The following is a 115,343-nucleotide window of genomic DNA, read 5'->3' on the forward strand; positions in this document are numbered from 1 at the left end:
GGGCTCGACCTGCTCTTCGAGCGGAGCCGGATCGGCGGGCGCCTGGTCCTGGGCAATCAGCACGGTGGCGGGCACCAGCACTGCCGCGCATATGGCGGCGAGGCGAAGGGTGGTCAGGCGCATGAATGGGTTATCCCGTCTGTTCTTGGCTTGCCCACCACCCGTTGGGGTCGAAGGGCTCGTTGTTCTGTCGCAGCTCAATATAAAGGGTCGGCTGATCGTTTCCAGCACTGGTGGAGACCGTCCGTCCAATTGTGCGTGATCCCATCGTGCCAACCGGCTCGCCCATCTGCACGAACTGGCCGATATCGGCTGTGATCGTGGAAAGACCGGCGAGCAGGGCGGTGTAACCGCTGCCGGTATTGAGAATGACGATCTGGCCATAATTGAGGTAGGGGCCCTTGTAGAGCACCCAGCCGTCGGCCGGGGCCACGACCTGGGCATCGGCGCGGGTCACAATGGACTGCCCCTGAGAAATGCCGCCGCGGCCATCATTGGCCCCGTAATCGACCACGGTCACGCCGTTGGAGGGCTGGGCCAGATAGCCGCGTGCCAGCGGAAAGGGCACGGCCGGCTGGGTCCGTGCCGCATCGGCAAAGGCGAGCTGGATGGCCTCGGGCGACAGCTGGGGCAGGTTGGGATCGGTGGGCTCGGGCGCGGTCGCCCCGGTTGCGGCGCGTTCGGACAGCGCGCCGATCAGTTCGCGGAGCGAGGTCGCGCGCTCGGCCAGGGCCAGCGCCTCGTCTTCCTCGGCCTGCAGCTGGGCGCTCATCTGGGTGATGCCCTGCTTGCGCGCCGCGATCAGGGTGGCGATGCGCAGCTGCTCTTCCTCGAGCACGTCGTAATTCGCCTTGAGCGTGGCTTCCTCCGCCAGCGCGGCCACCTTGATGTCGGTCAGGGCCTTGAGGTCCACCGACACGGCATCGGCCTTGAGGCGCAGCTGCGGCAGGATGGCCGCGATCAGCATGGCGCCGCGGGCCGACCCCAGCGCGTCGCCCGGGTCGACGATCAGCGCGGGCGGGGGATTGAGCGAGATGCGCTCGAGCGCCGCGAGAACGTTGGCGATTTCGGCATCGGCGCCATCGAGGCGGCCACGGACTTCGAGCTCGCGCACGATGAGGTCGGAAATGCGCTCTTCGACATCGGCGACCTCGATTTCGGCCAGTTTCACCCGCTGCGCGGCGGCGATCAGCGCAGCGTTCTGCTGGGTGCGGTCACCCTCCATGGCGTCGATCTCGGCCTTGAGCGCATCGATGCGTTCGCGGCTGAGGTTGAGCGAGGCTTCCACTTCTTCGAGATCGATGGCGTTGCGGTCGGCGGGCTCGGCAGCACTTCCGTCGGTTTCCGGCGCAGTCCCGGCATCGGCCGGATCCGCTGTTGCCGGTTCGGTAGTCGCGGCTGGAGCCGTGGCATCAGCAGGCGTGGTGGAAGCAGGTGTAGTGGCATCCGCAGGCGCCGTCGCAGGTGTTTGGGCGCCCTCGAGCGGCACCGATGGGCGCAGGTCCACGGCCTCGTTGCCCGGCTCGGTCTGGGCCAGGAGCGGCCAGGCTGCGAGGCCCGTCAGAAGGCCGCCCGCCAGCAGGGCTGTTGCAATGCGTGCCGGCCGCATGGGCATGGCGTCTCCACAAGGGGGCATCCCCCCGAATCAGTTGGCAGCACTCTAGCAACTGCGCGGCAAACCGCCGGTTAACGATGCTTAACCATAATGTGAGCGTTCAATCACCGCGGTGATACGGATGCCCGGAGAGAATGGTGGTGGCGCGGTAGAGCTGTTCGGCCAGCATGATGCGGACCAGCTGGTGCGGCCAGACCATGGGGGAGAAGCTGACCGTGAGGTCGGCCGAGCGGACATAGTCGGGATCGATGCCGTCGGCGCCGCCGATGACGAAGCCCACCGCCGGTCGGCCATCGTCGCGCCAGCGCGCCAGCTGGGCGGCGAAGTTTTCCGAATTGAGGCCCTTGCCGCGCTCGTCGAGCATCACGGTAATGCCTTCGGGAAGAGCCGCGCGCAGGGCCCTGGCCTCCTCGGCCTTGCGCGCGGCCGCGGAGCCGGCGCGGGATTCGTTGATTTCGGTGACGTCGAAGCCTGTGAGCGCCAGGGGCTTGCCGCTGCCGGTCGCCCGCTCAAGGTAACGGGCCACAAGCTCTCGCTCTGGCCCGTTCTTCATCCGGCCGATGGCCGCTATGGCAATGCGCATGCTCTTGATCCGATGAAGGAAGGGCAGGCCGGTAGCCAGTCGCCCGGTTCATCGTCACCACTGGGCAATTCCCGGTGGTCCAAACAGTGCCGCCAGCAGATGGATTGCCGGGACAGGCCCGGCAATGACGATGAGATGGCGATGCCCTTAGTGCTGGTCGGCCGCGAAGTCGGCCTGCCACATCTTTTCGAGGCTGTAGAACTCGCGCACTTCGGGGCGGAAGATGTGGAGGATGACGTCGCCGGCATCGACCAGGACCCAGTCGCAATGGGGCAGGCCCTCGACGCGTGGCTTGCCATAGCCGTTCTCGCGCAGCGCGGTGATCACCTGATCGGCGACGGCGCCGACATGACGCTGCGAGCGGCCGGAGGTCACGATCATGTGGTCGGCCAGCGACGACTTGCCGGTGATGTCGACCGCGACCGTTTCTTCGGCCTTGGCGTCATCCAGGGTGTCGAGGATGAGATCGATGAGGGGTTTTTGCGTGCCGGAAACGGGTGCGGGCGCTGCGGTCACGGTGTTGTTGGGCTGGGTGGCCATCAGAAACGGCCTTCCGCCCATGCGCGGGCATGGGTCATGCGAAAGTTAAGCATCCTTGGTTGTTGATCGGAATGTAGCGGCGTCGAGTGAACGGCAAGCCGTCTTTTCCTGTTCCGGTGACAATGATCACTTGGCCTTGAATATGCGCCTTTGCGGGAGTTTTCGCAAGGTCGGGTGCCAAGACAAGCTTAATCGAGGTTTCGTGACGCCCTGATGGCACTGGAGGAAAGCGTCGATTGCCGGCCCTGGAGATAGATCCAGGCAGGGGGTGCGCAGTCGGCAAGCACGGCCGCGTCGGCCTCGTCGATCTGGGCGTAGTCGAGCGTCGTCGCCGCGCGCGAGGCGAGCGCGCGGCGTGCGGCCCCGGGGCGGACGTAGACGGCGATGGGTAGGCGGGCGGCGATATCGCGCCAGCGCTGCCAGCGGTGGAAATCGGCGAGACTGTCGGCACCCATGATCCAGACGAAACGTCGGTCCGGCAGGGCGGTGGTGAGAAAGTCGACGGTCTGCCAGGAATAGGCGAACCCCCTGGCCGCCTCGAAGCCGGTGACGCGGATGCGCGGGTTGCGGATGGCCTGGCGCGCGGCCTGCACCCGGTTTTCGAGCGGTGGCAGGGCCTTGTTGTCCTTGAGCGGATTGCCCGGGGTCACCAGCACCCAGAGCGCATCGAGCTGGAGCCGCCGCAGCGTCTCCTCCATGACGAGCAGGTGCCCCTCATGCATGGGATTGAAGCTGCCCCCGAACAGCCCGATCCGCATGCCCGACGCCGAGGGCGGGATTTCGGTGATGCCGGGGATATGGAGGGCCGGGCGACGGGTCAAATCAAGGCCTGAGCTGCCCGTTGCCGCGCACGCGATATTTGAAGCTGGTCAACTGCTCGACGCCGACCGGGCCGCGCGCGTGCATCTTGCCCGTGGCAATGCCGATCTCGCCGCCGAAGCCGAATTCGCCGCCATCGGCGAACTGGGTCGAGGCATTGTGCACGAGAATGGCCGAATCGATCTCGTTGAAGAACTTTTCGACTGCCCCTGCATCCTCGGCGATGATCGCCTCGGTGTGGTGGCTCGAATAGTGCTCGATATGGGCGATGGCGTCCTCGATGCTATCGACCACCTTCACCGAAATGATGGCGTCTTCGTATTCGGTCTTCCAATCCTCTTCCGTCGCCGGCCTGGCAACCGGGATCAGCGACATCACCGTCGCGTCGCCGCGGATCTCGCAGCCCTTGGCCACCAGTGCCTCGATGATGGGCTTCAAATGCGTTCCCACCACATCCTTGTGCACCAGCAGCGTTTCGGCGGCGCCGCAGATGCCGGTGCGGCGCATCTTGGCGTTGAGGGTGACGCTCACTGCTTTTTCGAGATCGGCCGAGCGGTCGATATAGACATGGACGAGGCCCTCGAGATGGGCAAAGACCGGCACCCGCGCTTCGCTCTGCACGCGCGCGACGAGGGTCTTGCCACCGCGCGGCACGATCACGTCGATGGCGCCGTCCAGGCCCCTGAGCATCTCGCCCACGGCCGCGCGATCGGTGGTCGGCACCAATTGCACGCATTCGGTCGGCAGGCCCGCCAGATGCAGGCCGTCGAGCAGGCACTCGACGATGGCGCGGCTCGAATGGAAGCTGTCCGAGCCGCCGCGCAGGATCACCGCGTTGCCGGATTTGATCGAAAGCGCGCCGGCATCGGCGGTCACGTTGGGGCGCGACTCGAAGATCACGCCGATGACGCCGAGGGGCGTGCGCACGCGCTCGATATGAAGTCCGTTCGGGCGATCCCATTCCGAAATCACCGTGCCGACAGGGTCGGGCAGTTCGGCAATCGTCCTGACCGCCTCGATGATCCCGTCGATGCGCTTGTCGTCGAGCAGCAGCCGGTCGAGAAAGGCCTTGGAAATGCCCTTCTCCTCGGCTGCCCTCATGTCGAGCGCATTGGCCTGGAGGATCTTCCTGCGGTGCGCATTGATCGCGCCGGCGGCCGTCAGCAATGCCGTTCGCTTCTGTTCCGATGTCGCGATCTTGAGCGCATTGGCGCCGATGCGCGCATTGCGGCCGATTTCGGCCATCAGCGCGGGGATGTCTTCTGCCGTTTCGAGAACTGCACTCATTCCACATCCTCCTTGGCGCCCAGCAGCACCAGATTGTCGCGATGTACCATTTCCGAGCGGTTGCCGACGCCCAGCAGGTCGCCGATCATGTCGCTGCGCTTGCCCATGACGAGGCGCGCGTCCTCGCTGTCGAGGCCGGAAAGGCCCCGCGCGATCTCGCGACCCTCCGGGCCGGTGATCGCGATGGTGTCGCCGCGTTCGAAGTCGCCGGCAATTTTCGTGACCCCGATGGGCAGCAGCGAGCGGCCCTCGCGTAGCGCGCGGGCTGCGCCGGCGTCCACCTGCACCGTCCCCGATACGGCCAGTGTCCCCATGATCCAGCGTTTTCGCGATTGGGCGCGCGAGGTCGAGGCCCTGAACAGCGTATGCAGGCCGCCTTCGGTCAGCGCCCGCAGCGGGTGGGTTTCGGTGCCCTTGGCAATGATCATCGCCGTGCCGGCCATGGTGGCGATCTTGCCGGCTTCCACCTTTGTGGTCATGCCGCCGCGCGAGAGGTGGCTGGCCGCGCCACCCGCCATGGCTTCGATGGCTGGGGTGATCGTGTCGACCACGGGAATATGGGTAGCCGCGGGGTCCTTGGCGGGAGGCGCCGTATAGAGGCCATCGATATCGGACAGCAGCACCAGGAGGTCCGCCTCGATCATGGTGGCGACGCGCGCCGAGAGCCGGTCGTTGTCGCCATACCGGATTTCGGCGGTGGCGACGCTGTCGTTCTCGTTGATGATGGGAATGGCATGCAGGCCCAGCAGCGTCCGGATCGTGGTGCGGGCATTGAGGAAGTAGCGGCGTTCCTCGGTGATGTTGGGCGTGATCAGGATCTGCCCGGTGACGATGGCATGCTTGCCCAGCGCCTCGGACCAGGCCTGGCTCAGCGCAATCTGCCCGGCGCTGGCGGCAGCCTGCGACTGCTCCAGCGTCAGCGTCGTTGCCGACAGGCCCAGAAGCCCGCGCCCAAGCGCAATGGCGCCGGAGGAAACGATGACGATCTCCCGGCCTTCGGCCTTGAGCGCGGCGATATCCTCGGCCAGGTCAGCCAGCCACGCGGCGCGCAGCTTGCCGGATTTGTCGACAAGCAGGGCCGAGCCGATCTTGATGGTGATGCGGCGGTAGGAGGCGAGGGGGTTCATTGGGATGTTTCCAGGTCGGGCACAGCAACCCCCACCCAACCTCCCCCTTCTCCAGCGGGAGGAGCCGCCCTGTGGAGGTGGCAAGATAGTGGGCCTGCACAGATCCACCCCTCCCCCTTCTTCAGGGGGAGGCTGGGTGGGGGTGCCACAAGCGTCGAAATGCTGAGACTGCCCATCAAGGCGTCCATTTGCCTTCCACCTTCCGGCGTTCGGCCTCTTCCACCGCGGCCTTTTCGGCATCGAGCACGTTGAGCACGTCGTAGAGGACCTGGTCGACGCCCTGGCCGGTGGCACCCGAGACCAGCCGCACCTCGGCCTTGGAGGCCTTCTTGAGTGCCTTGACCTTGGCCTTGACCTCGTCCTCGCTCAAGGCATCGACCTTGTTGAGCACGACGATTTCCTGCTTGTCGGCCAAAACGTCGGCATAGGCCGCCAGCTCGTAGCGCACGGCCTTGTAGACATGGGCGACGTCTTCGTTGGTGCCGTCGATCAGGTGGATCAGCACCTGGCAGCGCTCGATATGCCCGAGGAAGCGGTCGCCGATGCCGATGCCTTCGCTCGCGCCTTCGATCAGGCCCGGAATGTCAGCGAGCACGAATTCGCGCTCGCCGATGCGCACCACACCCAGGTTGGGATGGAGCGTGGTGAAGGGGTAGTCGGCAATCTTGGGCTTGGCGGCGGACACCGCGGCGAGGAATGTCGATTTGCCGGCATTGGGCTGGCCGACCAGACCTGCATCGGCGATCAGCTTGAGGCGCAGCCAGATCCCCTTTTCCGTGCCTTCCTGGCCCGGATTGGCCCGGCGTGGCGCCTGGTTGGACGAGGTCTTGAAATAGGCATTGCCGAAGCCGCCATTGCCCCCCTGCAGCAGTACGATGCGCTGGCCGATCTCGGTGAAATCGGCGATCAGGGTTTCCTGGTCTTCCTCGAAAATCTGCGTGCCGACGGGCACGCGCAGGATAACGTCCTCGCCATCGGCGCCGGTGCGGTTCTTGCCCATGCCGTGCACGCCGGTGCCGGCGCGAAAATGCTGGGTGTAGCGGAAGTCGATCAGCGTGTTGAGGCCGTCGGCGCATTCGGCAATCACGTCGCCGCCGCGGCCGCCATTGCCGCCATCGGGGCCGCCGAATTCGACGAATTTTTCGCGCAGGAAGCTGACGGCGCCGGCGCCGCCGGATCCGGACTTGATATAGACCTTCGCCTGGTCGAGGAATTTCATTGCCGTCTTGCCTTCCAGACGCTGCGCGCCAGTTTCGTGTCGATATGCTCCAGCTCGACGCCGCGCGCAAGGCAGAGCAGGGTCGAATGACCGGTCTCGGTAAATCCCAGGCGTTTCTGGATCGCCAGCGAGGGCTGGTTGAAATGAAAAACGCCCGAATAGATGTCGCTCGCGTCGCTGGCTTCGAAAAACCAGTCGATCGCGGCGATCGCGGCCTCGGTCATGATGCCGCGTCCCCAAAAGGGCTTGCCCAGCCAATAGCCGATGACGGGCACCTCGCCCACCTTCTGGTATCCGATATGGCCCACATACCCCACACCGGCAAGCTCGATGGCAAAACTCGTCTCCTCCGCAGCCGGTCTGGGACGCTGCGATCCGAGCCAGGCGACGGCATCCGAGCGAAGATAGGGATAGGGCACCCGCGCCAGATTGCCCGATACCTCGAAATCGTTGAGGTAAAGCGCCAGCGCATCGGCGTCCCCCAGCTGCGGAGGGCGCAGGATCAGGCGGCTGGTGAGGAGGGACGGGGTCATTCAGCTTGCCCCAACCGCTCGGCTGCCTTCGCGCGCGGGTATTGGCCCCGGGCCGAGTCCGAGGGCGGCACCGTGCGTGGGAGCGCAGAGATGTCTCGTCCTGACAGGTCGATCATCCCCGCCACTCCAGCACCAGCAGTGGCTTGCCCTTGTGGCGTTCGACGACGCTGACGGTTTCTTCGATCAGGGCAAAGCCGGTCTTTTCGAGCACGCGTATGGAGCCGGCATTGTGGGCCAGCACCCGCGCCCGCAACGGCACAAGTCCGATGCTGGAGCAGGCATCGCGCAGGCCGCGCACGGCCTCGGGCGCATATCCATGGCCCCAATGGCGTTCGCCGAGCCAGTAGCCGAGCTCGGTGGGGCGGTCGTCATGGAAGTAAAGACCGATGACGCCCAGCAGCCGGTCGCCGGTTTTTTCGGCAATCACATAGGGATGGTGGCTGGCTCGAGCGGTCTTTTCGACAAAGGCGCGGCCATGCTGCTCTTCGTAGGGAAAGGGCAGGCTTGCGGTGGGCTCCAGCACCTTCCAGTTATTGGCCTCGGCCACGAGGTCCTCGAGATCCGACACGCGCGGCGCTCGCAGGGTCAGCCGGGCGGTTTCGATGGTTTCGGGCAGAAGGGATCGAATGGTCATTGGCTGCTCATTTGATACGGAGGATGACCCACGGACGTCACCACCGGGCTTGTCCCGGTGGTCCATGTTCGGATGCACTGGATTGCCGGGGCAAGCCCGGCAATGACGATCGGGAGGAGTGCCGTGCGCTTATGCGCGTTCATTCGTATCAGGCGCATAGCTGTTCTGCCCGTGCCCGCCAGGTTTCCCGGTCCAGCCGCGTCAGGACATGAGGCACGTTGTGCTGCAGGGCGTGACTGAACCGCATGTCGCGGCCGGTTTCGACAAAGCCGAGCTTGGCCTTGAGGCGCAGGGACGCGCGGTTGTCGTGATGAGCGCTCGAGACGATGGCGTCGGATGTGGTGCGGGTGAAATGCCAGTCGATGACGGCGCTGGCGGCCTCGGTGCCGAAACCCTGCCCCCAATGGCGCTTGGCGATCCAGAACCCCAGTTCGGCGCCGATGGCGACGCAGCCGACGAGGCCGCGGCCGGGCAGGTCGACGATGAACAGGGACTTGTCCGGATTGTCGGACGGCGCGGCCCGCAGCCAGTCGCTGGCCATGGCAAGGGTGAAGGGGAAGGGCAGCGGGGTCAGCCAGCGGGCAACGGCGAAGTCGCTGACGCCCAGGGCAAAGCAGGGTGCATCCTCGGGGCGAGCCGGACGCAGGATCAGGCGGGAGGTGCGAAGCTCGGTCATCTCGGTTCGAGCTCCCTCAGCATCCGCACCATGGTCTGCCCGGCCAGAAAGCCTTCGGTCTCGATGTTCTCGCCCACTTCGGCAAAGCCGAGCTTGCGCAGCACATTGCGCGATCCTGCATTGTCCTTTCGGGCGCGTGATCGCAGTTCGCGCGTGCCCGCCGCTCGGGCCGCCTCGAGAACTGCTGCGGCCGCTTCGCTGGCGTAGCCATGTCCCCAATAGGGTTCGCCCAGCCAGTAGCCGAGCTCGGGCGCATGATCGTCGGACAGAGCCAGGCCGACCACCCCGATCAGGGCATCGTCGAGGGTTATGGCAAAGCAGATTTCCGCGGCGCTCGGGACGATTTCGGTGATGAAGAACTCGGCGTCGCTCAGCCCATAAGGAAAGGGCAGCCGGGCCATCCATTTGTGTACGTTGATATTGTTGCACAACTGGGCGATCGCCGGAGCATGGACCATTGCGGGGGTGACCAGGAGCAGGCGCTGGGTGCGGATCGTGGTCGGCAGGCGGTGCTTGAGGCTGGTCGCGACGCTGATCATTTGCAAATGCTCCGGAAAACGAAAAGGGGAACCGGCGGACCGGTTCCCCTGCGCATCTGCTTTGTGTTGCCAAACGCTGCGCCGGGGAACTGGTCACCGGCGGGTTGGTCAGGCCTGCCGGATTATTCGGCGGCCTCTGCCGGGAGGACAGACACGTGTACTTTATTGTTCGCGCGGGTGCGGAACGACACGGTGCCATCGATCAGGGCATAGATCGTGTGATCCTTGCCCAGGCCGACGCCGGTACCGGTTGCCCACTTGGTGCCGCGCTGACGCACGAGGATGTTGCCGGCGATCACAGCTTCGCCGCCGAACTTCTTGACGCCGAGACGACGGCCAGCGGTATCACGACCGTTGCGGGATGAGCCGCCTGCTTTCTTATGTGCCATGGTTCTTTGTCCTTATTCCTTGTCAGCCTTGTCGGCCTTCTTGGCCGGGGCCTTCTTTGCCGGCTTTTCAGCGGCAGTGTCTTCCTTGGCGGCAGCGGCCTTCTTCGGCGCAGCCTTCTTGGCCGGAGCTTCGGCGGCAGCGTCTGCCTTCGGAGCGGCCTTCTTGGCAGCCGGTGCCTTCTCGGCGACGGCTTCGGTCTTCTCGGCCTTGGCAGCAGCCTTGATCGTGGGCTTGGCGCCGCCGGTCAGGATCTCGGTGATGCGGACGGTCGTCAGCAGCTGGCGGTGGCCGTTGCGACGACGCGAATTGTGGCGGCGGCGCTTCTTGAAGATGATGACGGTCTTCTGCTTCTTGGTCTCGACCAGTTCAGCAGCGACCAGGGCGCCTTCCACCAGCGGAGCGCCGATGGTGTCGCCAACCATGAGAACCTGGTCGAAGGTGACGATGTCACCGGCTTCGGCCTCGAGCTTCTCGATCTTGATGACGTCGTTGGCAGCAACCTTGTACTGCTTCCCGCCCGTCTTGATAACGGCGAAAGTCATATTCATGCCGAATGGGTTTTCCCCACCGGTCCCTATCTGTCGCGCTCTGCGGCGCCGCGGATTTCGTGACAGGTTCCGCGGGCTTTTCGAATGGATGGGCCGAAAGTTTCGGCCGGCAGCCTCGAGCAGCGTTTTCAAACAAAACCAGCGCACCGGACGGACCGGTGCGCAGATTGGTGGGCTTATCGGTGCAAAGCCCCGCAGAGTCAAGCGTCATGCACGCGAGAGCGCGGCAAATGCTAGCAATGTGCTAGCCAATTGCCTCCAGGTGCTTATCCCTGGCCGTTCGGATACCAGTTTCTGAGACGAATTTCGACGTTTTCGTCGATTTCCGTTTCCAGCGGGCTGAGGTCGCTGTCGCCGTAATGGTAGGGATAGACGATCCTGGGCTTGAACGTGTTGATCGCCTCCACGGCCTGTTCCACCGTCATGGTGTAGGGCAGGTTCATGGGCAAGAATGCGACGCTAACGTCTTGCAGCGCCAGCATATCTTCGGTCGGCTCGGTATCGCCGGCAATATAGATCCGGTCGTCGCCCAGGGTCAGCACATAGCCGTTGCCGACCCCGACCGGGTGGTACTGCATCCTGTCCTGGGTCGTGTTGTGAGCCGCGATGGCGCGGATGGGCAGGTCGAGCACCGTACCCTCGTCGCCATTGGCCATTGCCGTGGCATTTGCCTTAAGTGCTTCTGGCAGCTTGTCAAAAACGTCCTGATTGGTCACCAGAACGGCGTCGCCGGCGATGGCTTCGAGCGTCGGCACGTCAAAATGGTCGCCGTGGCCGTGGGTGATCAGGATTGCCGAGGGCGCCGGGAAATTCTCGTAAAGCGCTGATCCGCCTACAGGATCCACGTAGATGGCCTTGCCGTCCCATTCCAGCACCAGGCTGGCATGGTCGACCGGGTGAATGGTGACATCCCCGGCGCTGGTCGCAAGTGTATCGGCCATCGGTGTGTCCTGGGCAAAGATGGAATTGGTGCTCAAACTGGCCGCAAATCCGGCCAGAGGCAAGCCGGCCATCCCGGCGACGACGTTTCGGCGTGTAACCATTCTCAAGTCTCCCGTTTGATCGCGATGATACGAAACCAACAACGCGGCAGAAGGGAGACAGCCCAACCCGCACGGAAATGTGAGACCACCGCCGTGGCATTTTCCGTTCGCTGCAGTCCACAAGGGGAGTTGCAGCGGGCAAAATGCTATGTCATAAGCCGCCCCGTATCGACCGGCCGAGACTTTTACGTCTCTTATCGATCTCGCGGAGAGATGGCAGAGCGGTTGAATGCACCGCACTCGAAATGCGGCATGGGGGCAACTCCATCGGGGGTTCGAATCCCTCTCTCTCCGCCACTTATAAGTCATTGAAATTGCTAGGGTAAAATCCGACTCAAAGTCGGATTCTGTCACAGCAGCCCGTCACGTTCCGATGGGGTGTTTGTTCCTTGCGTAAGTCTATCGCATCTTTGATTCACCAGCGAGGTCCGGTCTTCTGGTTCTGCAAGTCGGTCCCCGTCGACCTGGTCGATCGCCTCGGACATTCGGACATCCGGCGATCCTTGCGCACAAGCAATGCACGGGTGGCCCGACAAAGGGCTTGGACACTGGTGTTGCTGGTCGAGGATGCATTTGCGGTATTGCGTGACGAAGGGCTTTCGCCCGGCGCGCGTGATGCCTTGAGTGCCGTTCTCGACCACGTCATGGACGATTTCGATCGCAAGGGTAGCCAGTGGTCTTCATCATAACCACGCTGCGCTTCGGCGTGGCGACACCGACCGAAATCGGCGTTCTAGCTGTGGCCTACGCCCTCGTTATCTCCAGCTTGGTCTATCGCGACCTCACATTGAAAACGCTCTGGGATGCTGTCGTGGCGACCGTGATCATGACCGGCGCCGTCATGTTCATCATCATGGCGTCCTCGACGATCCAATGGGTGTTGACCGCGGAGCGCGTTCCGTTTCTGCTGGCGCAATGGGTCACCGGCGCGTTCAGTGAGCCATGGATGGTGATTCTGGCCATGAACCTGGTGATGCTCTTGGTTGGAGCATTCATGGATATGCCGGCGGCGGTGCTGCTGCTCACCCCGATTTTGGCCCAAGTTGGCGCAGCGATCGGCCTCGACCCTGTGCAACTCGGGCTGATGATTGCAGTCAATCTGTCAATCGGCCTCTATACCCCGCCGGTAGGAACAACCCTTTTCATCTCTGCCTCCATCGCTAAAGTCGGGATTGGGGCCACAGTCAAGGCGCTGGTACCGTTCTACCTGGTGGCGCTGATCGTCTTGGGACTAATTTCCTACGTGCCCGCACTAACGCTTTACTGAGCCTAGGCTACGGAGCTGAACTCATCACGTTCAGCTCCGTGGGATCTTCGAAAAAGCACCCGGCACCATGCAGGTAATCGTGCACGTTTAATTCGTGCAGCCGGCATTGCCGGGTGATCCATTCGGCAAACAGGTTGACGATACGGCGATTTAGATGGCGCTGCGGACAGACCAGCCAGTAGGCCGGAAAGTGAATAACCTCGAACTGCGGACAGAAGGGCACTAGTTCGCCCCGCTGCAATTCGGGCAGGCATAGATTGACGCTGTCGAGCGCAATGCCGCCGCCCTGCTTGGCCAGTTCGATCGACATGGTCGAGCGATCGAACCGGAACGGATACTGCACCGCATCAAGCGTGATGCGGTGATAGGCCAGCCACAAGTCCCAGCGGAACAGCATTTTGACGCTGTCTATCAGCCGTGCCTTCTGCAATTGCTGGCCGATGTCGTCCGAATGCGCGCGTAGTTCTGCGAGATATTCGGGGCTGCACATTGGCATGACGAGGTCGTTCATGATGCAGGTGACCGACAGCCCACTCCAGCCGCCATGTCCATAGCGTAGGTCGAGGTCAATGGCCTCGGTATCGAAATAGGTGAAATCCGGCGTCGCATCGACCCGCAGGTTCCACTCCGGATTGGCATTGGAGAAACTGGCCATGCGCGGCCCCAGCCAGCGTACCCCGAAACTGGGACTGACTCTGATGCTGAGATTGCGCACTTCCTTTTGCCGCGAAATCGCGTTCCGCACGTTACGAAGGGCGCCAAAAGCCTGGCTGGTGGTCTGGTACAGGCGATCGCCATCGATAGTCAGAACCAGGCGGCGCTTTTCGCGCTTGAACAGTTTGACCCCGAACTGGGCTTCCAAAGCAACGATCTGCTGGCTAACGGCGGAAGGCGATACTCCCAGTTCGCTGGCCGCCTTGGTGACCGAGCCAAGCCGCGCCACGCCTTCGAAATACAGCGTTCCTTTGAGATTGATGTCGCGCATGTCCGCCGCTGTCCGTTAAGCTGAGCTACAGTATAACTTCAGCTAGGATCGGCAAGTTGCTTGCTTACGCTGGAGCGCGTGGATCGAGCACTGGGTCCAGTGAGAACTCGCCCACAAGCCATTCGGCGAAGCGATTGACGACCCGGCGATTGCCGCCGGATCGCGGAAAACACAGGAAATGCCCGACATAGCGGTAGGGCCGGAATGCCCCGGCGAGCGGAATGACCAGGCGTCCGGCCGTCAGTTCCGGCTCGGCAAGGCGCGTAGACTCGAGCGCCACTCCGAGCCCGTTTGACGCTGCGGCAATGGCCAGAAAGCTGCGATCGAAACTCATGCCCGGCACCGCAGTGAAGCTGAAACCGTTGAGGCTGAGCCATTCGGTCCATTGCACGCGTTTCAGATCGCTTCTGATCAGCGTCATGTGGGCCAAGTCACGCACGGTGTGTATCTGGTTCGCTATTGCCGGCGTACACAGGGGCACGACGATTTCCTCGCCCAGAGGGAGTGTCACCAGGTCATCACGGGGGGAGGCGCCGTAGACGATATCGGCGTCGAACGCCCCTTCGGGAAACTTTGCGGCGCCGGCACTGGCGGCGATCTTGACCTCAACGCCCGGGTTCTGCTCAAGAAATGCCGGCAGGCGTGGGGAGAGCACCTGGATCGCAAAACTCGGAGCACAATGCAGGCGCAATAATCCCGACCGTTGTGCCGAAATCTGCTCAAGTCCGGACTGAAGTTCCTCAAAAGCGGCGGTGGCATGCCGCATAAGCAGGCTGCCATCGGCCGTGAGGACCACCCGCCGATGGGACCTCTCGAACAGTGTGACGCCCAGCGTCTGCTCAAGTGCTGAAACGGCGTGGCTGACGGCGCTCGAAGACAGTCTGAGCTCCCGCGCAGCATCCTTAAATGAACCAAGCCGGGCCGCCGATTCGAAAGATTTTAACCCTGTGAGCGAGACGTTGTTAAGCGGCAATTGTGACGTTCCCGATCATTCATAAACACTAAGGGCACCGCCGCTTGTCATCAATCCTAAAGTGATGGATTGCCCGAGCGCTTTCGCTTAATAGTTTGGTTGAAACAAAAAGCGAGACGTCAGTGTCCTTAGCGGGTGGCGGTGAACCTTTTACTGTTTTTCATCGGCAAGGCGCGCAGGGATGCGGTTGGGCTAGCGCTTAGGCTCGACGAAACACGGGTGCTGTATTCTGACATCGATCATGTGCTGCGTTGGATCGAGGTCGACGCCGAGGAGATGGGCAAATGCTTTGCGAGCCAGCCAGCGGCGGAGTTGCTCATAATCGGCCGAACAGAAGAGGCGATGCAGCGCATACCGCAGAGACTGCGCGAGACCGAAGTGCCGGTTAACCGCGCATATGAATTGATGTCGGGGCGACGCGCAGACTTACTCTTTGCGATCCGTCGCATGGATCGAGCAGTTGCGATCGACCTCGTCGCGAAAAGTGGGGTCGACAGTATCGCCAATGATGTCGAATGGCCCTTGCTGGTAGAAAGCCTCGGGTATCGCGTGGGTTATGTCGAAGCGCATGGGCTCTCGTACCGGACGCTCGACGAGTTCGGCGCCGAGGCGGACAGCTATGACTCGGACGCACTGCAGTGGATCAGGCGGATTGAAATGGCCGGAGAAATGGCGCGAACAATGCGGCCGTTCCTAAAGGGCCGATCCGGCGAGTAGCGAGTGTTGGCCGCCGCACGCGCCTTTCCGCTCTCCATCCCGAAAGTTGGACCTCGGGACAATTTCTCATGTGCCGAAAGCTGCCTCAACCCCTCCTCAGATCGATTCAACGTCAAAAATCCGGGGGCCGAACCGAGGTCGGCCCCCGGGGCCATCAATCAGGCAAAGCGTAAGCCACGAGGTATCCGTTCAGGTTATCGTAGAGACCTGTGGCCCCCGAAGCGGCGATCACGATAAACTGTTTACCCGAAGGGCTGACATAGCTCATCGGCGTGGCGGACGCGCCATTGGGCAACTTCTGGGTCCAAAGTTCTTCGCCGGTCGCCATATCGACGGCACGAATATAGCCGTCCTGCGAACCACCAAACACCACTACGCCAGTCTCGGTCACGAGCGTACCGCCGGTCATCGGGGCGCCCAGCTGCCAGGTCAGGCCAGACTTGATACCGAACGGCCCCGAATTGGCAGCGGTGCCGATCGGGCGGCTCCACAGCACTTCATAGGTTTCGAGGTCCACGGCAGTCAGCATGCCATAAGGCGGGCGCAGGCACGGCACTTTGAGCGGCGACATGAACGGCTCGTTGGTTACCGCAAATGGCGTACCCATCTGGGGCGCGCCGAGCGCCATCGAAACCGAGAAATTACCCTCGGCATCTGCAGCGTCCCAGCCACGGCGATCGGCTTCCTCGCGCGGGATCAGTTGCACGCGATTGGGCATGCGGGTCCAGTTGGCGATCATGATCTTTTCATCCTGATGCACCGAGACGCCACCCCAGTTGATGCCGCCGATATAGCCCGGAAACTGCAGGCTGCCGCCCACCGATGGCGGTGTGAACTGGCCTTCATAACGCAGGCGCTGAAACTCCAGGCGGCACAGCATCTGGTCGATCGGCGTGATGCCCCACATGTCCGCTTCGGTGAGGTCGGGGCCCGTGAAAGCAGGCATGTTGGTCGGATAAGGCTGGGTTTCAGCTGTGAAATCGCCCTCCGCCGCGCCCTGAGGCACCGGACGCTGCTCGATCGGATCGATCGGCTCGCCGGTCAGGCGATTGAAGGTAAAGACCTGACCGCGCTTGGTGCCCTGCAGCAGCGCCGGGATCACCTCGCCATCGGGACCAGGTAGGTCGACCAGCGCCGGCTGCGTGCCAACGTCATAATCCCAGATGTCGTGATTGACGGTTCGGAAGTGCCAGCGGACATCGCCGGTGGCCGAATCTAGAGCCACGACCGACGAGGTGAATTCCTCAAAGTTCTCGCTGCGATGCGCACCCCAATAGTCGGGCGTGGCATTGCCAGTGGTGATGAACACGAGCCCGTTTTCTTCGTCGGCACTGAACAGTCCCCACGCATTAGGGCTTCCGCGCTCGTAGAATTCGCCTTCTGGCGGACGGCCATGGAAGTCAGGATTGCCCGGATCGAAGGCCCACACAAAGTCGCCGGTCACAGCATCGAAGGCGCGAACAACGCCGGAAGGTTCACCTACCTCTTGGCCATCCGAAATCCAACCGCCGATCACGGCAACGCCATTGGTAACGGTTGGGCCGGAGGTGGAGAGCACAAAACCTTTTTTGACCGGACCCATGTCGGTCAACAGATCGACAAAGCCTTCTTCGCCAAAGCTGGTGCACAGTTCCCCAGAGCGGGCGTCGATGGCAAAGAGCCTTGCGTCCACTGTGGCGGCCAGAATACGCGCCTGGCACTCCTCGATCGGCTGCGATGCTTCGTAGTAGGAGACGCTCCGGCACTTCTTCGACATGACGCCAGAAAGGTCCGAGCCAGGGTCGAAGCGCCAACGCTGTTCACCGTTTTCTGCATCAAGCGCAAAGATCAGGTTGTTGTTGGTACACCCATAAAGTGTGTCGCCGACCTGGATCGGAGCGGCAGTGATGCCGTTGAACATGGTAACATCGGTCGGGAAATCGACCTGCCAGGCCAGTTCGAGCTGTCCGGCATTTTCGGGCGTGATCTGGTCGAACGGCGCGAACTTGGCGCCGTTGGCAGCACCACTGGCATAGCGCCATTCATTGGCAGGCACCGGCAGGCCGGGGATGCGGGCACCGGGCGTCGTCGCTTCACCGGCGTCGACTTCCGTCGCGGGTCCTTCAATTGCCGGCGCTGCCGCCGGACCGGTTGTCGTCACCGGCTCATCCTGGCCTTCCTCCACCACCACTGGTGTGGAAACGTCGGGTGACGTGGGCAGGGTATTCTGCTGCGGCGCGCCTTCTTCGATCGAGGGCGAGACAGTAGTGTCCTGCGCCAGAGCCAGCATGGGCAGCGCCATGACGCTGGCCGCCATCAGGGCGGTGAGAGTTTTGTGCGATGTCATGCTCAGGCCGCCTTGCGCATCGGGGCGCCCTCGAGGGGGCGCCAGTTGAAAGGGAGGGCCATATAAAGACCGATGACAAAGGGACCGACGATCCGCGGCATCAGAGCCCAGCCGTCGAAGCCGACTTCCCAGATGGCCCAGACCAGCGTCCAGGCAAGCATGGCAGCAAAGATCCAGACGCCCAGCATCTTGCCGGTCCAGAGAAGGAAAGCACTTGCAAGACACGCCAAGCCGGTGATGACGTAGTAAGGAGAGCCGCCAAGAGCGACCAGTTGCACGCCGCCCCAGGTCAGCACCAGGCCGATAAGGGCGATCAGCACCGCAAGTATGCGCGGCGCAAGCAGGCGGGTCCAAGCACCCGCTGCCGGATTAGACATTTCTATTGCCTCCGAATGACCTCATCGCCCGCACCCGGCATGGCCAGCTAGGGCTGGCTCTGTTATTGCGACAGGATGCGAACGGTCCGCCGAGGGTCGGCGGAAATCTAAATGGACACCTGTGTCCGCTTTGAGTCAATAGGTGCCCATGATGAAAAAGCCGTCGCGCAAGGATGCACAAGCTCGCCGTCAGGCAATCTTGGAAGCGGCAGAAATGGTCTTTGCCGAAAAGGGGTTAGAGGTTCCCCTGAACGAAATCTGTGTTGCCGCCAATGTAGGCCGCGCCACGCTCTACCGAAATTTCGAAAGTCGTATCGAGCTTGTTCATGCAATCATGTCCAATAACCTCGACAAGCTCGACGACATCGTCGAACGGGGCATGTCTCCGTCAGACACCTTGGTCAGCTATCTCACCGAGGTGTTGGCACAATTGGTGAGGACGGGGGGGCTGGTCTATCTGATTAACAATGACCATCGCTTCTCGGACCGTTACTTCGGCCACCTCAGTGTGATGCTAGAGCGGCACATTGATGGATTCCGAACCGATATTGATGTCCGCATGGTCGCCACGGTGGTCAATATGATGGCCGGGGCGCTAGCTGGCAGCCCGTTCGCCGACCGTCAGCAGGCTGAGCCTCTGGTATTGGATCTTGCCCTTCGCGCCTTGCGGTGACTCAACAGTTCGCACGTGACGCAATTGAAGTGCCGCTGGTTTCGCTGACGCACTGGAGGAAGATGCCGTCGATGCACAAGTAAGCCCAGCTCTCGCGGAATGGTCCGAAATGGAGGCCCTGGACCATAGTTCAGTGCCGCCGCGAATTGCCGATTGCCAAGATGACCGCTGCGCTGGCCACCACGAGCGCGCCAAGACTTAGCATAGGGTGCATCTGCGCCATCGTGGTGACGCTGACATTGCGTCCATGACCGAAACGTGACGTTTCATGGCCTTCTGAAGGGACGTCATGAAGGTTTTCCGCCTCGGGCATGTGGCCGTAGTCGACCAGTTGGTCATAGCTCCAGTTCTGCTGCACCGTGTCGATCACGCCCGGTGCCATGGATGCCAAGCGGCCGCCCAACAGCGAAGTATTGCCCACGGCGATGTCTCGCCGGTGGTGCTGCGCGGCAAAAAGGATGGCCTCGGCAACAACTTCGGGTGCGTAGTTGCTGCCTGGAGCCTGGCCCATTCCACCGACGTTGCTTTTGGCGTGGTCGAAGAAACGCGTGTCGATGGCGCTTGGTTTGATGAGCGTCACCGAGATTGGCAGGCCTTCTTGGTTAAGCTCGATGCGGAGGCCATCGGTGAAGCCTTTGATCGCATGTTTGCTGGCGGAATAGGCGACCGACAGCATCTGCGGCATGTCCGAAACCGCTGAGCCCAGATTTATGATCGCTCCGGGCTTCCCGGTTGCCCGATAGTGGCTCGCGGCAGCCAACGACCCATAGACCAGTCCGAAGTAATTGACCTCAAAAAGCCTGTGATGATCGGCACTGCTGATTTCCTCGGCCGTGCTGATTATGCCCACCCCAGCATTGTTGACCCAGCTGTCAAACCCACCGAATTGCTCGATGGTCCGTGCCGCGAGGCGGTCAATCTGTTCCTGATCGGCAACGTCAGTGGGAACGAAGATTGTCGTGCCGCCGGCAGCATTGAGCTTTCCCGAAATCTCGGCAAGGGCGATCTCGTCCCGGGCTGCCAGGACGACCCGCGCGCCACGGTTAGCCGCCAGACGCCCCGTGGCGAGACCAATGCCTGAACTGGCGCCGGTTATGACGATCGTCTGCTTTTCGAGCTTCAACAATTTATGGGACATGGAAGGCTCCTCTTCGTCCGCCCAACGGCCGACCGCTCTATGGGTTGCCGAGTGTTTAAGGCGCCGACAAAGCTCCGAAATTCCATGGAACGGTGAGGGCACCGGACCGTTGGCCGCTTGATCTCGCGTGAACCCGATACCGCCTCAAACCGCGCGCCGAACGCTCAGTTCGCGCGACGGCAGACTACGGCCAATCGTCTAAAATATTGATAATAAACAATATTTGGAACCTCTGACGCGACAAGCCATTCACCGGCCTCTCGACCCGCAGCAATGCCCCCATAGGAGTGCGCAGATGAGCATAGAGGATCCCAACCAATCGCAGGGGCAGGACAGCCCGGATAGTCAACTCAAGGAACAGGTTGGCCACGACATTGGCATTGTGACCGATCAGGCCCGGCACGACCTCGACGCAATTGCCGGCCAGGCCAAGGCCGACGCGCGAAAGCTTGGCCATGAGGCGAGCGAAAAAATCTCCGAGGTAAAGGACAAGGCAAAGGGCTTTGCCGGCGACCAGAAAGACCTGGCTGCGAACCAAATCAATGGTGTGGCGGCCGCGATCAATAAGGTTGCCGACGAACTGGGCAGCGAACAGCAGACTGTGGCGCGCTATGCTCGCGACCTGGCGTCGGGCCTATCAAGCATGGGCAAGACCATTAAAGAGCGTGACGTCGACGATCTGATGGGGCTGGCCCAGGATTTTGGCCGCAAGCAGCCGGTAGCCTTTTTGGGCGCGGCGGCGCTGGCGGGCTTCGTCGCCAGCCGTTTCGCACTGGCCTCGAACCATCGTCGTGACAGCAAGATACGTCCGCAAGTCAGCGGTGAAGGCGGTGGCAGTGACCAGCGGCAAGGCACCTCGAGCTATGAACAGGGTGTGGCAGCCGGCCAGCGTGCGGGAGGCAAGTCATGAGCGGGGAAAATCGACCTATCGCAGACCTGCTGGGTGGCCTGGTCACCGACCTGTCAACGCTCTTCCGCAAGGAAGTGCAGCTGGCCAAGGTCGAGGCATCTGAAAAGCTGTCCGACATCATTGGCGCAGCCGGCGCCATCGCCATTGGCGGCGTGCTGGCCTTGGGCGCGTTGGGCGTGTTGCTCGCCGCGGTCGTATCACTGCTTGCGTCCCTTTTGGTCAATATGGGCATCGACCCCACGCTCGCCAATGCCCTTTCAGCGGTCGTCGTGACCGTGGTGGTAGGGCTCATAGCCTGGTCCTTTATCGGACGGGGCCTCCATGCCCTCAAGGCCAGCAATCTGAACATGAACCGCACCGCAGCGTCTCTCGGACGAGACGCCGACATCGTCAAGGAGAGGCTGTGATGGCTTACGACAGCGACAATAAGAGTTCGGCAGAACTGCAACGCGAGATCGAACAGCAGCGCACTCGGGTCGAAAGCACGATCGACCAGATCCAGGAAAAGCTTTCGCCGGGGCAACTCGTCGATGAGCTGCTCGCTTACACCAAGGGCGGCGGGGGCGAGTTCGTCGCCAGCCTCCAACGCAATGTCACCGCCAATCCGCTGCCAGTGGCATTGCTGGGCGTCAGTCTTGCCTGGCTGATGGCCAAGCCTGCCTCAGCGACGACCGCCGACAGGGACGAGGCAAGCACCATCCGCAGCGATCGCCACTGGGATGACAGCATCAATCGCCGGCGCGGCTACCAGGCCACCACAAGCGCCGATGTGGACGAATACGAGGACTATCCGGTGACGGTCATCAGCGGGACCAGCCTGCAGCGGCTGGGAAACTCGGCCGATGAACGCGGCGATACCTATAGCGAATTCACCGACGATGCCGGCAAGAAGTTTCGGGCCCGCTCGGACAAGAGCGGCAATCGCGCCGGTCATTTCATCGACGAGGCCGGCAACCGCTTCAAGGGCTTCACCAACGACGCCGGTGAACAGATCGAGCATTTCCGCGATGAAGCCGGCAACCTGCTCGGGGAGGCCTCTGGCTGGGCCTCCCATACCTGGCAGAAGGCCCGGGAGAAGATGCACGATGCCCGCGATGCTGTGCAGTCGCAGGCCAGCTCGGGCAAAGCGAAAGCCGGCCATGCAAGCGATGCTCTGCAAGGGCAGATGGAACATCTCAACCAGACAATTCTCAACCAGTTCCGTGACCAACCGCTGGTAGGTGGTGCCTTGGCCTTTGCACTCGGCGCAGCTTTGGGTTCGACCCTGCCGCATACGCCACAGGAAGATGCCCTGGTGGGTGAGGCCTCCGACGTCCTCAAGGGCAAGGTCGTTGAGACCGCCTCCGAGCTCTATGACCAGGGCAAGGACAAAGCCGCCGACCTCTATTCGACGGCAACCGAAAAAGTTGGCGAGGTCTATCAGCAGGCCAAGGATGGCGTTGCGGCTGCTGCCGAACCGTCCGGCCCGGCCCGTTCCGACAGTTCCAGTACCTAATGTTTGGGGGAGGCCTGTGCCTCCCCTTTTGCAATCCAAGCCATAGAGAGATGCATCAGATGGCACACGAGCAATCCCACGACGACGCCCCCAAACGCGCGCAAAAGGATGACAAAGACGGTGAGCTTGCCATTGTCGGCAAGAGCATCCTTATCAATCGACCTCGCGCCGAACTCTTCGCCTACTGGCGCGACTTCAGCAACCTTCCAACCTTCATGAACGCCATCGAAAAGATAGAGGCGCATGACAACCAGCGCTCGACCTGGACGATCAAGGCGCCGGCCGGTCAGCACGTGACCATCGAGACCGAAACGACCGCGGTGCGGGAGAACGACACGATCGGCTGGCGGTCGACCGAACAGTCACAGGTCAGAACGGTCGGGCTTGTGACATTCGCCGACGCCCCTGCTGGCCGCGGCACCGTGGTGACTGCGGAGATCGCATATGAGCCCCCCGGTGGTGACGTCGGGCGACTGATCGCCAAGCTCTTCCGCGCCGAGCCCAATATCCAGGCGCGACATGAGCTGAAGCGGTTCAAGATGCTCATGGAAACGGGCGAAATCGCCACCGGAGCCAATACCAAATCCACCGATGGAGAGCACTGATGCGCGCCCTGACCTGGCACGGCAACAACGACGTTCGCGTCGATACTCACCCCGATCCCGAGATTATCAATCCGCGTGACGTCATCCTCAAGGTGACGTCCACGGCAATCTGCGGATCGGATCTGCATCTTTACGATGGTGTCATCCCGGGCATGAAATCGGGCGACATTCTGGGCCATGAATTCATGGGTGAGGTCGTCGAGGTCGGCCCCAGGAGCACGCTCACCAAGGGCCAGCGCGTCGTTGTTCCCTTCACCATTTCTTGCGGACAATGCTTCTTCTGCCAGCAGCAGCAGTTCTCCGCCTGCGACAACGGAAATCCGGTTGAAAAACAGGATGCATCCGAAATGCTTTATGGCCACGCCATGGGCGCAGCCTTCGGTTATTCGCATCTCACCGGCGGCTATGCCGGCGGCCAGGCGGAATATGTACGCGTGCCATTCTCCGATGTTGGCCCAATCGTTGTTCCCGACGGCATGGAGGACGATGACGTCCTGTTCTTGTCCGATATTCTGCCGACGGGATGGATGGCTGCTGAAAACGCCCAGATCACGCCCGGCGACACAGTCGCGATATGGGGCGCAGGTCCCGTCGGCCTTTTCGCCGTCCAGAGTGCAGTCATCATGGGCGCCGAACAGGTGATCGTCATCGACCATCACCCCCATCGGCTGGAACTGGCGACGAAGTTCGGTGCCAAGATCATCAACTTCGAAGAGACGCATGTCCGCGAGGCGCTGATGGAAATGACCGGCGGACTCGGACCCGATGCCGTGATCGATGCCGTGGGCATGGAAGCGCATGGCTTTGTCGCCGACAATGTCCTCGACCTCATCAAGCAAAAGATCGGTCCGGGGGCCGATCGCGGCCATGCCCTGCGCCAGGCGATCCTGGCGGTTCGAAAGGGAGGGCGCGTTTCGGTCCCAGGCGTCTATGGCGGCATGCTCGACAAGTGGCCCCTGGGCGCGATGATGGAGAAGGGTCTCCAGATCAAGGGCGGCCAGACCCACACCCAGAAGTACACCCACGATCTGCTGCGCCGGATCCAGGAAGGCGAGATCGACACGACCTTTCTGATCAGCCACCGGCTGTCCCTCGAGGACGCGCCGACTGGCTACAAGAACTTTCACGACAAGCAGAACGAATGGACCAAGGTGGTGCTCAAGCCGGGCATGGCCTGAGCCTTTTTCGAACCAGCCTCATTAACAATCGCATCTGGAGACCACGGATGACCACATCGTCCCACGATCTTTTTGTCACCGGGCTTAAGAATGCCCACGCCATGGAAAACCAGGCGCTATCCATCATGAAGCCGCAGGCCAGCCGCATCGAGAACTATCCTGATGTCGAGGCAATGTTGAAGCGCCACATCACGGAAACAGAAGGACAGATCGAGCGGCTCGAAGCCATCCTTGATGGCTTGGACGAAGACCGTTCCGCTCTCAAGGACATGGCGTTATCCCTAGCCGGAACCTTTGCGGCAGTTGGACATACTGTCGCTCCCGATGAGATCGTCAAGAACTCCTTCGCCAACTTCGCTTTCGAGAATTTTGAGATCGCCGCCTACAAGTCTCTAATCGCTCTGGCCGAAGCCTCCGGCAACACGCAAGCCATCGAGGCGCTCGAAGCCAATCTCGATGAAGAGATCGCCATGGCCGAATGGCTCGATGCCAACATCGAAACCGTGACGCTGCAATTTGCGGCGCTCAAGGAAGCGGGCGAAACCGCCAAGAAGTGAACCACGAGACCGGCGCTCACCCGCCGGTCTTTCTGTTTCAAGCCATTAACATCGGAGAACAACCATGTTCATGCGTGTCGACCGACTGATCACCGAACTCCCGCCTGCCAAGAAGCAGGACCCCAACGCTGCCGCCGCTTTGCAGGAGTTGCTCGGCGGAAAATACGGCGAGATGTCCACGCTCGGGAACTATATTTTCCAAAGCAATGCTGGAGCGCATCCCCATTCGGTCCTTGGGGTTGCGTTGGCCGGTCCCTGAAAGCCGACTTTGCCAATCATGCCCGTCCCCGCGGCTTGGTCGATCCATTGTACGCCAACAACTTCGCAAGCACAGGCGGGCATGAACTGCCCGCTCCCTCAACTCTGCGTAGTCGGCAGAATCAGTCTGAGCTGATTGCCGGCGTGTCCCGAACTGACTTCTGTCCGTCCGCCGATTGCGCTTGCTCGGCGGGCCCGGTTAGAGAGGCCGCGGCCGGGTTGGTGGTTCTCGGGCGTGAAGCCGCGGCCGTTGTCGGAGACGCGGCTGCAAACATGACCCGTCCGCGCTGCCGTCGCGCTAGCCCAGGAGGCCGCGGCGGATGGCTTCGGCGACGGTGTGCACCCGGTTGCGGGTGCCGAGCTTGGCGGAGACATTGTCCAGGTGCTGGTTGACCGTGCGGGCCGACATGCCGAGCCTGTTGGCCACGCCTTCCGAAGTGAGGCCCTCTGCCGATAGTTCCATGACCTGGCGTTCGCGCGGCGTCAGCAGGCTGGCCGTGGGAACAGGTGTTCCCCCAAGCAGCCTCGCCTGGGTCAACAGCGCGTAGCATACGATCCGCAGCGAAGGCGCGATTTCGTCGAGGTCGGCTGGATCGCCAGAAAAGCTAGCGGCGCCGCGGGTCTCGGCGTCAAAGGTGATCGGAACGACCGTGGCATTGTCGAAGTCGTACTTTACCGCAACATCATAGCGGGGATCCTCGCGATCGATCCGGATGTGCTGCACAGCCCCGCGCGTGAGCACTTCGGCGAAGGAGCGGCTGATCGAGCGGGTGCCGTTTTCGGTCTGGACCCTCCACCACGCGGCGCGTTCGGCAAAGCTGTCCCAAAGCCGGATCGGCCGGGTCGCATCAGCGGGAAAATCAAGGAGGTAGGCGCTCCGATAACCAAGTTGCTCCGCCAGATCTCCCAGGAGGATCTCGAGTTCGGCGTCGCTTTCCGTTTCTGGCAACCGTTGCAGGATCACGTCGACGAAAGGCAGCATCGGCTGATCCTATTGGAGCATTTTGAGGCGAATGGCCTGGGCGACGCTGTGCACCCGATTTCGGGTGCCCAGCTTGTCCGAAACGTTGTCGAGGTGCTGATTTACGGTGCGGGCAGACATGCCCAGCCGTTCGGCGATCTCCTGCGATGTCAGGCCCTCGGAGGATAGGAGCATAACTTCCTGTTCCCGCGGGGTCAGCGTCGCCGAGGCTGTCTTGATGCCGTTGATCCGCAGCGATCGGGCGCGCGAAAACAGGCTGTAGCACACGAGCTGCAGTGCACTCTCCTCGCTTCGCGACAGTACCTTGCCGCCGCAGAGAGCGATAATGCCGGCCGATTCGGTTTCATATGAGATCGGAACGACTGCCGCATCGACCATATCGACACGCTCCATGAAATGAAGCAGTGGATCGCGCGGCCCGGAAAACCGGTCCTTTCCCAGATAGTGCACCTCGCCTTGCCGCAAGATGTCTTGCAGCGACTTCGTGCTCTGCCTCAGGCCGCTGGAAACGTAGCGGTCCCACCAGCCCTCACGCGCATGACTGGAGTCGAGCACGGAAACGGCGTCGTTGAGGGCATTGGCGTATTCGATCAAGTAGCCGCTTCGATAGCCGAGCTCGTGCGCCAGCCGCCCAAGTAGGACTATGATATCGTTATCGTTTTTGGCCGAACGGACGCGGCCTAGATAGTCTTCGGCAAATCCCAGCATTATTCCAAGAATTTTTCGGAACGGGAGTGATTTGAGGGTGTTCGACGGATCCTTCTACAATAGATCGTCTCCAGAAAAATGCCATCGTAAAATTTAGGGATGTGAATTTGCACGACCGCAAATTGCGCAATGATATTCCTCACGATTTTCGGCTGCGCTGCTTTTCTGTATGTTTCTGATCATTCCCCAAGCGTCCTTGGTGAATGGCGGCGTCGGGCTCCCTACGACGATGCGGACGTCGGACCTAGCCGGCGTTTCAACAGCATGTGCAGGGGGCAAGATCACTGCGGCTCAGAAAGAGCTTGCGTCCCCCCGGTTGATCTTGCCCCACTGCCATTCATTCCGCAGAAGAAGTTACCTTTTGTTAACTTCGAATTGAATATCAATATAGTTTCTTAGTTTATCTGATTCCATAAATCATTCTGCAACATCCCTGTCCGTATTTTAGCGACGGGGCGCTGTGTATACTAAGCACATACCGGCGAGTAGTCATTTGCGTTGTTTCAAGGAGCGCTTTGGCGATCGATTGGGTCGTCATTCGCATACAAGAAGATCATCGAATTTTTGGCCGCTCGGGGTGCGGACACTGGCGCGTGCGCTCGGTGCAATCGCCATCAATGTCCTTGCCAGTCTCGTCCTAAGCCTGATCTTCGCCACGCAGGTCCTTGCCGCATCTCCCGGATGCACGGCCGTCAATAGCGGACTTCTCAACTACAGCGGATCTTCGCCAGCAGCTCATCTGGGCGTGGTGCTGGGAGAATTCTATCCCGGCGACCAATTGTTCATGACCTATACTACCAACACGCCCAAGGCCGGGGTCATCCTTGATCTCATCCTCACCAGCGTGTCGGTTCGAACCCAGACGACCGGGAGCACCGGGACCACGTTCTCGCAGAATGCAACCGTGGGTGCGCTGCTGCCGATCGGCGCACAGGCAGGCATCACTGACCTCACGGCCGTTCTCAATCCACGCAACGTGGTGATGACGGTTACCTGTACGCCTGCACCGGCGCCGGCGACCATGAGCATCGCCGCCTCGCCGGCCAGTTCGGTATTCGGTCAGTCGACGGCATTGACGGCGACGCTGAGTTCGGTCGGCGGCCAGCCCAGCGGCAATGTCGTTTTCACCATCGACGGCGTTGCCCAGGCGCCGGTTCCGATCGTCAATGGCGTTGCCACGCTCAACACGTCGGCGCTTACCGTCGGTGGACACACGGTCAGCGCCAGCTATGCGGGCAATTCGAGCTTTACGTCGGCCAGCGCCACACTCCCCGGTGGCGTTACCGTCAGCAAAGCGTCGACCACAACTGCGCTGTCAAGCTCGGCCGCTAACACGGCCTTTGGGAGCAGTGTGACCTTCACAGCCACGGCCAGCGCGACGGCGCCGGGCTCGGGCACGCCAGCCGGCTCGATCATCTTCACCGTCGACAATGTCGACCAGGCGCCCATCACGCTCAGCGGCGGCGTCGCCACGTTTTCCACCAGCGCATTAGGCGTGGGCAATCATCAGGTATCGGCACGATACGTCGGCAATGCGTCCTACAATGGAAGCGCCAGCAGCACGGCCGCCGTGACGGTCGCCAAGGCGGCAACGTCCACGGCTGTCACGCAGAGCGCAGCCAGCACTGTGTCCGGCGACGCGGTGACATTCCGCGCGACGGTCTCGTCTGCCGGGGGCACGCCCAGCGGTTCGGTGGTCTTTTCCATCGATGACGTCGCGCAAGCGCCGCAGACGCTCAGCAACGGGGTCGCGGAGCTGACGATCTCCTCGTTGGCGGTGGGCAATCGTGTGGTCACTGCCAGTTATGCGGGCAGCGCCACAATGCAGGGCAGCATCGGAACGCTATCCGGCGGCCACACCGTTACAGCCATCGAAACGACCACGACACTGTCGGCTCCCGGGCCTATCACCTATGGCGCAACCGCCACCATCACTGCCGCGGTGACATCGGGTCGCGGGACCCCGACCGGGAATGTCGTTTTCGCGGTGAATGGCGTCAACCGCGCACCCGTTGCGCTCAGCAACGGCTCTGCCTCGATTTCACTTTCGGGTCTCGATGCGCGGACGCATGCGATCACGGCTGTCTACGCGGGGACTGCAACCTTCGGCACCAGCACCGGGACGCTGGCGGGCGGCCAGGTCGTCAACAAGGCCGCGACCACGACGACCGTCAATGCCATATCGCCTGTGGTGCTTGGACAATCGGTCAGCGTGCTGGCGACTGTTGCGTCCGGCGGTCTCAGTCCCGATGGCACGATAGTCTTTACGGTCGACGGGACGGCATACGATCCCATTGCCGTCGCCAACGGACAGGCTTCGCTGGTCGTCCCAGGCCTCGGGGTCGGAAACCACTCAGTCTCGGCGGCCTATTCGGGCAGCACCAAATTTATCGCCAGTTCCGGCTCGCAGGCCGCCGTCGTCAACCAAGCGCCTTCCAGCCTTGCCATTTCATCCTCCGCCAATCCTTCGGTGGCAGGGCAGGCCATGACCTTCACTGCCACCGCGACATCCAATGTCGGAACTCCAACGGGTCAGGTGGTCTTCACCATCGACAATGTAGCGCAGACGCCTGTGCAGCTGAGCAACGGTACGGCCAGCCTCAACTGGCCGGCCATGAGCGTGGGCAATCATACCGTATCGGCTGTGTATGGCGGCAACAGTTCGCTGGTTGGTAGCTCAGCGACCCTGGCGGGCGGGCAGGTGGTGGAGCGCGCCGCTACCCAGCTTTCCGTCGCCGCCAGCGCTCCGGCGAGCCAGTTCAATGCGCCCGTTACCTTCACGGCGCAGGTGGCAGCGATGGCACCCGGCAGCGGCCTGCCGTCCGGCGATGTGGTCTTTACCATCGATGGCGTCGCTCAAGCCCCGGTCGCGCTGTCGGGGGGATCGGCGTCCATCACGCGGAGCAATCTCAGCATCGGCACGCACACTGTTTCTGCGGTCTATGCGGGGAGCGGAGACTACGCGCCCAGCGCAGGCATCCTTCCGGGATCGGTGACGATCGGGGCCGCGGCGACGACGACGACCCTTGCATTCCTGCCTGCAACGCCGCGCCTGGGCGATACGGCAACGCTGACGGCGACGGTCGGTACGGCAAACGGCGCGGCAGCCGGCGCCGTGATCTTCACGGTCAACAGCGTGGATCAGACGCCGGTCGCTCTGGTCAATGGCGTGGCGCAGTTCGCCATTCCGAATTTGGCCACCGGGACCTACACGCTCGGCGCTCGCTTGGTCGCATCGGCGCAATACCAGGCCAGCGATGCGAACAGCGTGAGCATGACGGTGCAGCCGGGGTTGACGACGACCCAGGTTAGTGCGAGCCCGGGCAGCGTCCGGCTGGGCGAGACCGTCGTGGTTTCGGCGACCGTCACCGCAACCCATGGCACGCCAATGGGCGATGTGGAATTCCTGGCGGACGGCACCGTAATCGGCAGGGCAACGCTCAATAGCGGCTCGGCAAGCCTGCCGATTGCCGGGCTGGCGCGCGGCAGTCACGTGATTTCGGCCAATTATCTGGGGTCGACCGATCACGCCACAAGCTCGGGTGAAGCGGCGACGCCGGTCGCCGTGACGGCGGGAGCCACGACGGTCGTCGTTTCCGCCAGCCCGCAGCCGGCACGTTTCGGCCAGGCCGTGACATTGTCCGCGCTGGTTTCAGCCCTTTCGGGCACGCCCGGGGGAACAGTGACGTTCTCCGTCGATGGCGCTGACTTGCCCGCAGTGCTGTTGACTTCAGGCGCAGCCAGCGTGCCGGTTCCGGGGCTGACGCCCGGACGTCACACGGTGTTGGCTACATATTCTGGCTCGACGGACTATCTGGCATCCGACAGCGCACTGAGCGGTGGGGTGACTATCGATAGGGCTGTCGCATCCCTGTCGATTGAGACTCTCCCGGTCAACCCAGTTTTCGGTGAGGCGACCAGTGTCCGCGCAAGTTTGACATCGCCGGCGGGCACGCCGAGCGGAGATGTCGTGTTCGTGGTGGACGGGGTCGCCCTCGATCCGGTGACAACCCTTAACGGTGTTGCGACCGCGAACCTGCCGAGTCTGTCCGCAGGCACGCATGCCATCGAAGCCCGGTTTGCCGGCGACGCCCGTTTCGAGGCTATCACCGACACCCTGGCCGGCGGGCTCGTGATTGGCCAGGCCGCGACGGACTTGGCGCTGACGGTCAATGCAGCGCGCGTGGAATTCGGTGCGCCGGTGGCACTTTCCGCCAAAGTCACCTCGGATGGCGGAACGCCCACAGGATCGGTGGTATTCACAATCGACGGCATTGCCCAACAACCTGTGGCGTTGAGCAACGGCACCGCCGTCCTGACGACGTCGGGGCTTGCCATAGGCATGCATACGGTTTCGGCAACCTATGCTGCGCAGGGCAATTTTGGAACCAGCTCCGCGACCTTGAGCGGCGGTGTCGACATCGATGTGGCCGCGACACGGGTCGTTGTATCAGGCCCCGGGGCGTCGGTTGCGGTGGGCGAAACTGCCCGCTTCACGGCGAGCGTAGAGGCGGACCACGGCACGCCCGCGGGCCAGGTGATCTTTTCGATCGATGGCGTTGAGAGGGCGCCGGTGACGCTGGTGCAGGGCGTCGCGAGCATCGATGTGACCTTCCCCACCGCCGGCGCCCATGTGGTTCATGCGACCTATTCGGGTGCGGCCACATTTGCTCCGTCCGATGCCACGCTGACTGGCGGGATCACCATCGTGAAGGCGACTGCACAACCCGCTTTGACGCTTCCGGCAACGAGTGCGTACGGCGCGCCGGTGACGGCCAGTGTCACCGTGACGTCGACAGGCGGGGCGCCTGGAGGCAGCGTCACGGTGCTTGTCGACGATGTGCCCGTGGGGACTGCGATCCTCGAGAATGGTGCGGCTTCGCTTGTGCTGCCCGCGCTTTCATCGGGCGACCACGACGTTGTGGCCCGATATGAGGGCGACCTCAACTTCGCGGGGGGCGCGAGCGGAACACGCACGATTTCCGTGCTGCCGGCCGATGTGACCCTGGCCATTTCCGCGAGTGCTGGCCAGATCACGGCCGGCGAGCCGGTCACGATCACCGTTCGAGCCACCACCGCCTATGGATCGGCTGCAGGCGATGTGACCGTTACCGTCGGCGCCGCCGATTATCAGGGGACGTTCACCAACGGTGTGGCCACGATCCTGGTCACCGGTCTTGCGGAGGGCGTCTACTCCGTGACCGCGGTCTATGACGGGTCGTCAGAATACGCACCCGAAACGGCGGCCCTGGGCTCCGACCTCATCGTGAGCGCGGCGCCAACCGACATTCAGGTCACTGCCGATCTGCCCCGCAGTGTCGATGGCGTGCCCTATTCAGGCAGTTTCTCTGCATATGGCGGTGTCGGGCCCTATGAGTTCGAAGTCTCCGATGGCGCCTTGCCACCGAACCTGACGCTCGACCGCACCACGGGTGTGGTCGAGGGGACCCCCGTGGCGGGATCCTATACCTGGGAAGTAACGGTTACGGGCAGTGCCGGGGCGCCCGGAATCTACCGGGCCAACCTCACTGTCCTCGATGCGGTGACGATCGTGCTGCCCGGCGGGCTGCCCGCAGCCACCTATCGCGGGGACTACACTGCATCCGTTGCTGCAAGCGGCACGTCTGCCTCGGTCAGCTATGTCGTTTCCGCCGGTCGACTGCCTCGGGGATTGAGCCTCAACTCTGCCACGGGGGCGATCAGCGGCGAGGCGACCGAGGTCATCGATGCTGTATTCACCATCACCGCCACTGATACAAACGGGTTTGTCGGCACGGCGAGCTACATTCTGTCCGTGGTCCCGCCTGTGATCACTGTGGATGGGGCGTTTGGTAATGCCATCGTGGGGGGCGCGTATGCGGGGTCGGTCACGGTCACCGGCGGCATGGCGCCCTATAATTTTGCGCTGGATGGGACGTTGCCTGACGGCCTGGTGTTCAACGCCGCGATCGGCGCAGTCTCCGGTGCTCCCACCCAGGCAGGTTCTGCAGCCTTTGCCATCCTCGCCTCCGATGCGCATGGCTTTACCGGGCGATACGACGTCGCCTTCGATATCGAGGTCCAGCCCATCGTCGTCCTGCCCAGCACGCTCGCGGCTGCTCGGGAAAATCGCGCCTATGCACAGGCGTTGTCTGCGACGGGCGGAACCGGGCCCTATACCTATTCGGTCGTCACCGGCGATCTGCCCGTCGGGGTCACCCTGAATACAACGACCGGACGTTTGTCCGGCACACCGCGCGAGAATGGTCGCTTCATCTTCGAGATCGAGGCAAGCGATGCCAACGCACTCGCCGGACGCCATGTCTACACGCTTGACGTTGCGCCGGCAGCGGTTCTCGTGGTCGGCACGACGCTCGACCCGGTCACTGCAGGCCTCGACTATTCCGACTTCATAACCGTCTCGGGCGGAACAGGACCCTATACGTTCGAAATCGTCAGCGGCGCGCTCCCCGCCGGCATGGAGCTGGACACCACGACAGGCGAGATCCACGAGACGACGCTGGTTCCGGGCACCTATACCTTCACCGTGGCTGTCACCGATGCTGGTGGCGACTGGGTGCTGGCTACAGTCGGTCTGCGCGTCGTCGCGCCGACAATCGGCGTTACGGTCGATGCCAACAACGCCGCTTTCGGCGAAACCGTCACGGGAATCGCCCAAGCCACGGGCGGTACGGCGCCGTTCCGGTTCGCCGTTAGCGCAGGGGCGTTGCCGCGAGGCGTGTCGATCGTTCAGGCAACCGGCGTGATCACGGGGACTGCGACGCAGGCGGGTCAGTTCACGGCGACGATCTCGGCGACCGATGCGAACGGATTTGTCGGAACTGCAACGGTCGAGATCGCGATCCTCGCTCCGACGCTGACGCTCTCGGCGCTGCCCGATGATTTCCGGATCGGGCGGCCTGTTACGGAAACGCTGGTGGGCGGCGGTGGCCGGTCACCTTATAGCTACGCCGTCACCAGCGGTTCGCTGCCGGCAGGTATGGCGCTCGATGCGACGAGCGGCGCGCTGACAGGCACGCCCCTGGCGCTGGGTGAGCGCACCTTTACCATTACCGCGACGGATGCCGATGCATTCGTGATCAGCCGCAGCTACACCGTCGAGATCGTCAGCAATGCCGGCACAGCGCAGTTGCCGACCGTGCAGCCCCCGGCGGCGACGGCAGGCGTGAGCTATTCTACCCTCATCGAGGCGACTGGGGGTGCCGCGCCACTCCGGTATTCCATTACAGCCGGCGGCCTGCCATCTGACCTGCGGCTCGATCCAGCGACAGGTGAAATCAGCGGCATCACTGCTGCAACCGGCAATTTTACGTTCGAATTGACCGTGACCGACGCGGACCATCGCGCCAATTCCGCGACCTATACGCTGGTCAGCATCGCCCCAGTCATTTCCGCCGATGGACAGCCGCCCGCTGGCATAGCTGGCACGTCCTACGCCGGTGCCTTGCTAGCGCGCGGTGGGGTGGGGCCCTATGTGTTTGATGTCCAGTCGGGCAGCCTGCCGCTCGGGCTGACCCTCGATCCATCGGGTCAGATCACAGGCACGCCCAGGCAGGCGGGCGTATTCGAGCTCGTCGTCATTGCGACTGACGACAATGATTTTGCCGCCACGCTGACCTACCGTCTGGAGGTCGCCGCGCCTGAGCTCGTCATCAGTGCGACCACCCCCAATGGGCAGATCGGCAGGACCTATAACGGGAATATCACCGCCAGCAACGGGATTGCACCCTTCACCTACGCGGTCACTGGTGGCGCACTTCCGGCTGGCGTCGATCTCGATGCCAATTCAGGTGCCCTTTCAGGCGAGCCAACGGCATCGGGCAGCGCGATCTTCACCATCACCGCCACCGATAGCTTTGGCTTCAGCGCCGCCATTACCCGCTCAGTAGTGATCGCAACCAATGTCGGCACAGCCACCATGCCCGCCACGCTGATGAATGGCGTTGCAGGCGACGACTACGACGCCACTGTCGCTGCCAGTGGCGGCACCGGCCCCTATCGCTATGAAGTGACCGTCGGCGCCTTGCCGGATGGGCTCAGCCTCAATGCCACCACCGGCATCATTGACGGTGTTCCGACGCAGGCCGGTCAATTCACTTTCTCGATCACGGTCAGAGATGCTCTGGACCTCATCAACCAGCAGGCCTTCACCCTGGACATCGCCGCGCCCGTGGTCGAGGTCGACGCCAACCCGCCTCCAGCGGAAGCGGGAGAACCCTATTCGGCCATGGTCACAGTCAGTGGCGGTACGGCTCCCTACAGTTTCGCCATGGTGGATGCACCGCCGGGCCTCACCATCGACAATACCGGCGAAATCTCGGGGCAGCCGTCGCGAGCGGGCCTTTACACATTCAGCGTGGTTGTTACCGATACCTACGGTTTCAGGACCGTACAGGCCTTTACCCTACGCGTCGCCAGCGTTCCGATACCCCTCGACATGCCTGCGGGTGTGCCTGTGGCCGTCGTCGACGAGCGCTATGTCGGCCTCGTCGTGCCCAGCAATGCCGTGGGCAGCGCCACCTATACGCTGGTCAATGGCACGCAGTTGCCCGCGGGTCTGACCCTTGGTGCGGGCGACGGCATCATTTCTGGCGCGCCGACAACGGTGGGCACGTTTTCGTTCGACATCCGTGCGGTCGATGAGGATGGCAATATTGGCGAAGCGAGCTACCAGCTTGTCGTCGAGGCCGCCGCCGTCCCTCAACCGGAAACAACCGATACCCAGGTAGCGATCACGGCCTCCAGCGCTGTAGTTGGCGAAACTGTTTCCGTTTCGATCTCAGTCACGTCCTCGAACGGTCCAGCCAATGGTGGGGTCGTTGCCCTGGTGGACCGGAATACGGGGACCACACTTGCCAGTGGTGCGTTGGCGGCAGATGGCACGCTCGCTCTCGATGTCACCTTTCCCACGGCGGGCACCGTGGATCTTGTGGCGCAATATGCCGGCACGTCGAGTTTCGCCGCCTCCAACAGTGCGGGCGATACCATCACGGTCGGTTCGGCCAGCACTTCGGTATCGATCTCTGGGACATCGGGGACGGTTCTCGCCAATGCGCCCATCCTTCTTGTGGCGCAGGTGTCTCGGCAGGCACCGTCGTCCGGCCCAGCGGGTCTTGGCGACATCGTATTCACCGTCGATGGCGCCGACAGGGAGCGGCGCGCCACCGTTTCGGGCAGCGCCAGCTATTCGTTCTCGCTGCCGCCCGGCACGTACCTGCTCGGTGCCCGGTACGAGCCGTCCGACACAAGGGATGCGGGCAGCGCCAGCACCCCCGTGCCGCTGCTGGTCACGTCAGGAACGATTACCACTCTTTCGGGGCCGACCAGCGACGTCGAACCGGGCGCTCCGGTGGTCTATACGGCCACCGTGACCCCGGATGTTTCCGGCGTGGCCATCGATGGCGAGGTGATCTTCACCGATAACGGCTCGGTGGTGGCCACGGTGCCAGTGAGCGGGAATACGGCGATTTTCTCGACCACCGCCGGACCGCTCGGCACCCATGAGATCGTCGCGACGTTCTCGTCGGACAGCCACTACGATGACAGTGCGTCTCCGGCTCTGTCCTATCTGGTCGTGCCGCCAACAGGAGCCCCGGCGACAGCAACCACGACCACGCTGACGAGCACGACAACGACGCCCCAGATCGGAGAGTCGGTGCAGTTGCACGTCGAGGTCAGGGGCACCGGCGCGCTCCCGACCGGCTCGGTAACATTGGTCAATATCACAACAGGGGTGACGCTGGGCACGGTGGAGCTGGACGCTGGCGGCAATGCTTCCATCGGGCTCGTTCTCACCGATCTCGGGACGACGACGATCCGGGCGCGCTATGAGGGCGATGCATCCAACCTCTCAAGCGAGCAGGACGTCACCCTTACCGTCGCCGCCCCCGGCACGCAGCTGACCCTGACGCCGTCGGCAAGTGCGGTGGTTCCAGGAGACAGGGTGACGCTGTCGGCGCAGGTGGAACGGGATAGCGGCGGCTTGGCCGATGCGGGCACGATCGCATTCCTCGCCGACGGCATTGCCTTCGCGCATGTTCCAACCAATGGCAACGCGGTGGTTGAAGCGACGAGCGATCCGCTCAGCGACCACACGGAGTTCGTCGCCGAATTTATCCCCGGGCCGGGCAGCGTCGATGCCCCGGCTGCGTCCAATGCCGTGACCGTCAACGCGGTCGTGGCGACGCCCTTGGTGGTGGTGTCGGCAGTCATTGCCAGCGACGGCAGTGCTTCGGGCACGGTTTCCGTGACCGCTCCGTCAGGCGTCGGCCAGGTGCCAGGGGGCGACGTTACCTTGCAGGCAACCGGCGTCGCCGACCAGGTGCTCACGCTCTCCGGCGGCACGGTCGCCTTCACCTACCCGGCCGGGACGTTTGGTAATTCGGCCGTCATCTTCACCGCCGACTATGGCGGCGACTTCAGTTTTGCCGCCGCAAGCGGCTCGACCACGGCTACGATCACGCCATCGGGCAACCTCTCGGTTCAGCTGAGCTCAAACACTGGCGCGATCTTCTCGGTCGGACAAGTGATAGTGGTCAGCGCGGACATCTCGGCCACTGCCGGCGCGGTAAACGGCATTGTCGTCACCTCGTCCGCCAGCTTCAACTGCCCGCGGACGGCGCTCCCGGCCGGACAGAGCATGACCTGTAGCGGGCAGTATCTTGTGACGGAAAGCGACCTGGCCGCCGGGCAATTGATCATCGGGGTCACGGTGTCCGCCGCCAATACGGCGTCGGTCAGCCAGCAGATCGTGCTCGGGCTGGAAGCCGACACTGTTTCGGAAACCTTCCGCAGCCTGGGCCAGACATTCGTGGCCGACCGCGCGCGCAGCCTCGGCACTGCACTGCCGCTCCCCAATATCTTTACCCGCCGTCTTGCCGGGACGCGTGCCGGGACGGTGCAGGCAAGCACGAGCGAAACCAGCCAACTCCTCGCCTTTTCGTCTAGTCTGGTCGAATGGCGCAATTGGGGCGCGGCCCAGGCTGCAGGCGATCTGGCGCTCGGCACAGCGGACGAGCCGCTGCCCGTCAATGTGTGGATCGACGCACAGATGGCGGTTCACGCATCTGCCAGCGGCGACGAAGCCTGGGGCCGTCTGGGCACGTTCGCGCTGGGCGCCGACTATCTCGTCACCGAGGACTTCTTCGCGGGCGTGATGGTGCAGGGCGACTGGGCTTCGCAGACCGGCAATGACGGTGACGTCAGCGGCTCGGGCTTCCTGATCGGCCCCTATGCCTCCATCGCTCTAAACGAGACATTGTCATTGGATGCCGCCGTGCTCTATGGCCGGTCGTCCAATACATCGACCGCGACCCTGTTCGGTCAGGCCTTCCGGGGAGACTTCGAAACCTCGCGTCTTTATGCAAAGGCGGCGCTTTCAGGTTATTTCGAGGTGGATCAGCTGACCCTGCGCCCCAATGCCACCTTCCTGCTGACATCCGAAACCACCGACGACTACGTCGTGACCAACGGTTCCGGCGCCTTGGTCAGCATTCCCGGCGGCGACCATCTGCAATACCAGCTCACCGTGGGCGGCACTGCCGAATATGAGGTCGCTCTGGAGGATGGCGCGACGCTGACGCCGATTGTCGGGCTCGATCTGGGCTTCAATGACACGGTGACGGACGGCCAGTCTCCGGATGGTTCGCTGCTGGGCCGTCTCACGACGGGCGTCCGGTACCGCACCGATGCCGGGTTCGAACTCGGCGTCGAATTCAGAACGGAAATCGATAGTGGCGGCTTCAGCTCGGCCGGCGCGCGCGCCACCATCCGCGGGCAGTTCTGACCTCAAGACACCGTCCGGGTGCCCTTGAGCACAACCGAACGGGTCGTCTACCGATCGGTCAAAACGTGAAACATCAAACCGCTCCTAATGCTCACAAGGAAAAATCTAATACTCGACCAACTCGATAGAGTTAGTGGAATATTGTTGGACGCTTCACCCAGCAATCCACGCAGAGCGAGAGGTCGAAATGAGCGAAACGAACCGGAAGATCCGCCTCGGCGCCTTCATCATGGCGACGGGTCACCATGTCGCCGCCTGGCGCCATCCACAAGCCGAAGCCGATGCCGGCCACAATATCGATCACTATCGGGGACTTGCCCAGACGGCCGAGCGTGGCCTCTTCGACCTTGTCTTCGTCGCCGACAGTCCGGCCGGCTGGGATGGCGACAAGGAGCCGGAAATCCGCTCCCGCGTGAGCCATTCGGCCCATTTCGAGCCGGTGACGCTCTGGTCCGCGCTGTCGCAGGTCACCGACAGGATCGGCTTTGTGGCCACGGCCTCGACGACCTACGAGGACCCGTACCTCCTGGCACGTAAATTCGCCTCGCTCGATCATATCAGCAAGGGGCGGGCTGCGTGGAACGTGGTCACGACGGCCGCGGACGTTTCAAAGAACTTTTCGATTGCCGGCCATCCAGCCCATGCCAACCGTTACGAGCGGGCTGAAGAGGTGGTCGATCTGGTGCTCGATCTCTGGGACAGCTATGAAGATGATGCGCTGGTGATCGACAAGGAAAGCGGCGTCTTTCTGGACCCCGCCAAAGTGCATCAGGTCAATCATCATGGCCAGTTCTTCGATGTGGCGGGCCCACTCAATGTCGCCCGCTCGCCACAGGGCCGGCCCGTCGTCGTACAGGCCGGCGCCTCGGAGGCCGGCCGCAATCTGGCGGCGCGCACGGCCGAGGTGATCTTTACCGCAAACCAGACGCTGGCAGCCGGCCAGGAGTTCTACGCCGATCTCAAGGGGCGTCTGGCCAAGTATGGGCGGCGCCCGGACCAGCTGCTGATCATGCCCGGTATCTTTCCGGTTCTCGGCGGCACCGAGGTGGAGGCACAGGAGAACTATGAGTTCATCCAGTCGTTGGTCCATCCTTCCATCGCCTGGGCCATCCTCAAGCAGTACTACGTGGGTGTCGATCTTTCAGGTTATTCCCTCGACGACGTGGCGCCGCCCCTGCCTGGTGACACTGAACTCAACAAGAGCCGCCTCAAGCTCGTATCTGACCTGGCCAGTACCGGCCTCACCCTGCGCCAGCTTTATCTGTCGCTGGCTACGGCGCGCGGGCATCGCACGGTAGTCGGCACGCCTGAGCAAATCGCCGATGCCATCGAGGTGTGGTTCAACAATGGCGCGGCGGACGGCTTCAATATCATGCCGCCGATCCTGCCCACGGGCCTGACCGATTTCGTCGACCAGGTGGTGCCGATCCTGCAACGGCGCGGACTGTTCCGCACCGAGTACGAAGGGTCGACGCTGCGGCAAAACCTCGGTCTTGAGCGCCCGGTCAATCGCTTCCTTGCTCGCGACACCCAGCAGCAGCGGAGCGCCTGATGAGCCAGTTGAACATCGTGGGCTTTGCCGGCTCGTCTTCCACGCCATCCCGCACCAGGAGCCTGGTCGAAACCGTGGTCGCGCAGACTGCGGGACGCGTGGGAGCAGAGACCAGAATCTATGACCTGGTCGACATCCATCCCTCGCTCGGCGCCACGCTCGATGCGCGCCACGCCCCGCCGGATCTGGTGGAGTTGATCGACACCATCACCGCTGCCGATGCGCTGGTTGTCGGCTCGCCGGTGTACAAGGGCACTTATACGGGTCTTTTCAAGCACCTTTTCGATCTCATTGACCCCAAGGCGCTCAAGGACAAGCCGATCGTGCTCACGGCGACCGGCGGCAGCGAGCGCCATGCGCTGGTGGTCGACCATGGGTTGCGTCCGCTTTTTGCGTTCTTCTCCGCCGACATCCTGTCCACCGGCATCTACGCCACCGAGCCCGATTTTACCGACTACCTGCCCTCGAGCGACAACCTCAGGTCGCGCATCGGTCGGGTCGTCGACGAGCTGAGCTGGCGTCTCAATGCCACCCGCGGAACAACCCTGGCGCAGAGCGCCTGATCCTTTCCCATCGGAGCCCTTCCATGATCACTCGCAGACAGACCCTTCAACTCCTCGCTGCCGGAGCGGCAGCGCTGGCCCTCCCCACTGCCGGCCGGGCGCAGGACAGCGCCACCCAGTTCCGCATCGGCTGGCAAAAGGGCGGCGTCTTTGCGCTCGCCAAAAACAGCGGCGCAATCGAAAAGCGGCTCGCGCCGCGCGGCATCACGGTGACGTGGGCAGAGTTCACCTCCGGTCCTCCGCTGCTCGAAGCGTTGGGCGCCAATGCCATCGACTTCGGCTCGACCGGCGACGTGCCGCCGCTCTTTGCGCAGGCCGCGGGCGGCGACCTCGTCTATGTGGCCGCGACGCCCGGAAGCCTCGATGGCTCGGCAATCCTCGTCAAACAGGCATCTCCGATCCAGTCGCTGGCGGACTTGAAAGGCAAGAAGGTCGCCTTCAAACGCGGGTCGAGCTCGCACAACTTCATCGTCAAGGCGCTGCGCTCGGTCGATCTCACGCTCGATGACATCACGCCTCTCGACCTTGGCCCACCGGATGCCGCCCCGGCCTTCGCCAACAACCAGATCGACGCCTGGGTCATCTGGGATCCTTACTACGCCATTGCCGCTGAAGATCCCGACACCCGCGTGCTGACCACCACGGAAGGCGTCGTGGATTCTTACGGCTTCTACCAGGCCAACGGCGCCTATGCGGCCGAGAATCCGACGATCGTCGCGGAGGTGCTCGATGAGCTGCGCCTGGTGGGCGAAGCAGCGCAGACCGATCTCGATGCGACGGCCGAGGCCATTTCAGCCTCCAACGGGGTGCCGGTGCCGATCACGCGGATCACGCTCGGCCGCAAGGGAGCGAACCTGGGTGCCATCATTCCGCTCGACGACGACATCGTCGCCTACCAGCAGGCGCTGGCGGACGAGTTCTACAATCTCAAGATCATTCCGCGATCGCTGACGATCCGCGACATCGTGTGGTCACCCCCGGCGCTCTGATGCCGCACGGCGAGCCGGCATGGGGCCGGCTCGTCCCATCCTGCTTTCACCGGAGGCCGACATGACCCTCGCTGCTGAACTCGGTAAGCCAATCTCCCTGCCCAAGCATCCACGAAAACCTGTGCGTCGCGCACACCTCCTGCCGTCACCGAACGTGCTGCTTCCCTTCATCCTGCCATTCACCATCATCCTGCTTTGGCAGGCTGCGTCGTCCTTTGGATGGATCACCAACCGGCTGATGCCGGCCCCGATCCAGGTCGTCTGGGCCTTCTGGGACAAGCTGACCAGCGGTGAGCTGGCCGTCAACATCCAGGCCAGCGCCGTTCGCGCGGTCTCGGGCCTCTTGGTCGGCGGCTCGATCGGCTTCCTGCTTGGGCTCGCCAATGGCGTCTCGCGCATCAGCCACGCCCTGACCGACACGACATTGCAGATGCTGCGCACCATACCCAATCTGGCGCTCATACCCCTAGTCATCCTGTGGTTCGGGATCGGCGAGGAAGCCAAGCTGTTCCTGACGGCGCTCGGGGTGTTCTTCCCGATCTACCTCAATACGCTGCATGGTGTGCGTAATGTCGATCCGCAGCTCATCGAGATGGGTCGCGTCTACGGCATGAACGGATGGACGCTGTTCCGGAAAGTGATCTTTCCCGGGGCTCTGCCGTCGATCTTCGTCGGACTGCGCTTCTCGCTGGGGATCATGTGGCTCACGCTGATCGTCGCCGAAACCATGGCCGCATCCTCCGGCATCGGCCACATGGCCAATTCTGCCCGCGAGTTCATGATGACGGATGTGGTCATTCTCGCTCTCGTCATCTACGCGTTGCTGGGCAAGCTGGCCGACGTCATTGCCCAATCCCTGGAACGCCTGACGCTCTCGTGGAACCCCGCTTATCAGAAACCGGTGAAAGCATGAGCACGATCGCCCGTACCAAGAACGTCTGGGGCCGCGATATCGAGCCCGAATACGAAGCCCGCCCGCCGCGCCCAAGAGAACAGAGCCGAGGTGTCGGCATCCGCATTCGCGGCCTCGAAAAACGTTTCGGCGACGTCACCGTCCTGCATGATCTCGATCTTGACGTTCCGGCAGGGCAGTTTCTGGCCATCGTGGGCAAAAGTGGCTGCGGGAAAAGCACGCTGCTGCGCCTCCTCGTCGGGCTCGATGCGCCCACCTCCGGAAGCATCAGCTTCGTCGGCCAGGAGGGTGCTCCGACAGAACCCAACTCGCGGATCGTCTTCCAGGAGCCGCGGCTGCTCCCCTGGGCCAGCGTCATCGACAATGTGGTCGTGGGGCTTGGCGAGAACGTGGGCCGGCGCGAAGCACGCGACCGTGCCGAGGCGGCACTGAACGAGGTGCAGCTTGCCGAAAAGGCGGGCGAGTGGCCGTCGCGGCTTTCGGGGGGACAGCGGCAACGCGCCGCACTGGCCCGAGCTCTGGTCAGCGAGCCGGGATTTCTCGCGCTCGACGAACCCTTGGGGGCTCTCGATGCACTGACCCGCATCACCATGCAGGCGTTAATCGAGCGGGTCTGGCGCGAACAGGGATTTACCGCCCTGTTCGTCACCCACGACGTCAGCGAGGCCGTGGCGCTCGCCGATCGCGTCATCGTGCTGGATGAAGGGCGGATCGCCCTCGACATTACGGTCGAGCACGATCGACCGCGCCAGCGTGGTGCCGCCGACCTCGCCGAAATCGAGGGCCGGTTGCTCAAGGGCATCTTCAAGTAGGGGCATCGGACCCCATGGGCTGCCTGTCTTGTCCATGGGGTCGATAGCCACTATCAGCATGGGCGAGACGAACCGAGGGTCGGTTGACCAGCTGACGACCAGGACAAGGACGTGACCATGACCACCACTGCCCGCCGATCCGTGACTATCATCGGAGGCGGTGCCAGCGGGGTGCTTCTTGCAGCGCATCTGCTGCGCGATCCGGAAACCGATATCCGGGTCACGCTGCTGGAGCGTCGCGGTCAGTTCGGTCAGGGGCTCGCCTATTCCGCCCGGTTGCGCGATCATCGCGTGAACGTGCCGGCGCGCGGCATGAGTGCCTTTGCCGATGATCCCGATCATTTTTGGCGCTGGCTGCAGCAGCGCGATTATCCTGCGCCCCACGGATCGTGGGTGTTCGTGCCCAGACGCCTCTACGGTACCTATCTCGAGCATGTCCTGAGCCAGGCCGGGCAATCCCGTCCGGGCCGCCTGATCGTCTTGGCGGAAGAGGCGGTTTCGGTGCGCGAGACGCGACAGGGCATGGAAACCGTTCTCGATAATGGCACGGTCATCACCAGCGACTATGCGGTTCTCGCGGTTGGGCACGAGACGCAGCCGTCGCGCGGCCGCGGCATCGCCGTGCGCGTCGGGTCGGACCGGGATACGCCGCTCGATCCCGAGGCGCCGGTGATGATCCTGGGATCGGGGCTCAGCATGGTGGATGCCTGGCTGACGCTGGCCGAAACGAGCCACCGCGGCCATGTGCTTGTCGTCTCGCGCAATGGCCTTCTGCCCATGGGCCATCAGGATGTCGAGCCTCTTTTGATCGATGAGTCAGACGTGCCGTTCGGGACGGGCCTGCTGCATTTTCTGCGCTGGTTCCGGCGGCTCATCGCCGAGACCGAGGCGCGTGGCGGCAATTGGCGGAGCGTCATAGACGGGCTTCGGCCGTTCAATCAGCGCATCTGGCAAAGCTGGACCGGCGCCAGCAAGCGTCAGGCGCTGCGCCATCTGCGGCCGTGGTGGAATATCCATCGCCACCGCCTACCGCCCGAATTGCATGCGCGGCTGAGTGGGGCCGTTTCCTCGGGGCAGGTGGAACTGGTCGCGGCCGAGTTTCTGGGCATAGAACGGCATGGAGATGGCGTGCGCGCCACCCTGCGCCGACGCGGCGGCACCGAGCGCAGCACGATCGACGTCGCCCGCGTCTACGATTGCGGCGGGGTGACTGTTGACGTGAAAGCCAGTTCAAACCCGGTTATTCGCGATCTGATCGGCAAGGAAGCGGGGCAACCCGACGCGCTCCATATCGGGCTCGATGTGGACGAGCGTTGTTTCGTCATCGACGGCACCGGCAAGCCGTCACGGCATCTTCTGGCCGTGGGACCGCTCACACGCGGACGGTTCTTTGAAATTGAAGCCGTTCCGGACATCCGCCGCCAGTGCGACGACATCGCCCAACGGCTGATCGGCTTGTGACAGCCTGGCGATCAGCCGCGATTACCCCAGGTGCCGCCGGATCGGGACTCCAGCAATGGCGACGCGCTGCCGATAAGAGCGAGTTCGTTTGCGCTCTGGATGAGGGTGCTGCCGCAGGCGGTCATTCGATCCTCGGTGAACCTTACGGCTGGTCCGGCAATGACGATCGCGGCGGTGGGCCGATCGCCGCGACGGAGAACGGGGGCTGCCATGGAATTCAGCCCGGGCGCATAGACGTCGCGCAGTAGCGCGTAGCCCCGGCGGCGATGAGATTCCAGCATTGTCATCAATTGCTCGATGCTGGTCGGCGCATCGGGACCAAAATCTTTTGGGTCGCCAAGACCTTGGCGACTGACCGCGCTGATGGCCTCGTCTTTGCCTAGGGTCATAAGGATCGCATGTCCCGCGGCGCTGCAGGAGAGCTTGAGATCGATGCCCATGTCAGGATCGTAAAGCAGCCCAGAATTGGCTCCTTGCGCCTTGGCGACAAGCGTCAGTCGTTCGCCGTCCACAATGCCCAGACGAACAAGTTCGCCCGACACTTCGGCGAGGCGCTGCAGGCTGGGCTGTGCGATGTCGACCAGGCCCGACTTGCTGAACCAGCCCACCCCCATCGCCGGCAGTTTGGTGGTGAGACGGTATTCGCCTCGTTGTGTCTGCCGGACGTAGCCGTAGGCAATCAACTCGATGAGTGTCCGGTGGCAGCCGCTGCGCGACTGATTGAGCCCGGTGGCAATATCCACCAAGTTTGCGCCTTGCGGGCGCTCTGCCAAAAATTCGAGGATGCCAAGTGTCTTGTCGATTGCGCCGCTCATTGTCCCTCCTTCTCAACAAGTGCCACATTCGCCATCCCGCAGCAATGAAATCATTCAAAAAATGAAAGATGTACAAATTTCATTGACCCGGACTTCTTTGATGTTATCGCTCTGACGTCAGAAGGCGGAAGACGCCGCGACCGAGGGAGGATTTGGTGATGACATCTGTGACAAGGCGCCTTGCTTGCGCATTTATGCTGGGCGGCGCGCTGCTGGCGTCGTCGATGACGGCGGCGACCGCCCAGGACCAGCGCGAGCTCAAGTTCGCCATGAGTCTTGCCGGGGATCACCCGCTCGGACTTGCGGGCCAGGAATTCGCTGACCTGGTGGCCGAGAAGAGTGGTGGCTCGCTCACCGTGTCGCTGTACCCCAATGCCGTGCTTGGTAGCGACCAGCAGAACCTCAGTGCCGTCCGCGGCGGGACGCTCGATTTCACCATCATGGCGACTGGCCTGCTGGCCGGCATCGATCCGCGCTTCCAGGTGTTCGACCTGCCCTTCATGTTCAACAATTCCGAAGAAGCGTATGCGCTCAGCGACGGGCCGACCGGAAGCGATCTCATGGCCGGCCTTGCAGATGACGGCATCCATGGCCTGGGCATATGGGACCTCGGTTTCCGCAACATGACCAATAACCGCAGGCCCATCGCGGCGCTCGAGGACTTCCAGGGTCTCAAGCTTCGGGTCATCGCTTCGCCGATCTACATCGAGCTTTTCACCCAGCTTGGCGCCAATCCAGTGCCGATGACCTTTGGCGAGGTCTATGGCGCGCTCGAAGCCGGCGCCATCGACGGGCAGGACAACCCGCTCGCTGTCATCCAGTCCGCCAAGTTTGAGGAAGTGCAGGATTATCTGTCGCTGACGCGCCACATCTACACCGGCATGCCATTCCTGATGAGCCAGGAAACCTGGGGCGAACTCACCCCCGAACATCAGTCGGTGATCAGCGAGGCGGCCGAAGAGGCCAAGCTCTTTGGGCGTAATCTCGTGCAGGAGCAAGAAGTCTCGGCCATCGAACAGCTGGGTCAGGAGATGGAAGTCAACGAACCGACAGCCGAGGAAATTGCCCGGCTGCGCGAGGCGGTCAAGCCGGTGGTCGACAAGTTTGCCGCCGATGTCGGCGCTGACGTGATGGCTGCCGCCACCTCTGAACTCGAAGCATTGCGCTAGGTCGGTCATGACACGTCTGGGAGATGCTGCCGTCGCCATGTGGTGGAACGTGGACGAGGCCTACCGCGTCGAATTCCACGAATGGCATTCCAAGGAGCATCTCCCGGAACGTCTCAGTATTCCCGGGTTTCGCAGGGGTACGCGCTGGCAGGACGGCACGCATGGTGCTTTCTTCGTGCTCTACGAACTGTCAGACTACGGTGTGCTGACATCAGCCGATTATTTGGCCCGACTCAATGATCCGACGCCGTGGTCGACCAAGATGATGCCGCTGCACCGCGGCATGGTTCGCAGCCAGTGCCGCATTTTGGCGGCAAGTGGGGAGGGAGTTGCCCGCATCCTGCGCACTGTCCGCCTTTCCCCCCGCCCTGGCGAAGCAGATCGGCTGAGACGAAACCTTGAAGAGTTGGTCGCATCGGTTCCCGGACAGGAGGGGCTCACCAGCGCGATGTTGCTGCACACCGAAACCCCTGACGCCGAACCCACGGCAGAACAGAAGATCCGGGGACGCGATGGTGCGGCTGACTGGATTGTCGTCATTGGCGGGCATGATCGCGCGGCGCTTGATCGCGTTGCGGGGGAGAGCACGGAAGCGCGTCTCATCGAGGCCGGTGCCCAGAACATCGAATTCAATCGCTATGACCTGGTCCACGGCCTGACGGCGCTCGACATGCAGCGCACGGTGGAGGAACCGGCATGAAACGGCTGCTCGATCTTTATTGCCGCGCGCTCAAGTGGATCGCGGTGCTCTTGCTTTTCATCATGGTGTTGCTGGTTTTCGGCAATGTCGTGTTGCGCTATGCGTTCAATTCTGGGATCACCGTCGCCGAAGAACTGTCGCGCTGGCTGTTCATGTGGCTGACCTTCCTGGGCAGCATCTATGCCCTCCGCGAACATCAGCATCTTGGCACCGATACGCTGATCTCGCGCTTGCCGCCGCGCGGACGACAGTTGTGCCTGATCGTCGCAAATCTCTTTATGTTGTGGGTTTGCTGGTTAATCTTCTCCGGCGCACTGGCGCAAACGCGTCTCAACTGGAACGTCACGGCACCTTCGAGCGGCTTTTCGCTGGGCTGGTTCTATTCGGCCGGCATCGTCTTTGCGGTGTCCGCCGCGGTCATTCTCATCGAACAGATCATCTGGCTGGTGCGCGGCAATATTCCGCGCAGCGCCACGGCGGAGGAGCAGGCATGACACTTCTGGTCTTTGTGGGATCACTGCTGGCCGCCATGGCAATTGGGGTGCCGGTCGCCTTCGCGCTGCTGATTTCGGGCGGCGCACTGATGTGGCAGCTCAACATGTTCGACGCGCAAATCATCGCTGAGAACGTCATTCATGGCGCCGACAGTTATCCTTTGCTCGCTGTTCCGTTTTTCCTGCTTGCCGGCGAGATCATGAACAAGGGCGGCTTGTCCCGCCGCCTGATCAACCTGGCGCTTTCGCTGGTCGGCCATGTTCATGGCGGACTGGGCTATGTCGCCATCCTTGCCTCCGTGCTCCTGGCCGCACTGTCAGGTTCGGCCGTCGCCGACGCGGCGATGCTGGCCGCGCTGTTGCTCCCCATGATGGTCGCCGCGGGCCACGATCCAGCGCGGTCTGCGGGCCTCATCGCTGCGTCCAGCCTGGTGGCGCCAATCATTCCGCCCAGCATTGGCTTCATCGTTTTCGGCGTTGCCGCCAATGTGTCGATTTCGCGCCTGTTCATGGCCGGTATTGCTCCTGGCATCATGCTGGCCATCGCTGTCACCGTGACCTGGTGGTTCATGTCACGCCGTGACAATGTCCAGCCGCAGCCGCGGCGCTCGTTCGGTGAAGTCATGGTGGCACTCCGCGAGGCGGGATTTGCGCTGGTGATGCCGGTCATCATCATCGTCGGCCTCAAGATGGGTGTCTTCACACCGACCGAAGCCGGCGTCGTTGCGGCGGTCTATGCAACGCTGATCAGCCTGCTTGTCTATCGCGAACTCACCTGGCAGATGCTCTTCCAGTCTTTTGCGGATGCTGCCCGGACCAGTGCCGTTGTGATGCTGCTGGTTGCCGCCGCGGCCGTCAGCGCCTGGCTGATCACGGTCGCCAATATTCCTCAGCAAGTTGTATCTATGCTTGAGCCGCTGATCGCCAATCCAATGCTGCTGATGGCTGCCATGATGGTACTGGTCATCATCGTTGGCACGGCGCTCGATCTGACGCCGACCATTCTGATCCTCGTGCCCGTGCTGATGCCGCTGGTCAAGGCAGCGGGGATCGACCCGGTCTATTTCGGGGTTGTCTTCATGATCAACTGCGCCATCGGCCTCATCACGCCACCGGTTGGCGTGGTGCTCAACACGGTAGCCGGCATTGGGCGCGTCAGCATGGACAGGGTTACCGCAGGGGTCTGGCCGTTCATGCTGGCCCAGTTCGCCTTCATGTTCCTGCTCGTGCTGTTCCCGGAACTGGTGACTGTTCCAGCACAGTGGTTCCGATAGCCATCACCCGCGCACCGCCGCAATTGACAATGTGCTTTGCGGCGGCCATTCCCGACACCTGGAAACTGCAACAGGTGACAACGGCGCATGGCCCGTCTCATCCTTTTCAACAAGCCCTATGGGGTGCTTTCGCAATTTACCGGCGGTGGGCCGGGCGAGACGCTGGCCGATTTCGTCAATGTGCCTGACGTGTACGCGGCCGGTCGTCTCGACAAGGATAGCGAAGGCCTACTGCTTCTGACCGATGACGGGCAGTTGCAGGCGCAGATTTCGTCGCCTCGCTACAACAAGGAAAAGACCTATCTGGTGCAAGTCGAGGGCGAGCCGTCCGATGCGGCGCTGGACCAGCTGCGCAATGGGGTCATGCTCAAGGACGGACCGACGCGCGCCGCCAAGGCGAGGCGCATCGATCCTCCCGAGCTCTGGGATCGGAAGCCGCCCGTGCGGTTCCGGAAAAGCGTGCCGGACAGCTGGATCGAATTGACCATCACCGAGGGGCGCAATCGGCAGGTCCGCCGCATGAGCGCAGCCGTCGGGCTTCCCACATTGCGTTTGGTGCGCTGGCGGATCGCCGACTGGACGCTTGATGGCGTCGCGCCGGGCGCGTGGCGCGAGGTCAGGGCAGGGGTGGCGCCCTCGCGCCGCTGACCGTCTGGCGCATAGCACCAATGAAGGGCTGGCGCAGGGGCGGGCTTTGTCCTATCTCCCCCTCGAAGAGCCAGGCCATGTCGGCCGGCCGGGTTGGAGGACAAGCCGTGTCAGCCCAGACCCCGCGCAAGCGCATCACCACCCGCGATATCGCCGCCATGCGGCAGCGGGGCGAAGCGATCGCCATGCTCACCGCCTACGATGCCACGATGGCCGCACTGGTCGAGATGGCCGGGGTCGACATGATCCTTGTCGGAGACAGTCTGGGCAACGTGGTGCTCGGACACGACACGACGCTGCCCGTCACGCTCGATGACATGATCCGCCATGCGGCGGCGGTCAAGCGTGGCTCTGCGCGCGCCCTCCTGGTCTGCGACATGCCCTTCGGCTCGGTTACCGACCCCTCGACCGCGCTCGCCAACGCCGTGCGGGTCATGAAGGAAACGGGCGTCGAAGCGGTCAAGGTCGAAGGCGGCCTTCACATGGTGCCTGTTGTCGAGCAGCTGATCGCGCACGGCATTGCGGTGATGGCTCATATCGGGCTGACCCCACAGGCGGTGCATCAGATGGGCGGCTACTACATGCATGGCAAGGACGAGACATCGGCCGAGCGGCTGCGCCAGGAAGCCAGGACGCTCGAAGCGGCCGGTGCCTTCGCCATCGTCCTCGAATGCGTGACGCCGGTGCTGGCCGCCGAGATCACGCGCTCGCTCGCCATTCCCACGATCGGCATCGGTTCGGGCAAGGATTGCGCGGGCCAGGTCCTGGTGGTCAACGATCTCATCGGCCTCAACGTCAACCCGCCGCCCAGCTTCGCCCGGCCGCGGGCAGATGTGGCATCCGTCATCAAGGCAGCAGTCGGTGACTATGTGAGCGAAACCAAGGCGGTGCGTGGACCCATCCCGCTGCCGCGCCGGGCGGACTGACGCCAATGGCCAATATTCTCATCGCCGTCTCGGGCTCGATTTCCGCCTACAAGATCGCCGACTTGGTTTCCGAACTGGGCAAGGCGGGGCACCAGGTACAATGCCTGCTCACGGCCAGCGCCGCCGAGTTCGTGTCGCCCTTGGTGCTGGAAACACTCAGTGGGCGCAAGGTGCGGTCGGCGCAGTTCGGAGCCGATGTCTCGGGCACTGAACATATCGATTTCGCGCGCTTCGCCGATGTCATGGTGTTCGCCCCTGCCAGTGCGAACATGCTGGCCAAGCTGGCGCTGGGCCTTGCGGACGATCTGCCGTCCACGGTCGCGCTGGCGACCGAGGCGCCGATCCTCATCGCGCCGGCGATGAATACGGTGATGTGGGAAAAACCCATTGTGCAACAGCACGTCGCCACTCTGCTCAAGCGCGGTGCAACGCTGATCGAGCCGGGATCGGGTCTTCTGGCGTGCGGCGAGGTCGGGGTGGGAAAGCTTGCACCGGTCGCGACGATCGTCGCCGCCATCGAAGCCGCCGTGCGCGCCAGTCCGCTCCTCGACCTCGCAGAGCAACGGGTTCTGATCACCGCGGGGCCCACGACGACGGCGATCGATGCGGTGCGCTACATCACCAATCATTCGACGGGGCGGATGGGCGCCGCCATGGCCGAGGAAGCCCTGCGGCGCGGCGCTGCGGTCGACTACGTGCTGGGGATCGACAAGGGCGTAGTACACCCGCTGCCGCCGCGCGGCTCGGAAGGCCGGTTCACCCTTGTGGAAGTGCGTACGGCCGAGGAGATGGCTGCGGCTGCATTGCAGCGCCTTCCCGGGGCCACGGGCGTCGTCGCAACGGCCGCGGTGATGGATTATTCGGTCGCCGCGCCCTCGGCCGGCAAGCTCAAGCGGGCGTCGGATGCAATAGCGCTCGATCTCGTCCCGTCGACCGACGTGCTGGGTAGCCTGCGCCAGGCGGCAACAGGGCAGTGGTTCCTGGGTTTTGCGGCCGAAACAGACAATGTCGAGGAACATGGTCTAGGCAAGCTCAAGGCCAAGGGGCTCGATTTCCTCTTCGCCAACGCAGTCAGTAAGCTCGGCGCCGAAGGGCAAACCGGCTTTGCCGTGGGCACCAATGCGGGCGTATTGCTGACGTCGGGGGGCGCGCGGCACGAGCTGGCCCTCGGCCCCAAGACCGAAATTGCGCGGCAGATCTGGGACCTCATCGCATGACCGAAATCTTGCGCGACAAGGCGAGCCTGCGCCAATGGCGAAGAGGGCTCCCGGAGACCAAACGCGTCGGTTTCGTGCCGACCATGGGCGCGCTTCATGCGGGGCATGTCAGCCTGATGCATCAGGCGCGAGAGACGGCCGATGTCGTCATCGCCTCGATCTTCGTCAATCCCCTGCAGTTCGGACCCAACGAGGACCTGTCGCGATATCCACGTCCGATCGAGGCCGATATCGCCAAGCTCGAAGCAGCCAGGGTCGATGCGCTTTTCCTGCCATCGGTCGAGGACATGTATCCTCCCGGCGCATCGACGCTGGTCGAGGAAAGCCTGGTCTCCGGCCCCTTGTGCGGCGCCCTGCGGCCGGGACATTTTACCGGCGTCACCACCGTCGTGCTCAAGCTTTTCAATCTCGTCCAGCCCGATATCGCCTTTTTCGGTCAGAAGGATGCGCAGCAATGTGCGGTGATCGAGCGGATGGTGCGTGATCTGGATGTGCCGGTGGAAATCCGCAGGGGCCCCATCGTGCGCGAGCCCGACGGCTTGGCGCTGAGTTCGCGCAATGTCTATCTTTCGCCGGAGGATCGCGCCGCGGCTCCGTTGATCTACAAGAGCCTGCTCGCCGTGCGCACCGCCTACCAAGGCGGCGAACACGACGCTGCCCGTTTGGCCGCGATAGGCTTGGGGGTCCTCGCCCAATCCGGTCGCATCCGCGCGCAATACTGGGAGGTGCGCGACCTAGACAGCCTCGGGGCTATTATCACCGTCGGTGGGCGCGGCGCGCTCCTCGCGGTCGCCGCCCATCTTGGGACGACGCGGCTCATCGACAATCTGGTGATCGGCGGCGACAGTTAGCGCCGTGCGCTACTCGGCCGCCTGCACCTGCGGGCTTCCGGCCAGCTGATTGTCGCCGAAATAGCGAAGCGGACGAATCTCGTAGGAACCTAGGCCCGGATTGGCGACGGCGAGCTCGTTGGCAAAGGCGACAGCTTCGTCCATGTCCGCGCAATCGGCCACGTAGAAGCCAAGGAACTGCTCCTTGGTCTCGGCGAAGGGTCCATCGAACACGACCGGATTGCCCGAGCTCTTGCGCAGGGTCTTGGCCTCGTCGGTGTTCCACAGGCGTACGACCGGCCCCAGCTTGCCCCTGGCACTCATCTTGGCCTGCACGGCGCCGAGGCGTTCCATGCAGGCGGCGTCTTCCTCGGCCGTCCAGGTCGCGACGGCCTTCTCGTCATTGTAGCAAAGAATGGCATAGAGCATGGCGTGTCTCCTCTGGACCGAGAATAGTCCCGGCGTGGATTTCAGGCAATCGTGGGACGCTGGCGGGCAATTGTAAGGGTCGCGCCCACGGATGCAGCCATGATTGCGGCCATTCCGGCAAGTTGGACAGGGCCGATGGTCTCGTGCAGGAAGACGAGGCCCGAAAGCGCCGCCAGTGCAGGCTGTCCGCTCATCAGAATGCCGAACAGGCGCGAGGGAATATGGGGCAGTGCCACCATGTCCAGGGCGTAGGGGATGGCGCTCGAGAAAAGTGCCACGGCAAGCGCCAGCGGCAGGAGCGCGGGATCGATGAGGCTCGCCCCGGCCGTCGCGATCCCGAACGGCAAGGCGATGAGAGCGGCCGTCGCCACGCCCAGTGCCGCGATATGGGGGCCGCCACCGGTGCCCGCTCTTTGGCCGAAGACGATATAACCGGCCCAGCAGGCGCCGGCGCAGAGCGCCAGGACTACGCCGAACGGAGAAATTTCGGCGCTGGTCGGGGTCCAGGGCAGGAGCAGGGCAAAACCGCCGACGGCGAGGATGATCCAGAAGACGTCGAGGGGCTTGCGGGCACCGAACAAGGCTACCGCCAGGGGGCCGGTGAACTCCAGGGCTACGGCAATGCCGAGCGGGATATGCTCGAGCGCGGCGTAGAAGAACAGATTCATGGCGCCCATTGCCCCGCCATAGAGCAGCACCGCCCGCCATTGCCCGGCATCGAGCCGGAACCGCCATGGACGAAAGACCAGGATCAGGATGATGGCGGCGAGGACAAGCCGGAGGGCAGTTGCACCGCCAGCACCGACCAGCGGAAACAGCATCTTTGCAAAGCTCGCGCCGGTCTGGGTGAAGACCATGCCAAGGGTGACGAGCAGGACGGGAAGGAAGAGAGTGCTGGAGCGCACGGAGGACATCTCGAACGGGAAGATCCGTTCTAGAGCATTTCACACCGCTGTTGAAACGCCCAAATTCGACGGCGCTGCAGCAAATGTCAGCCGGGCATCAGCACGAGGCGGATAAGAAAGCCGATGGCGAGGATAACGCCCACGCCTCCGGCCCAGATGATCACGAACCAGCCGAGCTGCTTTACCCCTTGCGGTACGGCCATCAGTGATAGCCCTCTTCCGGATCGATCTTGCCGCGGAACACCCAGTAGGCGTAGCCAGTATAGGCCAGGATGATTGGGATAAGGACGCTGGCGCCCACGAGCAGGAACATCAGCGAGCTTTCGGGCGCAGCGGCCTCGGCAATGGTCAGCGCACCCGGCACGATGTAGGGATAGAAGCTGATCCCAAGGCCAATGAAGCTCAGGACGAAGAGTCCCAGGGCAGCCAGAAATGGCTGCAGGTGCTTGTCATGGGTCAGTCCATGCCAGAGCGCAAAGCCGCAGGCGGCCAGAAGCGTCGGTACGAAGGCCGAGAAGAAGGCCGTCGGCCACTGGAACCAGCGCTCGAAATAGATCTCGTCGATGAACGGGCTCCAGAGCGAGACGACGCCGATCAGCGCCATTGTGCCCACTCCTGTCCATAGCGCCAGGCGACGCGAGCGTTCCTGCAGTTCGCCGGTCATCTTGAGATTGAGCCACGTGGCCCCGAGCAAGGCATAGCCCACGGTGACCGCGAGCCCACAGATGATGGAGAAGGGCGTCAGCCAGTCCCACCAGCCGCCGGCATAGGCATTGTCGACAATGGTGATGCCCTGGACCAGCGCGCCGAGCGCCAGGCCCTGCGTGAAGGCAGCAATGGTCGAGCCCAGCCAGAAGCCGACATCCCAGTAGATCGAGCCACGCGCCGTGCGCCACCGGAACTCGAAGGCGACGCCGCGGAAAACGAGGCCGAGCAGCATGGCGATGATCGGCATGTAGAGCGCCGGCAGCACCGTGGCATAGACCACGGGAAAGACGGCGAGCAGGCCGCCACCGCCGAGCACCAGCCAGGTCTCGTTGCCGTCCCAGACCGGCGCGATGGAATTGGTCATCAGGTCGCGGTTGGTGCGTTCCGGGAAGAAGGGAAACAGGATGCCGATGCCCAGATCGAAACCATCCAGAACCACATAGGCCAGAACGGCGAAGGCGATGATGCCGGCCCAGACGGTGGGAAGATCAATCGGCATTCTGGGCTCCTTCGCGGATGGAATCTTCCTGTGCGGGGCCGGGATTGATACCGGCGGAGCGGTGCGGACCCTTGTCCAGTTCGTGATCCTCGTCCAGCACGGGCGGTCGCCGGAACAGGCGGAAAAGGTAGAAGACACCGGCCCCGAAGACGAGGAAGTAGACGACGACAAAAGCCACAAGGGAGGCACCGACAGCTGGTGCATCCACCGGCGAGAGGCTCTCTGACGTCCGCATCAATCCATAGACGGTAAAAGGCTGGCGACCCACCTCGGTCGTGAACCAGCCCGCCAGCACGGCGACGAAGCCGGATGGGCCCATGACCAGCGCCGCGCGGTGAAGCCAGGTGCTGGTGTATAGGCTCTTGCGCCAGCGCGCCCAGAGCGACCACAGGCCGACGCCCAGCATGAGGAAGCCGATACCCACCATGATGCGGAAGGCGAAGAATGGAATGGTCACCGGGGGCCGCGCGTCCTCGGGAAAGGCGTCGAGCCCGTCCATTGGCGCGTTGGGATCGTGCTTGAGGATCAGCGAGCCGAGCTTGGGGATTTCGACCGCATAGTCCATGCGCTGCTCGGTCTCGTTGGGGACGCCGAACAGGATCAGCGGAGCGCCTTCGGGATGGCTTTCGTAGTGGCCTTCCATTGCCGCGATCTTGGCCGGCTGGTGCTCGAGCGTGTTGAGGCCGTGTTGGTCGCCGGCCAGGATCTGCAGCGGCGTGACGACCGCCGCCATCCACATGGCCATGGAGAACATGATGCGCGCCTGGCGGTTGGAGCGATCCTTGAGCAGGTGCCAGGCACCGACGGCACCCACGGCAAAGGCCGTGGTGAGGAAAGCGGCGAGGACCGTATGCACCAGACGATAGGGGAAGGACGGGTTGAAGACGATGGCCCACCAGTCCTCCGGCACGAAGTTGCCGTTGGCGTCGATGGCAAAGCCCTGCGGCGTGTGCATCCAGGAGTTCACCGAGAGGATCCAGGTGGCCGAGATGAGTGTGCCAATGGCCACGACCGTCACCGCCACCATATGCAGCGTATCACCGACGCGCTTGCGGCCGAACAGGGCAATGCCGAGGAAACCGGCCTCGAGGAAGAAGGCGGTGAGCACTTCGTAGCCCATCAGCGGGCCGATGACCGCGCCCGCCCTCTCGGAGAACACCGACCAGTTGGTGCCAAACTGATAGCTCATGACGATGCCGGAGACGACGCCCATGCCGAAGGTCACGGCGAAGATGGTCTTCCAATATTCGAACAGTTTGAGATAGGCCGGGTCACGTTTCCAGAGCCAGAGCGCATTGAGCACGGCAAGATAACTGGCCGTGCCGATGGAAAATGCGGGGAAGATGAAGTGGAAGGAAACGGTGAAGGCAAACTGTATGCGTGCCAGAAGCTCCGCCGATTGTCCGAAATCCATGGCGCGTTCCTTTCCCGTCCATCGGTCCGGCACCCGAGCGTCGTGACCGCGCGGCATCATTTTGACTGCGCGGCCAGCGAATGTCACGGGGTGCCGTGATCCGGTTCATCGCATGCAAGTATAGCGAGCGGCCCCATCGGTGGTCAGCGCAGGGTGACGCATGTGCGCTTTGATCGCAGGGGCAAGGGAAGCGCATGAAGCAATTGACCGGGAAGGGCGAAGCCTTTAGCCCTTGGAGCCCGGAACAAAGGAGGAATCCATGGAGTATCGCTATCTCGGGCGCTCGGGCCTCAGGGTCTCGAAACTGACCATGGGGACCATGACATTCGGTGGCAACCAGAAGATCGGGCATACCGACCTGCATGCGGCCGAGCGACAGGTCGACATGTGCCTCGATGCGGGGATCAATCTTTACGACACAGCCAATGTCTACAATGCCGGGGTGTCCGAGGAAATCCTGGGTCAGGTACTGTCGGATAGCGGCCGCCGCCAGAAGGCGCTCGTGGCCACGAAGGTCCGCTTCAAGATGGGCGATGGGCCCAACCAGGCAGGATTGTCGCGCCATCATATCATTGAACAATGCAAGGCGAGTCTCAAGCGGCTCAAGACCGATGTCATCGATCTCTATCAGGTCCATGAATGGGACGGGATGACGCCGATCGAAGAAACCATGGAGGCGCTCGACACGCTCGTGCGCCACGGCCATGTCCGCTATATCGGCTGCTCGAACTATTCGGGCTGGCACATCATGAAGGCGCTGATGGCCGCAGAACGACGGCAGGGCGAGCGTTTCGTTTCCCAGCAAATCCACTATTCGCTGCATGCCCGCGACGCCGAATACGAACTCGTGCCGATCAGCCAGGACCAGGGCCTGGGAATGCTGATCTGGTCGCCGCTGGCCGGGGGGCTGCTGTCGGGCAAATACCGCCGCGACGGCGGTCCGGAAAGCGGCCGCCATGTGGGCGGGTTCCGCGAGCCGCCGGTTTACGACTGGGACAAGTTCTACGATCTGATCGAGGTCGTGGTCGCGATTGCAGAGGAGCGCGGCGTGTCGGGCGCACAGGTGGCGCTGAGCTGGCTGCTCGAGCGTCCAGGCGTGACCTCGGTCATCATCGGCGGCCGCAACGAAGCGCAATTCGCCGACAATATCGCCGCGGCGCACTTGACGCTTAGTGATGCGGAGCGTGCGCGGCTCGATGCGGCCAGCCGTCCACCTCTGCTTTATCCTTACTGGCACCAGTCCTTCACCGCTCAGGACCGACTTGGACGCGTCGACCTCGATCTGATTGGTCCCTATGCCGAGGAGTTCAAACGTGGCTGACCTGGTGTTTCCCGCGCCGTTGCCGGTGGTGCTCCCTGTCCAGGGGGAAGGGCTGTTTCCGGTGCGCCGGGTCTATTGCGTAGGCCGCAACTATGCCGAACACATCAGGGAGATGGGCAATGATGTGCGCGACCCGCCGTTTTTCTTCGACAAGCCAGCTGACGCCGTGGTCACGAACGGCAATCCGATAGCGTATCCATCTCAAACCGCCGACTTCCATTTCGAGATCGAGCTCGTCGTGGCCATTGGTCGAGACGGCGTCGATCTCGGTGAACACGAAGCGCTGGACCATGTGTTCGGCTATGCCGCCGGGCTCGACATGACCCGCCGTGATATTCAGGCCGCCGCCAAGAAATCGGGTCGGCCCTGGACCATGGCCAAGGGGTTCGACCAGTCGGCGCCGATCGGTACCATCGCACCGGCCAGCGCAATCGGGCATCCGGCGCGCGGCGCGATCACGCTGTCGGTCAACGGCGCCGAGCGGCAGCGTGGCGACCTGTCCGAGCAGATCTGGAACGTGCCGGAAACCATCGCTTGTCTCAGCCGCTTCGTGGCGCTGAAGGCAGGGGACCTCATCATGACCGGCACGCCGGCAGGCGTCGGCGCGGTCAGGCGGCGCGATGTGCTCGAAGGCGCGATCGAGCGGGTCGGCACGGTTGCGACGGTGATCGCCTGATGCCACCGGTCTGGTCGTCCCAACAGGATGCGGCCCTGGTCGCCGTATCCGCATGGCTCAAGGACCGCAACGGGCCGCAGGTCTTTCGCCTGTTCGGCTGGGCGGGAACCGGCAAATCGACGCTGGCGGTGCATCTGGCGCAGGATGTGCGTTCGGTCAAATACGCGGCCTTCACGGGCAAGGCGGCGATGGTCATGCGCAAGCGTGGTTGCAAGGGTGCACAGACCATCCATAGCCTCATCTACACGCTGGTGAGCGAGAAGGAGGGCGAACCGCGCTTCGTGCTCGATCCTGAAAGCCCGGCCGCCGACGCCGACCTCATCGTCATCGACGAGGTGTCGATGGTCGATGAGCAGCTGGGGGCCGATCTCTTGTCTTTCGGGGTCAAGGTGCTGGTGCTGGGCGACCCTTTCCAGCTGCCGCCCGTGCAGGGCGCGGGGTTCTTCATCAGTGAGGAGCCCGACATCATGCTCACTGAAATCCACCGGCAGGCGGCGGACAATCCGATCATCCAGCTCTCGATGGCCGTGCGCGAAGGCGGGTATCTCGAACATGGGCGCTACGGCGAAAGCGTCGTGGTCGGCCGCGACAAGGTGGATCGCGACGCGGTCCTCGAGGCCGACCAGGTGCTGGTGGGGCGCAACAAGACCCGGCTTACCTACAACGACCGTCTGCGTGAGTTGAAGGGCCTGCCGTTTCACGAGCCTGTCGTCGGCGACCGCATGGTGTGCCTGAGAAACAATCCGCGCAAGCGCCTGCTCAACGGCCAGATATGGATCGTCACCGACACCACGCGGCGCAGCAATGGCAAATGGAGCTTGCTGCTGGCCGATGACGAGGGCAAGGGCGAAACCCGGGTCCTGACGCACAAGGCATTCTTTTCGGGAGAAGAGGATGCGATGAGCTGGCCCGAACGCCGCCAGTTCGACGAATTCACCTTCGGCTACTGCCTCACCGTCCACAAGGCGCAGGGCAGTCAGTGGGACAATGTCTATCTCTTCGACGAGAGCTTCGTGTTTCGCGAGGAACGGGCCCGCTGGCTCTATACTGGCATTACCCGCGCCGCAGAAAAGATCACGGTGATTTCGTGACCCTGCTCTCAGTGCGTCACGAGACCATCTATCGCTATGGTCGGGCCGTGCAGTTCGGCGATCATCGGATGCTGGTGCGTCCCCGGGACAGTGCCGAGCAGCGGCTCGACGATTTCCGACTCAGTATTTTCCCCGAACCGTCCGGCCTGCGCTGGATCCACGATGTGTTTGGCAATGGCATTGCGATCGCCAGCTTCGATCAGCCCGCTGAGGAGCTTCGCATCGAGGCACGCATGGTGCTCGATCATGTGCATGCGCGCGTGCCCAATTTCGAGATTGCCGAACGGGCGCGCCGTTATCCCTTTGACTATGGCCAGGTGGATGCCATCGATCTCGCACCGACCATGACGCGTCAGTTTCCCGAAGAAAAGGAAGTCGATGCCTGGGCGAGGCAGTTCACAGTCCCAGGGGGCACGACCGAGACAAGCCATCTTCTGATGACCATGACGGCGGGCATCAAGGAGGGGTTCACCTACCTGCGGCGTCCCGATCCGGGAACGCAGCGGCCGTCGCTGACCCTGGCCAGCCGAAAAGGCACGTGCCGCGATTTTGCGCTGCTGATGATCGAGGCCGTGCGATCGCTTGGTTTGGCGGCTCGGTTCGTCACGGGGTATCTCTATTCGCCCGCGCGCGATGGCGATCATCGCGGCGGCGGCGCGACGCATGCGTGGTGTCAGGTCTATCTGCCGGGCGCAGGTTGGGTCGAGTTCGACCCCACCAACGGCATCATCGGCACCCGGGATCTCATCCGGGTCGGCGTCGCTCGCGAACCGCGCCAAGCCATCCCGATATCGGGCACGTTTGTCGGCTCGAAATCGGACTATCTCGGCATGAGCGTCGACGTGGAGGTCAATCGTGTGACCAGCATCCAGGATGGCTTGGGCTGACCGAAATCAGGTTCGGGTGATGCTGACGGCGTCCGTGGTCCAGGGCTCGGACGTGTCGCCATCCAATGCCTCACTCCAGACGCGGATGGGGCCGGAGTTGACCTGGCCATAGATGGTGGCAAAGGCCGTGTCGGCAGCGTCGCGGCCACAGCCGATGCGCACCATGCCATCCAGTGCCGCCATTCGCGTGGCATCGAACAGGTACCAGCGGTCACCCAGCCAGGCCTCGAACACGGCGTGAAAATCCTGAGGCTCGAGTTGCCAGGCATAGCAGGATACGAAGCGGGCCGGGATGCCCAGGGCCCGGCAGAAGGTTATGCCCAAATGGGCGAAGTCGCGACAGACGCCGGCCCGGGTGGAAAACGTGTCGGCGGCGGTGGTCGTGGTGTCACTCGAGCCCGAGAGATAGTCGACCTCGGCATTGATCCAGTTGCAGATTTCGGTCACGCGGGAAAAGCCGGGGGCTATGTCGCCGAACTGGCGGCTCGCAAAGCGCGCGAGCTGGTCTGACGGGCAATAGCGCGAGGGATTGAGGAAGGGCAGGGTTTCGAGCGGTAGTTGCGCGACCGGCACTTCCTCGATCGCTTCAGGCTCGGCATGCACTGCCTCGAGTGCGACGATGGCCTCGTAGCGCAGCTGCACCGGACCGGCGGGAGCCGTCAGCCTCAGATAGCGGTTGCCACTGTCGATCGCGACGCTGTCGTCCGCGCTCAGCTGCGGATCGATGGTAAGCTTTTCGGACTGAATGGTTTGCCGGCCCCCGGTCATGGCTTCGATATTGAAGATGAGCGTGGACGGAGAAAGCAGTTCGTAGCCGATCTCGCAGCCGACGGAAAATCGCATCTGGGTCTCCTTGGCATTCAGTGATGCCACAACCCGCCCGGTGCCACGCGGTTCCTGCCGTCAGGCTGTCGATGCCATAACAATGACAAACTCGGACTGCCCTAAGAAATGACTGAAACGCCCTGCGTCAGACGGGTTCAGGCTCTGTTCGATGGTGTGCGTGCTTGCGCATCCCGGCGGCATACCCCATCTTGGCGCTAGAGTTTGACATTCCAGCGTTATCGGCCCGCTCAGGAGGCGCCCAATGCACCACGACACCCCCCTGATCTCCACGATCGTCGCGGGTCTGGTGCTGGCCTATATCTTCGGAATGATCGCCAACCGGTTCAAGATGCCGCCACTCGTGGGGTATCTGTTCGCCGGTATCCTTGTCGGGCCCTACACGCCGGGCTTTGTGGCCGACCAGCAGCTCGGTGCGGAGTTGGCGGAGCTGGGCGTCATCCTCCTGATGTTCGGCGTTGGCCTCCACTTTTCCCTCAAGGACCTCATGAGTGTCCGGGCGCTGGCCATTCCCGGCGCTGTCGTGCAGATGGGCTTTGCGACGCTTCTGGGCGCGGCCCTCGGTCTCCTGCTCGGCTGGGACCTCTTTGGCTCCATCCTCTTTGGCCTGGCTCTGTCGGTGGCTTCCACCGTGGTGCTGCTCAAGGCGCTGCAGGATCGGCGTCTCATTGAAAGCGAGCGCGGCCGGATTGCCGTGGGCTGGCTGATCGTGGAAGACCTGGCCATGGTGCTGGCACTGGTGCTGGTGCCCGCTATCGCCAGCCTCAATGGCGCCGATGCCGGAGTGCACGATCCGTTCGTCTCCTTTGTCGAACAGGCCACCGGCGCGCATCTCAACATCTGGGGCATTCTTGGTCTGACCGTCGTCAAGGTCGCCGCATTCGTCGGCTTCATGCTTGTTGTCGGCCGCCGGATCATTCCATGGGCGCTGCACGGTACCGCCCATACCGGCAGCCGCGAGCTGTTTCGCCTTGCCGTGCTGGCCATTGCGCTCGGCGTGGCTCTGGGTTCGGCTGTGCTCTTCGGGGTGTCGCTGGCGCTGGGCGCTTTTTTTGCCGGCATGATCCTGAGCGAGAGCGAGCTGTCGCATCGTGCCGCCAATGAGACATTGCCGTTGCGCGACGCGTTTGCGGTGCTGTTCTTCGTGTCCGTGGGCATGCTGTTCGACCCTTCGATCCTCGTCACATCACCGCTTCTGGTCCTGGCCACGGTGTTCATCATCGTCATCGGCAAGTCCCTCGCGGCTTTCGCCATCGTGGTGATGTTCAAGAGACCGGTCTCGACCGCCCTGACGATTTCCGCCTCGCTCGCGCAGATCGGTGAGTTCTCGTTCATCCTGGCCAGCATGGGTGTGGCTCTCGCGGTGCTGCCGCCCGAGGGGCAGGACCTGATCCTGGCCGGCGCGCTGATTTCCATCGTGCTCAATCCGGTGGTCTTCTGGGTCCTCGATCTGCTCAAGCCGCGGATCGAAGCCAGGGTTGCGCGCCGCAAGGAGGAGCCCTTGCTGTCCCCCGAAGAGCGTCTGGAGCCGCTCGAGGCTGCAAAGGGCCCTGCTACGACCGATGCCCCCACCCAGCCTGCGGTTGATCGGGGCGCCCCCGGCGCCGATGACGACACCGGAGAGCCGTCGCACCAGGCCGGCCATACCGTGCTCGTCGGCTATGGTCAGGTGGGTCGCATCGTCGGCGCCGGCATCAAGGCCGATGGCGGCGGACTGGTGGTGATCGAGGATTCCGACCACGATGTGGCAGCGGCCCGTGCCGAGGGTCTTGAAGTGGTGTTCGGCAATGCCGCGAGCGAGGAGGTTCTGAAGCTGGCCAACCTCCCTGCAGCGCAGAGCCTACTGGTTGCCATATCCAACGGCTTTGAAGCAGGCTCGGTCTGCGAAAGCGGGCGCAAGCTCAATCCTGACATCTCGATCATTGCCCGAGCCTACTCGGAAGAGGAAGAAACCTTCCTGCGCAGCTGCGGCGCCACGACTGTGATTCGCGGCGAACGGGAGATCGGCAAGGGCATCCTGGCATATCTGCGCAGCGATGAGGGTCGCGCTGCCATCAAGCCTGCAGAGCCCCGGTTGCCGCTGGCGGAGAATATTCTATCCAAGGCGGCCGTCGCCGCCATTGTCACCGAAGTCGTCGCTCCGGTCCCTGCTGAGGCCGAGCCAGCCGAGCCGGCGGCAACCGAACCTGATGTGGCCGAGGAGGTCGCAGCTCAACTGATTGTGCCTGCTGCTGACACAGTGCCGCTCGGCGATGATGCGGAGGATGCTGCACCGAAGAGCCAGGACGCAGTCAAGGATGAGGCAGCGTCTGTTCCCGAGGTCATCGTGCTCGGACCACCGGTCGAGCCCGAGCCCGAGCCCGCAGCCGAAGCGGAGGTGCCGGCCACGGTTGCGGACGAGACCAGCCTCCTTGCTGAGGCCGCGCCCGCAGGTGCCGAGCCCGATCCGGTGCTACCGGTCGTCGACGCTGTGGAGACTGTGCCAGTGGCCGATCCCGAAGAGCCTTCGGACGCCGCCGAAACCGAGGCGGAGGTGGTCCCGCCCGCAAGCGTCGAAACGGTTCAGCCCACGCCATCGATCGGTGAAGCGCCGCCTGCTATAGACGAGATCGTAAACGTTCCGTCCGATAATGAGGCTGAACCGGAAAAGACGGAAGACAAGCCGGGTGAGGTGCCTCCAGTGGTGCCTGAGCCGAAAGGCTGACGGCAGGCGGGGACGGACGGCATGATTTCTCAAAAGGCAAAGTATGCGCTTCGCGCGCTGGTCGCGCTGGCACGGGCGGGACGGGGCCAGAGCCGGATGATCGGTGAAATCTCGCAGGATCAGGCCATTCCCAAGAAGTTCCTCGAACAGATCCTGCTCGAGCTCAAGCGCGCCGGAATCGTCAACTCGCGGCGCGGCCGCATGGGTGGCTACGAGTTGCTCCGCGCGCCCGAGGAAATCACCTATGGCGAAGTGCTGCGGTTGATCGACGGGCCGATCGCGCCACTGCCGTGCCTTTCCAAAATCGCCTATCGCCGCTGCACCGACTGCAAGGATGAGGCCAGCTGCGAAATCCGGCACGTTTTCGAACGCGTGACGCTGGCCACCCGCGCTGTCCTAGATCGGACGAGCCTGGCGGATTCGCTCAATCTGGAAGAGCTGGCTGTCTGAGAGCCCGTCCAAAGGCAAAATCGCTCCGGTGGAACGATTTCAGGCGAGCAGACCATGAGCGCTCATGGCGTTCTTGCTTTCAAAGGCTCAACTGGAACCTTCAATCTGCTGCGCAGACCAGCCGCGAATTTACCCGAACACCACTGTCTTGCGGCCGTTCAGCATGACCCGGCTTTCGAGATGCAGCTTGACGGCGCGGGCGAGGACGCGGCTTTCGACGTCGCGGCCGGCGGCGACGAGGTCGTCGGGGCTCATGGCGTGGGTGACGCGGGCGGTTTCCTGCTCGATGATCGGGCCTTCGTCGAGATCGGGGGTCACGTAATGGGCAGTGGCGCCGATGATCTTGACGCCGCGCTCATGCGCCTGGTGATAGGGCTTGGCGCCTTTGAAGCTGGGCAGGAAGGAATGGTGGATATTGATGACCTGCCCGAACAAGCGGGTCGAGAGATTGTCCGACAGCACCTGCATGTAGCGGGCGAGCACGACGAGATCGGCGCCGCTCTGCTTGACGATATCGAGCACCCGGGCCTCCTGTTCCGCCTTGGTGTCCTTGCTGACTGGCAGATAGTGGAAGGGGATGCCAGCATCCTCGGCAATCTTGCGGGCGTCCTCGTGATTGGACACGATGGCGGCGACCTCGGCATCGAGCCAGCCCACGCGGATCTGATAGAGCAGGTGCAACAGGGTATGGTCGAACTTGGAGACCATGATGACCACGCGCTTGCGGCGGCTTTCGTCGCTGAGCGCGGTCTTCATTTCGAACCGTTCAATCGGCGATTTCAGCGCTTTTTCAAGAGTGTCGCGGCTGACACCTTCGGGCGCGGTGAAGGCCAGCCGCATGAAGAAGCGGCCTGTCTCGCGATCCCAGAACTGATTGCTTTCGGCGATGTTGGCCTTGAGCGCGGCCAACTCGGTGGTAACGGCAGCCACGATGCCGGGACGATCGGTGCAAGAAAGGGTCAGAACGAAGTTGGCCGACACGGGCAGCTCCCCAGAAATAGCTCGGCCAGCGGTATCAATGGCTTATCGCCGCGCGTCAAGCGAAACAGAAAAGGGCCGCTCGTGCGAGCGGCCCTTCCCTGAGTTAATCGGTCTCGTAAGACCCGAGGAGGCGTGGATTAGCCGAGATCACTCCCAGTCATCACACGAAATCCCAGACCTTCTTCGAGCACCAAAATCTCATAAGACACTGGATCACCTCCTTTGCATTGGTTGAACATAAGGGGAGCATGCGCCTGATTTGCGGGACTGTAAAGTCACGAGAACGAGGGGGTGACGCTGTTGCGGTCGTTTGCGCGGCTGCTGCAGAAGCGGCCATCACCGTCGTGTCTTCTTGCCTTCTATTGCGTTCCACCGACCTGAGCGTCGTGCGGATACGGCGCGATGCGTCCATCGTCAGGGAACGGCTCATAGGTGCAACGTCCGAGGACTCGTTCGCTATCGCTGCGATGAACCGTTGTCGCCAGGCTCTCAACGATCGCACCCTGAGCTGTCTGATAGACATAGTAGAACAGCTGATCACAATAATGCCGGCCCTCGATTGGTCTGCGGTATGTGAGGTATTGGCTGCCGGTGGCCTGGACCGGACTGATGGAACAGTCGAAGCCATTGGCAAGGAAAATGAGCAATTGCTGTTCAATGTTCAGGGCGGGGTCGACGTGGGCAGCGAACGCAGCCCTGAGATCCGGCCTCCTCACATCGGGGTCAAAGCTGGTGATCAGATCCTGCGCAAGGGGCCCGGTGGCGCGTGGCGCTTCGTGAAGCCAATAGAAGTAGCCGCCTGCAACTGCGGCAGCGACCAGAATTGTCAAAACACAACCTGCCAGCCAGCGCATTGCCATCCTCTTTGCCGAGATCCGTTGGTCATATGACGAACGGTTTGCCGACAGGCTTGGGGGCCTGAGAAATATCGCTGTCGATAGATCTGCAACGTGACAATCTCGTCGTCGCAGAACCATGGCTCGACCAATGTGTTGTCTGCGTTCAGGTCACTCCGAGCCGGAAGCCGACCGCCCCCTATCACCCTAACTCTGCCTCTCAGGCCCCGGCCTTCTTCGGCTTGCTCCGCAGCTGGATGATCGTCGCGGCCAGGACACCCAGGGCCACGATGCCGACGATGATGGTGGCGAGGGCATTGACGTCAGGCGAGACGCCGAGGCGCACCTTGGAGAAGATCACCATGGGCAGGGTCGAGGATCCCGGGCCCGAGACGAAGCTGGCGATGACGAGATCGTCGAGCGACAGGGTGAAGCCCAGAAGCCATCCCGACACCAGCGCTGGAGCGATAATGGGCAGGGTGATGTCGAAGAAGGTCCGAACCGGCGAAGCGCCAAGGTCCATCGCCGCTTCCTCGAGGCTGCGGTCGAAATCGCTGAGCCGCGACTGCACGACGACGCACACATAGGCGGTGCAGAAGGTGGCGTGGGCGATGACGATGGTCAGCATGCCGCGACCCTGCGGCCAGCCCAGCACGCTTTCCATGGCCACGAACAGCAGAAGCAGCGAGAGGCCGGTGATGACATCGGGCATGACCAGCGGGGCCGAGACCATGCCCGAGAACAGCGTCCTGCCCCGGAAGCGCCTGAAGCGCACCAGAGCCACCGCGGCCAGCGTGCCCAGCACCAGGGCGATGGTGGCGGAGAGAGCTGCAATCTGCAGGCTGAGCCAGGCAGCGCCGAGCAGCTGCGGGTCGCTGAACAGCGCTGCGTACCACTTCGTCGAAAAGCCCGACCAGACCGTCACCAGACTGGATTCGTTGAACGAGAAGATGACCAGCGAAACAATGGGCGCGTAGAGGAACGAGAAGCCCAGTGCCGCGGCGATGGGGAGGAACCAGCCCTTGCGCATGTTACTTCTCCACCACCGCGCCCTGGGCGCGCTGCAACAGCATGATCGGCACCACCACCACGACCAGCATGGCGACCGCCACCGAGGCGGCGCGCGGCCAGTTCGTGGCGCTGAAGAATTCGTCCCAGAGCACGCGGCCAATCATCAGCGTTTCCGGGCCACCGAGCAGCGAAGGAATGACGAACTCGCCGATGGCCGGGATGAAGACCAGCATGGAGCCGGCAATGATGCCGGGCAGCGACAGCGGCAGGGTGACGAAAAGGAAGGTGTGGATCGGCCGGGCGCCAAGGTCGGCCGATGCTTCGAACAGCGACGTATCGAGCTTCACCAGCGTCGTATAGAGCGGCAGGATCATGAAGGGCAGATAAGTGTAGACGATGCCGACATAGACGGCAAAATCGGTCTGCATCATCACCAGCGGCTCGATGCCGAAGAGGCCCAGGAACTGGTTGATGACGCCGTTGCCGCGCATGAAGCCGGTGAGGGCGTACACGCGCAGCAGGAAAGACGTGAAGAAGGGCAGCACCACCAGCATGAGCAGGATATTCCGCCAGCGGTCCGAGGCGCGGGCGATGGCGTAGGCCATGGGGTAGCCGACCAGCAGGGTGATGATGGTCGAGATCGCGGCGATGCGGATCGAGGACAGGTAGGCGGCGACGTAGAGATTGTCGGTAAAGAGGCGGATATAATTGTTGAGATGCAGGGTGAGTTGCACCGTGCCTTCCTCGGTGGTGAGGAGCGGCGAATAGGGCGGACGGCCAAACTGCTTGGTGGCCAGCGAAATGCCGAAGACCACGGCCAGCGGAATAAGGAAAAACACGAGCAGCCAGAGTACCGGCGCCGCCAGCACCAGCATGCGGCCGGTAATCCCGACCTTGGCGAGGCTTTTTTCCACCGTGGTCCAGGGCTTGAGCCGCCGCGGCGGCGGGATGGTTGGGTCGCGCGCGACGGTCATGATGTCAGCACCGAGCCGGCATCGGCGTCCCAGGAAACGTAGACCCGTTCTTCCCAGGTGATGGCGTCGGGGTTGCCGCGCACCGAATTGGTCTGGCTTACGCGCAGGCGTTTGCCGCTCTCGAGCAGCACCTGATAGACCGAGATATCTCCCAGATAGGCGATTTCCTCGACGATGCCCGAAGTGACATTGGCGCCGTTGAGACCTTCCGGCCGCTCGCGGCTGAGCACCATTTTCTCCGGGCGGATGGCCCACCAGAGCAGTTGATCGGGCGCGCAGTCGACGCCGTGGCCCACATAGATGTCGCAACCCAGTTCCGCCGACCGGATGCGAACGTGGTCGGGTTCATCCTCGGTGACGATGCCCTCGACCATGTTGGCCGAGCCGATGAAATTGGCGACGAAGCGGGAATTGGGAAATTCGTAGATGTCGGTGGGCTCGCCGATCATGGCGATTTCGCCCAGGTTCATCACGCCGATGCGCGTGGCGAGCGTCATGGCCTCTTCCTGGTCGTGGGTCACGACGATGAAGGTGACGCCGAGCTGTTCCTGGATCTTGACCAGTTCGAACTGGGTTTCCTCGCGCAGCTTCTTGTCGAGCGCGCCGAGGGGTTCGTCCAGAAGCAGGAGCTTGGGGCGCTTGGCCAGGGCGCGGGCAAGGGCGACGCGCTGGCGCTGGCCGCCCGAGAGCTGGTGCGGCTTGCGCTTGCCATAGTCCTGCAGCTTCACGAGGGCGAGAAGCTCGGCCACGCGCGCGGTGATCTCTGCCCTGGGCAGATGGTCGCGCTTCAGGCCATAGGCGATGTTTTGCTCGACGGTCATATGCGGGAACAGCGCATAGGACTGGAACATCATGTTGACGGGGCGATTGTAGGGCGCGACGTCGGTCATGTCCTGGCCATCGATTTCGATGGTGCCCGCAGTGGGATGCTCGAAGCCGGCCAGCATGCGCAGCAGGGTCGATTTGCCCGAGCCCGATCCGCCCAGCAGGCAGAAAAGCTCGGAGCGGTAGATGTCGAGCGAGACATCATGCACCGCGATCACGTCGCCAAATTTCTTGGATACGTTCCTGATGCGCACGAAGGGCTTGTTGTTGGCGGTATCGCGCCAGGGGCGGGTATCGATCGCAAGCTGCGGTTTTTTTGCCATGACGCTCTGCCGGAAAGGTTAGGGCGGGGCGGCGACGGGCGCCGCCCCGGACATCGGGTGTTACTGACCCGTCTTGATGCGGGTCCAGGTGCGGGTCAAGGTCTCTTCGAAATCAGGCGTATGCGCCTTCATCACGAATGCCTTTTCGATGGTTTCCGCGGGCGGATAGATGCCGGGGTTGGTCTTGACTTCCTCATCGACGAATTCGAGCGCCGGCAGGTTGGGGTTGGCGTAGAACACGTAGTTGGTGATCGCGGCCACGACCTCGGGCTCGAGGATGTAGTTGATGAACTTGTGCGCATTGTCCGGATGCGGGGCATCGGCGGGAATGGCGAGGAAGTCGAAGAGCGTCGCGGCGCCTTCCTTGGGGATCAGGTAGGTGACCTCGTTACCCTGGCCCGCGGAGGCGGCGGCGTCGGCAGCGATGAAGATGTCACCGGAATAGCCCAGGGCCAGGCAGATTTCGCCGTTGCCGAGGTCGTCGATATACTGGCTCGAATGGAAGTAGCGGATCGAGGGCTTGATGGAATTGAGCAATTCCTCAGCCTTCGCCAGGTCTTCGGTGGACTCCGAATTGGGATCGAGGCCCAGATAATGCAGGGCGATGCCGACCACCTCGGAGGGGCTGTCGAGGACGGCGACGCCGCAACCGGCGAGCTTCTCGACCACTTCGGGCTTGAACAGCAGGTCCCAGCTTTCGAGGTCGGCATCGGCGCCCAGTGCGGCCTCCACCTTGGCGACATTGTAGCCCAGGCCGATCGTGTTGATCATGTAGGGCACGGCATGGGCATTGTCCGGGTCCTGGCTGGCAGCGGTTGCCATCACCGCAGGATCGAGATTGGCCAGGTTCGGCAGCTTGGACTTGTCGAGCGGCAGGATCAGGCCGGCCTGGATCTGGCGCTCGAGGAAGTTGCCCGAGGGCACGACGATGTCATAGCCGGAATTGCCGGCGAGCAGCTTGGCGTCGACGATTTCGTTGGTGTCGTAGACGTCGTAATTGACCTTGATGCCGGTTTCCGCCTCAAAATTGGCGATCGTGTCTTCGGCAATGTAGTCCGACCAGTTGTAGACGTTGAGGACCGGCTCCTCCTGCGCGAAGGCAGGGCTCGCGGCCATCAGGGCGCCAAGTGCAATGGCGAGCGACTTTTTCATTGTTGGAGTCTCCTGTTGGGACCGTGGGAGGCGATTGGCGTCCTCATGGACGGCCGGTTCGACGCAGGGCCTGCGTCATCCGCGGAAAAGAGCCGCGGCTCAGCTCCGGGCCCTCATCTTTGAGACCCCGGAAAATGCGATGAATGGGTAGCTGGCTGCGGCATGAGGTGGCGCGCGAAAGCGCTGGGAAAAACCGCTGCGATCTGCCCTGGTCGGGGCGCGTATCGAGGCGCGGGCATCGCGCCGTCAATGCTTGACCTGTTCAGCGAAGTACCCTTTCCCTCTCTTGTACCGGCAAATTATCGTCAAACCCCATGTCCGACAAGGCGAAATGGGTCAAGATTTTGCGGGACTTGACCGCATGACCGGCCGGGCGCACAAGCACGGCCAAATCGGCCGCCAGGTGCGGCAATCCCGACATTGCAAAGGTGTGGAAAATGGGCGCGAAGGCTTATCTGTCGATCTCTGCCGAAGTGAAGGCGGCCTTGGCCGCGGGCAAGCCGGTCGTGGCCCTCGAGTCCACCATTATCACCCACGGCATGCCCTATCCGCAAAACCTGGCAATGGCCCGTGAGGTCGAAGACGTCGTGCGCGCAAACGGCGCGGTACCGGCGACTATCGCCATCATGGACGGACGGCTCTGCGTCGGGGTCTCGGGCGAGGATCTGCAGCGACTGGCCGAAGAAGGCCATGCCGCCGCCAAGGCTAGCCGCCGCGACATGGCGAGCCTGCTCGCGCGCGGCGTCATGGCGGGCACCACGGTGGCGACGACGATGCAGATCGCCGCGCTCGCCGGTATCCGCATCTTCGCGACCGGCGGCATCGGTGGCGTGCATCGCGGCGCCGAGGACAGCTTCGACATTTCCGCCGATCTCGAGGAATTGGGCCGCACCCCGGTGACGGTGGTCTGCGCGGGCGCGAAGTCGATCCTTGATATCGCCAAGACGCTGGAGGTGCTCGAAACCAACGGCGTACCTGTCCTTGGTTTCGGCACCGACGATTTCCCCGCCTTCTGGGCCCGCACCAGCGGCTTCAAGGTCGACCAGCGCTTCGATACGCCGGTCGAGGTTGCGCGGATGCTTGCCATCCAGTCCGATCTCAACATGGGCGGCGTCCTGATCGCCAATCCCATCCCGGAAGCCGATGCCTGGGAAGCGTCCGAGATCGAGGGCTTCATTGCCCAGGCGCTGGCCGATGCCGACGCCAAAGGCATCAAGGGTAAAGCCACGACGCCTTTCCTGTTGCAGCGCATTTTCGAATTGACCGGCGGCAAGTCGCTGGAAAGCAACATCGCGCTGGTCAAGAACAACGCCAAGGTTGCGGCGCAGATCGCCCTGGCGCTGTCAGGCCAGCTTGCCCAGCGTCCCGCATGAGTGCACGGGTCCTCGTCGTCGGCGACGTGATGACCGACATCATCGTTCGGCCCGAGGGACCGATGGTTCCCGGTTCCGACCGGCGCGCCGAAATTCGTAACCGGCCCGGCGGGTCGGGTGCCAACCAGGCGGTTTGGCTGGGGGCGGCGGGAGCCGATGTGCTGTTCGCGGCCCGCGTCGGCGCCACGGACCGTGCCATGTACGAAAACTACTTCCGCGGCCTCGGCGTCGTTCCCGTCCTTGCCGGGGATCGCGATCTGCCTTCCGGCGTGCTGGTCACTCTTCTCGATCCCGGCGGGGAGCGCAGCTTTCTCACCGATCGTGGCGCCAATCTCAATCTCGGACCCGAAGACCTGCCCGAAACGCTTCTCGATGGTGTCGGCCTGGTGCTGGTTTCGGGCTACAGTTTCTTTGCTTCGGGACCGCGTCGCGCCGTGCAGGGACTGCTCCGGTCGGCCCGTGCCCGGCACATTCCTATCGCCATCGATCCGGCCTCGATCGGCTTTCTCGAAGAGGTCGGCCCGCAGATGTTTCGCGATTGGGTGGGCCCCGCGGACTGGATCTTTGCCAATGAAGGCGAGGCGGAGCTCTTGACCGCGGAAGCGGATTTCGATGGCCAGATGCGCTCGTTGGGCGAGCAGTTCAAACATGTCGTGATCAAGCGCGGCCGTTTCGGCGCCGCCGTCGGCGGTCGCGATGGCGTCAGCCACAGCCAGCCCGCCCCGATCGTGTCGGTGGTCGACACGACCGGGGCAGGCGATGCGTTCGCCGCGTCCTTTGTTGCCGCGCTGCTGCGCGGTGTGCAACATGGCTCCTGCCTTGCGGCGGGTATCGAAGGCGGCGCCAGGGCCGTGCAGTTCATCGGTGGCCAGCCACAACAGGGCTGATCGCCGAGGGTCGCGCCTTGCGCTCGCCTGCCATGCAGTGGCGCCAGGGTTGACGTATAGGTCAAGGCGCCTATGTCAGCGGCTCAACAACAGGAGCTGGCCATGAAAAGTGCCGTGTATTCCCAATTCGGAACCCCGGAAAAAGTCCTTGCCGCGCAGGATACGGAGCGACCACAGCCGGGTCCAGGCCAGGTCCTGATCAGAATGGTGCTTTCACCGGTTCACAACCACGACCTGATGACCATTGCCGGTCAATACGGCTTCAAGCCGAGCCTGCCGGCCGTGCCGGGCACTGAGGCGGTCGGCATCGTCGAGGCTCTGGGCGAAGGCGTCACGCATCTCAAGGTCGGTCAACGCGTTGCCGGCGGCGCCGAGGCGGCCTGGGCCGAATACTATCTGGGCAATGCAGCGCGGCTGGTGCCGGTGCCCGACAGCGTCAGCGACGAAACCGCGTGCCAGCTGGTTTCGATGCCGCTCTCGACGAAGATGCTTCTCGATACGATTGACGTGAAGGCGGGCGACTGGATCGCCCTTAACGCGGCGAACGGCGCCGTGGGCAAGCTTGTCGCTCAGTATGGTCGAGAACTCGGCGTCAACGTCGTGGGGATCGTGCGCCGCGCCGCGGCCGTCGATGAACTGGCAGCGCTGGGCATAGCCAATGTCGTTGCCACCGAAAGCGAGGATTGGCGCGACAAGGTCAAGGCCATCACCGGTGGTGCGCCCATCGTCCGAGGCATCGAATCTCTTGGCGGTGACGGCGCGAGCGAGCTGGCGAGCATCCTTGCCGATGGTGCCGTGCTGGTCAGCTTCGGTGCCATGACCGGACGCCCGCTGAAGCTGCCGGCCTCCGACCTGCTGTTCCGTGGAATTACCGTAAAGGGTTTCTGGGGTGCCAAGCCACCGGTCAAGCCCGAGCGGATCGGTGAACTTCTGGGCGAACTGGTGCGCGATGCGGCTGCTGGCAAGCTTCAGCTCGATATCGAGAAGGCCTATCCGATTTCCGAAGTCGCGGAAGCGGCGCGCGCCAGCGGCGAGCCCGGCCGCAAGGGCAAGATCGCCATCCGCGGCTAACTCCGCCGCGGCCCTTATGGCCGATAGTCGGCCGTCGCCGAGATCGCGGCGTCGGCTGGCAGGCTCGCTAGAAATTCGAGAGCGCTGGCACTGTTGAGCGCATTGAGCGGTAACCCTCCTGCGCTCTCGAACTCCAGGGACCAGTTGCCGGTTGGCTCCGGCAATGCGGTGATGAACCGGACGATGGCTTCCGCGCTGGCCATCGAGATCATCTGCTCAGGCAAATCCCGCACCAGGGTGGAAACCCCGATCTGCTGTTTGATGACCGACTTGTCGGTGCCGATGAACAGGGGGCCGAGCAATCGGTCGACGATACCGTTGTCTTCCAGCGCGATGCGGAAGTCGTGGATGCGGCCGCTTTCGTCGGGCGCGAGTATCATGTCGAGCGCGGTATTGTCGAATTCCGAGAGAGATGCACTGATTTCGAAGCGCCCGAGTTCGCCCGCGTCGATGGCGACACGCTCGAGTTCTGCGGTCAATGCATCAGGCTCGGTGGTGTAGACAAGCTGCAGGTCGAGCTTTTGCTGCGGCGCGAATTCCACCGAGAAGCCGTTGAGGGTCAGGTCGGCGGACACCAGCGTTTCATTGCGGGGAAAGACTTCGAGCAGGTTCGGGCTGAGAAGGATCATCTCCTCGACATCGAAGCGTACGCCGAAGTCGGCGACAAAACCGATACAGGTGAAGCGACAGCCGCCGGTCACGTCCTCCACTGACGTGTCGGGCGTGGCGATGAGTTCGCCGCGCGTCAGCTTGAGCAGGGCACGGCAATCGCGCAGCGGTGCCGGCTCGCCCACACCCTGCGCGTGCCCCATGGCAGGCAGCAGCAGCGGAATGGCGAAAAGGGTGGCAAGGCGGCGTGGCATCCGATTAGATTCCTGTCGTCAGCGGTTCATTCCCATTCTGCCCCTAACGACGGCCTCAATGCGGCGCGCAGAAATAATCTAGTGCAGCCCCAGCATTTTATCCTGTTCGCGCCGCAAGGCGTACAGCCGGGTCGTCATGTCGGGGGCGGCGTTTGCGCGGGTAATCAGCTCACCCTTCCTGATCGGAGCGATGACTTTGCCTCCCTCGAGCAGGCCCACTGGCAGGGCGTCGGCAGCGCGCGCATCGACGACCGTCATGGCATAGGAGCGGTAGCAGGTCTCGCCGATGGCATCGAGCGCTTCGCCCGGGTTCAGGTCTCGCTTGGCGACCGCGCAGACTTCGGCAACCGGACGGGGCAGGGGCACCATGTCGGGCTTGCCGTACATCATGATGCGCGCGCAGGTCAGTGGCACCTCGAGGCTGGTCAGATGGTAGGGCCGGAAGAAGCCGTAATACGGTCCGTGGCCGATATGGAGATCGTCCATGCGCTCGATGATGCGCGGATGCTCGGCCTTGACGATGACGAAGACGCCTGGCGCGACGCCCTTGCCGATGGTGAAATCGACGACGCCGGACCGGTTGAGGATGCCGCCGTCCTCCCTGGGGATCAGCACCTTGGCCATGTCGTCGCGATGGGTGGCAGGGCCATGCATACCAGGTACGTCGGGCACGAGTCCCGTGGCATTGGCGATGGCGGTCATCTCGACGGCGGTCTTGGAGCCGTCGACGAACTCGACCAGCATGCGCGGGTTCATGTTCCGGCGGGTGGCTTCCTCGCGATAATCGTCCGGGACGGCGTCATGCTTGAGGGGATTGTTCTTGCCCTTGCCGGCAGCAACGATGTCTAGCCCGAGCGCGGAAACGAACTCGATCAGTTCCATGCAGGAGCTCGGTTCGTCGCCGGCTCCGACGGAATAAACGACGCCGAGGCGGTCGGCCTGCGCCTTCAGATAGGGCCCGATGGTAACGTCGGCTTCGACATTCATCATCACTACATGCTTGCCGTGTTCCATCGCGGTCAGGTCGTAGTCGGCGGCGACGCCCGGCTTGCCGGTGGCGTCGATCACTACGTCAATATTGGGCGTCGTCACCAGCGTTTCAGCCGAGGTGATGGCGATCTTGCCGTGCTCGATGGCAGCGGTGGCTGCCGCCGGGCTGTCGGCTTCGCGTCCCATGCTGTCGTCGCCATAGGCGATCGTCATCGCCTCCAGCGCGGTATGCGGACGTCGCGTGGCGATCGCGGCCATTTCGATGCCGGTCATCAGGCTCATCTGGGTAACGAGATCGGTCCCCATTTCGCCCGAACCGATGACGCCCACGCGAATGGTCTTGCCGTCTTCGGCGCGCTTGGCGAGGTCACGGGCGATGCCGGTCAGGGCGATTTTGGGGGGCATGGGGCGGTCCGGTTTCGTGCACTAGGTTTGCGATAGCGCTGTGCGGGGGTGGGGGCAAGGCTTTCCGGCGTCAGTGCCTATCGCTTGCAGTTGTAAATCCACTGCGCCGTCCTCGGGCGTAACCCGAGGACCGTGTGGTTGCGTGGTGACATCAGCGTCTAGCCTTTCGACCATAGCTCTCAGTGCCTATTCGGCTTCAGTCGCGCCACTGGCGCGCCCGATCCCTGCGGGCACGCCTCATAGTTAGCTATTTCTAAACCGTTCAGGCCGAATATGCCCCGTGGAGAATACTCCGGGGGCACTTTCACGAACATGTCCAAGCAAGCCAAGCAAACGGTCGCCTTGCCAGAGGTCATCGACCTCGATGCCATTGACGGCATTCGCGACGTGCTCATCGATGCGCTGGAGGAGGGGCCGGTCACGGTTCAGGCCGGCGCCGTCGAGCGGGTGTCGACCAATGCCTTGCTGATGCTGGTCAGTGCGGCCGAAACGGCCCGGAGACACCAATTTGATTTCAAGATTGAAGCGCCGAGTGCGGCAATGACCACCGCAATCGAGCGACTGGGACTAGGGACCCAGTTTTCGGGGATGATCACACCATGACGTTACGCGTACTCACAGTCGATGACTCGCGCACCATTCTGGCCATGCTGCACCATACGCTGAGCAATGCCGGTTTCGAAGTTCTGCAGGCCGAGGACGGCAAGCAGGGCCTGGACATGCTCAAGGCCCAGGATGTGGACGTCGTGATCACCGACATCAACATGCCGGTCATGGATGGCATCGAGTTCATCAAGAACGTGCGCGCCAGCGGCCAGCACAACTCGCTGCCCATCCTCATCCTCACCACCGAAACCAGCCAGGACAAGCGTGACCAGGGCAAGGCCGCCGGAGGTACCGGCTGGATCGTCAAGCCTTTCGATCCGGAAAAGCTGATTTCCGTCATTCACCGCGTCGTGCACTAACACACCGATCGGACCCAGAAGGGTTGGAAGCCTAAAAGCATGAGTGATCTCGACGACTTCAAGGCCACCTATTTCGACGAATGTTCGGAACTCCTGACCGAGCTCGAAGAGCAGTTCGCCGCCATCGAGGAGGGCGAGCGCGGCTCGGACCGGCTCAATGCGGTGTTCCGGGCCATTCACTCGATCAAGGGTGGCGCCGGTGCGTTCGGGTTTTCGGCTCTGGTGGGCTTTGCGCATGCCTACGAGACCCTGCTCGACTATGTCCGCGATGGTCGCGTCGAGCTGACCGACGACGTCGTGATCCTCTGCATCAAGGCCAACGACATCGTGGCCGACCATGTCAACGCCGCCCAGTCGGGCGAGGCGCTGCCGGCCGACTATGGCGCCGAGGAAAAGGCGCGCTTTGACGCGATCGCCCGCGGTGACAGGGCGTCTGAGGACGATGACGAAGGCGGTGAAATCGTCGAGGATTTCGACATCGACTTCACCCCCGTCATGGTCAATCTCGAGGCCATGCCGACGGGCGAGGCACCGGTCGAGGACGTGTTCGAGAGCGCCCCCATGGCAGCGGCCGAAGGCCAGTGGGAAATCCGCTTTACCCCGCACCGCGCGCTATACGCACGTGCCAACGACCCCTTGCTGCTGTTCCGCGAACTTGCCGCGCTCGGCACCATGCAGGTCCGGGCGGTGCTCACCGACATTCCGGCGCTGTCCGATTTCGAGCCCTTCGCGGTCTATTGCGCCTGGGAAATCACCCTCCTGGCCCCGGGTCTGACGGAAGCGGCGATCCGCGAAGTCTTCGAATTCGTCGACGGCGATTGCGATATCGTCATCGCGCAGGCGGGCGTCGTTCCCTCGTTCACCGATACCGGTTTCGACCTGCCCCTGCTGGTGGACGACCCGGTCGTGGCCGGCACCGCCGAGCCTGACCTTGCAAGCCTCATGGCCCTGACCGAGGACGAGGTGAAGGCACCCGAGGCAGTCGACGTGCCCGTTCCCGAATTTACGCCCGAAAAGCCGGCCACCCCAGTCGGTGCGCAAGATGCGTTCGAGGAGGCCCCCGGCCTCAGCTTTGCCGCCCTGGCCGAGGAAATCATGCCGGCCGCGCCAATGGTTGCGCCCAAGCCCGAAGCTGCGCCCGTTGCCGTGGCCAGGGTCGCGCCGCCCAGTGGCGACAGCGACGAGGGCAATGGCCGGTCCGTCGGCGTGCAGTCGATCCGTGTCGATCTCGACAAGGTCGATCGCGTGGTCAACATGGTGGGCGAACTGGTCATTACCCAGTCCATGCTCACCCAGCAGATGGATGAGACGCTGCGCGCCCGTTATACCGAACTGGTGCGCGGCCTCGAGGTCCTGGCACAGACGACGCGCGGATTGCAGGACTCGGTGATGGCCATCCGTGCCCAGCCGGTCAAGTCGGTGTTCAGCCGCATGCCGCGCCTCGTGCGCGAACTGGCAACCAAGACCTCGAAGAAGATCAAGCTCGAGACCATCGGCGAGAACACCGAAATCGACAAGACGGTGATCGAGCAACTCTCCGATCCGCTGACGCACATGATCCGCAATTCGGCCGATCACGGCATTGAAAGCCCGGAAAAGCGTTTGGCGGCGGGCAAGCCTGAATCGGGTACGATCCGCCTTTCAGCCGAACAGGCTGGCGGCAATATCCTGATCATCGTCGAAGACGACGGGGCCGGGATCAATCGCGAGCGCGTGCTCAAGCTGGCGCGCGACAAGGGCATCGTTGCGCCTGACTTCACGCCCACCGACGAGCAGATCGACCAGCTGATCTTTGCGCCCGGCTTTTCTACTGCCGAGGCGGTCAGCGACATTTCCGGCCGCGGCGTCGGCATGGACGTAGTGTTGTCCAACATCAAGAAGATCGGCGGCTCGGTGCATGTGCGTTCATGGACCGGCAAGGGCTGCCGCATGACCCTGAGGCTGCCGCTGACGCTGGCGGTGCTCGACGTCATGCTGGTCAAGGTCGGGGGCGGACCCTACGTGGTGCCGCTGTCCTCGATCGTCGAGACCATGCAGTGTTCGCGCGCCAGCTTCGAACGCGTGCCCTCGGGCGGACGCGTGCTGCAGGTGCGCGGCGAATATGTGCAGGTCATCGACTTGGGACAGCGCTTCGGCCTGTCCACGCACACCGCGGCGGACGACCAGTTCGTGGTGCTGTGCGAAACTGAGGGCAGCCAGAAGGTGGCGCTCGTGGTCGACGACATCATCGGTCAGCAGCAGGTGGTGATCAAGTCGCTCGAGGAAAACTTCGAGCGGGTGGAAGGCATTGCCGGGGGAACGATCCTGGGCGACGGCAACGTGGCGCTGATCGTCGACGTGCAGGGCCTGCGCACCACGCATCTGCATCAAAACGCCGCCTGAGTGCGGCGGCGGCGTTAATCAATTGGCGTCAATGACGCCCTAGAATGGCAAGTAATCGGCCCAGAATGGGCCTTGAGTAAGGGCGAGTAACATGGAAGCGTTGAGCCTCCGCGACGATGTGAGCGACAAGTCGGCACTGGCTGGACAGAATACCCTGCAGCTGATCGCGTTCTCGATCGGCGAGCAAACCTATGGCGTGGAAATCACCACGGTGCGCGAGATCCGTGCCTGGAACGGTGCCACCCCACTCCCCAATACGCGCGAATTCGTTCGCGGCGTCATCAACCTGCGTGGCACCATCGTCCCGATCTTCGATCTGCGCGCCCGCTTTGGCGACGGACAGACCTCTCCCACCAAGAACCATGTCGTCGTGGTAATGAGCGTGGGCGACAAATGGGTCGGCATCCTGGTCGATGCGGTCAGCGACATTCTGACCGTCTCCAAGGACGACATCCACAACGTGCCTGAAGGCAATTCCATCGACACCGAGCTGCTCAATGGCATTGTCACGCATGATAGCCGCATGGTCGGCCTCATCGATCTCCATGCCGTGGTCAGCGGTGCCAAGATGGACGGCTAGGTCTACCTATAGTCCGACTTGTTTCCGAAGGGCGCTGAGAGGCGCCCTTTTTCATTAGGACACGCGCAAAGACTTCCGATCGGGCATTGCCGCGACACTTTGAAGTTGACTTGTTTGGTCAGCAATATTAGTCGCCCGGGCGATAGGCTCTGGTGGTCTCATGTTCTTCGCTCCGCAGCAATTGCGCGCATTCGGGTCCGCTCCGTGTCTCGTGCACGATGGCCGCATCTTCGGTTACGCCGAGCTGGCGGATATGGCGGAGGCGGCAGCCAATGCCTTGCCGTCACGTCCGCAGCTCATCGCGCTCGAGATGGCAGCTACACCCGAGGCCATCGCCAGATATGTGGGGGCACTCGGTGCAGGCCATGCGGTGATGCCACTGCTCACCGACCATCCAGAACTCGCCGCCACTGCGGTCGAGCGGTTCCGGCCAGGGGCAAGCTGGCAACGGGTCGACGGTGAGCATCGCCTTGCGTTTCACGACCATCCCGCGCACATCCATCCCGACCTCTCGCTGCTGCTGCAGACTTCTGGCAGCACGGGCCAAGGCAAGGGCGTCCGGTTGTCAGCGTCGGCCGTGCAAGCCAATGCCGACGCGATCGCCAAATACTTGAGGATCACCCCATCGGACCGCGCGGCACTGGTCCTGCCGCTCCATTACTCGTACGGCTTGTCTGTCCTCCACTCGCACCTGATCCGCGGCGCCAGCTTCTGGCTTGCGGATCAATCGGTTCTCGCGCCGGGATTCAAGCAAGCTCTGAACGCGTCGGGTGCAACCAGTCTCGCCGGTGTGCCGCATCATTTTACGCTGCTTGAAAGCGCCGGGCTCGACAGATCCCTGCCTGAGCGGGTGAACTGCCTCACGGTCGCCGGCGGGGCGATGAAGCCCGATCGCGTGCGCCATTGGGCGGCCACCATGGCGGAGCGGCAAGGACGTTTCGTGGTGATGTACGGTCAGACCGAAGCGACCGCGCGGATCGCCTATCTGCCCGATGATCTCGCACTTCGTTTTCCAGAGGCCATCGGCAGGGCAATTCCAGGCGGAGCGCTTTCGCTGATGGACGAAAAGGGGCGTGCCGTTACCAAGGCGGGCATGGAAGGCGAGCTGGTCTATCGCGGCCCCAACGTCATGATGGGATATGCTGAATCAGCAGAAGATCTCGGCAAGGGTCCGGAACTGGAACAGCTCCTCACCGGGGACCTCGCGACGCGAGACGCCGATGGCATCTATCGGATCACCGGGCGGCGGTCCCGGATGTCGAAGATCGCAGGGCTGCGTATTGGTCATGATGCCTTGGAGCAGGCTCTTGCACAGGCCGGCCACGACGTTGCGGTCTGGGGCAATGATAAATCAATCTGGATCGCGTCGTCGGGAGCCCTTGACGGCATGACCGAACAGGCAGCGCGCCTTGCGGGCATCGGGACGCAGAACATCGTGCTCGTTCCAGTGCCCGAGCTGCCTCGGCTTGCCAGTGGCAAGGTGGACTATGTTGCTTTGCGCAAGCTTGAAGGAACCGGACCCAAGCAGCGCGACGTCTTGCCGGCCTTCGCCCAAACCTTCGCGCCACACCCTGTCGCAGCACAGGACAGTTTTGTCAGTCTTGGGGGCGACAGCCTGCAGCATGTGGAACTCTCGCTGGAGCTGGAACATCGTTTCGGCGGCGTACCAGATCGGTGGGAGTATCAGTCGATCGCGCAGCTCGAGCAGGTGCCCCTCGAAATGGGCACCCGTGTCGCAACGCCGATCCTGGTGCGGGCGCTCGCTATTCTGGCCGTGGTCGTGACGCACCAGACGCTGTGGCCGGTCTATGGCGGCGCCGCAGCCATGATCATCCTGCTGGGGCTCAGTGTCGCGCAGCATCGACGGGAACCCCTGGTGCAGTGGGATCCTGTCGCGTTTCTTAAGCCGACACTACGTGTTCTGGGCCCCTATGTCCTTGTGCTTCTGGGCTTTGCGGTCGCGTGGGGACAAATGCCATGGGCATCGCTGTTGCTGGTCTCAAATTTCGGGCTGACCGCACCAGAAACCCACCTGATGTTGCCGTATCTCTACTGGTTCATCGAAGCCTATATGCAGATGACCCTTCTGGTTCTGATCCTCTGTTGGCCGGCACCGGTGAGACAGTTGATTGCTAGCCGCCCGTTCGAAGCGGGGATGGCCCTGCTCGTGTTGGCGCTGCTGTTGCGCCTGGTACCTGAATTCTGGCCACTGCATTCAGGCCGGTCGCAGTTTACCGTCCCTTGGGTCTTCTACCTCTTCGCGCTGGGGTGGTGCATCGCTTTTGCACAAAGCGCGCGTCAGCGTCTGATCCTGATGGGCGCAGCTGCTATCGCTCTCAGCGCTGCCGCATACATGGGGGGAAACTGGTACGGCGGCTGGATCAAGTACATGAGCCTGCTGGGTGTCGTCGCGGTGCTGGTCCATGTTCCGCAGGTGCGCATGCCGCGTGTTCTGGTGCTCGGCGCCATGCACATCGCGCGAGCAGCATTCATGATCTACCTGCTGCACCGGCTCGTGCCCGAGGTGATCATGCCGTTGACCGGCATGCACCTGCCGCGTCCAGTGGACGACATTGTGGCCATCACCGGCGGCGTCGGACTTGGGCTGCTTGGCTTCCTGGCGCAACAGCGTCTGGCACGTTTGCCGTGGCGGCAGGTGCCGAAACGTCTTCACCTGGCAAGGCCGTAAGCATTTTCCCAAAGCAAAAAGGCGCCCTGCGGCGCCCGTTTCGACTACGAGTTATCGAGGTCTAGAAGAGTTCGGCGTCGCCGTGGGCCTGGTGAGCGGCAATTCCCGACAGCGCAGGGACGCGCAGTTCGTCCAGGGTGAGACTGGACCAGATCTCGTCGTAAACGCTGTCTGGAGCGGTCGGCGGAAGGAGCGCGAACTGGCGCACTGCCAGGGCCATGTTATGGCAGCGCTGCTCGATCCGGTCCTGTCCCTGAAGGGCGGTTACGATGAGTTGCACCGCCTCGCGGACGGTGGGATCCTTGCCCAGCTGCTTTTCGGCGAGCATTTCAAGCGCTTCGGTGATGCCTTCTAGCATCGAAGCGGTTTGTCGCGCCGTCTCGTCCAGTTCTCTCGCGAGTTTCTGCAGTGACATTAGTCGGTATTCCTAGCCCCGTTCCAGCAACCCTATAGCGTGATTTCTAAACTCCTCCTTGCTGTTTCAGCGCCGTGCCGCGAACTCGTATGGCGTGGTTAGCGATTGGCTAACGAGTTTAATTCTACGATGGGAACAATTCGCCCGTAGAGGTAGATGAAGCGAAAATGCCCCTTTCGAATACCCTGCCGCCCGAGTTCGACCGTGGGGTGGTGACGACCGTCCATCAGGGCGACTGCCATGTTTCCAATGCCGCCGACATCACCTTCTCCACCGTCCTCGGGTCCTGCATCTCGGCCTGCGTACGAGATAAGGTCGCGCTGGTAGGGGGCATGAACCATTTCCTGCTCGCCGAGCAGTCCGGTTCCGCCAAGGATCGCTACGGCGCTTCTGCACGCTACGGCGCCTTCGCCATGGAGCAGTTGATCAACAAGGTCCTGAGCCAGGGTTCGGGCAAGAAGGCCAATCTTGAGATCAAGGTCTTCGGCGGTGGAAAAATCAATTCGGCACTCGACGATGTCGGAGCAAAGAATATCGAATTCGTTCGCCAGTTTCTGGCCGATGAAGGATATGTCGCGACCAGCGAAGATCTTGGGGGCATGTTCGCCCGTCGCGTGCTGTTCAAGCCGCATTCCGGGAGAGCCTTCGTCAAGCGCCTCGACAGTGATGCTGGGGCCAATGTGGCCAAGGAAGAAATGGCGCTGGCCAAGCGCCGCGTCGTGGTGCCGGCACCGGTGGACGACATCGAACTGTTCTAGTGGCTCCGGCCACTTTTACTTTCGAAAGTCTTACTGCATGGGGCTGCACTATAGGTTTGGTTAACCATTCTGGGCTTAGGGTCTGGTTATGGCCGACCATTCCGCCTTTGCCGTTGATTCGCGTCCTCCTCACCGGGGACTGCGGCTCATGCTGGCCGCGGCCGGGATCTGGTGCTTCTGGGGCGGTGCGGCCGGCGGGTTGCTGCTGGCCATGGGACCGGGGCCCGGTTGGCTCGCGGCCGCTGGAAGCATGGCCGGCCTTGCCATCGCCTGCTGCGCCATATCAGGAGCCATTGCCGACCGGCGCGACGCGCATCGGCTGGCCGCGGTGGCCCAGGCCGCCGGACTGTCCGATCGCCCGGGCGAGGCTCTTTCGATCGCCAGTATCGTTTCGCGGCTCGGCAATCGCCTCGAGCGCGCACATCACTTCCGTGCCGCCATCGGCGCCATGGATGCCCCATTGCTGGTCATCGACGAGCACGGGGTCATCCTGGCAGCGAGCAAGGGCATGGAACATCTAGCGCCACAGGCTCGTGAGGGCGAGACGCTGGATGGATTGTTCGGTCCGGGCTATCTCCAACGCGGTGGCGGGGCGCCCGAAGAGGCGCTGGTGCTGCTCAAGGGCAAGCGCCTTGTCGCCCACAGGCGTCCTTTGCCCTCGGGCCGTTACGCGCTGGAACTGCAGCCGGCCGGCCACTTCATCGAGGACGACAATCTCGAATCCGCCCTGGGCGCCTTGCGGTTGGGGCAAACCGGCTTCCGCTTCGATGCGGATTCGGTGGCGGGCCGCCCGGCCCTTGCTGGGTTCAACGAGGCCTTCGAGACGCTCGACGACGGCCTGGCCCAGTTGCGCGCGGTGATGGCAGGCGAACCGATCGCCGACACCGCATTGCCGCTTGCCGACGAGGCGCAACTGGTGATCGATCTCTTCGCCGGGCTCGACGAACAGCAACGCGACGAAGCGCAGGCTCGGCTGGCACTCGAAACCCGTCTCGGCTCGGTCAAGACCCTGCTAGCCCAGTTCGAAGCGCGCGCCCAGGAACTCGAACAGGCTGCCGAGACAGGACGGCAGGCCCTGGCGGCAGGCGTGAGTAAGATGGCCGGTCTCGAGGCAGAGCTGGCTGTAGCGCGGCGTCGCAGCGACGAGGCCGAGGGCTTGGCCGGGCAGGTGGAGCAGGCGGCTGGCCGCACGCGTGCACTTGTCAGCGAGATTGCGCGCATGGCGCAGGAAATCGACACCATGACGGCGGGCATTGAAGACGTGTCTTTCCGCACCAATCTCCTCGCACTCAATGCGGCCGTCGAAGCAGCTCGGGCTGGCGAGAAGGGCGCGGGCTTCGCCGTCGTCGCCGACGAAGTGCGCCAGCTGGCCCAGATCACCAACCGATCCGCCAAGGACATCAGGGTGATCGCCGACAAGGGCCGGGCCCAGGCGCGGATCGGCCTCGACGAAGCCGGCGACCTGCAAAAAATCACCGCGTCGCTGCGCGAGAATTTACGCAATCTAAGCAATGGCTCGGCCAGTATCACATTGATTGCGGAAGCCGGTAGCAGCAAAACTGTCAACCAGGGAGCCGCAAGGCCGGTGGTCGAGCAGTTTGGTCAGGAGACCGGCATCGGCCAGCGCGCCGCCAGCTAGGTCCGGAAGAAACCGGCATACAAGGGGTGGTTGCATGGAACAGGGGGAATTCTCCCTCAGCGAGCGGGAGTTCGCGCGCATCAAGGCTCGGGTCTATTCCGTGGCCGGCATTTCGCTCAGCGATGCCAAGCGAACCCTTGTCGTCTCCCGTCTCTCCAAGATCGTGCGGGCGCTGCGGCTGCCCAACTTCGACGCCTATATCGATTATCTCGAGCGCGGCGGCACGGCTCAGGACGGGCAGGATTTCGTCAACGCCCTCACCACCAATCTGACGCGGTTCTATCGCGAAGATCACCACTTCGATCATCTGCGAAACTATGTCGGAACGCTGATCTCGGATCGGCCGCGCGGGACGCGGCTCCGGATCTGGTCGGCGGGGTGCTCGACAGGTCAGGAGCCGTATACGATCGGCATGGACCTGCTTGCGGCCTTCCCTGACCTCAAGCGCTGGGACTTCAAGATCCTGGCTACCGACATCGACACGGCCGTGATCGCCAAGGCGGCCGGCGGGGTTTATCCCGAAAATGAGCTCAGCGGCCTTTCGACCGAGCGGGCCCGGCGCTTCGAGCGCGGTGGCGAGGGTATGATCCGCATTCCCGATGCCGTGCGCGAGCTGGTCTCGTTCAAGCCCCTCAACCTGATCGGCCAGTGGCCGATGAAGGGGCCGTTCGACGCCATCTTCTGCCGAAACGTCGCCATTTATTTCGATAAGCCCACCCAGGGGGAAGTGTTCGGCCGGTTCGGCAAGATGCTTGCGCCCGAAGGCTTTCTCTATATCGGCCATTCCGAGAATGTGGGTTCGGGTGGCGAAGGATTCCGGCTGGTGGGCAAGACCATCTACCAGTCCAAGGAAAAACTGAACAAGCGAGCTGCATGATGAGCATCAAGGTACTGGTCGTCGACGATTCGGCGCTCATCCGCGAGGTGCTGGGACGTATGTTGACGCGCGATGGCGATATCGACGTCGTCGGCACGGCCGTCGACCCGATCGATGCCCGCGAAAAGATCAAGGCGCTCGACCCCGATGTCGTGACGCTCGATATCGAAATGCCCAACATGAACGGGCTGGCCTTTCTCGAAAAGCTGATGCGTCTGCGCCCGACGCCTGTAGTCATGGTATCGACGTTGACCAAGAAAGGCGCCAGCGAGACGCTGCTGGCTCTCGAACTGGGCGCTGTGGACTTCGTAGCCAAGCCGAGCGCGGAATTCTCCGGCGGCCTTGACGCGTTCGGCGCCGGCCTGCGCGACAAGATCCGTGCTGCCGCCAAATCCGACGTCCGCGGCCGTGCCGTGAGCCGGGCCGAAGTTCCGCACGTCAACAAGTCGCCGCTCAAGACGGCCGCAGCGCCGGAAGGGGCCCTCATAGCGATCGGCGCGTCTACCGGCGGCGTCGAAGCCATCCGTGCCGTGCTCAGCGAACTGCCGGCGGATTGTCCGCCCGTGGTCATCGCCCAGCATATGCCTGCAGGCTTCACCGGCCGGTTCGCGGCTCGGCTGGATGAGCTGTGCGCCCTCAAGGTGGTCGAAGCTGAGGACCGCATGCCGCTGCTCCCCGGTCACGCCTATGTGGCCCGCGGAGATTTCCATCTTCGGGTCGAAAAATCGTCGGGCCAGCTCAAATGCCGCCTGGCGCAGGACAGTCTGGAAAGCGGCCACCGGCCTAGCGTCGACGTGTTGTTTGAATCGGTCGCCAAGACTGTTGGCGCAATGGCTGTCGGTGCCATTCTGACGGGCATGGGCCGCGATGGTGCCCGGGGTCTCAAGTTGATGCGCGACGCCGGCGCTTACACGGTCGGCCAGAGCCAGGCTTCGGCACTGGTCTACGGCATGCCGCGCGTGGCCTTCGAGGAGGGTGCCGTGGTGGAACAGGCGCCGGTCGAGCAGATCGCCGCCAAGCTGGCTAATGCACTGGTGCGGCTCAAATCCGCGGCCTGAGAGCGACCGGGAACAATGCCAATGGGGCAATTGAGAGATTTGTAACGCTTGATGCCTAGAGTTTGCACCAAGTGCGGCCCGAAGGCCGAAGGCGCGTAGAGGTAAGAACGACCATGCCAAAAGCAAGCGCTGTCAGCGTCCTGATCGTTGATGACCAGCAGTCGATGCGAGGCATCGCCAAATACATTTTGACCCAGTTGGGCTTCAAGGACATCATCGAGGCCAAATCTGGTCGCGATGCCCTGGGAAAGCTGGAAAAGTCGAATGTCGACCTGATCATTTCCGACTGGAACATGGATGATATCGACGGCCTTACCCTGCTCAAGGTGATCCGCAAGCATCCGCGGACGCAGGCCATGCCGTTCATCATGGCGACGGGCCGCTCGGACAAGGAGCAGGTCAAGGAAGCCATTTCCTTTGGCGTCAACAATTACATCATCAAGCCATTTGACGCGATGACCATGAAGAAGCGCATTGAGGCCGTCATCGGCGCGCTGACCTAGCGCTTCTCGTCACGCCAGTTGATACCGACACCTCCGTCCTACGACGGGGGTGTCTCATTTCTGGCATCCTGCTGTACCCATAGGCTTTTGCCCATTTTTTAGGCCATTGGCATTTCTCCGTAAGGAGTGGTTAAGCGGCCTTCTATATCGTTTCCATAACTGGCGCGCGGGGACGTGCCACGGCTGCCTGCATCGTGACCGTTGGGTCGGAGGAAGATGCGGGATGGACGCAGCCGGTTTTGGGGAGACGCATTTCATGAAGATCATTCCGCAGCTCAAGATCGCGCAGAAGCTGCCCCTGGCGCTTGTCGGATCCGCGTTGGTGGTCAGCGCCGGCGTCGGCATTGCTAGCTACCTCATCGGTCTGGGCACCGTGCAGGAACAACGCAACCAGTCGATGCAGGCCGCGCTCACTACCGCCAGTTCGCTGGTGACCGACTACTTCTCGAGCGCCGAAGTCGATCTGCGCCTTTTCGTGCAGCGGTCCGACACGGTCACGGCGATGAAGAACTTGACGCGCTCGCTCGACGAGCTGCGCATGGGCCTCAAGGAACGCGCTGCGCCGCAATTGCAAGCCGCCTACGTTACCGAAAATCCCGACCCGGAAAACCGGGCTTCGGTGGACAGCGTCGGCGCCAAGGGCGCGACCTATGACGCTCCGCACAAGCGCTTCCACCCCGGCTTCCGCACACTGATGCAGGAGCGCGGCTATTCCGACGTGATGCTGGTGAGCGCCGCCGGCGACGTGGTCTATACCGTTGCCAAGAACATGGACTTCGTCAGCAATGTGATGACGGATACGACGGCTGCGGCCTCGGGTCTTGGTCTTGCCTTTGCGGCGGCCAAGGATCTGCCCGACGGGCAGGCCGCATTTGTCGATTTCAGCCAGTATGCGCCGGCCGGATCGGCGGAAAGCTTCATGGCCATGCCGGTCTATGACAAGGACGAAAACACCGGCGTGATGGTCCTGGCCATTTCGCCCGAGGCGTTGAGCGCCCGGGTTTCGAGCCTTTCCGGGCTTGGTCTCACTGGTGAGGTCGTCGTGGTCGGCGAAGATGGTCTCTTGCGCACCGAATCCCCGCGCACCGAAGCTGCCGACGTGCTGACGACCACGCTGACGTCGCCCGTCATCGCCGGTGCCTTTGCCGACGAGGGCGGCGAAGGGATCAGCACCGACTATCGTGGCGCCCCAATGGTGGTGCGGGCCCAGCCTGTCAGCGTCCATGATGTGACCTGGGCCGTTGCTGCCGTGCAGCCGGAAAACGAGGCCTACGCCGCCGTGGTTGAGATGCGCAACATGACCATCCTGGTCGGCAGTATCCTTCTCGCCATCGCGGCCGTTATCGGCTTCTTCTTCGCCCGCTCGATCAGCAAGCCCATCAGCCGCCTGACCGACACGATGGATACTCTGGCCAGTGGCGACCTGGCTGTTGACGTCAAGGGCGCAAGACGGGCCGACGAGATCGGCGCCATGGCGCGCGCCGTCGAGGTGTTCCGCGAGAATGCCCTCAAGGTCAACGAAATGACCGAAGCCGAGGCCGCCCGCATCATCGCCAACCAGGCCGAACGCGCCGCCATGATGCAGGATCTGCAACGCGCCTTCGGCCAGGTGGTGGATGCCGCCATCGCCGGTGACTTCTCGCGCCGCGTCGAAACCGAATTCCCCGATGACGAGCTCAACACGTTGGCCCGCTCGGTCAATGGCCTGGTCGAAACAGTCGACCGCGGCGTCACCGAGACCGGTTCGGTGCTGGCGGCACTCGCCAATACCGACCTGACCCATCGTATGGAAGGTAACTACAAAGGGGCATTTGCCCGCCTCAAGGCCGATACCAATGCGGTGGCCGACAAGCTCACCGATATCGTCGGCCAGCTGCGCGACACCTCCCGCACACTCAAGACTGCGACCGGGGAAATTCTGTCGGGCGCCAACGATCTCAGCGAACGAACCACGCGCCAGGCCGCAACGATCGAGGAAACATCGGCGACGATGGAGCAGCTGGCGACGACGGTATTGCAGAATGCCGACCGCGCCAATGAAGCCTCGACCGTGGCGACGACGGTGACGCGAACCGCCGAGGAAGGTGGGCAGGTCATGAGCCGGGCAACAGGCGCAATGGAGCGGATCACCCAGTCCTCGGCCAAGATTTCCAACATCATTGGCCTCATCGACGATATCGCCTTCCAGACCAACCTCCTGGCGCTCAACGCTTCGGTGGAAGCCGCGCGCGCAGGCGAGGCAGGCAAAGGCTTCGCCGTGGTTGCCGTGGAAGTGCGCCGCTTGGCGCAGTCCGCCGCGCAAGCCTCCAGCGACGTCAAGGCGCTCATCGAACAGAGTGCGGACGAGGTCAAGGGGGGCTCCAAGCTCGTGGCCGACGCAGCAAGCCGTCTCGAGCAAATCCTAAGCTCTGCCCGCTCGTCTAGCGAGCTGATGAACAACATCGCGCGCGAAAGCCGCGAGCAGGCCTCGGCCATCGACGAAGTGAACACCGCCGTCCGGACCATGGACGAGATGACCCAGCACAATGCGGCGCTGGTCGAGGAAATGAATGCGTCGATCGAGCAAACCGAGGCGCAGGCGACCCAGCTCGACCGGATCGTCGATATCTTCGCGCTGGAAAAGCGGGCACAGTCGTCGTCTGCAGTGCACAAGCCGGCCGCCAATGCCGGCCCCGTGCAGGCGATCGCGCAGGGTGCGCGGGGTCTGCAGGCCAAGCTCGGCAGTGCGGCCCGATCTTATCTTTCCAAGGGGAACGCGGCAGTGGATTCAGACTGGAGCGAGTTCTAGCCAGAATGTGACAAGGGCGCCTCGGGCGCCCTTCGTGTTTTCAGTGAGCCGCGCGGCAAAAGCCAAGAAATCCACCAGTATTCTTGAACAAAAATGCCATCGCAATCGATTGCGTAGATATTCGTACAGTTTTCGGTAAATAATTTTCCATAGCGTCTTTCCCATCAGTCGGCGCGAGAGCTCAAGAATGAGCGCCGCGTCCGTATGGGGGAGTGACATATGAAACTGATTGCGCGCCTTTTGGGAAACGTGCGCATGACCACCACCATCCTGGTGCTTGTCATGTTGTCGATTATCGGCTCGATCGCGGCTGTCTCTGGAGCGATTTATCTCAGCCTCTACAGCCAGGCCATGGCCGATAGCGAGGTGCAGCAGGAAACCAATCTCGGTTCGGCCGCGACCATCCTGGAGCGGCGCATTTCGGGCTCCGTGCTGACCTGGAGCGAAGAGGGTGCGATCGCTAGCTTCCAGAGCTGGGCCATTCCTCCCTTCTACGATACGGAAGTCATCGACTCGGTGACGCGCGTGACCAAGCAGGACGCCGCCATCTATGTGACCGACCCGGCCACCGGCGACATGGCGGCAAAGACCACGAGCGTGACGCTGCCCGGCGGAGCCCGCGCCGTGGGTGGCGTGCTGCCGGCCGCCAGCGATGCCGTGACGCGGCTCAACGCCGGCGAGATGGTACTAGGCGCGGTCGATATCGACGGGACGCAGTACTACGCGGCTCTCCAGCCGATCCAGAAGACCAGCGGCGAAGTGATGGGCGCGATCTTCGTGGGCACGCCGATGGCCAACGTGCAGGCGGCGGCGAATAAGGTGGTGAGCCTGATCGCCATCGTGGGAGGCGCGGCCATAGCCGGCTTCGGGCTCATCGGCTTCATCGCCTCGCGGTTGATCACCCGCCCCATTCCGCGTCTGGCCAAGACCATGGAGATCGTGGCTCAGGGCAATTACGACGTCGACGTGCCATTCACGACGCTCGGCAACGAGGTGGGTGCGATGGCCCGTGCGGTGGAAGTGTTCCGCGAAAACGGGCTGCGCGTCAGCCAGATGACCGAGGCGGAAGCTGCGCGCATCATTGCCGACGAAGAAAAGCGCCGCCAGATGATGAGCGAATTGCAGGGGGCCTTTGGCGAGGTGGTTGATGCCGCCATTGCTGGCGACTTCGGCCAGCGTGTCACCACGCAGTTCCCCGATGCCGAACTCAACGGCCTGGCGGCAAGCGTCAACACGCTGGTCGAAAGCTTCGATCGCGGCGTGGCGGAAGTGGGTGAAGTGCTCGGCGCAATGGCCGATACAGACCTCACAAGGCGGATGGAAGGCGAATACGAGGGTGCCTTTGCCAAGCTCAAGACGGACATCAATGCGGTGGGCGAAAAGCTGACCGAGGTCGTGCTGCAGCTTCGCCATACGTCCGGTTCGCTCAAGACGGCGACTGGGGAGATCCTGTCGGGCGCCAATGACCTTTCGGAGCGCACCACCAAGCAGGCGGCGACGATCGAAGAAACGTCGGCCGCAATGGAGCAACTGGCCTCGACCGTTCTGGCCAATGCCGAACGCGCCAAGAACGCCAGTGCCAGCGCCTCACGTGTCACCCAGACCGCTGAGGAAGGCGGTCGCGTGATGGATGCAGCCAACGAGGCGATGGAGCGGATCACGGCCTCCTCGGCCAAAATCTCCAACATCATCGGCATGATCGATGACATCGCTTTCCAGACGAACCTGCTTGCACTCAACGCCTCGGTTGAAGCGGCGCGTGCAGGCGATGCGGGCAAGGGTTTTGCCGTTGTGGCCGTGGAAGTACGCCGCCTTGCCCAGAGCGCTGCGAGTGCGTCCTCGGACGTCAAGGCGCTGATCGAGCAGTCGAGCGGGGAAGTTACCACGGGTTCCAAGCTTGTCGGCGAAGCCGCCGGCAAGCTGGCAAGCATGCTCGAGGCTATTCGCGAAAACACGCAGTCGCTCGAAGCCATCGCCCGCGATAGCGCCGAGCAGGCGACATCCATCGAGGAAGTCACCTCCGCGGTCCGCACCATGGACGAGATGACACAGCATAATGCGGCCCTGGTGGAAGAGACCAATGCCGCAATCGAGCAGACGGAGGCCCAGGCCAACGAGCTCGACCGGATCGTGGATATCTTCGCCATCGATGGCGCTGCCAATGATGCGCCATCCATGCCGGCACCGCGGCGCGAGACGACGTCGCCGCAGGCCGCCAAGGCGGCACCAAAGGCAGCTCGTGCCTATCTCAGTCAGGGGAATGCGGCCATAGCGGCAGACTGGGACGAATTCTAAAGCGCTGCTGCTGCACAAATAATAGGCGGCCTGCACATGCGGGCCGCCGTTATATTGCATAGCTAATACTCAATTAATCCCAACCGATTAGGATTTGTCACAATTGTGTTGCCGCTCCGCGGGGGAGCAAGGCGGCGTGTTTGGGGCCCTGGTCGATGATCGGTTCGGTAAAGCGTTTCTTTGGTAATATTCGCCTCACCACGGCGATTGCGGTGATGGTGATCGGCGCCATCCTGATTTCTGTCTCGGCCGTCTCGATGGCCATCTACCTCAATCTGAGCTCGACCTTGCGGGCGCAGGCCTCCGAAACGCAGGCCGCAAACCTCAAGACCGCAGCGACGATCCTTGCCGGCAGCCTGCCCGGCGCAGAGGTGACGTGGGGCGAAAATTCGACCCTCGAGAAGATCACCACCTTTGCCATGCCGCGGCAATTCCTCAACCACGAGATCGTGGACTCGATCGTTCGCCTGACCGGCGAGTCCGCCACGATCTTCGGCTTCGACGCGGCGCAGAACGACTTCGTGCGCATGTCGACCACGCTGACCGGCGAGGATGGCGAACGCATCGTCGGCACGCCGCTCGGCGCCACCAGCGCCGCCTACGACACCGTCATGGCCGGACAGGCCTACTACGGCGAGGCCACTATTGTCGGCCGCCCGTACTACACGGCCTACCAGCCCATTCTCGACATGACCGGAAAGGCCGTCGGCATTCTCTATGTCGGTGTGGACCAGGAAGGCGTGCAGGGCGTCGTGTCGTCCATGCTGAGCCTGCTTCTCGTGATCAATTTTGGCACGCTGCTCGTCCTGGGTGTGGCAGGCTACTTCATCTCCCGGGCCCTGATGGCTCCAGTCCCGCGCCTTGCGAAGACGATGAAGGTCATTGCCGAGGGTGACTACGACGCACAGGTGCCCTATCTCGCCCGCCAGAATGAAATCGGCGAGATGGCCCGCGCGGTGGAAGTGTTCCGCGAGAACGGCCTCAAGGTCAGCGCCATGACCGAGGAGGAGCGTGCGGCTTCGCAGCGGCGCCGCATCGAGCGCACCGACATGATGGTGGCGCTGCAGGCAGCGTTCGGCGAGGTGGTGGACGCGGCAATCGCCGGCGATTTCTCCAAGCGCGTACATGCGCAATTCCCGGATGCCGAGCTCAACAGCCTCGCGGGCAGCGTCAATAGTCTCGTCGAGACCGTTGATCGTGGCATTGCCGAAACCGGCGCTGTGCTTGCGGCACTGGCCGAGGCGGACCTTACGCACCGCATGGAAGGGCACTACCAGGGCTCGTTCGCCAAGCTCAAGACCGACACCAATGCGGTGGCGGAAAAACTCAGCGACGTCATCGGCCAGCTGCGCGTGACCTCACGCGCCCTCAAGACCGCCACCGGCGAAATCCTCTCGGGCGCGAACGATCTCTCGGAACGCACGACCAAGCAGGCGGCGACGATCGAGCAGACCTCGGCCGCCATGGAGCAGCTGGCCAGTACGGTCGCAGACAATGCCCGGATGGCCGACGACGCCAACCGATCGGCCAATGCCGTCTCGAGCGACGCAGCGCGCAGCGGGGAAGTGATGGAAAAGGCCAACCAGGCCATGGAGCGCATCACCCAGTCGTCGGCCAAGATCTCCAACATCATCGGCATGATCGACGACATCGCCTTCCAGACCAATCTGCTTGCCCTCAATGCCTCCGTGGAAGCGGCGCGCGCGGGCGACGCGGGCAAGGGTTTTGCCGTGGTCGCGGTGGAAGTGCGTCGACTGGCGCAAAGCGCGGCTGGGGCCTCTTCAGAGGTCAAGGCGCTGATCGAAGCGAGCGCCGACGAGGTCAAGGGCGGGTCCCAGCTGGTGTCGAGCGCAGCAACCCAGTTGCGCGACATGCTTGGCGCCGTCACAGAAAATGCCGGCCTGATGCAGTCTATCGCCAAGGCCAGCAAGGCTCAGGCGTCGGCGATCGAGGAAGTCAGTGTCGCGGTGCGCACGCTGGACGAGATGACCCAGCACAATGCCGCGCTCGTCGAGGAGACCAACGCCGCGATCGAGCAGACCGAGGCGCAGGCCGGCGAACTTGACCGCGTGGTGGATATTTTCACGCTCGATACCGCCGAAGTCATGGCGGCACCGGCACAGCGGAGGCCAGCGAGCCCCGCCCCGTCATCGCGCAGCGCCGTCAACAAGGCTGGTCAGGCCTATCTCAGCCAGGGCAATGCTGCCATATCGGCTGATTGGGACGAGTTCTGATCCGCTAGCTCGACGACAACTCACCAGAAGGGGCGCTGTGCGCCCCTTTTTTGTATCCGTATGGCGGATGCTTTACGGCGTGTTAACGGCCGTATGCTCAGATACGTATGGACGCAGATTCAAGTTGTTAGAGCCGCTTCGGCGGCTCCGATTTTCGGGCGTCCAATCCCGAACAGTACTGAGATATTTCCGCGGGTGCGGCGACCGCTTAGCCGTATCGCGGCTTCAAAGGCGTGTCGAAAATCGCAATGTGATTTTATCCACTGAATGGTCAAGTTTTGTGCATCGTGTACTTGTTTTAATCAGATGAAATCTTGCGATAACTTTTGTTCTCGAACTTAATTTATCCGGCATCCGTATTTTTGCGGATATGGATGCGATTTTGTGGATGTCTATTCTTTAAACCACTATGAATACGGCAAATATTTACATGATCGTTGCAGAAATCCTTAACCGTCTCGGCGCAGCCTGAGGAAAGAGTCCAGGGCCACTGGCTCGACGCAAAGGAACAGCAGATGGGCGCGCTTTCGTTCGGTAAAAGCAGTCGCGACAACCAGTCCAAGGTTGACGCCATTACCCGCAGCCAGGCAGTGATCGAGTTCGAGTTGGACGGGACGATCATAACCGCCAACGAGAACTTCCTCTCGGCGATGGGTTATGAGCTGGACGACGTGAAGGGTCGGCATCATTCGATGTTCTGCGATCCCGACTACGTCGCCAGTTCCGAATACAAGGCATTCTGGGACGAGCTTCGGCGGGGCAAGTTCCAGTCTGCCGCCTTCCACCGCTTTGCAAAGGGTGGGCGCGAAGTCTGGATTCAGGCCAGCTACAACCCGGTGCTCGACCGCCATGGCAAGCCGGTCAAGGTCATCAAGTTTGCCACCGACATCACGGCGCAAAAGCAACAGGCCGCCGACCACGCCGCGCAGATTGACGCCATTTCGCGCGTCCAGGCGGTCATCGCCTTCAATCTGGATGGTTCGATCATCACCGCAAACGAGAATTTCCTCGCAACGGTCGGTTATGGCCTCCACGAGATCGTGGGCAAGCACCACGCCATGTTCTGCGATCCGGACTATGCCCGTTCGCCCGAATACAAGCAGTTCTGGGATCGCCTGCGCGCCGGCCAGTACGAGGCCGCGGAATTCCAGCGCTTCGGCAAAGGCGGGCAGGAGGTCTGGATCCAGGCCAGCTACAACCCGATCTTCGATGCGTCCGGGCGACCGGTCAAAGTCGTCAAATACGCGACCGATATCACCGAACGCAAACGCGGCGAGGGCATCCTCGCCGAACTCACCAGCAGCCTGGCACGCATGGCAAGGGGTGACCTTGGCGGTCGTATCGACAAGCAGTTTACTGGCCAGTACGAGGCTTTGCGTTCCGCGTTCAACGACACGCTTCAAACCCTGGATGGGATCGTCCATGGCCTGACCCATGCATCAGGGACATTGCGCACGGCGACAGCGGAAATTCTCGCCGGCGCCAACGACCTCTCGAGCCGGACCACCAAGCAGGCTGCGACCATCGAGGAGACGTCCGCTGCCGTCGAACAGCTCTCGAGCGCAGTGGCCGATAATGCCAAGCGCGCCGCCACCGCGAGCTCGAAAGCAAGGCAGGTCTCGCAGAACGCGACCGAAAGCGGCCGGGTCATGAACGATGCGACCACCGCCATGTCGGCGATCGAGGCCTCGTCGGGCAAGATTTCCAACATCATCGGCATGATCGACGACATCGCCTTCCAGACCAACCTTCTGGCGCTCAATGCTTCGGTGGAAGCCGCGCGTGCCGGCGATGCGGGCAAGGGTTTCGCGGTTGTGGCAGTAGAGGTTCGTCGCCTCGCGCAAAGTGCTGCCAGCGCATCGGCCGACGTCAAGGTGCTGATCGAAGCGAGTGCTGGGGAGGTGCGCTCCGGTGCCCAGCTGGTGGGCAAGGCCGCGGAAGGTCTGCATGACATTCTGGCAGGTGCGGAAGAAAGCGCGGTGCTTATCGACGAGATCGCTCGCGAAAACCGCCAGCAGTCCGGCGCATTGGAAGAGGTGTCGATCGCCGTGCGCCAGATGGACGAGATGACCCAGCACAATGCGGCGCTTGTCGAGCAGACCAATGCCGCCATCGAGCAGACGGAGGGACAGGCCAGCGAGCTCGACCGGATCGTGGCCGTTTTCCGGACGACGGATAGCCCAGTCAGCGTGCCTGCATCGCGGGCCGCACCGCGACCTACCGCGAGGCCGGTCCTGACCAGTGTTGGAAATGCTGCGCTGGCCTCGGACTGGGAGGCGTTCTGAGGGTTACGTAGTTTCCGGTAATCTATCATTAACCATGATTTTCAGCCTTTCGCGTTCTCGTTGACCTATCGGTGGATGAGAACTGCGTAGGGACCAAATGCACCAAACGTCCCGGTGGCGGGGATGTGGCGCCGGACCTCGCGCGGATGGTTCAGGCTGTCGGTGAGCTGGGCTTCATGCTCACCGCCAATGCGGATCTGGCTTCTCGGCTCGCGGCGGAGGGCGCCGTGATGGCCGAAGGTCTGTCGGAGAGTTCGCGATGCGCCTCTGAGCTTGCCGGCCAGCTGGTCGCCGATGCCCACGCCGCCGAGGAGATGAGGAAATCCTTCGGCGAGGCAACAGAAGGAGCCGATTCCCTCTCGGAGCTCGCCAATGCGATGGCCGGCTCGGACCTTGAGATCACCGCCTCGGAGCAGGTCCCGGCTTATCCTCCGATCGACCCGGACACCATTGCCACCTACTGGCTCGCGGTTTGACCGCAGGCGCCCATTGCCCTTTGTCGAGGCGTTGGGCATGAAGGCTCGGAAACGGGAGAACCTTCATGGCACGCATCGGCCTCGTGGCGCACGACGACAAGAAAGACGATCTTTGCCGTTGGGCCGAAGCGCACCGGGATAAGCTCCTCCAGCACGAGCTCTGGGGTACGGGCACCACCGGCAGTCGGATCATGGCTGCGACCGGGCTGTCGGTGGGGTTGCTCAAGAGCGGCCCCCTCGGCGGCGACCAGCAATTGGGTGCCATGATCTGCGAGGGACGGCTCGACGTGCTGATCTTTTTCATCGATCCGCTCTCGGCGCAGCCGCATGATGTTGACGTGAAGGCGCTCACGCGCCTGGCCACGCTCTACGACGTGCCTCTCGCCAACAATCGCTCCACCGCCGATGCCGTTCTGGCCTATCTCTGAAGCCGAACGGTTTTGAGGCAAACGGTTCTGAGGAAAAATGCGGCATTGGCGGATTTTTGTCCGGCTGGCCGGGCTCAATGCGTTGACCGCCAGCCCCCGTTATGAACAGATGCCCCAAAATTGCCCGGATTAAGCCGGGCTGGCTGGCAATCAGGAAACCGGGGCTGATCTCAACTTGTCCTCCGACTTGGTCATAGACGTTCGCAACGTCTCAAAACGCTTTGGCGGCCTCACGGCCGTCAGAAATTGTTCGCTCTCGGTCCAGCGCGGCTCCATTACGGGCCTGATCGGGCCCAATGGTGCGGGCAAGTCCACGCTGTTCAACATGGTGGCCGGCAATATCGTGCCCGACGAAGGCCAGGTGATCTTCGATGGCGCGGATGTCACCGGCATCAAGCCGTTCCAGTTGTTCCGTATCGGCATGCTGCGCACATTCCAGATCGCGCATGAATTTTCGCAGATGACGGCGCTTGAGAACCTGATGATGGTTCCGGGCGACCAGCCAGGCGAACACCTGATCGATACCTGGTTCCGTCCCGGCCTCGTGCGCTCGCGCGAAACCGAAGTGCGCAAGAAGGCGCTCGACGTGATCGACTTCCTCAAGCTCGGCCATGTGCGCGATGAGCTGGCGGGCAATCTCTCTGGCGGGCAGAAGAAGCTGCTCGAGCTGGGGCGCACCATGATGGTCGATGCAAAGGTGGTGCTGCTCGACGAGGTGGCGGCCGGCGTCAACAAGACGCTGCTCAACGATCTGGCCAGCAACATCGAGCGCATGAACCGCGAGCTGGGCTATACCTTCTTCGTCATCGAGCACGATATGGACTTGATCGGCCGCCTTTGCGATCCCGTCATCGTCATGGCGCAGGGCGAGAAAATCGCAGAAGGCCCCATGGCCGAGATCCGCGCCAATCCTGCAATCGTCGAAGCCTATTTCGGCACCCCGGTCGAGGTTGCGTGAACATGCCACTCATCGAACTCAAGCATGTCGTGGGCGGCTACGGCGGGGCGCCTATCCTCAACGGCGTCAACATGGCGATCGAAAAGACCGACATCGGGGTCATCGTCGGGCCGAACGGCGCAGGGAAATCGACCACGCTCAAGGCCATTTTCGGCCTGCTCAAGGTTACTGGGGGCACGATTGACTTCGGCGGCGAGAACATCGCCAATTCGCTGCCTGACCGGCTCGTACCCAAGGGCCTGAGCTTCGTGCCGCAGGAAAAGAACGTCTTTACCTCGATGAGTGTCGAGGAAAATCTCGAGATGGGCGCCTTCACCCGGAAGGACGATTTCAAGGGCACGATGGACTGGGTCTACCAGATGTTCCCCGTGCTGGCCGAAAAGCGCCGTCAACCTGCCGGTGAACTCTCGGGCGGGCAGCGGCAGATGGTGGCCATGGGCCGGGCGCTTATGAGCAAGCCCAGCCTGCTCATGCTCGACGAGCCCTCCGCAGGTCTTTCGCCGCGCTACGTGATCGAAATCTTCGAGACCATCCAGCGCGTCAACAAGGAGGGCGTCGGCATCCTCATGGTGGAGCAGAATGCCCGCCAGGCGCTGGCCTTCGCCTCCAAGGGTTTCGTACTCGCGAGCGGCCAGAATCGCTATACCGGCACCGGGGCGGAGCTGATCGCCGACCCTGAAGTCGCCAAGTCGTTCCTCGGGGGCTGAGCCGTGACTGAACTTATTTTCTTCATCAACCAAGTGTTGATCTCCGGCCTCGTGCTCGGCTGCATCTATGCGCTGGGCGCCATCGGCATCACCCTGATCTTCGGCATTCTGCGCTTCGCGCATTTCGCCCATTCCGAGCTGATGACGTCAGGCGCCTTCATCGCCTTCCTGCTGGCATCGGCCTTCGCCGCCTGGGGGATCGTCACGCCGATCCCGACCGGCTTCGTGGTGCTGCCGATTGCCATGGTGCTGGCCGCCATTCTGGCCCTTGGCATAGACAAGGGGTTCTATGCTCCCTTGCGCAAGCGCGGCGCCAAGCCCGTTACCCTGCTGATCGCCTCCATCGGTGTGACGCTGATGGTGCAGGGGCTCATTCGTCTGTTCTTCGGCGCCGGCTCCTATTCGTTCTTCGAGAATGAACCCAAGGAAATCTTCCGCTTCGACATGGCGGCAATTGGCTCGACGCGCCCGCTGGTCATCACCGAACCGCAGGTCCTGATGATCCTCGTGACGCTGGTCTCGGTGCTGGCCCTGCATTTCTTCCTCACCCGCTCGCGGCTGGGCAAGGCGATGCGCGCCATGGCCGACAACGCCGATCTCGCACAGGTGTCCGGGATCAACACGGCGCTGGTCGTGCGCGTCACCTGGATCATCGCCGGGGCGCTTGGCTGCATGGCCGGCACCATGCTGGCGCTCGACGTGACGCTGAAGCCTGACCTCGCGTTCAACATCATCCTGCCGATCTTTGCTGCGGCCATCGTCGGCGGCCTGGGCCAGGCCTATGGCGCTATTGCCGGGGGCCTGCTTATCGGCTTTGCCGAGACGCTGGCGGTGTTCAACTGGACCATGCTGCTGCGGCCGCTCAACGCCATCCTGCCCGAGTGGATGCAATTGCCCGCAACGATGGCGCTCGTGCCGACCGAGTACAAGCTCACGGTCGCCTTCGTCATCCTCGTGGTTACGCTGCTCGTGCGCCCCACGGGTATCTTCAAGGGAGCCTCGTCATGATCCAGCGTTCCCTGACGCTTTTCGGCGGACTGTTCGTCCTGATCCTCCTGATGGGCTGGGTCATGGGCCTGCCGTTCACCTCCTCGCGTATCGTGGAAGCGGCGGCCTATGCGCTGATCGCTCTCGGTCTCAACATACAGTGGGGATACGGCGGGCTCTTCAATTTCGGCATCATGGGGTTCCTGATGGTGGGTGGCGCGGCCGTCACCTTCATCTCGGCGCCCGTCAATCCCGCCTTCTGGGGCGGTGATGGTCCGGCCATGCTTGGCCGTGCCCTGTTCGCCTTTGCCGGCGGCGCTCTCGTGGTCCTCGCCGCGCGGCAGGCCCATCGCATCGGCATTACGGGCAAGTGGAAGACGGCGCTGACCGTCCTTGCCTGGTTCGTCGCCTATTGTATCTATCGCAGCCAGATCGATCCGGCTGCCGCCTACATCGAATCCGCCGCCGGCGGCGGTTGGGTCGGCGGCCTCGGCGGCCATCCGGTGCTGGGATGGCTGTTCGGCGGCGTTCTCGCGGCCGGTATCGCCTTCATCGTGGGCAAGATCTGCCTCGGCCTCCGCACCGATTATCTCGCCATCGCCACGATCGGCATTTCCGAGATCATCCGTGCACTGATCAAGAACATGGACTGGCTCACGCGCGGCACGCTGACGGTGTCGCCGATCCCCTGGCCCACACCGCTGCCGCAGCAGTATCAGGCCCAGGGCATGGATATCGCCTCGTCGCTGATCGCTGCCCGCGCCGGTTTCCTGGTGCTGGCCCTGGTCGTCCTGGCGATCGTCATGTGGCTGATCTCGCGCGCCTATTCCGGTCCCTGGGGCCGCATGATGCGCGCCATCCGCGACAACCACATCGCGGCTTCTTCAATGGGCAAGAACGTCACCGCCCGCCAGCTCGAAATCTTCGTCTTCGGTTCGGTGCTGATGGGCATCGGCGGCGCCATGCTGGTCAGCTTCGTGCAGATTTTCGATCCCTCGAGCTATCAGCCGATCAACCATACCTTCCTGATCTGGGTGATGGTGATCGTGGGTGGCGCGGGCAACAATTGGGGAGCCCTGTTCGGCGCCGTGCTGCTGTGGCTGATCTGGGTCGTGTCCGAACCGCTGAGCAAGGCCGTGTTCGACCTGGTCTCCACCTGGTCGACCAGTTTCGGCTGGGGCGCCATTCCCGAGATCGAGGCGCGGTCCGCGCAGATGCGCGTGTTCGTGCTCGGCCTCGTGATCACGATCGCGCTGCGTTTTGCGCCCCGCGGCTTGATCCCGGAAGTGGTCAAACGCGACTGATCGTCAGGCCGCCTGCTTGTGCAGGGTGATGCGGGCAAATGCCCGCACCAGGGCTGGCTCCAGTTTGCCGGCTCCGGCGAGTGCTTCGAGGACGGCGATGGCGTCCTCGGGCCGCTTCGGCGCCTTGTAAGCGCGGCGTTCGACCAGCGCGGCGTAGATGTCGCTGATCGTCACGAGCCGCGTGATGTCGTCGATCTCGTCGCCGCGCAGGCCGTCGGGATAGCCGCTGCCATCAAGATATTCGTGATGCGAGCGCACGCTGCGCAGCGCGTCGGCAGCGATGCGGCTGCGTCGGGCCAGATAATCGTGCCCGATGATCGGATGGCTGCGCATGGTCTGTGCTTCTTCGGGCGTCAGTGGACCATTCTTGTCTAGAATCTCCACCGGCACGGCCGATTTGCCGATGTCGTGTACCAGCGCCGCCGCCGTCACCTTGATCACGTCGCCGCGGCGCATGCCGAGGCGGCGGGCGAAACTCGATGCCGTGGCTGTCACCAGCATACAGTGCTGGAAGGTCCCGACATGATAGCCGCGAACGGTCGCCATCCAGTGATCGACACCGGCGCTGTCGATAGCATCGATGATCTGGCCGCTGGCGCTTTCCATGCCTTCGGTGTCGAAGACGGCGTCACGAACCAGGCTACGAAAGCCGCCGTCGAGGGCCGAGATGCCGGCATCGATCGAGCGGGTGACGTCAACCGCGTGAACGATGCCGTGATGCTGCCTGATCGCCTGATGGATCGCCTCGGCCCCGCAGCGCGGTTCGAGGATCGCATCTGCCCCGAGGCTTTCGGCATTGCTCACGGCGATCCGCGCCTTGGGATCGACCATGAAGATCCTGCAGCCCGTGCCGCGCCGCGCCAGCAAGCCCTTGAGTTTGCGCAGGGACGAGGTTGCGCGCAGATCGACGTCGAAGACCACGTTCGGATCGAGCCGCAAATGCTCGCCCCCCACGTCCCTTATGCCAACCGGCTGCGTACCGAGAGCCCTCGCAAACGCCTGATACTCAAAGGAATTACTGTTTTCCGTTATGTAAAGCAGCCCACGATCGTCTATATCGCGCACCTAAGGCCTCCCCTTGCCAGTATTTGGGCATGGGTTGCTTAAGGCTTGGCTAAATTTCTGCCGGTCCGGAAGTAAATCGTTTCACGACATGCAGCGCTGTCGATCGCCCCTCATGAAGGACATCGAGCCGTCATCCACAACCATTCGGTGGCAAGGCCGTCATAGCCGCCGGCCATGGATTTTTCGAGGCCGAGGTCAGTCCAGCCCGCAGCGCGATAGGTGGCTTCGAGTGAGCGTGCACTCGGGTAGTTGAAGTATCGCCCCATGCTGTCGCGCCCTTCGCCCTCGCCCGATTTGAAGCTGGCCACGAACACCCCGCTGCTGCGCACCGCCCGCCGGATGGATGCAAGGATAGTCGGCAGATCGCTCGCGGGTGCGTGGAGCAGGCTTGCCGCGGCCCAGACACCGTCATAGGCATTTTCCGCATCGAGATCATCGAAACGCATGACGCGGGCGCGATCCCCGATCCTTTGGCGGGCCGCCTGCACCAGCTCGGGTGTTCCATCCGTGGCATCCACGTCGAACCCGCGCTCCAGCATATAGTGTGCATCCATGCCATTGCCGCATCCGAGCTCCAGAATTCGCGCGCCTGGCTCAACCTGGGCGAGGAACGCATCCAGCTGCTGGCGGGTCGGGCGCGTGCGATGCCGGGCATAGGCCTCCGCATTTTCGGCGTAAAAGCGCATCGTGTCGGTGTCGGCCATTCCTGCCTCACCGGTCATTTGCGGGATGCGGACGGAATATCGTGGCCGCTTCGAACTCGCGTGCGCTCAGGTCCGGATCGCGGTCAAAGGTTGCGCTCCAGAGGATTTCGCGCAAGGCGTCCGGGTTGACGCCAGGATATCCCAACTGCTTCAGACGCAGCGCAAACCAGAGATGGTTGGCCTGGGCATGGAGGTGAGTGTGTCCCAGCTGATCCAGAGCAACGAGCAGTGCCGCCTGAGTCCGGAAGCCGAAGGCAAAGGCCAAGGCCTCGTCGACATGGCTGGACTTAAATTCGGGACGTGCCGTGCGGATGTGCGACTTGAGCGCGGCAATATTGCTACGCGTGAACGGCGTAATGCCGGCAAACATGACGAACCTCTCGTTCCGGTCGATGTCCGCCGATTACGCATCGACCTGGAAAGGTCGTCACGAATGGTCGTCGATACTCCCTTCAACCCGGCGGCAGGTTTGGCATGGGCTCCCAGCGCCAACATAAGGTCTTCGGTGGCTCTGCTTCAATATGAAAAAGGCCCGGGATCGCTCCCGGGCCTTCGGAATCTCGGTCTTCCTGCCCTGCGCGCGTAGCGCTGCGGGCCTTGCCGCCTCGAAACGCTCCACCGGAGCGTTTCGCCGAAGCATTGCTTCGTATGGCGCCAAGTTACTGGATGACGCCCTTTTCGACGAACGAACCGCCTTCGACGGCCAGTTCGACGATGATGCCGTCGACGTCACCAGCCTCGTCGAAGTCGAGCGCGCCACCAGCGCCCTCATAGTCGATGTCGGTACCGGCAGCGATCAGCTCCTTGGCCTTGGCCCACTCGCCTGGCAGGATCTTCTCGCCCGGAGCCGAGGCAACGTCGCGCAGGGCGGCGGACAGGCCTTCGCGGGATGCCGAACCGTTCTTCTCGATGGCGAGTGCCAGGAGGAAGGCGGCGTCGTAAGCCTGCGGGGCGTAAGTGGCGTTGGCGGTGAAGCCTTCGCCGGTGAAGGCGTTGTAGATGTCCACGGCTTCGCCGGTCGGTGCGCCGGCGCGGGTGGCGATCAGGCCTTCCACGGCAGCGGGGTCGATACCGGTCAGCAGGTCGTCGCCGACCATGCCGTCACCGCCGACATAGGTGGTGAAGTTGCCGCTCTCGACGGCCTGACGCAGTACGGTGTTACCCGAAGCGTTGGCATAAGCGAGAATGACCAGGTTCTGCGAAGCGACCAGGTTGCCGAGCTCGGCGCGGTAGTCGGCCTTGCCTTCTTCGTGGGCGATATTGGCCGCAACGGTGCCGCCACCAGCGGTGTAGGCAGCCGAGAGAGCGTCAGCAAAGCCCTTGCCGTAGTCATTGTTGACATAGGTGATGGCAATGTCGTTGACGCCCTTGGCGAGCAGCAGCTCGGCCATCTTCACGCCCTGAAGCGCGTCGGAAGGGGTGGTGCGGTAGACAAGGTCATTGTCTTCAAGCGTGGTCAGGGCCGGCGCCGAGGAGGCCGGGGAGACGAACACGACATTGCCCGAGAGGCCCGAACCGTTGAAGGCGCCGATGGTTTCGCCGGTGCAGAGGCCGCCAACGACAGCCACGGCATTGTCGGTATTGATGATCTTGTCGGCTGCAGTGGCGCCGCCGGTCGCGTCACAGGCACTGTCGGCCGAGATCATGGTAAGCTCACCGCCCAGGATACCGCCCTGTTCGTTGACTTGGTTCACAGCGAGCTGGGCGCCGGCCAGGATCGGCGGGGCCAGGGATTCGATCGGGCCGGTCAGTCCGCCGATGAAACCGATGGTGGCGCCGCTATCCTGGGCCAATGCCGGAGCGGCAATCGTCAGGGTGGTGGCAGCGACCGCCAGGGTCAGGGTTTTCTTAAGCATGGTGTCCCTCTGTTTCGGTTGCACGCCGGGTGGCCTTTTCGGCCTCCTTCTTGCGGCGCGGCAACGGTCAAGGGGGCGCGATGGCGCCCCGCTGGGAGGGACTGTTGCACATTCAGGGCAAAGCTGTCACCGGGGTTCGCGCGGCAAATCCATCAGTTGTGGCGGTTGCTTAACAAGACCCGCTTGGGCATAGACTTTGCCCTGAAGCGGGTGGGCCGGTAAGAGGGCTATATGAAGCGACTTCGCCAAGCCATTATATTGGTGCTGCTGACTGCTCTCAGCCAGCCGTCGCAGGCGCAGATCACCGTGCTCGACAGCGCCCAGGACGATGCTTCGCAACCGAGTGAAGCGGCCAGCCCTGGGCAGCCGCCGCCTCCCTGCGGCACAAGGCCCCTGTCCATCGCCCGCATGAGCTGGCCCTCGGCGGCACTTCTGGCCGAAATCCACGCCCGTATCCTGGCTGCCGAATACAATTGCGAGGTGCGGGTCGTGCTGGGCGATCTCGCCGCCACGGCGTCGTCCATGGGATCGACCGGACAACCCCAGGTCGCGCCCGAGATGTGGGTCAACCGGATCGCCGATCTCTGGAACGGCGCCATGGAAGGTCAGCAGGTGCGCAGCGCAGCGCCAACTTTTACTTCCGATGCCTTCGAGGGCTGGTACATGCCGTCGTCGCTGGCCGGGAGTTTTGTCGGAACGCCGACGGCTGCCGGTCTTGCTGATGCCCTGCCGCAGGCGGGGGACGGCGGCCCCATCCAGTTCATTTCCTGTCCGCTGGACTGGGCCTGCTCGGTGATCAACCGTCACCTTGTCGAGGCTTACGAGCTCTCCGAGCTTGTCGAAATTGTCGAGCCGAGCAACCGGCTGGAAATGGACAGGATGATCGCCGAGGCGGTCAATCGGCGCGAGCCTTTCCTGTTCTATTACTGGCAACCCAATGCAGTGCTGGCGCAGCTCGATTTCGCGGCGATCGACATGGGGGCCTATGACGAGACCGCGGCCAAGTGCCTGGCCGATCGGATCTGCAATGATCCCAAGCCATCGGCCTTCCCAGCCGATGCCGTGGTTATCGCCGTCGCCGACCGGGTATTCACCGAGACACCCATAGTCGCGGGTTACTTGCAGCGAAGCAGCCTGCCGCTATCGGAAATGAATACGCTGCTGGCCGAGCTCAACGAGCCCGGCGCCACCGTCGAAAGTGTGGCAGATCGCTTCGTGTCCGAACGCAAAGACCTGTGGCAGGCGTGGGTCAGCGCTGCGCAGTGAAAAGGTTCCCATAATTTTCTCAGATTATTTTAACTTGCATCTGAGTTGAATTGGGAATTTTTTGCTACTTGAGCAGACAAGAAGATAGTCTGGAGCAGTCTATTTTTCTCTTCTTTGACTTCAACTTCTAAGAAAAATTGTCCGTCGAAATCAGTTGTTGTGTAAATATTGCCTGATTTGACACATATTTCTGCCATCTTTATGGTCCGGCGCATTCCGTAACAGCAGGAGCGTCCCTGATGATTTTGAAATCCGGTGGCATTGCCGCCGCGATCGCCGTTGCCTTTCTGTCCGCTGGCAGCCTTCCCGTCCTCGCCCAGGAAGCCGATGCCGCCCAGTGCGGGACCGACCGCACGATCGACATAGCCGAAATGACCTGGCCGTCGGCCGCAGCCCTGGCGCATATCCATGCGACGATCCTTTCCGAAGGATATGGCTGCGATGTCGCCATCGTCGCCGGGGATACGGTTCCCACCGCCTCGTCCATGCTCAATCGCGGCACGCCCGCCGTTGCGCCCGAACTCTGGACCAGCACGATCGAAGATGCCTGGGCCAAGGGCATCGAGGACGGCACAGTGGTGCAGCTTTCCGATGCCATCACCGACGGTACCGTCGAGGGCTGGTTCATCCCCGAATACACCCAGGCCGAACACCCGGACCTGACGACGGCCGAGGCGGTCATCGCCCGTCCGGACCTGTTCCCGGATCCGGAGGATTCGAACAAGGGTCGCCTCTATTCCTGCCCGCCGGGTTGGGCCTGCGAGCTGTCGACCACTGCGCTCTTCGACGCCTATGACATGGACGAAACCTGGAACATCTTCTCGCCGGGGTCGGGCGGCGCTCTCGATGCCTCGATCGCCCGCGCCTTCACGCGTGAAGAGCCTATCCTGTTCTACTATTGGGGTCCGACCGCCATCCTCGGCAAGTATCCGGCCGTGCAGCTGGACCTGGGTGAAACCAAGCCCGAAGTCTATGCCTGCAACACCGATCCCGATTGCACCGAAGCCGCTGGCGTGACCGCCTATCCGTCGAGCCCCGCCGTCGTCGGCGCAGCCTCGTGGATCCAGGACGAAGCTCCGGTCGTGGCCGAGTATTTCTCGAAGGTCGGGCTGACCAATGCCGAGATTTCCGAGCTCCTCGTCTATGGTGACGAGAACCAGGCCGATGCCGCCGCCACGGCAGAAAACTTCCTGCGCACCAAGCAGGATGTGTGGAGCGGCTGGGTTCCGGCCGAGGTCGCCGACAAGGTGATGGCTGCTCTGGGCTAGGCCCAATTTCACAGTGTTCCTCACGGCGGCCGGGTTCCGACCCGGCCGTTTTCTGCGTTCGACCCCCAGGGCAGGGCCCTTTCTCCTGCCTTCGGGCTTGGACGCGTGTGCAAAGAGAAAAACATGTTCCCACAATTGATTGATACGCGCCCTTGGCGCCGCGCCATCGACGATGGCCTCAACTGGGTGGTGCGCAACTGGAGCGACGAGTTCGAAGCGGCCGCTTATCCGCTCCTCATGCTCCTCAAGGCCATCGAAGACCTCCTCATTGCCACGCCGTGGTGGCTGATCATGGCCGTGCTCGTCGGGATCGCCTGGCTGGCGACGCGGCGCTGGCAACTTCCGGTCATCGTGCTCGTGTCGCTCCTGTTCCTGGGCGTCATGGAGCTCTGGAAAGACGCGATGACGACCATGGCGCTGATGATCGCCGCAACGCTGACGGCCATCGTCCTCTCCATTCCCATCGGCGTGTGGATGAGCCGCTCGGTCCGCGTGCGCAGCGTCGTCACGCCGATCCTCGACCTGATGCAGACGCTGCCCAGCTTCGTCTACCTCATCCCGACGGTGATGATCTTCGGCCCAGGCAAAATCCCGGCGCTGATCGCCACCATCGTCTATGCGGCGCCCCCGCTGGTGCGTCTGTCGGATTTGGGGTTGCGCTCGGTTGATCCGGCGGTGATGGAGGCCAGTCGCGCCTTCGGCACCACGCCGCGCCAGCGGCTGCTCGGCGTTCAGATCCCGCTGGCCCTGCCGACCATCCTGGCCGGCATAAACCAGACGACGATGATGGCGCTCTCCATGGTGGTCATCGCCTCGATGATCGGGGCAGGCGGCCTGGGTTACCAGGTGCTCCAGGGCATCGGCCGGCTCGAGGTGAGCCGTGGCCTGTTCGCCGGTCTGGGCATTGTCGCCCTCGCCATCGTCTTCGATCGCATCACCCAGAGTTTCGGCAAGCAGTTGCAGGCCCGGATCGGTTTGATGGAGGCGCGCTGACATGCACGACACACGACAGGAAACGGGCCTCGCCATCCGCATGCGCGGGGTCACCAAGATCTTCGGCGACAATCCCCAGGGCGCACTGGAGCTGTTGCAGCAGGGTAGGTCCAAGGCCGAGGTGCAGGCCGAAACCAACCATGTCGTCGGCCTCGACAATGTCTCGCTCGACATTGCCCGCGGGCAGATCTTCGTGGTCATGGGCCTTTCCGGCTCCGGCAAGTCGACGCTGATCCGCCACGTCAACCGGCTGATCGATCCCACGGCGGGAGAAATCGTCGTCGAGGGCACCGACGTGCTCAAGATGAGCCTGCCTGATCTGAGGACCTATCGGCGCAACACGGTGGCCATGGTGTTCCAGAAATTCGGGTTGCTGCCCCATCGTTCGGTCATCGACAATGTCGCCTATGGCCTCGAGGTCAAGGGCGTCGGCAAGGTCGAGCGCCTCGAGCGCGCCGCGAAATGGATCGAGACGGTCGGGTTGTCGGGCTACGAGAACAGCCGGCCGCGCCAGCTTTCCGGAGGCCAGCAACAGCGCGTCGGCCTTGCCCGTGCGCTGGCGCTCGATACCGACATCATCCTCATGGACGAAGCCTTTTCGGCTCTCGATCCGCTGATCCGGTCGGGCATGCAGGACCAGCTGGTCGAGCTGCAGAAAAGCCTGGGCAAGACCATCCTGTTCATCACCCACGATTTCGACGAGGCGCTCAAGATCGCCGATCGCATCGCCGTTCTCAAGGACGGGGCGGTTCAGCAGGAAGGCAAGCCCGAGGATATCGTGCTCAAGCCCGCCAACGAGCACATCGAGGAGTTCGTGCGCGAGGTCAACAAGGCCCGCGCCATCCATGTGCGCACCATCATGGAGCGGGGGGAGTTCGACCCCTGCGAATACTCGGTTCCCAGCACGGCGCGTTGCGAAGATGTCCTGCCCTATTTTGCCGAGCATCAATGGGTGGGCGTCGTCAATGACGAGGGGCGGCAAATCGGTCGTGTCAGTGCCAAGCGGGTGATCACGGCGCTGGCGCGCTACACGCCCGGCATTGGCGATTAACGAACTTCACACCATGACGGCGCGCAGCCGTCATGGTGTCGCAACAGCGTCATCTGCTGCAGATACGAGGGCGCCCCCTTTGCGCAGAGACGTCCTAAACCCCTGTTCAAGAAGCTTTTTTCTGATCTGAAATTTACACAGTATTCACCCGGGGGCGGTCAAGGTACGGCACCATCCCCGGGTTTGCCATGCGTCGCGACGACCATCTCACGAACATTCTTCATGGGTATCGAAACCTGGCCATCGCCATAGCAGTGGTGATTGCCTGCCTCGCCGGAATTCGCGGCACCAGTATCGTGGTCAAGGATCCGGCCATGCTGGAAATCTGGCTGCCGTTGCTGTCGGTGCCGGCACTGGGCGTGCTCGGCGCGCTGCTCGTGGGCGGACATCGGTGGCTTTCGCGGCAACTGACCGATGTGCAGCTCCGCTCGGAAGCCGCCAGGGCGGCCGCACATCGTGACGCTTTGACCGGCACCTTTACTCGCTCCTATCTTCTGGAAGAGCTGGGGCGGTTCGCCGAGGGCGGATCGCTGTCGTCCGTGGGCTACATGCAGATCGACATGGACAATCTCAAAGTGCTCAACGACAGCGCCGGTCATGGCGCGGGAGATGCGGCGCTGGTGGCGCTGGTGCGCGAAATGCGGGCGCTGATGCCTGGCGCTATCATCGGTCGGCTCGGTGGCGACGAATTCGGGGTGCTGATCCCGGGCCACGACAACAAGGCGGCGCTGTGCCGCTTGGGCGAGCAGTTGCTGCGCCGGCTCAATACACCGCACAGCATTGCCGGACGCATGACCAGATTATCCGCCACGATAGGCGTCGCCATGGCGCCGCACGACAGCAACGATCCCAACGAGCTGATCGCCATCGCCGACCTCGCCCTCTACAAGGGCAAGAACGCGGGACGCGGCTGCGTCGTGCCATTCGATCCCGACATGCTGGGTGACGAGCGCCACCGCCGTTTTGTCGAGCGCGATTTGCGCGCCGCCATTCTGATGGACGAGCTCGAGCTCCACTATCAGCCGGTCTTCGACAGCCGCACGCTCAAGGTGAAGTCGCACGAGGCGCTGGTGCGCTGGCGGCATCGCGTGCGCGGCATGATCGCCCCCGACATGTTCATCCCGGTGGCCGAGCAGAGCAACCTTATCGACCGGCTTGGCGAATGGGTGCTGCGGCGCGTCTGCGCCGATCTCGGCCGGCTCGAGGGGGCTGTCGCCATCAACGTGTCTCCCGTCCAGTTGCGCCGTACGGACTTCGTGGAATCGCTCACGACTATCCTGCTCGAGACTGGCACCGACACCAACCGGATCATCGTCGAGATCACCGAAAATGCCCCGCTCAAGGCGGGTAGCGTCGAGATGCAGCAGATTGCGGCCCTGCGGGCCATGGGCGTGCGCGTCGCCATCGACGATTTCGGCGCCGGGCATGCAAGCCTGCACTACCTGCGGGACTTTGCCTTCGACATCATCAAGATCGACCGGACCTATGTGGCCGAGTTTGCCACCAATCCGGTCAATGCCATGATCGTTTCGGCGGTTTGCGACATCGCCCGCTCCCTGTCGCTGGAAGTGATTGCCGAAGGTGTCGAGACCCAGGAGCAGCTTTCAATGCTTGTTGCCGCCGGCTGCACCGGCCTTCAGGGCTATTGTCTCGGGCGCCCCCAGCCATTGCAGCCCAGCCTCAACGTCAATGCGGCCTGACGCCTGCGCATGACAGCCCCGTGACAGGATTGCGCGCCGCCCAGTTGCGTCGGGTGCAAGCCCGTGGCTATAACGGGCCGTCGCGCGCTTGCGTATGCCACAAATGGCGGATTTTCCCATATCAGGGAATTTCCGTAGGGTGGCCGGACCACGGGAGAACATGCCTTGGAATTGAAGCGTATCAATGATCACGTCAGCGTCTCTGGACAGATCCAGCCGGAAGATGTGGCAACGCTCAAGGACCTCGGCTTTACTGCCATCGTGAACAATCGCCCGGATGGGGAATCGCCGGATCAACCGGCCGGAGCCGAAATCGAGGCTGCCGCAAAGGCAGCCGGGCTCGCCTATCACGCCATTCCACTCGGTCGCGAAGGGGTCAATCCTGATCTCGTGAATGCCACCAAAGCCGTGCTCGAGGGGAGCGACGGCAAGGTGTTCTGTTTCTGCCGGTCGGGTACGCGTTCGACCACGCTCTGGGCTCTATCACAGGCTGGGAAAGCCCCGGCTTCGGAGATCATCGCACAGGCGGCAGAAGCGGGCTACGACATGACCCACCTGGCCGGCTATCTCGGCCAGAAATAGATCTGAAGTTTTCGGCGGTTGGGCGGTCAACCGTCCATTCCGTCGGTTTTGCTGAGCCGGACCGTCCCCACGGTCCTCGTCCCCTCCTGCTCGGAACTTAAATCGATGCCAATCAAGAAAATCCTCGTCGCTAACAGAAGCGAAATCGCCATCCGCGTCTTCCGCGCGGCCAATGAGCTGGGCCTCAAGACCGTGGCCGCCTATGCCGAGGAAGATAAGCTGGCATTGCACCGGTTCAAGGCCGACGAGGCTTATCTCATCGGCAAGGGCAAGGGTCCGGTCGAGGCCTATCTCCAGATCGACGAATATATCCGCATCGCCCGGATTTCGGGCGCCGACGCCATCCATCCCGGCTATGGTCTGCTTTCCGAGAGCCCGGAATTCGTCGACGCCTGCGAGGACGCCGGCATCATCTTCATCGGCCCGCGGGCGCAGACCATGCGCGATCTCGGCAACAAGGTTGCCGCCCGCAACATGGCGCTGGCCTCGAACGTGCCGGTGGTGCCCGCCACCGAAGCGCTGCCCGATGATCCCGAAACCATCAAGAAGCTGGCCGCCGAAATCGGCTATCCGCTGATGCTCAAGGCCAGTTGGGGCGGTGGTGGCCGCGGCATGCGCCGCATCATGGATGAGCCGCACCTGATCAGCGAAGTGTCGGAAGGCAAGCGCGAAGCCAAGGCCGCCTTCGGCAAGGACGAGATGTATCTCGAAAAGCTGATCGAGCGCGCCCGCCATGTCGAAGTGCAGCTGATCGGCGACGACCACGGCAATCTCGTGCATCTGTTCGAGCGCGACTGTTCCGTGCAGCGCCGCAACCAGAAGGTGGTGGAACGCGCGCCCGCGCCCTACCTCTCCGATGCGGTCCGCAAGGAATTGACCGATGCCGCGGTGCGTCTGGGCAATGCCGCCAACTACCGCGGCGCGGGCACGGTCGAATTCCTCATGGATGCCGACACCGACAAATTCTATTTCATCGAGGTGAACCCGCGCATTCAGGTCGAGCACACCGTCACCGAAGAAGTGACGGGCATCGACATCGTCAAGGCGCAGATTCATCTGCTCGACGGTGCGGTGATCGGAACGCCGGAATCCGGCGTGCCGCTGCAGGAAGACATCAAGCTCAACGGCAATGCCATCCAGTGCCGCGTGACGACAGAAGATCCGGAACAGAATTTCATCCCCGATTATGGCCGCATCACCGCCTACCGTGGTGCGACGGGCTTTGGCGTGCGTCTCGACGGCGGCACGGCCTATGCCGGCGCCATCATCACCCGCTACTACGATCCGCTGCTTGAAAAGGTCACGTGCTGGGCGCCGAGCGCCGACGAGGCCATTGCCCGCATGCATCGTGCCTTGCGCGAATTCCGTATCCGCGGCGTCGCCACGAACCTGGCGTTCCTTGAAAACATCATCACGCATCCGGACTTCCTCGAGAACCGCTACACGACGCGTTTCATCGATACGACGCCCGATCTCTTCAACTTCAAGCCACGCAAGGACCGCGCGACCAAGCTCCTGAGCTATATCGCCGACGTCACCGTCAACGGGCATCCGGAAGTGCGCGACCGTCCGCGTCCGCCCGCAGATGCTGCCGCGCCGGTTGTGCCCGAATTTGCGCCTCTCAGCGTCATCGAGGGCTCGCGCCAGATTCTTGACCGTGATGGTCCGGCCGGCCTTGCCGCCTGGATGAAGGCGCAGAATCGCGTTCTCTTCACCGACACGACCATGCGCGATGCGCACCAGTCGCTTCTGGCGACGCGCATGCGCTCCTTCGACATCACGCGCATTGCCGAGGCCTATTCGCGCGGCCTGCCGAACCTCTTCAGCCTCGAATGCTGGGGCGGCGCCACGTTCGATGTGTCGATGCGCTTCCTCAACGAGGATCCGTGGGAGCGTCTCGCCAAGGTGCGCGAAGGCGCGCCCAACATTCTTACGCAAATGCTGCTGCGCGGCTCCAACGGGGTCGGCTACACGAATTATCCCGATAATGTGGTCCAGTTCTTCGTCAAGCAGGCGGCACGGGGCGGGGTCGACATTTTCCGCATCTTCGACTGCCTCAACT

Annotated in this window: 102 protein-coding genes, 1 tRNA gene and 3 pseudogenes (2 of these 106 running past the window's edge); 63 read left to right on the forward strand and 43 right to left on the reverse strand. The window is 62.8% G+C overall.

The genetic code is table 11. The features are described from left to right. The 15 genes from CCK88_RS17045 to CCK88_RS17115 all read right to left on the reverse strand — a co-directional run. Positions 1–123, reverse strand: partial view of a S41 family peptidase gene (locus CCK88_RS17045; RefSeq protein WP_086471759.1) — the beginning only. Its footprint begins 1,302 nt before the window's first position; the window shows 123 of its 1,425 coding nt (coding positions 1–123); it begins with the start codon at positions 121–123; its stop codon lies off the left edge, out of view. A 7-nt stretch (positions 124–130) separates the two neighbouring features. After that, entirely contained in the window at positions 131–1,615 is a 1,485-nt protein-coding gene (locus CCK88_RS17050; protein ID WP_170926538.1) for a murein hydrolase activator EnvC family protein, read from the reverse strand. A gap of 100 nt (positions 1,616–1,715) precedes the next feature. Beyond that, positions 1,716–2,198 carry a 23S rRNA (pseudouridine(1915)-N(3))-methyltransferase RlmH gene (rlmH, locus tag CCK88_RS17055; RefSeq protein ID WP_086471761.1) on the reverse strand — a complete coding sequence of 161 codons (483 nt, stop codon included), beginning with the start codon at positions 2,196–2,198 and terminating at the stop codon, positions 1,716–1,718. 147 nt (positions 2,199–2,345) lie between these two features. Further along, complete coding sequence (rsfS, locus tag CCK88_RS17060) at positions 2,346–2,738, reverse strand: ribosome silencing factor (protein WP_086472023.1); 393 nt, start codon at positions 2,736–2,738, stop codon at positions 2,346–2,348. A gap of 188 nt (positions 2,739–2,926) precedes the next feature. Beyond that, on the reverse strand, positions 2,927–3,559 hold the full coding sequence (locus tag CCK88_RS17065) for a nicotinate-nucleotide adenylyltransferase (RefSeq protein WP_086471762.1): 633 nt from the start codon (positions 3,557–3,559) through the stop codon (positions 2,927–2,929). A gap of 1 nt (position 3,560) precedes the next feature. Further along, positions 3,561–4,844 carry a glutamate-5-semialdehyde dehydrogenase gene (locus CCK88_RS17070; RefSeq protein ID WP_086471763.1) on the reverse strand — a complete coding sequence of 428 codons (1,284 nt, stop codon included), beginning with the start codon at positions 4,842–4,844 and terminating at the stop codon, positions 3,561–3,563. Continuing rightward, positions 4,841–5,971, reverse strand: coding sequence for a glutamate 5-kinase (gene proB, locus CCK88_RS17075; RefSeq protein WP_086471764.1), 1,131 nt, complete (start codon positions 5,969–5,971; stop codon positions 4,841–4,843). Before proB ends, CCK88_RS17070 begins: the two co-directional genes overlap by 4 nt. A gap of 175 nt (positions 5,972–6,146) precedes the next feature. Further along, complete coding sequence (gene obgE, locus CCK88_RS17080) at positions 6,147–7,190, reverse strand: GTPase ObgE (RefSeq protein WP_086471765.1); 1,044 nt, start codon at positions 7,188–7,190, stop codon at positions 6,147–6,149. Next, the gene (locus CCK88_RS17085; protein WP_086471766.1) at positions 7,187–7,723 is read right to left on the reverse strand and encodes a GNAT family N-acetyltransferase; all 537 of its coding nucleotides are present in this window, start codon (positions 7,721–7,723) and stop codon (positions 7,187–7,189) included. The genes obgE and CCK88_RS17085 overlap by 4 nt, the downstream gene beginning before the upstream one ends. Positions 7,724–7,835: 112 nt before the next feature. After that, a complete protein-coding gene (locus tag CCK88_RS17090; protein WP_170926539.1) occupies positions 7,836–8,357 on the reverse strand; it encodes a GNAT family N-acetyltransferase in 522 nt (173 codons plus the stop codon). Between the two features lie 148 nt (positions 8,358–8,505). Beyond that, entirely contained in the window at positions 8,506–9,033 is a 528-nt protein-coding gene (locus CCK88_RS17095) for a GNAT family N-acetyltransferase (RefSeq protein ID WP_086471768.1), read from the reverse strand. Continuing rightward, the gene (locus CCK88_RS17100; RefSeq protein ID WP_086471769.1) at positions 9,030–9,572 is read right to left on the reverse strand and encodes a GNAT family N-acetyltransferase; all 543 of its coding nucleotides are present in this window, start codon (positions 9,570–9,572) and stop codon (positions 9,030–9,032) included. The genes CCK88_RS17095 and CCK88_RS17100 overlap by 4 nt, the downstream gene beginning before the upstream one ends. Positions 9,573–9,694: 122 nt before the next feature. Next, positions 9,695–9,961, reverse strand: a complete 267-nt coding sequence (gene rpmA / locus CCK88_RS17105) for a 50S ribosomal protein L27 (protein ID WP_086471770.1) — start codon at positions 9,959–9,961, stop codon at positions 9,695–9,697. Positions 9,962–9,973: 12 nt separating this feature from the next. Beyond that, positions 9,974–10,504: a 50S ribosomal protein L21 gene (rplU, locus tag CCK88_RS17110; RefSeq protein WP_086472024.1), complete on the reverse strand. Its 531-nt coding sequence runs from the start codon at positions 10,502–10,504 to the stop codon at positions 9,974–9,976. Positions 10,505–10,776: 272 nt separating this feature from the next. Next, complete coding sequence (locus CCK88_RS17115) at positions 10,777–11,553, reverse strand: MBL fold metallo-hydrolase (protein WP_086471771.1); 777 nt, start codon at positions 11,551–11,553, stop codon at positions 10,777–10,779. Between the two features lie 207 nt (positions 11,554–11,760). Here CCK88_RS17115 and CCK88_RS17120 point away from each other — a divergent pair. From CCK88_RS17120 to CCK88_RS17125, 3 genes are all read left to right on the forward strand, one after another. Next, positions 11,761–11,850, forward strand: a tRNA-Ser gene (locus tag CCK88_RS17120). A gap of 113 nt (positions 11,851–11,963) precedes the next feature. Beyond that, positions 11,964–12,242, forward strand: coding sequence for a DUF6538 domain-containing protein (locus CCK88_RS18845; RefSeq protein WP_342068317.1), 279 nt, complete (start codon positions 11,964–11,966; stop codon positions 12,240–12,242). Beyond that, positions 12,227–12,820, forward strand: coding sequence for a TRAP transporter large permease subunit (locus CCK88_RS17125; protein ID WP_086471772.1), 594 nt, complete (start codon positions 12,227–12,229; stop codon positions 12,818–12,820). The genes CCK88_RS18845 and CCK88_RS17125 overlap by 16 nt, the downstream gene beginning before the upstream one ends. Positions 12,821–12,827: 7 nt before the next feature. On the opposite strand, the gene CCK88_RS17130 is transcribed toward CCK88_RS17125, so the two are convergent. The 3 genes and pseudogenes from CCK88_RS17130 to CCK88_RS18850 form a co-directional block, all read right to left on the reverse strand. Beyond that, positions 12,828–13,805: a LysR substrate-binding domain-containing protein gene (locus tag CCK88_RS17130; protein ID WP_086471773.1), complete on the reverse strand. Its 978-nt coding sequence runs from the start codon at positions 13,803–13,805 to the stop codon at positions 12,828–12,830. 64 nt (positions 13,806–13,869) lie between these two features. Beyond that, on the reverse strand, positions 13,870–14,571 hold the full coding sequence (locus CCK88_RS17135; RefSeq protein ID WP_342068319.1) for a LysR substrate-binding domain-containing protein: 702 nt from the start codon (positions 14,569–14,571) through the stop codon (positions 13,870–13,872). 21 nt (positions 14,572–14,592) lie between these two features. Beyond that, positions 14,593–14,778, reverse strand: a pseudogene (locus CCK88_RS18850) (LysR family transcriptional regulator); the annotation flags it as partial. Positions 14,779–14,919: 141 nt separating this feature from the next. Here CCK88_RS18850 and CCK88_RS17140 point away from each other — a divergent pair. After that, a complete protein-coding gene (locus CCK88_RS17140; protein WP_140049033.1) occupies positions 14,920–15,495 on the forward strand; it encodes a hypothetical protein in 576 nt (191 codons plus the stop codon). A gap of 154 nt (positions 15,496–15,649) precedes the next feature. Here CCK88_RS17140 and CCK88_RS17145 read toward each other — a convergent pair whose 3' ends face one another. Further along, positions 15,650–17,821 carry a pyrroloquinoline quinone-dependent dehydrogenase gene (locus tag CCK88_RS17145; RefSeq protein WP_086471776.1) on the reverse strand — a complete coding sequence of 724 codons (2,172 nt, stop codon included), beginning with the start codon at positions 17,819–17,821 and terminating at the stop codon, positions 15,650–15,652. A gap of 2 nt (positions 17,822–17,823) precedes the next feature. Then, positions 17,824–18,198 carry a hypothetical protein gene (locus tag CCK88_RS17150; RefSeq protein WP_086471777.1) on the reverse strand — a complete coding sequence of 125 codons (375 nt, stop codon included), beginning with the start codon at positions 18,196–18,198 and terminating at the stop codon, positions 17,824–17,826. A 151-nt stretch (positions 18,199–18,349) separates the two neighbouring features. Here CCK88_RS17150 and CCK88_RS17155 point away from each other — a divergent pair, with 151 nt between their 5' ends. Next, the gene (locus CCK88_RS17155) at positions 18,350–18,871 is read left to right on the forward strand and encodes a TetR/AcrR family transcriptional regulator (protein WP_170926541.1); all 522 of its coding nucleotides are present in this window, start codon (positions 18,350–18,352) and stop codon (positions 18,869–18,871) included. 130 nt (positions 18,872–19,001) lie between these two features. Here the strand turns inward: CCK88_RS17155 and CCK88_RS17160 are convergent, their stop codons facing one another. Continuing rightward, entirely contained in the window at positions 19,002–20,009 is a 1,008-nt protein-coding gene (locus tag CCK88_RS17160) for an SDR family oxidoreductase (protein ID WP_086471779.1), read from the reverse strand. A gap of 223 nt (positions 20,010–20,232) precedes the next feature. On the opposite strand from CCK88_RS17160, the gene CCK88_RS17165 reads away from it, so the two are divergent. The 7 genes and pseudogenes from CCK88_RS17165 to CCK88_RS17195 form a co-directional block, all read left to right on the forward strand. Then, positions 20,233–20,919 carry a hypothetical protein gene (locus CCK88_RS17165; RefSeq protein ID WP_140049034.1) on the forward strand — a complete coding sequence of 229 codons (687 nt, stop codon included), beginning with the start codon at positions 20,233–20,235 and terminating at the stop codon, positions 20,917–20,919. Continuing rightward, on the forward strand, positions 20,916–21,326 hold the full coding sequence (locus CCK88_RS17170; RefSeq protein WP_086471781.1) for a phage holin family protein: 411 nt from the start codon (positions 20,916–20,918) through the stop codon (positions 21,324–21,326). The genes CCK88_RS17165 and CCK88_RS17170 overlap by 4 nt, the downstream gene beginning before the upstream one ends. Next, a complete protein-coding gene (locus CCK88_RS17175; RefSeq protein WP_086471782.1) occupies positions 21,326–22,414 on the forward strand; it encodes a DUF3618 domain-containing protein in 1,089 nt (362 codons plus the stop codon). The genes CCK88_RS17170 and CCK88_RS17175 overlap by 1 nt, the downstream gene beginning before the upstream one ends. A 59-nt stretch (positions 22,415–22,473) precedes the next feature. Beyond that, positions 22,474–23,019: an SRPBCC family protein gene (locus tag CCK88_RS17180; RefSeq protein WP_170926542.1), complete on the forward strand. Its 546-nt coding sequence runs from the start codon at positions 22,474–22,476 to the stop codon at positions 23,017–23,019. Continuing rightward, positions 23,019–24,197: a zinc-dependent alcohol dehydrogenase gene (locus tag CCK88_RS17185; protein WP_086471784.1), complete on the forward strand. Its 1,179-nt coding sequence runs from the start codon at positions 23,019–23,021 to the stop codon at positions 24,195–24,197. The genes CCK88_RS17180 and CCK88_RS17185 overlap by 1 nt, the downstream gene beginning before the upstream one ends. Before the next feature lie 47 nt (positions 24,198–24,244). Then, positions 24,245–24,754: a ferritin-like domain-containing protein gene (locus tag CCK88_RS17190; RefSeq protein WP_086471785.1), complete on the forward strand. Its 510-nt coding sequence runs from the start codon at positions 24,245–24,247 to the stop codon at positions 24,752–24,754. 64 nt (positions 24,755–24,818) lie between these two features. Continuing rightward, positions 24,819–24,959, forward strand: a pseudogene (locus tag CCK88_RS17195) (manganese catalase family protein); the annotation flags it as partial. A gap of 351 nt (positions 24,960–25,310) precedes the next feature. On the opposite strand, the gene CCK88_RS17200 reads toward CCK88_RS17195, so the two are convergent. Both CCK88_RS17200 and CCK88_RS17205 read right to left on the reverse strand, forming a co-directional pair. After that, positions 25,311–25,994: a helix-turn-helix transcriptional regulator gene (locus tag CCK88_RS17200; RefSeq protein WP_086471786.1), complete on the reverse strand. Its 684-nt coding sequence runs from the start codon at positions 25,992–25,994 to the stop codon at positions 25,311–25,313. 9 nt (positions 25,995–26,003) lie between these two features. Further along, a complete protein-coding gene (locus CCK88_RS17205) occupies positions 26,004–26,702 on the reverse strand; it encodes a response regulator transcription factor (protein ID WP_086471787.1) in 699 nt (232 codons plus the stop codon). Between the two features lie 577 nt (positions 26,703–27,279). Between CCK88_RS17205 and CCK88_RS18300 the strand changes: the two genes are divergently transcribed. From CCK88_RS18300 to CCK88_RS17320, 7 genes are all read left to right on the forward strand, one after another. Beyond that, positions 27,280–38,487: an Ig-like domain repeat protein gene (locus CCK88_RS18300; RefSeq protein WP_140049035.1), complete on the forward strand. Its 11,208-nt coding sequence runs from the start codon at positions 27,280–27,282 to the stop codon at positions 38,485–38,487. Positions 38,488–38,674: 187 nt separating this feature from the next. Then, positions 38,675–40,039, forward strand: a complete 1,365-nt coding sequence (locus CCK88_RS17295) for an LLM class flavin-dependent oxidoreductase (RefSeq protein WP_086471788.1) — start codon at positions 38,675–38,677, stop codon at positions 40,037–40,039. Beyond that, positions 40,039–40,602, forward strand: a complete 564-nt coding sequence (gene msuE, locus CCK88_RS17300; RefSeq protein ID WP_086471789.1) for an FMN reductase — start codon at positions 40,039–40,041, stop codon at positions 40,600–40,602. The genes CCK88_RS17295 and msuE overlap by 1 nt, the downstream gene beginning before the upstream one ends. A 23-nt stretch (positions 40,603–40,625) precedes the next feature. Further along, positions 40,626–41,591, forward strand: a complete 966-nt coding sequence (locus CCK88_RS17305; protein WP_086471790.1) for an aliphatic sulfonate ABC transporter substrate-binding protein — start codon at positions 40,626–40,628, stop codon at positions 41,589–41,591. Between the two features lie 61 nt (positions 41,592–41,652). Then, entirely contained in the window at positions 41,653–42,504 is an 852-nt protein-coding gene (locus CCK88_RS17310; protein ID WP_086472026.1) for an ABC transporter permease subunit, read from the forward strand. Continuing rightward, positions 42,501–43,316, forward strand: coding sequence for an ABC transporter ATP-binding protein (locus CCK88_RS17315; protein ID WP_086471791.1), 816 nt, complete (start codon positions 42,501–42,503; stop codon positions 43,314–43,316). Before CCK88_RS17310 ends, CCK88_RS17315 begins: the two co-directional genes overlap by 4 nt. 117 nt (positions 43,317–43,433) lie before the next feature. After that, positions 43,434–44,777, forward strand: a complete 1,344-nt coding sequence (locus tag CCK88_RS17320) for an FAD/NAD(P)-binding protein (protein WP_086471792.1) — start codon at positions 43,434–43,436, stop codon at positions 44,775–44,777. A gap of 11 nt (positions 44,778–44,788) precedes the next feature. On the opposite strand, the gene CCK88_RS17325 is transcribed toward CCK88_RS17320, so the two are convergent. Then, positions 44,789–45,592 carry an IclR family transcriptional regulator gene (locus CCK88_RS17325; RefSeq protein WP_086471793.1) on the reverse strand — a complete coding sequence of 268 codons (804 nt, stop codon included), beginning with the start codon at positions 45,590–45,592 and terminating at the stop codon, positions 44,789–44,791. A gap of 158 nt (positions 45,593–45,750) precedes the next feature. Between CCK88_RS17325 and CCK88_RS17330 the strand changes: the two genes are divergently transcribed. The 8 genes from CCK88_RS17330 to panC all read left to right on the forward strand — a co-directional run bounded on the left by CCK88_RS17330 (position 45,751) and on the right by panC (position 52,871). After that, a complete protein-coding gene (locus CCK88_RS17330) occupies positions 45,751–46,761 on the forward strand; it encodes a TRAP transporter substrate-binding protein (RefSeq protein WP_086471794.1) in 1,011 nt (336 codons plus the stop codon). A gap of 7 nt (positions 46,762–46,768) precedes the next feature. Beyond that, the gene (locus tag CCK88_RS17335) at positions 46,769–47,461 is read left to right on the forward strand and encodes a hypothetical protein (RefSeq protein WP_086471795.1); all 693 of its coding nucleotides are present in this window, start codon (positions 46,769–46,771) and stop codon (positions 47,459–47,461) included. Beyond that, a complete protein-coding gene (locus tag CCK88_RS17340) occupies positions 47,458–47,955 on the forward strand; it encodes a TRAP transporter small permease (RefSeq protein WP_086471796.1) in 498 nt (165 codons plus the stop codon). Before CCK88_RS17335 ends, CCK88_RS17340 begins: the two co-directional genes overlap by 4 nt. Then, positions 47,952–49,229, forward strand: a complete 1,278-nt coding sequence (locus CCK88_RS17345; protein ID WP_086471797.1) for a TRAP transporter large permease — start codon at positions 47,952–47,954, stop codon at positions 49,227–49,229. Before CCK88_RS17340 ends, CCK88_RS17345 begins: the two co-directional genes overlap by 4 nt. A gap of 87 nt (positions 49,230–49,316) precedes the next feature. Further along, complete coding sequence (locus tag CCK88_RS17350) at positions 49,317–49,877, forward strand: pseudouridine synthase (protein ID WP_086471798.1); 561 nt, start codon at positions 49,317–49,319, stop codon at positions 49,875–49,877. A gap of 107 nt (positions 49,878–49,984) precedes the next feature. Next, positions 49,985–50,803 (forward strand): 3-methyl-2-oxobutanoate hydroxymethyltransferase, encoded by an 819-nt coding sequence (panB, locus tag CCK88_RS17355; RefSeq protein WP_210189961.1) that lies wholly within the window; start codon positions 49,985–49,987, stop codon positions 50,801–50,803. A gap of 5 nt (positions 50,804–50,808) precedes the next feature. Further along, entirely contained in the window at positions 50,809–52,020 is a 1,212-nt protein-coding gene (gene coaBC / locus CCK88_RS17360; RefSeq protein ID WP_086471800.1) for a bifunctional phosphopantothenoylcysteine decarboxylase/phosphopantothenate--cysteine ligase CoaBC, read from the forward strand. Beyond that, on the forward strand, positions 52,017–52,871 hold the full coding sequence (panC, locus tag CCK88_RS17365) for a pantoate--beta-alanine ligase (protein ID WP_086471801.1): 855 nt from the start codon (positions 52,017–52,019) through the stop codon (positions 52,869–52,871). Before coaBC ends, panC begins: the two co-directional genes overlap by 4 nt. 9 nt (positions 52,872–52,880) lie before the next feature. On the opposite strand, the gene CCK88_RS17370 is transcribed toward panC, so the two are convergent. The 5 genes from CCK88_RS17370 to CCK88_RS17385 form a co-directional block, all read right to left on the reverse strand. Further along, on the reverse strand, positions 52,881–53,279 hold the full coding sequence (locus tag CCK88_RS17370) for a YciI family protein (protein WP_086471802.1): 399 nt from the start codon (positions 53,277–53,279) through the stop codon (positions 52,881–52,883). Between the two features lie 41 nt (positions 53,280–53,320). Then, complete coding sequence (locus CCK88_RS17375) at positions 53,321–54,184, reverse strand: EamA family transporter (RefSeq protein WP_244557575.1); 864 nt, start codon at positions 54,182–54,184, stop codon at positions 53,321–53,323. A gap of 86 nt (positions 54,185–54,270) precedes the next feature. Further along, the gene (locus CCK88_RS18305) at positions 54,271–54,387 is read right to left on the reverse strand and encodes a DUF2474 domain-containing protein (RefSeq protein WP_140049036.1); all 117 of its coding nucleotides are present in this window, start codon (positions 54,385–54,387) and stop codon (positions 54,271–54,273) included. Next, positions 54,387–55,391 (reverse strand): cytochrome d ubiquinol oxidase subunit II, encoded by a 1,005-nt coding sequence (gene cydB / locus CCK88_RS17380; protein ID WP_086471804.1) that lies wholly within the window; start codon positions 55,389–55,391, stop codon positions 54,387–54,389. Before cydB ends, CCK88_RS18305 begins: the two co-directional genes overlap by 1 nt. Beyond that, the gene (locus tag CCK88_RS17385) at positions 55,381–56,805 is read right to left on the reverse strand and encodes a cytochrome ubiquinol oxidase subunit I (protein ID WP_086472027.1); all 1,425 of its coding nucleotides are present in this window, start codon (positions 56,803–56,805) and stop codon (positions 55,381–55,383) included. The genes cydB and CCK88_RS17385 overlap by 11 nt, the downstream gene beginning before the upstream one ends. Positions 56,806–57,064: 259 nt before the next feature. Here CCK88_RS17385 and CCK88_RS17390 point away from each other — a divergent pair, with 259 nt between their 5' ends. From CCK88_RS17390 to CCK88_RS17405, 4 genes are read left to right on the forward strand one after another with little or no spacing between them, the layout of a single operon-like run. Next, the gene (locus CCK88_RS17390; protein ID WP_086471805.1) at positions 57,065–58,126 is read left to right on the forward strand and encodes an aldo/keto reductase; all 1,062 of its coding nucleotides are present in this window, start codon (positions 57,065–57,067) and stop codon (positions 58,124–58,126) included. Continuing rightward, a complete protein-coding gene (locus CCK88_RS17395) occupies positions 58,101–58,802 on the forward strand; it encodes a fumarylacetoacetate hydrolase family protein (RefSeq protein WP_086471806.1) in 702 nt (233 codons plus the stop codon). The genes CCK88_RS17390 and CCK88_RS17395 overlap by 26 nt, the downstream gene beginning before the upstream one ends. Beyond that, positions 58,802–59,893 carry an ATP-dependent DNA helicase gene (locus tag CCK88_RS17400; RefSeq protein WP_086471807.1) on the forward strand — a complete coding sequence of 364 codons (1,092 nt, stop codon included), beginning with the start codon at positions 58,802–58,804 and terminating at the stop codon, positions 59,891–59,893. Before CCK88_RS17395 ends, CCK88_RS17400 begins: the two co-directional genes overlap by 1 nt. Next, complete coding sequence (locus CCK88_RS17405; RefSeq protein WP_086471808.1) at positions 59,890–60,780, forward strand: transglutaminase family protein; 891 nt, start codon at positions 59,890–59,892, stop codon at positions 60,778–60,780. Before CCK88_RS17400 ends, CCK88_RS17405 begins: the two co-directional genes overlap by 4 nt. Before the next feature lie 6 nt (positions 60,781–60,786). Here CCK88_RS17405 and CCK88_RS17410 read toward each other — a convergent pair whose 3' ends face one another. Further along, entirely contained in the window at positions 60,787–61,623 is an 837-nt protein-coding gene (locus CCK88_RS17410) for a transglutaminase-like domain-containing protein (RefSeq protein ID WP_086471809.1), read from the reverse strand. 244 nt (positions 61,624–61,867) lie between these two features. Here CCK88_RS17410 and CCK88_RS17415 point away from each other — a divergent pair. Beyond that, positions 61,868–63,643: pseudogene (locus CCK88_RS17415) on the forward strand (cation:proton antiporter domain-containing protein); the annotation flags it as partial. A 705-nt stretch (positions 63,644–64,348) separates the two neighbouring features. Next, complete coding sequence (locus CCK88_RS17420; protein ID WP_086471811.1) at positions 64,349–64,777, forward strand: RrF2 family transcriptional regulator; 429 nt, start codon at positions 64,349–64,351, stop codon at positions 64,775–64,777. 129 nt (positions 64,778–64,906) lie between these two features. On the opposite strand, the gene purU is transcribed toward CCK88_RS17420, so the two are convergent. The 6 genes from purU to CCK88_RS17450 all read right to left on the reverse strand — a co-directional run bounded on the left by purU (position 64,907) and on the right by CCK88_RS17450 (position 70,879). Next, the gene (gene purU, locus CCK88_RS17425; RefSeq protein ID WP_086471812.1) at positions 64,907–65,758 is read right to left on the reverse strand and encodes a formyltetrahydrofolate deformylase; all 852 of its coding nucleotides are present in this window, start codon (positions 65,756–65,758) and stop codon (positions 64,907–64,909) included. Between the two features lie 359 nt (positions 65,759–66,117). After that, positions 66,118–66,612, reverse strand: a complete 495-nt coding sequence (locus CCK88_RS17430) for a hypothetical protein (protein ID WP_140049037.1) — start codon at positions 66,610–66,612, stop codon at positions 66,118–66,120. A gap of 202 nt (positions 66,613–66,814) precedes the next feature. After that, on the reverse strand, positions 66,815–67,624 hold the full coding sequence (locus tag CCK88_RS17435) for an ABC transporter permease subunit (protein WP_086471814.1): 810 nt from the start codon (positions 67,622–67,624) through the stop codon (positions 66,815–66,817). A gap of 1 nt (position 67,625) precedes the next feature. Continuing rightward, positions 67,626–68,579, reverse strand: coding sequence for an ABC transporter permease subunit (locus CCK88_RS17440; RefSeq protein ID WP_086471815.1), 954 nt, complete (start codon positions 68,577–68,579; stop codon positions 67,626–67,628). Next, positions 68,576–69,727 carry an ABC transporter ATP-binding protein gene (locus CCK88_RS17445; RefSeq protein ID WP_086471816.1) on the reverse strand — a complete coding sequence of 384 codons (1,152 nt, stop codon included), beginning with the start codon at positions 69,725–69,727 and terminating at the stop codon, positions 68,576–68,578. The genes CCK88_RS17440 and CCK88_RS17445 overlap by 4 nt, the downstream gene beginning before the upstream one ends. Positions 69,728–69,787: 60 nt before the next feature. Beyond that, positions 69,788–70,879 carry a polyamine ABC transporter substrate-binding protein gene (locus tag CCK88_RS17450; protein ID WP_086471817.1) on the reverse strand — a complete coding sequence of 364 codons (1,092 nt, stop codon included), beginning with the start codon at positions 70,877–70,879 and terminating at the stop codon, positions 69,788–69,790. A 437-nt stretch (positions 70,880–71,316) separates the two neighbouring features. On the opposite strand from CCK88_RS17450, the gene CCK88_RS17455 reads away from it, so the two are divergent. The 3 genes from CCK88_RS17455 (at position 71,317) to CCK88_RS17465 (ending at position 74,210) form a co-directional block, all read left to right on the forward strand. After that, positions 71,317–72,252: a pseudouridine-5'-phosphate glycosidase gene (locus CCK88_RS17455; protein WP_086471818.1), complete on the forward strand. Its 936-nt coding sequence runs from the start codon at positions 71,317–71,319 to the stop codon at positions 72,250–72,252. Next, positions 72,249–73,139 (forward strand): carbohydrate kinase family protein, encoded by an 891-nt coding sequence (locus tag CCK88_RS17460; protein WP_086471819.1) that lies wholly within the window; start codon positions 72,249–72,251, stop codon positions 73,137–73,139. Before CCK88_RS17455 ends, CCK88_RS17460 begins: the two co-directional genes overlap by 4 nt. A gap of 102 nt (positions 73,140–73,241) precedes the next feature. Next, the gene (locus tag CCK88_RS17465) at positions 73,242–74,210 is read left to right on the forward strand and encodes a zinc-binding dehydrogenase (protein WP_210189962.1); all 969 of its coding nucleotides are present in this window, start codon (positions 73,242–73,244) and stop codon (positions 74,208–74,210) included. 14 nt (positions 74,211–74,224) lie between these two features. Here the strand turns inward: CCK88_RS17465 and CCK88_RS17470 are convergent, their stop codons facing one another. Beyond that, positions 74,225–75,073 (reverse strand): hypothetical protein, encoded by an 849-nt coding sequence (locus tag CCK88_RS17470; protein WP_086471821.1) that lies wholly within the window; start codon positions 75,071–75,073, stop codon positions 74,225–74,227. A 78-nt stretch (positions 75,074–75,151) separates the two neighbouring features. Next, positions 75,152–76,468 (reverse strand): NAD(P)H-dependent oxidoreductase, encoded by a 1,317-nt coding sequence (locus CCK88_RS17475; RefSeq protein WP_086471822.1) that lies wholly within the window; start codon positions 76,466–76,468, stop codon positions 75,152–75,154. 312 nt (positions 76,469–76,780) lie between these two features. Here CCK88_RS17475 and CCK88_RS17480 point away from each other — a divergent pair, with 312 nt between their 5' ends. The 5 genes from CCK88_RS17480 to CCK88_RS17500 all read left to right on the forward strand — a co-directional run bounded on the left by CCK88_RS17480 (position 76,781) and on the right by CCK88_RS17500 (position 83,084). Continuing rightward, the gene (locus tag CCK88_RS17480; protein ID WP_170926543.1) at positions 76,781–77,071 is read left to right on the forward strand and encodes an STAS domain-containing protein; all 291 of its coding nucleotides are present in this window, start codon (positions 76,781–76,783) and stop codon (positions 77,069–77,071) included. Then, positions 77,068–77,433, forward strand: a complete 366-nt coding sequence (locus CCK88_RS17485) for a response regulator (RefSeq protein ID WP_086471824.1) — start codon at positions 77,068–77,070, stop codon at positions 77,431–77,433. The genes CCK88_RS17480 and CCK88_RS17485 overlap by 4 nt, the downstream gene beginning before the upstream one ends. A gap of 39 nt (positions 77,434–77,472) precedes the next feature. Further along, positions 77,473–79,815, forward strand: coding sequence for a chemotaxis protein CheA (locus CCK88_RS17490; protein ID WP_086471825.1), 2,343 nt, complete (start codon positions 77,473–77,475; stop codon positions 79,813–79,815). 91 nt (positions 79,816–79,906) lie between these two features. Next, on the forward strand, positions 79,907–80,395 hold the full coding sequence (locus tag CCK88_RS17495) for a chemotaxis protein CheW (RefSeq protein WP_086471826.1): 489 nt from the start codon (positions 79,907–79,909) through the stop codon (positions 80,393–80,395). Positions 80,396–80,555: 160 nt separating this feature from the next. Continuing rightward, positions 80,556–83,084: an AMP-binding protein gene (locus tag CCK88_RS17500; RefSeq protein ID WP_086471827.1), complete on the forward strand. Its 2,529-nt coding sequence runs from the start codon at positions 80,556–80,558 to the stop codon at positions 83,082–83,084. 61 nt (positions 83,085–83,145) lie between these two features. On the opposite strand, the gene CCK88_RS17505 is transcribed toward CCK88_RS17500, so the two are convergent. Further along, positions 83,146–83,499 (reverse strand): hypothetical protein, encoded by a 354-nt coding sequence (locus tag CCK88_RS17505; protein WP_140049038.1) that lies wholly within the window; start codon positions 83,497–83,499, stop codon positions 83,146–83,148. A gap of 167 nt (positions 83,500–83,666) precedes the next feature. Here CCK88_RS17505 and CCK88_RS17510 point away from each other — a divergent pair, with 167 nt between their 5' ends. The 15 genes from CCK88_RS17510 to CCK88_RS17580 all read left to right on the forward strand — a co-directional run bounded on the left by CCK88_RS17510 (position 83,667) and on the right by CCK88_RS17580 (position 102,796). After that, positions 83,667–84,257 carry a chemotaxis protein CheD gene (locus tag CCK88_RS17510; RefSeq protein WP_086471829.1) on the forward strand — a complete coding sequence of 197 codons (591 nt, stop codon included), beginning with the start codon at positions 83,667–83,669 and terminating at the stop codon, positions 84,255–84,257. A 148-nt stretch (positions 84,258–84,405) separates the two neighbouring features. Next, positions 84,406–85,896 (forward strand): methyl-accepting chemotaxis protein, encoded by a 1,491-nt coding sequence (locus CCK88_RS18815; protein ID WP_280173831.1) that lies wholly within the window; start codon positions 84,406–84,408, stop codon positions 85,894–85,896. 34 nt (positions 85,897–85,930) lie between these two features. Next, complete coding sequence (locus CCK88_RS17520; RefSeq protein WP_086471831.1) at positions 85,931–86,773, forward strand: CheR family methyltransferase; 843 nt, start codon at positions 85,931–85,933, stop codon at positions 86,771–86,773. Beyond that, positions 86,773–87,831 carry a protein-glutamate methylesterase/protein-glutamine glutaminase gene (locus tag CCK88_RS17525; RefSeq protein ID WP_210189963.1) on the forward strand — a complete coding sequence of 353 codons (1,059 nt, stop codon included), beginning with the start codon at positions 86,773–86,775 and terminating at the stop codon, positions 87,829–87,831. Before CCK88_RS17520 ends, CCK88_RS17525 begins: the two co-directional genes overlap by 1 nt. A gap of 113 nt (positions 87,832–87,944) precedes the next feature. Beyond that, positions 87,945–88,334, forward strand: a complete 390-nt coding sequence (locus CCK88_RS17530; protein ID WP_067451702.1) for a response regulator — start codon at positions 87,945–87,947, stop codon at positions 88,332–88,334. Between the two features lie 256 nt (positions 88,335–88,590). Next, a complete protein-coding gene (locus CCK88_RS18720; RefSeq protein ID WP_244557576.1) occupies positions 88,591–91,122 on the forward strand; it encodes a methyl-accepting chemotaxis protein in 2,532 nt (843 codons plus the stop codon). A gap of 255 nt (positions 91,123–91,377) precedes the next feature. Next, the gene (locus CCK88_RS17540) at positions 91,378–93,417 is read left to right on the forward strand and encodes a methyl-accepting chemotaxis protein (protein ID WP_086472028.1); all 2,040 of its coding nucleotides are present in this window, start codon (positions 91,378–91,380) and stop codon (positions 93,415–93,417) included. A 155-nt stretch (positions 93,418–93,572) separates the two neighbouring features. Then, positions 93,573–95,651, forward strand: coding sequence for a methyl-accepting chemotaxis protein (locus tag CCK88_RS17545; RefSeq protein ID WP_086471834.1), 2,079 nt, complete (start codon positions 93,573–93,575; stop codon positions 95,649–95,651). Positions 95,652–96,166: 515 nt separating this feature from the next. Beyond that, the gene (locus CCK88_RS17550) at positions 96,167–97,936 is read left to right on the forward strand and encodes a methyl-accepting chemotaxis protein (protein WP_086471835.1); all 1,770 of its coding nucleotides are present in this window, start codon (positions 96,167–96,169) and stop codon (positions 97,934–97,936) included. Between the two features lie 125 nt (positions 97,937–98,061). Next, complete coding sequence (locus CCK88_RS17555) at positions 98,062–98,412, forward strand: hypothetical protein (RefSeq protein WP_140049039.1); 351 nt, start codon at positions 98,062–98,064, stop codon at positions 98,410–98,412. A gap of 65 nt (positions 98,413–98,477) precedes the next feature. Then, positions 98,478–98,840: a methylglyoxal synthase gene (locus CCK88_RS17560; protein ID WP_086471837.1), complete on the forward strand. Its 363-nt coding sequence runs from the start codon at positions 98,478–98,480 to the stop codon at positions 98,838–98,840. A 175-nt stretch (positions 98,841–99,015) separates the two neighbouring features. Beyond that, a complete protein-coding gene (locus tag CCK88_RS17565) occupies positions 99,016–99,798 on the forward strand; it encodes an ABC transporter ATP-binding protein (protein ID WP_086471838.1) in 783 nt (260 codons plus the stop codon). A gap of 2 nt (positions 99,799–99,800) precedes the next feature. Continuing rightward, positions 99,801–100,505, forward strand: coding sequence for an ABC transporter ATP-binding protein (locus CCK88_RS17570; RefSeq protein ID WP_086471839.1), 705 nt, complete (start codon positions 99,801–99,803; stop codon positions 100,503–100,505). A 3-nt stretch (positions 100,506–100,508) separates the two neighbouring features. Continuing rightward, positions 100,509–101,513: a branched-chain amino acid ABC transporter permease gene (locus tag CCK88_RS17575; protein WP_086471840.1), complete on the forward strand. Its 1,005-nt coding sequence runs from the start codon at positions 100,509–100,511 to the stop codon at positions 101,511–101,513. Then, positions 101,510–102,796 (forward strand): branched-chain amino acid ABC transporter permease, encoded by a 1,287-nt coding sequence (locus tag CCK88_RS17580; RefSeq protein ID WP_086471841.1) that lies wholly within the window; start codon positions 101,510–101,512, stop codon positions 102,794–102,796. Before CCK88_RS17575 ends, CCK88_RS17580 begins: the two co-directional genes overlap by 4 nt. A gap of 3 nt (positions 102,797–102,799) precedes the next feature. On the opposite strand, the gene CCK88_RS17585 is transcribed toward CCK88_RS17580, so the two are convergent. The 4 genes from CCK88_RS17585 to CCK88_RS17600 form a co-directional block, all read right to left on the reverse strand. Next, positions 102,800–103,861, reverse strand: a complete 1,062-nt coding sequence (locus tag CCK88_RS17585; RefSeq protein WP_140049040.1) for an HD-GYP domain-containing protein — start codon at positions 103,859–103,861, stop codon at positions 102,800–102,802. Positions 103,862–103,971: 110 nt separating this feature from the next. After that, positions 103,972–104,565, reverse strand: coding sequence for a class I SAM-dependent DNA methyltransferase (locus CCK88_RS17590; RefSeq protein ID WP_086472029.1), 594 nt, complete (start codon positions 104,563–104,565; stop codon positions 103,972–103,974). Positions 104,566–104,572: 7 nt separating this feature from the next. Further along, positions 104,573–104,935: a hypothetical protein gene (locus tag CCK88_RS17595; protein WP_086471843.1), complete on the reverse strand. Its 363-nt coding sequence runs from the start codon at positions 104,933–104,935 to the stop codon at positions 104,573–104,575. A 289-nt stretch (positions 104,936–105,224) separates the two neighbouring features. Beyond that, positions 105,225–106,421: an ABC transporter substrate-binding protein gene (locus CCK88_RS17600; protein WP_086471844.1), complete on the reverse strand. Its 1,197-nt coding sequence runs from the start codon at positions 106,419–106,421 to the stop codon at positions 105,225–105,227. Positions 106,422–106,652: 231 nt separating this feature from the next. Between CCK88_RS17600 and CCK88_RS17605 the strand changes: the two genes are divergently transcribed. The 7 genes from CCK88_RS17605 to pyc all read left to right on the forward strand — a co-directional run. Then, positions 106,653–107,687, forward strand: a complete 1,035-nt coding sequence (locus CCK88_RS17605; protein ID WP_086471845.1) for a glycine betaine ABC transporter substrate-binding protein — start codon at positions 106,653–106,655, stop codon at positions 107,685–107,687. Between the two features lie 239 nt (positions 107,688–107,926). Then, complete coding sequence (locus CCK88_RS17610; RefSeq protein WP_086471846.1) at positions 107,927–108,955, forward strand: glycine betaine ABC transporter substrate-binding protein; 1,029 nt, start codon at positions 107,927–107,929, stop codon at positions 108,953–108,955. A 123-nt stretch (positions 108,956–109,078) separates the two neighbouring features. Beyond that, a complete protein-coding gene (locus CCK88_RS17615) occupies positions 109,079–109,948 on the forward strand; it encodes an ABC transporter permease (RefSeq protein WP_086471847.1) in 870 nt (289 codons plus the stop codon). Position 109,949: 1 nt separating this feature from the next. Beyond that, a complete protein-coding gene (locus CCK88_RS17620) occupies positions 109,950–110,999 on the forward strand; it encodes a quaternary amine ABC transporter ATP-binding protein (protein ID WP_086471848.1) in 1,050 nt (349 codons plus the stop codon). Positions 111,000–111,187: 188 nt separating this feature from the next. Then, positions 111,188–112,699: a putative bifunctional diguanylate cyclase/phosphodiesterase gene (locus CCK88_RS17625; RefSeq protein ID WP_086471849.1), complete on the forward strand. Its 1,512-nt coding sequence runs from the start codon at positions 111,188–111,190 to the stop codon at positions 112,697–112,699. Positions 112,700–112,864: 165 nt separating this feature from the next. Continuing rightward, a complete protein-coding gene (locus CCK88_RS17630) occupies positions 112,865–113,281 on the forward strand; it encodes a protein tyrosine phosphatase family protein (protein WP_086471850.1) in 417 nt (138 codons plus the stop codon). Positions 113,282–113,386: 105 nt separating this feature from the next. Then, positions 113,387–115,343: the 5' portion of a pyruvate carboxylase gene (gene pyc / locus CCK88_RS17635; RefSeq protein WP_086471851.1), read on the forward strand. 1,484 nt of this gene lie beyond the right edge of the window; the window shows 1,957 of its 3,441 coding nt (coding positions 1–1,957); the start codon lies at positions 113,387–113,389; its stop codon lies beyond the right edge, outside the window.

This window comes from Devosia lucknowensis, from assembly GCF_900177655.1.
GTDB lineage: Bacteria > Pseudomonadota > Alphaproteobacteria > Rhizobiales > Devosiaceae > Devosia > Devosia lucknowensis.

Bases quoted from the DNA above. Each gene is read 5' to 3' on its own strand.
- CCK88_RS17590 (WP_086472029.1), bottom strand. From the start codon at position 104,565: ATGGCCGACACCGACACGATGCGCTTTTACGCCGAAAATGCGGAGGCC.
- CCK88_RS17320 (WP_086471792.1), top strand. From the start codon at position 43,434: ATGACCACCACTGCCCGCCGATCCGTGACTATCATCGGAGGCGGTGCC.
- CCK88_RS17370 (WP_086471802.1), bottom strand. From the start codon at position 53,279: ATGCTCTATGCCATTCTTTGCTACAATGACGAGAAGGCCGTCGCGACC.
- CCK88_RS17050 (WP_170926538.1), bottom strand. From the start codon at position 1,615: ATGCCCATGCGGCCGGCACGCATTGCAACAGCCCTGCTGGCGGGCGGC.
- CCK88_RS17385 (WP_086472027.1), bottom strand. From the start codon at position 56,805: ATGGATTTCGGACAATCGGCGGAGCTTCTGGCACGCATACAGTTTGCC.
- rsfS (WP_086472023.1), bottom strand. From the start codon at position 2,738: ATGGCCACCCAGCCCAACAACACCGTGACCGCAGCGCCCGCACCCGTT.
- CCK88_RS17435 (WP_086471814.1), bottom strand. From the start codon at position 67,624: ATGCGCAAGGGCTGGTTCCTCCCCATCGCCGCGGCACTGGGCTTCTCG.
- CCK88_RS17200 (WP_086471786.1), bottom strand. From the start codon at position 25,994: ATGCTGCCTTTCGTCGACGTGATCCTGCAACGGTTGCCAGAAACGGAA.
- CCK88_RS17135 (WP_342068319.1), bottom strand. From the start codon at position 14,571: ATGCGGCATGCCACCGCCGCTTTTGAGGAACTTCAGTCCGGACTTGAG.
- CCK88_RS17180 (WP_170926542.1), top strand. From the start codon at position 22,474: ATGGCACACGAGCAATCCCACGACGACGCCCCCAAACGCGCGCAAAAG.
- rlmH (WP_086471761.1), bottom strand. From the start codon at position 2,198: ATGCGCATTGCCATAGCGGCCATCGGCCGGATGAAGAACGGGCCAGAG.
- CCK88_RS17510 (WP_086471829.1), top strand. From the start codon at position 83,667: ATGCCCCTTTCGAATACCCTGCCGCCCGAGTTCGACCGTGGGGTGGTG.
- CCK88_RS17615 (WP_086471847.1), top strand. From the start codon at position 109,079: ATGTTCCCACAATTGATTGATACGCGCCCTTGGCGCCGCGCCATCGAC.
- CCK88_RS17340 (WP_086471796.1), top strand. From the start codon at position 47,458: ATGAAACGGCTGCTCGATCTTTATTGCCGCGCGCTCAAGTGGATCGCG.
- rpmA (WP_086471770.1), bottom strand. From the start codon at position 9,961: ATGGCACATAAGAAAGCAGGCGGCTCATCCCGCAACGGTCGTGATACC.
- CCK88_RS17085 (WP_086471766.1), bottom strand. From the start codon at position 7,723: ATGACCCCGTCCCTCCTCACCAGCCGCCTGATCCTGCGCCCTCCGCAG.
- CCK88_RS17525 (WP_210189963.1), top strand. From the start codon at position 86,773: ATGAGCATCAAGGTACTGGTCGTCGACGATTCGGCGCTCATCCGCGAG.
- CCK88_RS17620 (WP_086471848.1), top strand. From the start codon at position 109,950: ATGCACGACACACGACAGGAAACGGGCCTCGCCATCCGCATGCGCGGG.
- CCK88_RS17540 (WP_086472028.1), top strand. From the start codon at position 91,378: ATGACCACCACCATCCTGGTGCTTGTCATGTTGTCGATTATCGGCTCG.
- CCK88_RS17600 (WP_086471844.1), bottom strand. From the start codon at position 106,421: ATGCTTAAGAAAACCCTGACCCTGGCGGTCGCTGCCACCACCCTGACG.
- CCK88_RS17330 (WP_086471794.1), top strand. From the start codon at position 45,751: ATGACATCTGTGACAAGGCGCCTTGCTTGCGCATTTATGCTGGGCGGC.
- CCK88_RS17070 (WP_086471763.1), bottom strand. From the start codon at position 4,844: ATGAGTGCAGTTCTCGAAACGGCAGAAGACATCCCCGCGCTGATGGCC.
- msuE (WP_086471789.1), top strand. From the start codon at position 40,039: ATGAGCCAGTTGAACATCGTGGGCTTTGCCGGCTCGTCTTCCACGCCA.
- CCK88_RS17175 (WP_086471782.1), top strand. From the start codon at position 21,326: ATGGCTTACGACAGCGACAATAAGAGTTCGGCAGAACTGCAACGCGAG.
- CCK88_RS17480 (WP_170926543.1), top strand. From the start codon at position 76,781: ATGTCCAAGCAAGCCAAGCAAACGGTCGCCTTGCCAGAGGTCATCGAC.
- CCK88_RS17325 (WP_086471793.1), bottom strand. From the start codon at position 45,592: ATGAGCGGCGCAATCGACAAGACACTTGGCATCCTCGAATTTTTGGCA.
- CCK88_RS17115 (WP_086471771.1), bottom strand. From the start codon at position 11,553: ATGGTTACACGCCGAAACGTCGTCGCCGGGATGGCCGGCTTGCCTCTG.
- CCK88_RS17485 (WP_086471824.1), top strand. From the start codon at position 77,068: ATGACGTTACGCGTACTCACAGTCGATGACTCGCGCACCATTCTGGCC.
- CCK88_RS17550 (WP_086471835.1), top strand. From the start codon at position 96,167: ATGGGCGCGCTTTCGTTCGGTAAAAGCAGTCGCGACAACCAGTCCAAG.
- CCK88_RS17145 (WP_086471776.1), bottom strand. From the start codon at position 17,821: ATGACATCGCACAAAACTCTCACCGCCCTGATGGCGGCCAGCGTCATG.
- CCK88_RS17440 (WP_086471815.1), bottom strand. From the start codon at position 68,579: ATGACCGTCGCGCGCGACCCAACCATCCCGCCGCCGCGGCGGCTCAAG.
- CCK88_RS17595 (WP_086471843.1), bottom strand. From the start codon at position 104,935: ATGTTTGCCGGCATTACGCCGTTCACGCGTAGCAATATTGCCGCGCTC.
- CCK88_RS17460 (WP_086471819.1), top strand. From the start codon at position 72,249: ATGAGTGCACGGGTCCTCGTCGTCGGCGACGTGATGACCGACATCATC.
- CCK88_RS18815 (WP_280173831.1), top strand. From the start codon at position 84,406: ATGCTGGCCGCGGCCGGGATCTGGTGCTTCTGGGGCGGTGCGGCCGGC.
- CCK88_RS17610 (WP_086471846.1), top strand. From the start codon at position 107,927: ATGATTTTGAAATCCGGTGGCATTGCCGCCGCGATCGCCGTTGCCTTT.
- CCK88_RS17470 (WP_086471821.1), bottom strand. From the start codon at position 75,073: ATGCCACGCCGCCTTGCCACCCTTTTCGCCATTCCGCTGCTGCTGCCT.
- CCK88_RS17160 (WP_086471779.1), bottom strand. From the start codon at position 20,009: ATGTCCCATAAATTGTTGAAGCTCGAAAAGCAGACGATCGTCATAACC.
- CCK88_RS17150 (WP_086471777.1), bottom strand. From the start codon at position 18,198: ATGTCTAATCCGGCAGCGGGTGCTTGGACCCGCCTGCTTGCGCCGCGC.
- CCK88_RS17155 (WP_170926541.1), top strand. From the start codon at position 18,350: ATGAAAAAGCCGTCGCGCAAGGATGCACAAGCTCGCCGTCAGGCAATC.
- CCK88_RS17350 (WP_086471798.1), top strand. From the start codon at position 49,317: ATGGCCCGTCTCATCCTTTTCAACAAGCCCTATGGGGTGCTTTCGCAA.
- CCK88_RS17580 (WP_086471841.1), top strand. From the start codon at position 101,510: ATGATCCAGCGTTCCCTGACGCTTTTCGGCGGACTGTTCGTCCTGATC.
- CCK88_RS18720 (WP_244557576.1), top strand. From the start codon at position 88,591: ATGAAGATCATTCCGCAGCTCAAGATCGCGCAGAAGCTGCCCCTGGCG.
- coaBC (WP_086471800.1), top strand. From the start codon at position 50,809: ATGGCCAATATTCTCATCGCCGTCTCGGGCTCGATTTCCGCCTACAAG.
- CCK88_RS17455 (WP_086471818.1), top strand. From the start codon at position 71,317: ATGGGCGCGAAGGCTTATCTGTCGATCTCTGCCGAAGTGAAGGCGGCC.
- CCK88_RS17410 (WP_086471809.1), bottom strand. From the start codon at position 61,623: ATGCGATTTTCCGTCGGCTGCGAGATCGGCTACGAACTGCTTTCTCCG.
- CCK88_RS17625 (WP_086471849.1), top strand. From the start codon at position 111,188: ATGCGTCGCGACGACCATCTCACGAACATTCTTCATGGGTATCGAAAC.
- CCK88_RS17500 (WP_086471827.1), top strand. From the start codon at position 80,556: ATGTTCTTCGCTCCGCAGCAATTGCGCGCATTCGGGTCCGCTCCGTGT.
- cydB (WP_086471804.1), bottom strand. From the start codon at position 55,391: ATGCCGATTGATCTTCCCACCGTCTGGGCCGGCATCATCGCCTTCGCC.
- CCK88_RS17545 (WP_086471834.1), top strand. From the start codon at position 93,573: ATGATCGGTTCGGTAAAGCGTTTCTTTGGTAATATTCGCCTCACCACG.
- CCK88_RS17475 (WP_086471822.1), bottom strand. From the start codon at position 76,468: ATGCCCCCCAAAATCGCCCTGACCGGCATCGCCCGTGACCTCGCCAAG.
- proB (WP_086471764.1), bottom strand. From the start codon at position 5,971: ATGAACCCCCTCGCCTCCTACCGCCGCATCACCATCAAGATCGGCTCG.
- CCK88_RS17295 (WP_086471788.1), top strand. From the start codon at position 38,675: ATGAGCGAAACGAACCGGAAGATCCGCCTCGGCGCCTTCATCATGGCG.
- CCK88_RS17530 (WP_067451702.1), top strand. From the start codon at position 87,945: ATGCCAAAAGCAAGCGCTGTCAGCGTCCTGATCGTTGATGACCAGCAG.
- CCK88_RS17505 (WP_140049038.1), bottom strand. From the start codon at position 83,499: ATGTCACTGCAGAAACTCGCGAGAGAACTGGACGAGACGGCGCGACAA.
- CCK88_RS17310 (WP_086472026.1), top strand. From the start codon at position 41,653: ATGACCCTCGCTGCTGAACTCGGTAAGCCAATCTCCCTGCCCAAGCAT.
- CCK88_RS17335 (WP_086471795.1), top strand. From the start codon at position 46,769: ATGACACGTCTGGGAGATGCTGCCGTCGCCATGTGGTGGAACGTGGAC.
- CCK88_RS17465 (WP_210189962.1), top strand. From the start codon at position 73,242: ATGAAAAGTGCCGTGTATTCCCAATTCGGAACCCCGGAAAAAGTCCTT.
- CCK88_RS17170 (WP_086471781.1), top strand. From the start codon at position 20,916: ATGAGCGGGGAAAATCGACCTATCGCAGACCTGCTGGGTGGCCTGGTC.
- CCK88_RS17315 (WP_086471791.1), top strand. From the start codon at position 42,501: ATGAGCACGATCGCCCGTACCAAGAACGTCTGGGGCCGCGATATCGAG.
- CCK88_RS17495 (WP_086471826.1), top strand. From the start codon at position 79,907: ATGGAAGCGTTGAGCCTCCGCGACGATGTGAGCGACAAGTCGGCACTG.
- panC (WP_086471801.1), top strand. From the start codon at position 52,017: ATGACCGAAATCTTGCGCGACAAGGCGAGCCTGCGCCAATGGCGAAGA.
- CCK88_RS17185 (WP_086471784.1), top strand. From the start codon at position 23,019: ATGCGCGCCCTGACCTGGCACGGCAACAACGACGTTCGCGTCGATACT.
- CCK88_RS17305 (WP_086471790.1), top strand. From the start codon at position 40,626: ATGATCACTCGCAGACAGACCCTTCAACTCCTCGCTGCCGGAGCGGCA.
- CCK88_RS17190 (WP_086471785.1), top strand. From the start codon at position 24,245: ATGACCACATCGTCCCACGATCTTTTTGTCACCGGGCTTAAGAATGCC.
- CCK88_RS17390 (WP_086471805.1), top strand. From the start codon at position 57,065: ATGGAGTATCGCTATCTCGGGCGCTCGGGCCTCAGGGTCTCGAAACTG.
- CCK88_RS17100 (WP_086471769.1), bottom strand. From the start codon at position 9,572: ATGATCAGCGTCGCGACCAGCCTCAAGCACCGCCTGCCGACCACGATC.
- rplU (WP_086472024.1), bottom strand. From the start codon at position 10,504: ATGACTTTCGCCGTTATCAAGACGGGCGGGAAGCAGTACAAGGTTGCT.
- CCK88_RS17445 (WP_086471816.1), bottom strand. From the start codon at position 69,727: ATGGCAAAAAAACCGCAGCTTGCGATCGATACCCGCCCCTGGCGCGAT.
- CCK88_RS17570 (WP_086471839.1), top strand. From the start codon at position 99,801: ATGCCACTCATCGAACTCAAGCATGTCGTGGGCGGCTACGGCGGGGCG.
- CCK88_RS17560 (WP_086471837.1), top strand. From the start codon at position 98,478: ATGGCACGCATCGGCCTCGTGGCGCACGACGACAAGAAAGACGATCTT.
- CCK88_RS17205 (WP_086471787.1), bottom strand. From the start codon at position 26,702: ATGCTGGGATTTGCCGAAGACTATCTAGGCCGCGTCCGTTCGGCCAAA.
- CCK88_RS17395 (WP_086471806.1), top strand. From the start codon at position 58,101: ATGCCGAGGAGTTCAAACGTGGCTGACCTGGTGTTTCCCGCGCCGTTG.
- CCK88_RS17520 (WP_086471831.1), top strand. From the start codon at position 85,931: ATGGAACAGGGGGAATTCTCCCTCAGCGAGCGGGAGTTCGCGCGCATC.
- CCK88_RS17345 (WP_086471797.1), top strand. From the start codon at position 47,952: ATGACACTTCTGGTCTTTGTGGGATCACTGCTGGCCGCCATGGCAATT.
- CCK88_RS17095 (WP_086471768.1), bottom strand. From the start codon at position 9,033: ATGACCGAGCTTCGCACCTCCCGCCTGATCCTGCGTCCGGCTCGCCCC.
- CCK88_RS17090 (WP_170926539.1), bottom strand. From the start codon at position 8,357: ATGACCATTCGATCCCTTCTGCCCGAAACCATCGAAACCGCCCGGCTG.
- CCK88_RS17450 (WP_086471817.1), bottom strand. From the start codon at position 70,879: ATGAAAAAGTCGCTCGCCATTGCACTTGGCGCCCTGATGGCCGCGAGC.
- CCK88_RS18305 (WP_140049036.1), bottom strand. From the start codon at position 54,387: ATGGCCGTACCGCAAGGGGTAAAGCAGCTCGGCTGGTTCGTGATCATC.
- CCK88_RS17400 (WP_086471807.1), top strand. From the start codon at position 58,802: ATGCCACCGGTCTGGTCGTCCCAACAGGATGCGGCCCTGGTCGCCGTA.
- CCK88_RS17420 (WP_086471811.1), top strand. From the start codon at position 64,349: ATGATTTCTCAAAAGGCAAAGTATGCGCTTCGCGCGCTGGTCGCGCTG.
- CCK88_RS17605 (WP_086471845.1), top strand. From the start codon at position 106,653: ATGAAGCGACTTCGCCAAGCCATTATATTGGTGCTGCTGACTGCTCTC.
- CCK88_RS17430 (WP_140049037.1), bottom strand. From the start codon at position 66,612: ATGCGCTGGCTGGCAGGTTGTGTTTTGACAATTCTGGTCGCTGCCGCA.
- CCK88_RS17490 (WP_086471825.1), top strand. From the start codon at position 77,473: ATGAGTGATCTCGACGACTTCAAGGCCACCTATTTCGACGAATGTTCG.
- obgE (WP_086471765.1), bottom strand. From the start codon at position 7,190: ATGAAATTCCTCGACCAGGCGAAGGTCTATATCAAGTCCGGATCCGGC.
- CCK88_RS17130 (WP_086471773.1), bottom strand. From the start codon at position 13,805: ATGCGCGACATCAATCTCAAAGGAACGCTGTATTTCGAAGGCGTGGCG.